Raw genomic sequence first — 83097 nt, forward strand, 5'->3', positions numbered from 1 at the left:
TGCAGGGACACCTCCAGGGCCCGCTCCCCCATGCTCGTGGCCTCCTCGCCCTCGGGGGTCTCACCCTCGCGGACGGCCTCGTCGAGCTCACCGAGCGCGACGTCGTCGATGGCCCTCAGCAGCCGGTCGGCCTGCTCGCCGCGCGGCTGGAGCAGCACGTGGAAGGAGACCGGCTCGTCGCCGTGCAAGGTGGTGACGAACTCCACGTCGGCGGACGTCAGGGCCTTCTCGATCATCAGTACGCTTGTGAACACCTGGCGCCCCTTTTCCTCGGAGGACCCGCGGGCCCTCTGCTCCGTGGGCCGAGCCGGGCCCTGCGGAAACCATCCTGCCCCGTGTTCGCACGGGTACTGCCGGATTCAGTCTTGCCCGTCGCCGCACCCAGCGGACGGATGGGTTCCGCCGATCACCGGACCGGCGGTCATCACGGATGCCTTCCCGGACATGGCCGAAAACCTCCGGACACCCCCCAACGAGTCCGCTCAGGTCCGCTGATACCGCGTGAACAGGAAACCGTCTTCCTCCAACATCGACTTCAGCGTGAAACGCCGCGGAAGTGTCACCGAGGGTCCACCGGCGATGCGCTGCGCGTCACCGGCGGTCAGCAGCGGAGCGACGGTGAGGCACAGCTCGTCCAGGACCCCGGCCGCCACCATCTGGCCCAGCAGCCGCGGGCCGCCCTCGGTCAGCAGCCGGGTGTGCCCGAGGCCCGCGAGGGCACGCACCGCCCGCGCGGGGTCCACCCCGGCCCCCTCCCCGGCGGTCACCACCCGGGCGCCCGCCCGCTCGGCGGCGGCGACGCGCTCCGGGGCGGCCCCGGCACCGGTCAGGAGCAGCGTGGGCGCCAGGGGCGAGGTGAACAACGGCAGGGTGAAGTCCAGGTCCAGACTCGCCGTCACCACCGCGATCACGGGCGCCGGCCCCTGCCCGGCGGCCTCCCTCGCCGCCGCGAACTCGGCACGCGCGCGTGCCGGACGGTAGCCCTCCTGCCGTACCGTCTCCGCGCCGACGACCACCACGTCCGCGAGGGCCCGCAGCACACCGAAGATCCGCATGTCGGCCGCGCAGGAGATGGGCTGCGAACGGCCCTCGTGCTGTGCGGCCCCGTCGAGGGTGGACACCATGTTGGCCCGCAGCCACGGCTGCCGTCCCTCGCGCGCCCGCTCGGGGTAGGCGTACGCGGCGGCCAGCTCGGCCGGACTCCACTCGCGGAGCTCTCCACCGGGCGTCCCGGCCTCCCCGGCGGGAGCTGCTGTTTCGTCGGTCACGTCGGTCACGGGGAACAGGCGTCGCATGTCGTGCAGTGTTCCACGCCCCGTAGCATGGGGAACCGTGTCGTCCTCCTCCGCCGCCTCCCGTCCCGGTCCCCCAGTGGACGTGGCCCCGCTGTCCCTGTGTGCCCGCGAGCCGCATGTCCCCGCGGACCGGCTCGTCGCCGAGATGGTGCCGCCTCCGCGGTTCGACGCGGTCCGCTTCGCCACGTACATGCCGGACCCGGACCAGCCGAGCCAGACCGAGGCGGTGCGCGTCCTCGAGGGCTTCGCGACGGGCCTCGACGGGGCGGCGTCCGGCGGCTCGGGCAGGCGCGGGCTGTTCGGCTTCGGCAAGGCGCCGAAGAAGACACCGGCCGGCCCGCGCGGCGTCTACCTGGACGGCGGCTACGGCGTCGGCAAGACCCACCTGCTGGCCTCCCTGTGGCACGCCACCCCGGCCGAGCCCTCGCTCAAGGCGTTCGGCACCTTCGTGGAGCTGACCAACCTGGTCGGCGCCCTCGGCTTCCAGCAGACGGTGAAGACCCTCTCCGGGCACCGTCTGCTGTGCATCGACGAGTTCGAGCTGGACGACCCGGGCGACACCGTGCTCGTCTCCACCCTGCTCGGCAAGCTGGTCGAGGCGGGCGTCGCGCTCGCCGCCACCTCGAACACGCTGCCGGGCAAGCTCGGCGAGGGCCGGTTCGCGGCGGCGGACTTCCTGCGCGAGATCCAGGGTCTGTCGGCCCACTTCCGCGCCCTGCGCATCGACGGCGAGGACTACCGCCACCGCGGTCTGCCCGAGGCACCGCCGCCCTACTCCGACGAGTTGGTGACCAGGACCGCGCACAGCACCAAGGGCGCCTCGCTGGACGCCTTCCCCGACCTGCTGGAGCACCTCGCGAAGGTGCACCCCAGCCGCTACGGCGCCCTCACCGACGGGCTCAGCGCGGTGTGCCTCACGGGTGTGCGGCCGGTGCCGGACCAGTCGACCGCGCTCCGGCTGGTCGTCCTCGCCGACCGGCTCTACGACCGCGAGGTGCCCGTACTCGCCTCGGGGCTGCCGTTCGACCGGCTGTTCAGCGAGGAGATGCTGAAGGGCGGCTACCGCAAGAAGTACTTCCGGGCGATCTCGCGGCTCACCGCGCTGGCCCGGGACGCGGGACGGCTCGCCGAAGCCCCCTGATCCGGGCGCCTCTTACCCGATACAACCCCCGCCGGTCAAGGGCGGGTTCACGCCAGCACACCCTTTCTTTTCAGGCTCTCTTCCTCGCGAAACACCAAGTTAACCCTGCAAAGGACTTTGCAGGGTTAACTTGTTTCTTGACCATCCATTGACCAATGATTGGTCTGCGGAAGAGGCGTGAACCGCCTTGAGGGAGACGTATGTTCCAGGTCCGGCGACTGTGGCCACACCCTCGGCCCTCGCTGTCGCTTTACCTTCGCTTCACTCTTCGCATCCCTCGCAGTCTTCGCATCCGCGCATACGGCCCGTAAAGCAAGGGCCATGGGTCAGTAGTACCCGTCCCTGTCATGCCCGTCCGACGCGCCCCCACGCGCGCCAGGAGGAAACACCAGATGCAACCCCTCATCGACAACGCCCGTACGTTCGGACAGCGCCCTGAGGAGTTCGCCCGCCTCGCCGAGGGGCAATCCCCCGACGTCCTGTTCATCACCTGCTCCGATTCCCGGGTCGTACCGGCCCTGATCACGGGCGCCCGGCCCGGCGAGCTCTTCGAGCTGCGCACCGCGGGCAACATCGTCCCGCCGTACACCTCCGAGCGCCCCACCGCCGAAGCGGCCACCGTCGAGTACGCCGTGGAGGTGCTGGGCGTGACCGACATCGTGGTCTGCGGCCACTCCCACTGCGGTGCCATCGGCGCGCTGGTGCGCGGCGACGACCTGGAGGCCGTACCGGCCGTGCGCGACTGGCTGGCGCACGCCGCCGACCAGCCCGCGTCGGCCGACGTGGCGGACCCGGCCTGCGCGGAGGCGGTACAGCACCACGTGCTGGCCCAGCTGCTCCGACTGCGCTCGTACCCGTGCGTCGAGCAACGGCTGGCCGCGGGCCGGCTCCGGCTGCACGGCTGGTACTACGAGGTGCACACCGGAGCCGTGCGCGAACACCGCGCCGACAGCGACGCGTTCGAAGCGCTGTGAGCACCGCCGTGACCAAGTTCCCCCATCTGCGGCAGGACTTCGCCGCCTCGCTCGTGGTGTTTCTCGTCGCCCTCCCGCTCTGCGTGGGCGTCGCCGTCGCCTCCGGTGTCCCGGCCGAACTCGGCCTGGTCACGGGCATCGTGGGCGGGCTGATCACCGGCATGATGCCGGGCAGCAGCCTCCAGGTGTCCGGGCCGGCCGCCGGACTGACCGTCCTGGTCTTCGAGGCGGTCGACACCTACGGACTGCCCGCGCTCGGCGTGATCGTGCTGGCCGCCGGAGTGCTCCAGCTGGCCATGGGCGCCCTGCGGCTCGGGCGCTGGTTCCGCGCCATATCGCTGTCGGTGGTCGAGGGCATGCTGGCCGGTATCGGTCTGGTGCTCATCGCGGGCCAGCTGTATGCGGCGGCCGGGCTGGAGGCACCCGCTTCCGGTCTCGACAAGATCCTGGGGCTGCCCGGTGCCGCCGCGGACGCACTCGGCAGCACCGAGGCGCTCGCCTCACTCGCGATCGGCGCGGGCACCGTCATGGTGATGGTGCTGTGGCGTCGGATGCCGGGACCGGCCAAGGCCGTCCCCGGCGCGCTCGCGGCGGTCCTGCTGGCGACGGCGGTGACCCTCGCGTTCGGCATACCCGTCGCGACGGTCGAGGTGCAGGGACTGTTCGACGCCATTCAGCCGCCCGGCGGGGACGCCTTCGGCGAACTGGCGAACATCGGCATCCTCGGCACGATCGTCGCCTTCACCCTGATCGCCTCCGCCGAGAGCCTGTTCAGCGCGGCCGCGGTGGACCGACTGCACGACGGTCCGCGCACCCAGTACAACAAGGAGCTCATCGCGCAGGGCGCGGGCAACACGGTCTGCGGGGTTCTCGGCGCGCTGCCGATGACCGCGGTCATCGTGCGCAGCTCGGCCAACGTCCAGGCGGGCGCCAGGACCAAGGCGTCCCGGGTGATGCACGGCGTATGGCTGCTGCTGTTCGCCGCGCTGCTGCCGTCCGCGCTGGCGCTGATCCCGCTGCCCGCGCTGGCCGGCATCCTGGTCCACGCGGGCTGGAAGCTGATCCCGTTCCGCCAGATCGTCTCGCTGTGGCGCGGGCACCGGGGCGAGGCCCTGATCCTGGTGGTCACCGCCGTGTCGATCGTCGTGGTGAACATGTTCGAGGGCGTGCTGATCGGTCTGGCCCTGTCGGTCGTCAAGACCGCCTGGGAGGCCTCGCAGGCGAAGCTGGAGGTCATAGACAAGGGCGCGGGTCCGATCCAGGTGTACCTGTCGGGCAACGCGACGTTCCTGCGGCTGCCGAAGATCCTCGACACCCTGGAGGCGCTCCCCCAGGACCGCCCCCTCGAACTGGACCTCAGCGGCCTCCACCACCTGGACCACGCCTGCCACACGGCCCTGACGAACTGGGCCGAACGGCACAGCACGCCGGGCACGGAGCCGGTGAGACTCACCGCATGCACGGTGGCAGCGACACGTAAGAAGGAGGACTCCCCGGTCACAGCGGGCTAGCGCCCCGGGGCCGCCCCGACCGCACGGGCGCCGTGCGGTCGGGGCGGCCCTGCGCACCTGCGCCTGAGGCATGGCCGTGCGCGAACCGCGGGCCTATCGTGGCAAGAGCGGACGAAAGCGTTCGCAGCGGACCTCTGGACGGGAGGTCGTCATGCTCCAGGAGCTGCTCACCGCGGCCGTCTCCGTCGGCGCCGCGGGCACCGTGTATCTCGTCGCGGCGGCGCGGGTCGTCAAGCAGTACGAGCGCGGGGTGGTCTTCCGGCTCGGCCGGCTGTACGGCGATGCGCGTCCGCCCGGTTTCACCCTCGTCGTGCCCGGTGTGGACCGGCTGCGGAAGGTCAACCTGCAGATCGTCACGATGCCGGTGCCGGCCCAGGAGGGCATCACCCGGGACAACGTGACCGTGCGCGTCGACGCGGTGGTGTACTTCAAGGTCGTCGACGCGGCGGCGGCCATCATCAATGTCGAGAGCTACCGGTTCGCGGTCTCGCAGATGGCGCAGACCTCGCTGCGGTCGATCATCGGCAAGAGCGACCTCGACGATCTGCTGTCCAACCGCGAGAAGCTGAACCAGGGTCTGGAGCTGATGATCGACAGCCCGGCGATGGGCTGGGGCGTGCAGATCGACCGGGTCGAGATCAAGGACGTCTCCCTGCCCGACACGATGAAGCGGTCCATGGCCCGCCAGGCCGAGGCCGACCGTGAACGCCGGGCCCGGGTCATCAACGCCGACGCCGAGCTCCAGGCGTCGAAGAAGCTGGCCGAAGCCGCCCAGCAGATGGCCGAGACACCCTCCGCGCTCCAGCTGCGCCTGCTGCAGACCATCGTCGCGGTCGCCGCCGAGAAGAACTCCACCCTCGTCCTGCCCTTCCCGGTGGAGCTGCTGCGCTTCCTGGAACGGGCCGCCCAGCAGTCACCCCAGGACCGCGAGGTGGAAGCCCGCGGGGAGTCCCACGGCCACCCCACCGGCCCGTGACACGAGCTACGCGCGTGGTTCCCGGGACCCGCCCCAGGTGATAGACACGGCTGGTCACAGTTCCTGTCCGCCAGCAGGAAGGTTTCCCCATGCCAGAATCCGGATCCACCACCGGCTCCCCCACGACGCGCCGTCAGCTGCTCGCCCGTTCCGGTGCCGTGGGCATCGGCATCGCCTTCTCCGGCGCCCTCTCCGAACTCTTCACCGGCACCGCCACCGCCCAGGACCTCGGCCACAGCGGCTACGGCCCGCTGCTCCCCGACCCCGACGGACTGCTCGACCTGCCGGAAGGCTTCCGCTACCGGGTGCTCTCCCGCGAGGGCGACCCGCTGCGCTCCGGCGAGGGCCCGGTCCCCTCCAACCACGACGGCATGGCCGCCTTCGCGGGCAGACACGGCCGCGTCCATCTGGTCCGCAACCACGAGAACCGCGCCACCGGCCGGGTCCCCGTCCCGGTGATCGACGGTCTGACCTACGATCCGGCGGGCAAGGGCGGCTGCACGGTGCTGACCCTGGACTCCCGCGGCCGGGTCGAGTCGGAACGGGTCGCGATCGCCGGTACGGCCGTGAACTGCGCGGGCGGTCCGACCCCCTGGGGCACCTGGCTGACCTGCGAGGAGACCGAGGACAAGGCGGGCACCAGCGGCTACACCAAGGACCACGGCTACATCTTCGAGGTGGACGGCGCCGACCCGCGCCGCACGGGTGCCGTACCGCTGACCGCGATGGGCCGCTTCCAGCACGAGGCGATCGCCGTCGACCCGAAGCGGGGTGTCGTCTACGAGACCGAGGACGCCTTCGAACGGCCCTTCGGCCTGTTCTACCGGTTCCTGCCCGAGAAGCCCCTGGGCGGCACCGGCTCCCTGCGCGCGGGCGGCCGGCTCCAGGCGATGCGGGTGCCCGGGGTGCCCGACCTGTCCTCGATCCAGGAGACGGGCGCCCGGTTCGACGGCATCGAGTGGGTGGACGTACCGGACCCGCAGGCCGTCACCACCCCGATCCGGCACCAGGACTTCGGCCCGAAGGGCATCACCCACGCCCAGAAGCTGGAGGGCTGCTACTGGGGCGGCAGCTCGGTGTACTTCGTGTCGTCCTTCGCCCGCAGCGCGGACGGCTCGGCGGGCGACCACTACGGGCAGATCTGGCGCTACGACCCGGACCGGCGCCGCCTCACCCTGGTGATCGTCTTCGGCCCGGACACCGACGTCCAACTGCCCGGCGAGTCACCGGACAACATCTGCCTCGCGCCCGGCGGCGGTCTGATGGTCTGCGAGGACGGCAACGGCGCCCAGCACGTCTACGGCGTCACCCGGCGCGGCGAGGTCTACGCGATGGCCCGCAACCGCCAGAACACCGGGACCGCCGAGGAACCGGAGTACGGCGAGTTCGCCGGCGTCACCTTCTCGCCGGACGGCCGCACGATGTACGTCAACTGCTACACGCCCGGCACCACGTTCGCCGTGACGGGACCCTGGCGCAGGTAGCCGTTCGGCGGCCGGGACGGAGGGCGCGCCGGCCCGCGTCCCGGCCGCACCGGCGCGGGTCTCAGCCCGCCAGCAGGCCGTCCATCTGGCCGATGGCCTGGCTCATCCCCTCCACCATGCCCATCTCCGCCAGCTGTTCCATCTGCTCCCGGGTGTCGAAGGCGGACCGCAGTTCCATGCGCGTACCGCCGTCGTGCCCGGTGAGCGTCATCCGTACCGCGGTGGTCGGCATCTCGGGGTTCGGCCTGCCCTCCTGGTCGGAGAAGCCGTCGGTGAACTCCAGGGTGGTCGGCGGCGTGACCGAGGCGACCCGCCACCAGCCGCCGTACCTCTCGCCCTCCGGGCCGGTCATGTAGTACCTCACGCCGCCCCCGGGCGTCAGGTCGTGCTCCTCGACGGTCGCCGGGTAGCTCGGCGGGCCCCACCAGCGCTCCAGCAGCCGCGGGTCGGCCCACAGCTGCCACACCCGCTCCACCGGGGCGGTGAAGTCGGCGATGACGGTGAGGGTGAGGGCGTCGACGTTCTTGTCCACGCTGGTGACAGTCATCTGTCCGGTCCTTTCCTCGTCCTGTCGTCGGGGGCCGGGGCGGCGGGACCGGCGTCCCGGCCGGCGTCGTCCGCGAGCAGACCGGACATCCGGTCCACCCGGGCCCGCCAGGCGGACTCCAGTTCGTCGAGTGCCCGCCGCGCGCGGCCCACCGCGTCGGGATCGGTGCGCACGAGCTGCTCCCGTCCGCGTCGCTCCTTGGTGACGAGACCGGCCCGCTCCAGCACCGTGACGTGTTTCTGTACCGCGGCGAAGGTCATCGGGTACGCCGCGGCCAGACGTGACACGGACAGCTCACCCCGTACACAGCGGCGGAGTATGTCGCGACGCGTCGCGTCGGCCAGCGCGTGGAACAGCCGGTCCACCGTGTCGTCGGTCAACCCATCTACAACCATTTGGTTGTACGTTAGTCCCGCACCGCCCCGCACGCAAGGGGGCGGCCGGACCGCGCCGGTCCGCCACTGAACTCGACGCACCGGGGTACTCGGCCCCGCATGACGGAGAAGCAGCAGGTCAGCGGCTCTTACTGGCTCCAGACGGCACCGGACGGCCGGCACCCCGCACTGACCGAGGACCTCGATGTCGACGTGGCCGTGATCGGCGGGGGTATCGCCGGTCTGTGCACGGCACGGGAGCTGGCCCGGGCCGGGAAGAGCGTCGCGGTGCTGGAGGCCGGGCGGATCGCGGCCGGCGTCACCGGGCACACCACGGCCAAGGTCACCGCCCTGCACACGCTGGTCTACGACAAGCTGCGCCGCACCCGGGGCAGCGAGGGCGCACGGCTGTACGCCCGTTCGCAGTCCGAGGCGATCGAGCACACCGCCGGGGTCGTGGCGGAGCTCGGCATCGAGTGCGAGTGGGAGCGCCGCAGCGCGTACACCTACGTCCGCGACGCGGACCGGGCCGAGGAGCTGCGCGCGGAGGCGCGGGCCGCGCGGGAGGCGGGCCTGCCGGCCTCCTTCGTCACGGAGACGGGTCTGCCGTTCCCCGTGGCGGGCGCGGTGGAGGTGACGGACCAGGCCCAGTTCCATCCGCGCAAGTACCTGCTGGCCCTCGCCGGCGACCTGGTCGCGCGCGGGGGACGCGTGCACGAGGACACCACCGTCCTCGGGCTGGAGGAGGGCTCGCCCTGCCGCCTGTCGACGGCGACCGGGGCCACGGTGACGGCCCGCGACGTCGTGGTCGCCACCCACTACCCGATCTTCGACCGGGCGCTGCTCTTCACCCGTCTCTCCCCGCGCCGCGAGCTGGTCGTCGCCGGGCCCGTCCCCGCCGACCGGGACCCGGGCGGCATGTACATCACGCCCGAGGAGAACACCCGCTCGGTCCGCACGGCCCCTTACGGCGAGGACGGCACGCGGCGCCTGCTCGTGATCACCGGCGAGCACTTCACGCCGGGGACGGGCGACACCCGCGCCCGCTTCGACCGCCTCTCCGCCTGGGCGCGCGAGCACTTCCCCGACGTGGAGCTCACCCACCGCTGGGCCACCCAGGACAACGATCCCACCGACACCGTGCCGCTGGTCGGCCCGCTGCACCCCGGCGCCCGGCACGCGTACGTCGCCACCGGATTCGGCGGCTGGGGCATGAGCGGCGGGATGATGGCGGGCCGGCTGCTCACCGCGCAGATCACCGGCGAGGAGTGCGCCTGGAGCGGGCTGTACGACCCGCGCCGGCTGGCCCCCGCCGTACGGGAGGCGCCGTCCTTCCTCAAGCACCAGGCGCAGGTCGCCAAGCACTTCGTCGGCGACCGGCTGCGTCCCTCACCGCCGGTGGAGGCCCTGCCTCCGGGCGAGGGGGCCGTAGTCCGCGCCGGGGGCGGCCGGCTCGCGGTCTACCGCGACGACGACGGCACCCTGCACGCGGTCTCCGCCCGCTGCACCCACATGGGCTGTCTGGTCGACTTCAACTCCGCCGAACGCGCCTGGGAGTGCCCCTGCCACGGCTCCCGCTTCGACACGGACGGCAAGGTGATCCAGGGCCCGGCGACCCAGCCGTTGGAGCGCCGCGACATCTGAGGCGGCCACGGCGCGCCGACGCCCACCCGAGTGACGCCCAGGCCGAGGCGGGCCCACCACAGCAGGAACCGGCCAAAAGCACACATATTGTCATACGGTGATCACATGTGTACACCGAGTAGCCGCCGTATGTGCCCTGGGCGCCGCGCTCACCGCCTGCGCCTCCACCCCGCCCGCCCGGCAGGCGCCCCGCCCCGCGCCCTCCGCCTCCCCCGCGACGCCGTCGTCGCCGCCCACCCTCGCCCCGGGCCCCGCGGGCCTGACCCCGGTGTTCCACAACGGTCCGCGCACCCGGGGCAGGACCGTCGCCCTCACCTTCGACGCCGACATGACCGCCGACCAGGGCCCGAGGGCCGCGGCGGGCGAACACTTCGACCACCCTCGGCTCATCGCCACCCTGCGCGCGCTGAACGTCCCGGCCACGGTGTTCATGACGGGCCGATGGGCCGAGGAGTACCCGGCCCAGGCCCGCTCCCTCGGACGGGACCCGCTCTTCGAGGTCGCCAACCACTCCTACAGCCACTACGCGTTCACCGGTGACTGCTACGGCCTGCCGACCGTCCCGGCGGACCGGATGCGGGCGGACGTGGAACGGGCGTACGCCACCTTCCGCCAGGTCGGGGTGCGGGACCCGATGCCGTACTTCCGCTTCCCCGGCGGCTGTTACGACCGTGAGGCGCTCAAGGCCCTGGCCCCGGCCGGCGTCACGGCCGTGCAGTGGGACGTGGTCGGGGGCGACGCGTTCGCCACGGACGCGGCAGCGGTGGCACGGGGCGTGCTGGACGGCGTACGGCCGGGCTCGGTGGTCGTCCTGCACTGCACCCGCAGCGCGGCCCCGACGACGGAACGGGCCGTACGCGCGATCGTCCCGGAGCTGCGCCGCCGGGGCTACCGCTTCGTGAAGGTGTCCGAGCTGATCGCGGCGGCGGGCGGCCGGGCCTGAGCGCCCTACGCTGGAGACATGACCGACACCGACCCTCGTACCGACACCGATGCCGACTACTGCCTGATCGACGCGTCCCGCCCGCCCAGGGCCGACGGCCCGCCGTACGCGCGGTGCGTGCAGTGCCAGGAACCGACGGAGTACCCGGAGTCGTACAAGGGCATCACCCTCTGCCCGGTCTGCGAATGGCGGGAGGCCGAACGCACCTCGTGCTCGGGCTGACGGCGGTGCCGCGCGGGTTGGCACACTGAACCCGTGAGCAACGACCAGACACCTGCCGCCGACAGCCCCTTCCGCCCCGACCCCGGCGCCCGCGACGAGGCCCCGCAATTCGTCCTGCCCCTGGTGGCCCGCATCGAGCGGGCGGCTCCCCCGGCCCGCACGGACGCCCTGGAGACGGCGGCCCGCGCGGTCCTGGTGATGCTGACCGACGAGCGCTCGGTGGGCGACGGCGAGTGGGCGCGGGCGATGCGCGACTGGCAGGACGCCCGCATCCGCAAGGTGGTGCGCCGGGCCCGCGGCGCGGAGTGGCGCCGCGCGGAGGCGCTCCCCGGCATCACCGTCACCGGCAAGTCCGCGGAGGTCCGCGTCTTTCCGCCCGTCCCCCTGGACGGCTGGCCCAAGGACCTGGCCCGCCTCCAGGTCTCCGGCACCGATCTGGACGACCCGGACCCCGTGCCCCCGGCGGACCCGGTCACCCCCGTCCTCTGGCTGAATCCCGGCCTCGACATGTCCGCCGGCAAGGCGATGGCCCAGGCGGGCCACGGCGCACAACTGGCCTGGTGGGAGCTCTCGGACGAGGCCCGCACGGCCTGGCGGACCGCCGGCTTCCCCCTCGCCGTCCGCACCGCCGACCCGTCCCACTGGCCCGACCTGGTGAACAGCGGCCTCCCCACGGTCCGCGACGCGGGTTACACGGAGATCGCCCCGGGTTCGTGCACGGTGGTGGCGGACCTTCCGGCGTTGCGGTGACGCCTGACGGCCCAGGCGGGCTCGATGGACCGCTCCAGTCCTTCGGGATAGCCCTCGGACGGAGGACTGCGCATGGCTGAATGCCATGTGGTGCGCTGATGGTCCCCCGTAGGGTGCGGCGCTGTGGCTGTCGCTTCGGATCATCCTGTCCTCTGGCGGGACCAGCGGTTTCTGCTGCTCGCTTCGGCGCGGACCATCTCGGTTCTCGGCAACGGGTTCGCCCGGGTGGCGCTCGGTTTCGCCGTGCTGGCCCTGCCCGGTGCGACGCCGGGGCGGCTGTCGCTGGTGCTGGCCTGCCAGGCGTTGCCGCAGTTGGTGTTCATCCTGGTCGGCGGGGTGATCGCGGACCGGATGTCACGGGCTCGCCTGATGGTGGCCGCCGACATGGTGGGCGCGCTGGCCTATGCCGGACTCGCCGCCCTGGTGCTGTCGGGGCACGCCCCGTTGGTCGTCATGTGCGCGCTCGCGGTGGTGGCCGGGACCGCGACCGCCCTGTTCTCGCCCGCCATGGACGGCCTGGTGCCGCTCGTGGTGCCGGCGGACCGGTTGCAGCAGGCCAACGGGCTCCTGCGCGTGGGCACCAACACGTCCCTTCTCCTCGGGCTCGCACTGTCGGGAGTCACCGTCGCGTGGATCGGTGCCGGCTGGGCGCTCGCGCTCAACGCCGTCTCGTTCGTCGTCAGCGCGGCCCTCACGGCGCGGCTACGGGTCCCCGGCCGGCCGCGGAAGACGTCCTCCGGCTGGGAGGACCTGAGGGTGGGCTGGCGGGAGTTCGCCTCCCGGCAGTGGCTGTGGGCGGTCGTCGCCCAGTACACCATCGTGGTGGCCGCGCTGAACGCCACCGCCGGTGTCCTCGGGCCACTGGTCGCGGAACAGGACCTGGGCGGCGCCCGTGCATGGTCCGTCATCGTCGCAGCCCAGGCCCTCGGCACCATCGCGGGCGCCGGTCTGGCCGCCCGCGTCCGGGTCGGCAGGCCCGTCCTCGTGGCGGTTCTGGCCACCTTCCCGGCCGCCGCGCCGATCGCCCTGCTGGCCGCCTCGGCACCGGTCTGGGTCACCGCCGCGGCCATGTTCTGCTCGGGCATCGCCGCGGACGTCTTCGCCGTGCTGTGGTCCACCACCATCCAGCGCGAGATCCCCGAGGAGGCGCTGTCCCGCGTCGCCTCCTACGAGTGGTTCGGCTCGCTGGCGTTCGCTCCGCTGGGGCTGCTCGCGGCCGGGCCGGTGGCCGATGCCGTCGGCACCCGGGAGGCCCTGGCCGGCTGCGCCGCGCTGATCGTCATCGCCACCGCCACCGCCCTGCTGGCCCCTCGGGTCCGCGGTCTCACCCACGCGCCACCCACCACGGACCGCCATCGACGGTGACGTCCGTCGCTGCGCAGGCACGTCGGTGCACCAGCGCCGCGTTCCTACGACGACGGCAAGGCCGTATGGGCGACGCCGGCGCCTGCCCTGGCGACCGGCCCTATGGCGGCGCAGAATCCCTTCGCAGTTGCCTCACCGGAGGCGATCCTCGTCGGCGGCGGCACGCGGCTCGGTGACGGCGAGGACGATGGCGTCGAACTGGCCACCGAGGGGGGCTCGTTCGGTGTTCCGCGCGTGTGGTGGTGCGGATGTAGCCTTGGGTGAGACGACCCAGTCCACCTAGTGAGTCCCCTACCGGCGGAGAACCCGCAGGCAGGGGGCTTACTCGTGGGCGCTTACTTCTTCATGCCCTGGTTCGGTCAGGAGGCGGCGTTGAACAGATCGACCACGCTGTGCTGGCGGGCCGCGTCCAGCTTGTCGAGTGGCCCGTACCAGCGCAGCCCGTACTGATCGAGGGCGTTGCGGTCGCTGGCGTGGGCGCGGTCGGCCTGACGCCGGAGGTAGGCGGTGTACGGGTGATCCGGGAGAGCCGCGTCGAGTGCGCCCAGCCCCCGCACGTGCGCTCCCTTGAACGACGGTCCGTCCGCTCCGCAGTCGCCGCTCTCGCACGGGTCGCGCAGGATGCCGTCCGCCGTGTTGAGGGCGGACGAGGTGGTGGCCGCGTCGGCGATCCGCCGGGCGCCGGTGAGCAGGGCGCCGTCACCCGTCGCCCGGTACAGCTCGGTCAGGGCGCCGAGGAGTACGCCCTGGTTGTACGACCACACCGTGTCGCCGTTGTTGCGGCAGGTGCTCAGGTCGATGCCGTCGTTGACCAACTGCGAGCCGTTCACCATGCCGGTGCCCCGGAACCAGGACCAGCCCGCCCGCGCCCGGTCCAGATACGTCCTCTCGCCCGGCATACGGTTGTGCAACGCGGCGTTGAGCTGGATGTACAGGGAGTTCGCGATCGCGTTCTTGTACGTGCGCGCGGTGCTCCACCACACCCCGCCGCCGCAGGTGGAATCCCAGTAGGAGGCCATGTGGTCGGCGTCCGCACGCGCGGTGGCGAGATAGCGGCTGTCGCCGGTCAGGTCGTAGGCGGCCACCCAGGCCAGCCCCCACCAGCCGGTGTCGTCGATGTAGTCGTTGCGGAACTGCCCGCCCTGCGCGTTCACGTTCAGGTCGTAGGTGCGGGCGATGGCGTACCGGTAACTGCCCATGCCCGTGGTGCGGATGTTGTCGATGACGGCCGTGAGCGCGTTCGCCGAGTTCCACCAGCCGGTGGTGTCGAACAGGCCCGTCGAGTAGTTGTAGGACGTCATCAGCGCGGTGGCCGCGGCGGTGCTCCGGTCGCCGGCGTTCCACGTGGTGCGCGCCCAGGGAGTGCAGGCGATCTCCGGGCGGTCACCGGCCTTGCCGCAGGCCCGCAGCGCGCCGACGCCGTGACCGCCCCAGTCGTCCACGTTGTACATGAGGGTGCGCCAGGCGCGTTGTCCCGGGGGCACGGTGGCGTGGCCGAGCCTGCTGCCCGAACTCCAGGTCCGGCCGCCGTCGAAGGAGCGGTCGAGCCAGACCTCGTCGCCCGGGTTGCCGTTGCCGAGGGAGGCCCAGCCCATCGCGTCGGCGTCGTCGAAGTGCAGGACGATCGGCCGTGAGTGGACGGTGGCCGTGACGGGCTTACGGTCCCCGGGGGAGAGGGCGGGGTCACGGCCGTCGCAGTACTTGTTGCAGATGCTCGCCGCGGCGGCCGTGGTGGCCCCGGTCGCGGTGGTCGCCGTGCTGCCGGCGGACGCGGAGTGCGGCAGCAGCGCGCACAGGGCGAGGGCTAGGGCTAGGGCGGCGGCAGGCTGCCATCGGCTGAATCCTCGTACGGAACGCATGGGCGGACTGCTCCCTGTCTGGGGCGCCTGACTGCCCTGGTGTCACCAGGTGTGGTCGTGTGCCGGCCCTTCGACGGGCGAGGCGGCCCGGCACACGGGGCAGGGTGTTCGGCGGAGGTGGGGGGTGTGAGAGCGCTCTCGCAAAGTAGTACTGAGCGCGAGGGGCGTCAATGATCCTGTTGCGGACAAGAGTTGCCCCATGAGCGCGGTGACCGTTCGGCACACCTCTTGCGGCGGCTGTGGCGTGCGGTGTACCAATGGCGACGCAGAACCTGAACGTTGTTCAAGTTCGCGCGGGTGTCATGGCGCGCGAGGTCCCTTCACGAACCGTCAGGCCCAGGCGGGTGGCGATCCCACCGGCACGCGTGCGCTCACGCTCCGTCCGTGCGCCGCCGAAGGCCGATCGAGCCGGAGGAGCAGCAGATGTCCGCGGAACGCCCCGTTCACCCCCGGCGTACGGTCCTGCGCGCGGGTGCCCTCACCGGCCTCGGGCTGGCGGGCGCCCAGGTGGCCGCCCCCAGCAGGGCCACCGCCGCCCCCGCGTCCGCCCCCACCCCCGCCCAGGACGCCGGCGGCTATCTCGTCGGCCGGGGTCTGGCCGATGCCACCGGTGAGGTGGCCGAGGTCGGCATGATGGGGTACGGCCGGTTCGACCAGCAGGCCGCCGGGCTGCACACCCGGTTGCGGGCGCGCGCGTTCGTCGTGGTCGACGAGGCGAGCGGCCGGCGGGTCATGCTGATCGTCGCCGACTCGCCGATGATCTTCGAGAGCCTGCACCGCGCGGTGCTGCGGCGGCTCGCCGAGGCGTACGGCGAGCTCTACACGGAGCGGAACGTGCTGATCACCGCCACCCACACGCACGCCGGACCCGGCGGCTACTCGCACCATCTGCTGTACAACACGACCACGTTCGGCTTTCACCGCAAGACCTTCGAGGCGGTGGCGGACGGCCTGTTCGAGGCCGCGCGGCGCGCCCACGACGACCTGGCCCCGTCCGAACTGGTGCTCAGTCACGGCACCTTGACCGGGGCCAGCGTCAACCGCTCCCGTTCGGCCTTCGAGCGCAACCCGAGGACCGACCGCGACCACTTCCCGGACGCCATCGACCCGCACACCACCCTGCTCCGGGTGGAGCGGGCCGGCCGGACGGTCGGCGCCGTGAACTGGTTCCCGGTGCACAGCACCAGCATGTCCGGGGACAACCGCCTCATCAGCGCGGACAACAAGGGGTACGCGGCCTACCACTGGGAGCGCGAGGTCCACGACGTCGACTATCTGGCCGACGGCTCCCCGGCCTTCGTCTCGGCGTTCGCCCAGACCAACAGCGGCGACATGTCGCCCAACCTCGACCTCGTGCCGCCCACCACGCCCGCCGACTTCGCGCACACCCGCGCCAACGGACTGCGGCAGTACGAGGCCGCCGCGGACCAGTTGGACCGCCCGGGCGCCCGGCTGTCCGGCCCGGTGGACTCCCGGCTGGTGTACGTCGACCTCTCCGACGTGACGGTGCGCCCCGAGTTCACCGGCGACGGACGGACCCACCGGACCTCCAGGCCCTGCGTCGGTGCGTCCATGGCGGCGGGCAGCATGGAGGACGGGCCGGCCTTCCCCGGATTCGAGGAGGGCGAGAACCCCTTCTGGGACGCCATCTCCGACTCCGTGATCTACACGGTCTCGCCGGAGCTCGCACAGGCACAGGCGCCGAAGGACATCTTCGTGCCCATCGGGGAGATGAACCGCGTCTACCCCTGGGTGCAGGAGCGGGTGCCCGTGATGCTGGTGCGCATCGGCCGACTCCACCTCATCGGCATCCCGGGCGAGGTCACCATCTGCGCGGGGCTGCGGCTGCGGCGCACGGTCGCGGAGATCGTCGGCGCGGACCTCGACGACGTACTGGTCGCCGGGTACGCCAACGCGTACTTCCACTACCTGACCACCCCCGAGGAGTACGACGCGCAGCAGTACGAGGGCGGGAGCACCCTCTTCGGGCGCTGGCAGCTTCCGGCGCTCCAGCAGACCGCGGCCGAACTGGCCACCGCGCTGCGCGACGGCACGGATCTGCCGCTGGGCCCCGAGCCGCCGGACCTGTCCGGCAAGGCCCTCTCCCTCCAGCCGGGCGTGGTGCTGGACGCGCCGCCCGCCTTCCGGGAGTTCGGGGACGTGCTGCTGGCGCCCCGGGAGACCTACCGGGCCGGTGAACGGGCCGAGGTCGTCTTCGCGGGCGCCCACCCGGGCAACGACCTGCACCGGGGGGAGACGTATCTGGAGGTCCAGCGCCAGGAGCCGGACGGCGCCTGGCGCACCGTCGCCGACGACGGCGACTGGTCGACCCGCTTCCACTGGACACGCGACGGCATCGCCGCCTCCCGGATCACCGTCACCTGGGACATCCCCCAGGGGACGACGCCGGGTCCGCACCGGATCGTGTACCACGGCGACGCACGCGGCATCGTCGGCACCATCACCCCGTTCACCGGTACGTCACCGGCTTTCCTGGTGCGCTGACCGGGCGTACCCGGCGGCCCGGCGTCCCGGGGCCGGGCCGCCGTGCCGTGTCGGTCCGCGCGTCGGCCTGCGTGCGGGCGACTTCCGCGTACGCGCCGTTTCCCCCGCTCCCCGGTACGGACGGTCCCCGGCCGGCGCGCCCCCAAGCTCAAATGTTGCTCTGAAGGTGGCCGGGGCGTGGTTCGGGGGCGGGTTTCGGGGCCATACCCCCCTCACGTCCGGAGCGGACGTACGGGAGCCGGGGCTGCCGGGTGGAGGAGGGGACGGGGACGATGGTGCGACTGGGGACCGGGATCGGATGGCGGCCGGAGATCGCGGACGCGGTGGAGCGCATGCCGGGGATCGACTGGGTCGAGGTCGTGGCCGAGAACGTCTGTCCCGGTCATCTGCCCGAGTCGCTGCTGCGGTTGCGCGAGCGCGGCGTGACCGTCGTGCCGCACGGGGTGTCGCTGGGGCTGGGCGGTGCCGAGCGGCCCGACGAGGGACGGCTGGCCGACCTCGCCGAGCGAGCCGCCTCCCTCCGGTCACCGCTCGTCACCGAGCACATCGCGTTCGTGCGGGCGGGCGGCGCGATGACCGGCTCCCCGCGGCTCGAGGCGGGGCACCTGCTGCCCGTGCCGCGCACCCGTGACGCCCTCGACGTGCTGTGCGAGAACGTCCGTATCGCGCAGGACGCGCTGCCCGTGCCGCTCGCCGTGGAGAACATCGCCGCGCTGATCTCGTGGCCGGGCGAGGAGATGACCGAGGGTCAGTTCCTGTACGAGCTGGCCGACCGTACCGGCGTACGGCTCCTCATCGATGTCGCCAATCTGCACACCAACCACGTCAACCGGGGTGAGGACCCGGCCCGGGCGCTCGCCGAACTGCCGCTGGAGGCCATCGCGTACGTCCATGTCGCGGGCGGCTTCGAGCGGGACGGGGTGTGGCACGACAGCCATGCCCACCCCGTCCCGCGGCCCGTGCTCGACATCCTCGCCGATCTCGCGTCCCGAATCTCGCCTCCCGGCGTGCTGCTGGAGCGGGACGAGAACTTTCCCGAACCGGCGGAGCTCGAACGGGAGCTGGGGGCCGTTCGGGGTGCGCTGGAGCAGGGCGGGCGGGCGCGCCGCGCGGTGCGGGTGGCCGCGGCGGGGGCCCCGTCGCCGGGCGAGGGGTGCGGTGCGGACTCCCGGCAGCGGCTCGCGCTCGCGCAGACCGCCGTGTTGTCCGCGCTGGTCGCCGGGACGCCCGTACCCGATGGGTTCGACCGGGTGCGGATGGGGGTGCAGGCGCGGGCGCTCGCCGCCAAGCGGGCCGATGTCGTCGCCAAGGTGGCGCCCGAGTTGCCGGTGATCCTCGGCCGGGAGTACCGGGCCGCCTTCCTCGCGTACGCCCAGGTGTGGCCGATGACCGGCGGCTACCGGCTGGACGCGCTGGACTTCGTCGAGCAGTTGCTGCTGGACGGGCGGCCGAAGGACGCGCGGGCGCGGCGTGAGCTGCGGGAGTGGTGGCTGGACCGGTCGGGGCCGAAGCCCCGGTCGCGCCGGCCGGCGGTGCGGCTGGCCCGGGCCGCGCGGCGGGTGCTGTTGCGGCGGTGACCGTCATCGACCGGAGAGCACCAAACGGAACGTCACATACCGACAACACTCCGTCCGAATGGTGAACAGGTCATGGTGTTCTCATGACCGTGTCCCTTACAAACAAGTCATGTTCTGGGTCCCTCTTCTGCTCCTGGCCTGGGCCGTCGCCGGTGTGGCGTGCCTGCGGCTGTGTCTGGCCGCCGTGCGCGGCGCCGCCGCGGCCGACTCCGGCCCGGACCCCGGACGCGATCTGACGCTGTACGAGGCCGCGTTCCTGTCCGGCGGCCCCGTGCGGGTCGCCGACGTCACACTCGTCGCGATGGCGCGTCAGCGGCGGCTGCTGCTGGCGCACACCGGCTGGGCGACGGTGGTCGACCCGCGCGGGCGGGACGAGATGGAGCGGTCGGTGATAGGGGCGATAGGACCGGAGGGACAGTCCCCCATCGCGCCGGTGCGGGCCGCCGCGGCGACCGCGGACGCCGTGCGCGGGATCTCCGAGCGGCTGGTCGGCGCCGGACTGGCGGTGCCCGACGGTGCCGGCACGTCGGTCGCCGACGCGGTGCGGCAGGTGCGGCTCGCCGTGCCGGCCGTGGCCGGGCTGGGGACGGCCGCCCTGCTCATGCCGGTCCCGTCGGACCTGGCGCGCCATCTGGTCGCCCTGTGGTTCACGCTGCCGCTGATCCTCACGCTGGGCTGCCTGGCCATCGCGCGGTTCGAGGTCCACCCGTACTCGCGCTGGGCCTCCCCGGCCGGCCAGCGGTTGCTGGGCACCCTGCACCGCGATGCCGGGGACGCCGCCGACGACCGTAGGTATCTCACCTCCGTCGCGGTACGCGGCATCCGCGCGGTGGACGAACCGGAACTGCGCGCCGCCTTCGCGCACCGGGAGCGCCATCAGGAGCATTGACGCCGACACCCCGGTGAACGGTGCTTGCCTCGGACCACCCCTGAACGAAACATCCCTTGTGTCGCCACCGTGCACCGAAGGGACAGTCGATGAGAACTGCCGCCGTCCATGCGGCCGCCGGGTCCTTGCTGCTCACCGCCCTGGCCGCCGCCCCGGCCGGCGGCGCCGCTCCCGCCCCTCCCAGCGCCCCCGGCGCGGCCGAGCTGCGCGGAACCGCCGTGGCCGCCGCCCGCGCCGCGGACGAGCGCATCGACTTCGCCGAATGCCCCGAGACACAGGACCTTCCGAGCACCGTTCGGTGCGGCACCGTACGCGTACCGCTCGACTACGCCCGCCCGGACGGCCGGCAGATCGAACTGACCGTCAGCCGTGTCCGGGCCACCGGCAGGGACCCGGACAACAGCAAGCGCGCGGTGCCCCGGCAGGGCTCCCTGGTCCACAACCCGGGCGGGCCCGGCGCCACTGGCATGTACTTCCCGATGATGGGCGTGCTCCCCGAGTGGAAGCGCGTCGCGGCCGCCTACGACCTCGTCGGCTACGCCCCGCGCGGGGTGGGCCGTTCCGCACCGCTGTCCTGCACGGACCCGGGGACGTTCGCCCAGGGCCCCACGAAGGCGCCGGTCCACCCGTCGACGACGGACAAGGAGGAACGCGTCGCGCGGGCCAAGGCGTACGCGCGTGGCTGTGCCGAACGGGCCGGGGACTCGCTGAAGTACTACAACTCGCTCAACAACGCCCGTGACCTGGACGTGCTGCGCGCCGCGCTCGGCGAGAACCGGCTGACCTTCCTGGGGTCCTCCTACGGCACGTACTTCGGGGCGCTGTACGCCACGCTGTTCCCCTCCCACGTACGGCGGATGGTGTTCGACTCGGCGGTGGACCCGGACCCGCAGCAGATCTGGTACCGCAACAACCTCGACCAGTCGGCGGCGTTCGAGGACCGCTGGGCGGACTTCCGGGCATGGGTCGCCCGGCACGACGACGTGTACGGGCTGGGCGGCACCGCGCGGAAGGTGCAGGAGAGTTACGAGAGGGCGAGCGCGCGGCTGGCGAAGGAGCCGGCGGGCGGGAAGGTCGGGCCGGGACAGCTGCAGGCGGCGTTCCTGCGGGCCGGGTACTACGACGACCACTGGCCGCATCGCGCGCACGCGCTGTCGGCGTATCTGAAGGGCGATGCCGGGCCGCTGGTCGAGCAGGCGCAGGCCTATCCGGAGGCGGCGGCGGAGGCGGAGAACGCGCGGGCGGTGTATCTCGCCGTGGAGTGCAACGACGCGCCCTGGCCGACGGACTGGGCGGTGTGGGACCGGGACAACACCCGGCTCGCGCGCCGGGCGCCCTTCGAGACCTGGGCCAATGTGTGGACCAATCTGCCCTGTGCCTACTGGCGGGCGCCGCGGCGGCGGCCACTGGATGTGCGGGCCGGGCACGGTGAGCTGCCGCCGACGCTGATCCTCGCGGCCGAGCGGGACGCCGCCGCTCCGTACGACGGTGCCCTGGAGCTGCACCGGCGGCTGGCGGGTTCGGCGCTGGTGACGGAGCGGGACGCCGGCAGCCACGGCATCGCCTGGGGACCCAACGCCTGCGTGAACGGACACCTGGAGGCATACCTGCTCACCGGGCGCGTCCCGGGGCGGCGCGCTTCCTGCGCACCGCACCCGGAACCGGAGCCGCGGCCCCGGCCGGCGGACCGGCCGGCCGAAAAGACCCGGCCGGTCGCCTGATCAGGCCAGACCCGCGACCAGTTCCGCGACGTCCTTGCGACGGCCCGTGAAGAACGGGACCTCCTCGCGGACGTGCATCCGGGCCTCCGAGCCCCGCAGATGGCGCATGAGGTCGACGATGCGGTGCAGCTCGTCGGCCTCGAAGGCGAGGATCCACTCGTAGTCGCCGAGGGAGAAGGAGGCGACCGTGTTGGCGCGCACGTCCGGGTAGCCGCGGGCCATCTTGCCGTGGTCGGCGAGCATGCGGCGGCGGTCCTCGTCGGGCAGCAGGTACCAGTCGTAGGAGCGCACGAAGGGGTAGACGCTCACATAGGCGCGGGGCGTCTCGTCGGCGAGGAACGCCGGGATGTGCGAGCGGTTGAACTCGGCGGGGCGGTGCAGCGCCATGTTCGACCAGACCGGCTCCAGCGCACGGCCCAGCTTGGTGCGGCGGAAGAGGTTGTACGCCTCCTGGAGCTGGTCGGCGGTCTCGGCGTGCCACCAGATCATGAGGTCGGCGTCCGCGCGCAGGCCCGACAGGTCGTAGGTGCCGCGGATCGTGACGTCCTTGGCGGCGAGCCCGTCGAACAGCTCCTGGACCTCGTCGGCGTATCCGGCGCGGTCCTCGGGCAGGGCGTCCTTCAGCTTGAAGACGGACCAGAGGGTGTAGCGGATGACCTCGTTGAGGTCCTTGGCCAGCTTGCCCTTGTGGGGGATCCGATCGGGTGCGGGGGTGGTGGCATCGTCACTCATGTCCCTCATTCTCCCGCTCCTCCGTGGAGGCTCCGCACCGGGTTGGCGGTGAGCTGCCGCACGGCGCGCAGATCACCGTGGACCTGGTCGGCGGCGGCGTACGCGCTCGCGATGCAGGCGGGGACGCCGACACCGTCGTAGGCCGCGCCGCACACCGCCAGCCCGGCGAGGCCCGCCAGGTGCTCGCGGACGCGGGCCACGCGCGCCTGGTGGCCGACGGGGTACTGGGGCAGGCCGTCCTGCCAGCGGGTGACACGGGCGTCGACCGGGGTGGCGGCCAGGCCGGTGGCCGCCCTCAGGTCGTGCCGCGAGACCTCCACGAGGTCGGCGTCGTCGTGGCGGAGGATCTCCGTCTCGCCGTGGCGGCCCACGGAGGTGCGCAGGACGACCAGGTCCGGGTTCTCGTCGGCGATCCAGCCCCATTTACGGGAGGCGAAGGTGGACGCCTTGATGGTGTGGCCGTCGACGGGCGGCACCAGGAATCCGCTGCCCTCGGGCAGGTCGGTCTCCGCGCGGCGGTAGGCGAGGGTGACCAGCGCCATGGAGGCGTACTCGACGCCGGCGAGCTCGACGGCGGCGCCGGGGGCCTCGGCGCGCAGCAGCCGGGCGGCGGCCGGGGCGGGCACGGCGACGACGACCGCGTCGGCGTGCAGGACCCGGCCCCCGGCGGTGACCCGCCAGCCGTCCTCCGGTGCGCGGCGCAGCCCGGTGACCGGCGTGCCGGTGAGGATCTCCGCCCCGTGCGCCCGCAGCGACGCGGCGACCGCGAGCGGGAGGGTGCCCACTCCGCCCGCGATGCCCGTGAAGACGGGGCCCGTCCGGGCCGAGGCGGTGGACTGGGCCTGGATCTCGCGGACCGCCTCGGTCAGCGAGGTGTGGGTGCGGGCGGCCGCGAAGAGCTGCGGGACCGCCGAGCGCATCGAGATGCGGTACGCGTCGCCCGCGTACACGCCGCCCAGCAGGGGCTCCACCAGACGGTCGACGACTTCGCGGCCGAGGCGCGCCGCCACGTACGCGCCGACCGCCACGTCGTCGCCGACCTCGGTGCGGGGCAGGTCGGCGTCGCGCTCGATCCGGGCGAGCCCTTCGTCGGACAGCAGCCCGGCGAGTGCGGCGGCGGTGCCGGGGACGCCCATGACGTGGCCCCTGGGCATGGGGCGCAGGGCGCCGCGGGTCCACAGCGAGGCGGTCGCGGTGGCCGGCGGCTGGAGCCGGTCGGCGAGGCCCACTTCCCGGGCGAGGCCGACCGCCTCGGGGCGGCGGGCCAGCAGCGACTCCGCGCCGAGGTCCACGCGGGCGCCCGCGATCTCCCCGGGCAGCAGCTTGCCGCCGACCCGCTCCGAGGCCTCCAGCACGGTCACCCGCGCCCCGCGCCGCACCAGCCGGTGCGCGGCGGCCAGTCCGGCGATTCCGGCTCCGATGACGACGACCCGCCGGCCGTCGCCCGCATGTGATCCGCTCATGGCTCCACCCTCTCAAACGCCACCGGCGGTCCCGACGGCGCCATGTGGCCCTGCCGAGTCCCTACCGTGACCGCTTCGGGACCGTTCTGCGCCAACGAACCGCGCCCCCGCGGCGTCGAAGGAACGTCAGTCATCACCAGGCCCGGGGGGAATACCCACATGCGCACACGACGATCCGTACGACCCGCCCACGCCTTGGCCGGGGTTCTGCTGGCGGCGGCCCTCGCGGCCACCGGGTGCAGCGATGCGGGCGACGCCTCCGCCGGCTCCTCGGCCGCCGACGACAAGGCCGCCGTCGCCCCGGCGGAAGGGCAGGCGGCGGCACCGGAGGAGGGCGCGAAGCAGGGCGCCCCCGGGGGCGCGGCGGACGGTGCCCGGGCGACCGCGCCGCCGAAGGCCGGCGCGAACCACATCATCCGCACCGCCTCCCTGACCGTGCGGGTCAAGAACGTCCCGAAGGCGCTGGAGGAGGCCCGCGCGGCGACCGAGAACGCGGGCGGCTACGTCGGCGACGAGACCACCGACCGGGACGAGGAGGGCCACGAGCACACGCGCGTGGTGCTGCGCGTGCCGGTCACCGAGTACGAGGAGGTCCTCACCGAACTGGAGGGCACCGGGCGGCTCGTCGAACGCAACGCGAAGGCGCGGGACGTCACCGACCAGGTGGTCGACGTGGAGAGCCGGATCACGTCGCAGCGCGCCAGCGTGGCCCGTATCCGCGAGCTGATGGACCGGGCGACGAAGCTCGGCGACGTGGTCACCCTGGAGGGGGAACTGAGCACCCGTCAGGCCGATCTGGAGGCCCTGCTCGCCCGGCAGGCGTCGCTGAAGGACCGTACGAGCCTGGCCACCATCACCCTGTCGCTGTCCGGGACGCCGGTGAGGGAGGCGGTGCGGGAGGACGGCGATCCCGGCTTCGTGGACGCGCTCACGGGAGGCTGGGACGCGTTCGTGACGATGCTGCGCTGGCTGGCGGTGGCGGTCGGCGCGGTGCTGCCGTTCGCCGGGGCGGCCGTGCTGCTGGTGCTGCTGTGGCTGAAGGCCGTACGTCCGCGGCTGCCGCGGCGCCCGCGGACCGTGCCGGCGATGCCCACCGCCGGCCCCGTGCCCGGCGCCCGGCCGGCACCGGAGCCGGAGCGCGGCGGCGCACGGGGGAACGAGGAGAGCTGAGCGGCTCCACCGTCTCCCGTCCCCGTAGCGTGTTCGTATGAGCGTGAGCATGGGCACGAGCGGTACGCGCAGTGCGAGGGAACGCCTGGTGGTGATCGGCGGCGACGCCGCGGGGATGTCCGCGGCGTCGCAGGCCCGCCGGCTGAAGGGTCCGGACGAGCTGGAGATCGTGGCGTTCGAACGCGGCCACTTCACCTCCTACTCGGCGTGCGGCATCCCCTACTGGGTGGGCGGTGACGTCGGCGACCGGGACCTGCTGATCGCCCGCACCCCGAAGGAGCACCGCGCGCGGGACATCGATCTGCGGCTGCGTACCGAGGTCACGGAACTCGACCTCGACCGGGGGCGGGTACGCGCGCGGGACGTCGATTCCGGCGCCGAGTCCTGGACGTCGTACGACAAGCTCGTGATCGCGACCGGCGCGCGGCCGATCCGTCCGGAGCTGCCGGGTATGGACGCCCCCGGGGTGCACGGCGTGCAGACCCTGGACGACGGGCAGGCCCTGCTCGACACCCTGGCGCGCACCCGTGGTCGCCGCGCGGTGGTGGTCGGCGCCGGATACATCGGCGTGGAGATGGCCGAGGCGATGATCAACCGCGGCTACGAGGTGACGGTCGTCAACCGCGGCGAGGAGCCCATGTCCACCCTCGACCCCGACATGGGCCGCCTGGTGCACGAGGCCATGGAGGGCATGGGCATCACCATGGTGAACGGGGCCGAGGTCACGAAGCTGTCGACGGGGGACGACGGCAGGGTGCGGGCGGTGGCCACCGCGGACGCGGAGTTCCCCGCGGACGTCGTGGTCCTCGGCATCGGGGTGCGGCCCGAGACGGCCCTCGCGCGGGCGGCGGGGCTGCCCCTGGGGGAGCACGGCGGGCTGCTCACCGACCGTTCGATGCGGGTGCGCGGGCACGAGAACGTCTGGGCGGGCGGTGACTGCGTGGAGGTGCTGGACCTGGTCTCCGGGCAGCAGCGGCACATCCCGCTCGGCACGCACGCCAACAAGCACGGCCAGATCATCGGCGCCAACGTCGGCGGCGGCTATGCCACCTTCCCGGGCGTGGTCGGTACGGCGGTCAGCAAGGTGTGCGACCTGGAGATCGCGCGCACCGGTCTGCGGGAGAAGGACGCCCGCCGCGTGGGCCTGCGGTTCGAGGCGGTCACCATCGAGTCGACCAGCCGCGCGGGCTACTACCCGAGCGCCTCCCCCATGACGGTCAAGATGCTCGCCGAACTGCGCACCGGCCGGCTCCTGGGCCTCCAGATCGTCGGCCGGGAGGGGGCGGGCAAGCGCGTGGACATCGCGGCGGTCGCCCTCACCGCCGGGATGACGGTGGACCAGATGACGGTTCTGGACCTCGGCTACGCCCCGCCGTTCTCCCCGGTGTGGGACCCGGTGCTGGTGGCCGCGCGCAAGGCGGCGACGAGGATCCGGGGCGCCGGGTGAGCCACGGGCGGGGCGGGCGGGTCACGCCGTCCCGTTGATCCGGTCGATCGCCTGACGCGCCTGCTCGGCCGGGGGCCGGGCCGGCAGGGACGACACCGACGCCGCGGAAGCCACCGCCGGCGGCTGCTCCCCCGCCGGCTTCGCGTGCGCGGCGGCCCGCGCGGAGCGCAGGCGGTGGCTGACCGCCTCGTCCAGCGTCACCGGCCGCTGCGTCTGGGAGGCGAGCCGCCCCGCCTCCTGGCCGAGCCGGGCGATGTCCTCCCAGGGGAGGCGCACCACGAGCGTGAGCTCGGCCTCGCCGTCGGGCAGCGCGTGCAGCGCGGAGGTCACTCGGTCGTTCATCGGCTGTTCCTCACGTCGGCCCCGCGGCGCCTTCCCCGTGCCGCGGGCGGTTGACGAGTGGTACGCACCGCCGGACGGCGGTGTTCAGCCCCGTCGCGGATTCACCGACCGCGCCCGGGCACGAGTGGGACGCCCGGGTACAGGTGGGACGTGGTCATCCCGTTGTGCCGGTGCTCGACTCCGGAGAGCGTGCGGTCGGGCCCTGCGTGAGAACGGTCGGGCGGGGCGAGCGCGCAGACAAGCGCGTTCGCCCCGCTTCCCGAAGATGACCGGCGGCTCCACCGGCTCGTCGCGTCAGGTCCCGTCGCCTGCGGTCAGCGCGCGGTCTGCGTGTGGACGTACTCCACGAGGCGGGTCAGGGCGTCCGGGTCGGTGGACGGCATGACGCCGTGGCCGAGGTTGAAGACGTGGCCCTCCAGGCCGGCCGCCGCGTCCAGCACCTCCCGCGCCTTCGTCTCGACGGCCTCGCGGCCGGCGAACAGCACGGTCGGGTCGAGGTTGCCCTGGAGCGCCTTGCCGGGGCCGACGCGGCGGGCGGCCTCGTCCAGCGGGACGCGCCAGTCGACGCCCACGACGTCCGCGCCGGCCTCGCCCATCAGGCCGAGCAGCTCACCGGTGCCGACGCCGAAGTGGATGCGCGGGACGCCGTGGCCGGCCACCGCGCGGAACACCTTCGCCGAAGCGGGCAGCACCGAGCGCCGGTAGTCGGCCGGGGCGAGGGCGCCGGCCCAGGAGTCGAACAGCTGGACGGCGGAGGCGCCTGCCTCGATCTGCACCTTCAGGAAGGCGGCCGTGATGTCGGCGAGGCGGTCGAGCAGGTCGGCCCAGAGTTCGGGGTCGCCGTACATCATCGCCTTGGCGTTCTCGTACGTACGGGACGGGCCGCCCTCGACGAGGTAGCTCGCGAGGGTGAACGGGGCGCCCGCGAAGCCGATCAGCGGGGTGGATCCGAGCTCGCGGGTGAGCATCCCCATCGCCTCGGTGACGTAGGAGACGTCCTCGGGGGTCAGGTCGCGCAGCCGGGCCAGGTCGGCGCGGGTGCGCACCGGCTGCGCGACGACCGGGCCGACGCCGGGCTTGATGTCGAGGTCGACACCGATCGCCTTGAGCGGGACGACGATGTCGCTGAAGAAGATCGCCGCGTCCACGCGGTGGCGGCGGACCGGCTGGAGCGTGATCTCGGTGACCAGGTCGGGGCGCATGCAGGAGTCGAGCATCCCGATGCCCTCGCGCACCTTGCGGTACTCCGGCAGTGAGCGCCCGGCCTGTCGCATGAACCACACCGGGGTGTGCGGCACGGGCTCGCGCCTGCACGCCTTGAGGAAGGCCGAATCCTTGACCGTGTCGTCCTTGACGGGGCCGGAGGTCGCTGTCGGGGTGTGGCCCGTCGGGCTTGCGTTGGCACTCACGTCGGCAAGTCTCGCACGACCCGCCCGCGCCCTCGGACCTCAGGGCCCCGTGCGCGCTGCCCTCGGGGCAGGATCCGGACACCGCTGGGCGGCTCGGGTGTCCCTCCCTGCGCCCGGGGCCCGTTCCGCTTAATCTTCCCCGCATGGCTGCGGCTCAGGGACGACTGTCGGACGGCGCTGGCGATATGGACGAACCGAAGGGGACCGAGGGGGAGCTCGGGCACGGGGGTGCGCCTCCGCTGCCCTTCCGGGCCGCTGTCGACGCGCTGCGCAGCGCGCGACTGCGGCCGCAGATCGAGATGGAGCCCGCGCCCGCGCCGAAGCGGCTCGCTCCGCACGCGTACGCGCTGGAGGCGGCGGTCGTCGACGGCGACCAGGATCTGGCCGACGGCCGGCTGGTGCTGCTGCACGATCCGGCCGGGCACGAGGGCTGGCAGGGCACCTTCCGGCTGGTGACGCTGGTGCGCGCGGAGCTTGAGCAGGAGATGGCGGCGGATCCGCTGCTGCCGGACGTGTGCTGGTCCTGGCTGACCGGTGCGCTCGCGGCGCGCGGGCTGTCGTACGGGGAGCCGAGCGGCACGGTGACGCGGGCGAGCTCCCACTACTTCGGAGGGCTGTCCACGCGGCCGGCCGCCTCGCAGATCGAGATCCGCGCCTCCTGGACGCCCCGGGAGGGCCTGGGCGGGATTCCGGACACGGCCGCGCATCTGGTCGCGTGGTGCGATCTGCTGGCGCAGGTCGCGGGGCTGCCGCCGGCCGCTCCCGGTGACGCGTCGGTGGTGACGCTGCCGCAGCGGAGGGGGCCGCAGTCGCGCTGAGCCTGCCGCTCGCGACGCCCGGCCAACGTCATCACCCATCTCTTTGTCGATACGACCACTTTCGGAAGCGTTGCGACGCAGACCGAAACCGTTCGATCTTCGAATGATCGATCGTGCGTCCGAATTGTACGGATTGTTACTCACTAAATCGTGATCATTTCCTAAAGGACATCAGGTTTGATGCCGAAGACGACTGTGACCTTGAAAGCACGGTTCGTCCCGGCTTCACCCCCCACGAGCCGGCCCGCCCGCACCCCAGGAGGCCTGGTGTCCGTTCTCCTCGAGCAGCCCGCAAGCCTGGTCGCCTACCGCCCGAACAAGCCGACCGCCATGGTGGTCGTGGCCGACCCCCGCGTCCGTTCCACCGTCACCCGCCATCTGTGGGCGCTCGGTGTGCGCGACGTGATCGAGGCCTCGTCCGTCGCGGAGGCTCGTCCCCGCATCGGCAACCCCCGCGACATCTGCGTCGCCGAAGTCCATCTGCCGGACGGTTCCGGCCTCACCCTCCTGTCCGAGACCCGCGCCGCCGGCTGGCCCAACGGCCTCGCCCTGTCCGCCGCCGACGACATCGGCGCCGTGCGCAACGCCCTCGCCGGCGGAGTGAAGGGCTACGTCGTCACCGGCACCCGCACCAACCTCGGGCTCCCCACCCGACCCGGTGCCGCTCCCATCGGCGCCGCCGCCGCGCGCCTGCACCGCCGTCCCCCGGGTGCTCCGAGCCACCCGGGTGGCTACCGGGAACTGTCCGGCCGCGAGGTCGAGGTGCTGCGGCTGGTGGCGGAGGGCCAGTCGAACAAGGCGATCGGCGTCTCGATGGGCCTGTCCGCACTGACCGTCAAGAGCCACCTCGCCCGCATCGCCCGCAAGCTCGGCACGGGCGACCGGGCCGGAATGGTGGCGGTGGCCCTGCGCACCGGCATCATCCACTGACCCCTGCGCCCGCTGCCCCCTGCCCCCTAGCCACTACCCACCGGTCCGTGAACCGGATCTTTCACTGTCCTGACTGATTCACGCCCCCCGGCGCCCATCGGCGGAACGTTTCGTCGGCGGGCGCCTTCGCGGCGCGGACACCCTGGATCCATCCTGGATTCCCCCTGATGCGGGCCCGCCCAGCACGAAGAGCCGTCCGAGACCCCCGCACGCTCCCGGCAATCGGCGCGGAGGCGTGCGTCCCACGCCGGGCCCCCTGCCACGGCATCGCTCGACCCCCAGGAGCCGGCCGACCACCCGGGAGCACCGCGCGCGGCTCTCAGCCAGTGGATCCGCTGCGGCATCGGCCCGGAGGCGATCAAGGTGGGCCGTCACCGGTGCCGGACTCGAGGGGCCCATCGGGCGCTCACAGAAGAGGAGAGGCAGGACGCCGAGGAAAACGATCGCCCCGCTCGGACCGACCGAAGTCCGGGAGGGCTCGGCGGCGTGCCGAGGAACGGAGCACTTCCGCATGCCGCGCCAGGCCGAGGCTCGTTCGTCCTCGACCTGGCCGGCCAGACCGCCCGCGCCATGAGGGGCCGGAAGCGATGCGCCGCGGTCTGAAGGTGGGGCACTGATGGTCGCCGGCCCGCCGGGAGTCGGGAGGACGACCGTCGCCGTACAACTCGTCCGCGCTCGCCCGGGACTGGACGATGCGGTGCTCGGGCTCCCGGTGAAGACCGATCAGGGCCGGACGCTCCACGGCCCTGGCTGCGTCCATGGCGGTCATCGGGCTTCCACCCCGGTTCGGAGGTCCGTGGCGCCCCCGTACGCTGGAGCCCCCGTGCTCAGGTGGACTTGCCGGTGCGGGTCTCCACCCGGCCGTCGGCCCCGTCCTGGCCTTGCCCTTGGACCGTGTGCTGGGTGTTCGGGTCGGTGCTGTAGTTCCCGTAGTTCCACCCGTCCCCCCCGGTCCCAGAACCTCCCTGTCCGCCCTGAGCGTTCCCGCTGCCGCTGTCGTCGACCCGGCGGTAGCTGCCCTGGGCATCGGCACCGTCCTGGCCACGCTGGCTACCGGACTGGTTGTAGGTGACATGTGGTCCGCTCTGACCGCCTCGGCATCCGTCGCAGTTCACGACTGACGCCAACGCGTTTCCCGAGCCATACGCGGACAGCGCGGCTGCGGCCGCGGCGATACCAGCAACGGCCAGCGTACGGATGGCAGAGGTCATCGTGACACCATCTCATTCTCTTCTCTTCGGCGGATATTTCAGACTTTCTCAGCCTAAGCGGGCCTGACGGCGAGCGGGAACCACGACTACTCCCATCGCGCTCCAAGCCCAGCCGAATGCACTAGGCGACGGGACCACCGGCCGCGCTCACCGCCCGGGAAAGGGCGTCACCGGCAGCGCGGACGGACTGCGGCCGGCCATCGGTCGCACCCGACGCGGCGGATCCGCCGGCCCACCGCGCCGTCGGCACCGGTCACACACCACAACGACCCTCGAGTCCGTTCGTGACAGCGGGCCCACACATCCCAAGATCTATAAAGTCGGACATAATAGTCTAGACGGGCGAAAGTAATGTCACATGCCTGCTTTTCATAGAAATTCTCCTATGATTCCAACCATGTGAGGATCGCACCGATCCTCTTCGCACCAGTAGGAGAGTAAATGCGCAAGTACCAGAAGGCGTTCGTCGTGGTCGCCATGCTCGGATCGGTCGGCACCCTCGGTGCGGGCACCGCTCAGGCCGGCGGCATGTCCCACGACGGCTCGGGTGTCCCGTCCGTGTGCACGGCCGTTGGTGGCGCGGGCGGCTCGGGTTCCGGCGGCCTCGGGGTCAACCTCCTGAACATCAACGTCCTTGGCGACCAGACGAACAGCGCGGGCAACGGCGCCGGTGGCGCGGGCGGCAGCGCCACCTGCTGACCGAATCGCCACATCCGAGTGCCGCAATCGGGCAACCAGCCACCCGGCGGGCGGCCCCGGCAGTTGACCGGTGCCACCGTCAGAACCTCGTCGTCCCGGCGATGACGGGGCCGGTGACCGAGCGGTTGCGGCTCTGATGGGCTTCTTCGTCGGTTGACGCATCAAGGCAGGGCCTCTTGGTAGCTCGACACTGCGCAAGGCAGAGCGACCAGGAGGCCCTGCTTGCTGTGAACGGCCAGTTCCACACGGCAGGTACAGGGTGGACCCGTCGCGGCATGACCTGCTTCGGTTGTGGGCGTCCGCACGCGGTCGGTCGACCACCCGGTCAGGACCCTCGGCGCGGACACCGAGGCGCCACCGTCCATCGGCCGCTGACCACGATCCTCGACCCGGACACGCCCCCGGCAGCCGACCTCGCCGCGCTCTACGTCCGGCGCTGGACGCGACCACGCCTTCCAGGACTTCGGCGACCGTGAGGCCGTCCTGATGGCCGATCACCCGCCGCACCAACCGACGCCCCACTCCGGTCGGCCGCGTCCTGCACCGGTCACGCCGGCGACGACGGCGCCGACGCCAGGCCCGCATCAGCCACCGCGAACGGCGCGAACACGCCCCTGAACTGATCAGCAGTCAGCCAGAACACCGGTCCAGCACCAAGCAACCCCAGACGCCACAAGGGCGGGGCCCGAAGGGGCCCCGCCCTTTCATCACCATCACGGGAAACGGAAGGAAAACCGCATGGCGGATCAGACAATACTATCTTTCCTGCACAAATAGGTCAGGAAACCGACTTTTCTGACCCTTCATCACCTACCGACAGAACCGGTACACCGTCCACCACCGGCACGTCACCCGACTCGACCACGCCCCTCGGGGTCGCGGAACGCGCCGATGCCGGGCGGCTCCACACCACCACAACAGGCGCGTTGACCTAAATGGGTACAAACGGCGTGATGTGCTTGTTTTCGACATCAACTCTCATATGATCTTTTTTCCAACCACATGAGGATCACACCCGATCCTCATCGCACAAGTAGGAGACTTGATGCGCAAGTATCAGAAGGCGTTCGTCGTGGTCGCCATGCTCGGATCGGTCGGCACCCTCGGTGCGGGCACCGCTCAGGCCGGCGGCATGTCCACCAACCACGGCGTGGACGTGTGTCAGGCCGTCGGCGGCTCGGGCGGCTCGGCCAGCGGCGGTATCGGCATCAACGCCCTGAACATCAACCTCATCGGCGACCAGATGAACAGCGCCGGCGACGGCATGGGTGGCGCGGGCGGCAACGCGTCCTGCAGCTGACCAAGCCGCCACTTCGAGTCGCCGCATCCGTGATCACTCCGACGGGCGGCCCCGGCTAGTTGACCGGTGCCACCGTCAGCACGCCTCGCCCAGCGATGGCGGCAGAAGGTGATGCGAACGGATCGGAGCTCGGGTGAGCGCCTTGGTCGCTTATGCGTGAAGGCAGGGCCTCCTGGTGGTTCGGGGCTTATCGGATCCGATCGAGCACCGCCCGGAGGCCCTGCCGCGTACCCACGACCAGCGAGGCGACCCTCAGCATCGAGTCGTCGAAGCGACTCGGTCACCACCATCGGCTCGTGGGGAGGACGGTGTCCTGGTCGGCAGCCTGCCGACGCCTGCACCGCCGTCCGCGGGCAAGGCCGCCACTTTCCGCATCGGGGATGGCGGCCTTCGCCGTGTGTCGACTGCCGCGTCACTCCTCAGCGAGCCGGTGCGGCATCGCGCCCGGCGCGTCGCACGCCTGGTCGCCCGACCGTTCTTCGGCGGGAAACACGACCGGGGCAGCCGAAGGCCCTGGACCAGGTGATCGGTGGCGCCGCCGCTCGCCAAGGATCCCCCCTGTCCCCGGCGAACGAGGCCCCCGCAAGGGTGATCGCGCAGGCCACGCCGTCGGCGCACTCGATGTCGGTCGTGACGACCGCTTCCTCACCGGTGCGCGGTGAGGCACACGGCGGCGGGCAGCGCTGCGCGACGACAAGAATCACGGAGGCCTGTTTTCGCTGGTCAGCCCAGCTCCTGTGCGGAGGGGCAGGTCAGGCGCCCGCCCGTACGGATACCCTTGACAGGTGACCGACGCCCACGACACCGCAGCAGACAGTTCCCTGCGAACCACCGGAGGCGCCCCTCCGGACGACGGCGGATCTTCTGCTACCGAGGCGCCGATCCCCTTGCTCGAACCCCGCGAGGGCATTCCGCCCGTGATCGCGGACGAGGCCGCCCTCGCCGAGGTGATCGCGGCCTTCGCCGCGGGCACCGGACCCGTCGCCGTGGACGCCGAGCGCGCCTCCGGCTACCGCTACGGCCAGCGCGCCTACCTCGTCCAGCTGCGCCGCGAAGGAGCGGGCAGCGCGCTGATCGACCCCGTCGCCTGCCCCGACCTGTCCGGTCTGGGCGAGGCGCTGTCCGGCGTCGAGTGGGTGCTGCACGCTGCCACCCAGGACCTGCCCTGTCTGCGCGAGATAGGCATGGTGCCCACCCGTCTCTTCGACACCGAGCTCGCCGGACGCCTGGCCGGGTTCCCCCGGGTGGGCCTCGGCGCGATGGTCGAGAACGTGCTCGGTTTCGTACTGGAGAAGGGCCACTCCGCCGTCGACTGGTCCACCCGCCCGCTGCCCGAGCCCTGGCTGCGCTACGCCGCCCTCGACGTCGAACTGCTCGTCGACCTCAGGGACGCGCTGGAGAAGGAACTGGACCGGCAGGGCAAGCTGGAGTGGGCCCGGCAGGAGTTCGACGCGATCGCCTCGGCACCGCCGCCGGAGCCCCGCAAGGACCCCTGGCGGCGCACCTCCGGCATGCACAAGGTCCGCCGGCGCCGGCAGATGGCCGTCGTCCGGGAGCTGTGGCAGACCCGCGACCGGATCGCCCAGCGCCGGGACGTCTCCCCCGGCAAGGTGCTCTCGGACGCGGCCATCGTGGAGGCCGCGCTCGCCGTGCCCGCCAACGTCCACGCCCTGGCCGCGCTGAACGGGTTCGGGCAGCGCGTGGGGCGGCGCCAGCTGGAGCAGTGGCAGGCGGCCGTCGACCGGGCCAAGGCGCTGAGCGAGTCCCAGCTGCCCCAGCCCGGTCAGCCGGTGACCGGTCCCCCGCCGCCGCGCGCGTGGGCCGACAAGGACCCGGAAGCCGCGGCGCGGCTGTCCGCGGCCCGGGCGGGCGTGAGTGCGCTGGCCGAACGGCTGAACATGCCGCAGGAGAACCTGATCACGCCGGACACCGTGCGGCGCGTTTGCTGGGAGCCGCCGAAGCCGGCCGACGCGGAGTCGGTCGCCGCCGCGCTGGCCGCCTACGGGGCCCGGGCATGGCAGGTGGAGCAGGTCACGCCCGTGCTGGTCGCGGCGTTGGCATCGGCCTAGGCAGTCGCCGTACGGCGGGTGCGGGTCGTGGGTGGCCCGTCGCACCCGCGGGGCGGAGCCGCACGACTCGGCCCCGCGTCCCTGAGAGGGCTGCCCCTGGCGTTCCTTTCCGGGGGCGCTACTTCGTCGCCCCCCTCATGAAGCCGTTGTAGATGAAGCGCTGGAGGAAGAGGAAGACGATCAAGGTGGGGAGGATGACCAGGATCGCGCCCGCCGAGATCGTCTCCCAGTGCGCTCCGAAGGGGCCCTTGAAGCGGAACAGGGACGTCGAGATCACGCCAAGATCCTCGGAGGGCATGTAGAGGAAGGGGATGTAGAAGTCGTTGTAGACGTTGATCCCCTTCACGATCACCACCGTCGCGATCGCCGGCTTGAGCAGCGGGAAGATCACCTTGCGGTAGACGGCGAAGGCGTTGGCACCGTCCAGTCGCGCCGCCTCGTCCAGCGAGATGGGGATGGATCGGATGAACTGCAGGAAGATGTAGATCGACACGATGTCGGTGCCCATGTAGAGCGCGATCGGCGCCCACAGGCTGTCGAACATGCCGAAACTGTTGACGATCTGGAAGGTCGCCACCTGGGTGGTCACCCCGGGGACCAGCGCGGCGAGCAGGAACAGCGTCACGACCAGCTTCTTGAAGCGGAAGTGGAAGCGGTCGATGGCGTACGCCGTCATCGAGCCGATGAGGATCGTGCCGCCGACGGCGACGACGAGGATGATCGCCGTGTTGCCGAAGGCGGACAGCATCTGGCCGTCCCGGAACGCGGTCACGTAGTTGTCGAGGTTCAGCGGGTCGTCGGGAAGCGCCAGCGCCCCGCTGCCGTTCGCCATCTCCTTCGAGGACTTCAGCGAGGTCAGGAAGACCACGGCGAGCGGCAGCAGCACGACCAGCGTCGCGAGGATCAGCGACAGGTACACGAGGGTGCGGGCCACGGTACGGCGGGTCATACGAGGTCCACCTTCTCGTCGGGGACGATGCGCCGCTGCACCCAGGTGACCGCCAGGACGATCAGCAGCAGTACGACGGCGGCGGCCGAGGCGAGCCCCGTCTTGTTGAACTGGAAGGCCAGCTTCACCGTCTGGATCACGAAGGTCTCGGTGCCGGTGGCGCCGCCGGTCATGATGTACGGGATCTCGAAGACCGACAGCGAGCCGGAGACGGAAAGGATCACGCTCAGGCTCAGCACGGGTTTGATGCCGGGCGCGATGATGTGCCGGAACTGGTGCCAGCGGCCGGCGCCGTCGATCTCGGCCGCCTCGTACAGCTCGCCCGGGATGGACTGGATGGCGCCGAGGAACAGCACGAAGTTCAGGCCCGTGTAGCGCCAGACGGAGACGCCGGCGAGTGAGGTGTTCGCGGAGAACGGCGTGCCCAGCCAGGCGTGGTCGGTCTCGACGCCGAGGAGGCCCAGTACGGAGTCGAGGGTGCCGCCGTCCTGGAAGAAGTAGAGGAAGACGAAGCCGATCGCCACCCCGTTGATCAGGTACGGGAAGAACAGCACGCCCTTGAAGAAGTTCCGGAAGCGGACGTCGAAGCTGAGGAGCGTGGCGAAGTAGAGGGCGGCGACGATCTGCACCACGGAGGCGACGAGGTAGTAGCCGCTGACGAAGAACACCTCGAACAGCTCGGAGCGTGTGAGGAGTTCGGTGTAGTTCTCGGTGCCCGTGTAGGTCAGCTCCGGGCTGACGCCGTCCCAGTCGGTGAAGCTGTACGCCACCATGTTGGCGATCGGCGCGTAGGTGAAGGTCAGGAGCAGGGCCAGCGGGGCGATCAGGAAGAGCCAGGGAGTGAGGCGGCGCGAGAACCGGGTGCGGCGCGAGGCGCGTGCCGCGCGCTTCGGCCCGGCGGACGCGGCCGGGGGTACCGGCCGCGCCGCCTTGCGGGTGGTGTCCGCCATCAGGACCCCAGGGAAGCGCGCGCCTCGGCCCACCGCTTGCCGAGGTCGCTCAGGAAGTCGTCGAGGCTGCCCTTGCGTGCGCCGCGGGCCAGGTCGACGAGTTCCTGGCGGTAGTCGGGCTTGTAGATGCCGACCTCGGACTGGTTGTCGATGGACTTCACCTCGGCGCCCTTGGTGTCGTCGAGGTCGATCAGCTTCACGCCCTGCTCCTCGTACGGCTTCAGCACGTCGGGCAGCGGGGCGTCCTTCAGCGGGGACAGGGCGAGGTTGGCCTCCGCGTAGCCGGACCTGTCGGTGAACCAGTCGATCCAGGCGCGGGCGGCTTCCTTGTTGTCGGAGTTGACGTTGACGGCCTGCTGGTAGTCCGGGGAGGTCACCGCGCAGAAGGCGCCGTCCTGCTGCGCGGGGAAGGGCATGAAGCCGATGTCGGCGGGGTCGGTGCCGGCCTGCTTCGCCGCGTCCCGCATCTGGACGACGGCCCAGGAGCCGAGCCACATGGTGGCGATCTCGCCCTTGGCCAGCCTCGGCTTGGAGGCCTCCCAGTTGGTGGTGGTCGGGTCCTTCTCCACGAGGCCGGCGCGCACGATGTCGTGGAGGAGGGTGTCGGCCACGCGCAGGTCGGCGCCCCGCGCCCAGGGATCTCCCTCGGCGAGCTTCGTGGTGGCGTTCGTGTCGCAGCCGACGGAGCCGTTGACGTTGGTCCACTGGGTCAGGGGCCACATGTCCTTGAAGTTGGTGTAGTACGGCACCGCGTCGGTCTTCGACCTGATCGCCTTCAGGTCGGCGAGGAAGTCTGCGGGGGTGGTGGGCCAGTCGGTGACGCCGGCCTCGCTCCAGACCTTCTTGTTGTAGATGAAGCCGGGGACGACGCCGATGGGGCTCTGGCCGTAGACCTTGCCGTCGACGGTGGAGTAGTCGGTGAAGCGGTACTTGGCGCTGCGTTCCGCCTTGCTGCCCAGGGAGGCGAAGAACGTCGGGTAGTCCTTCTTCTCGATCACCGCGGGGATCATCAGGACGTCGCCGTAGTTCTCCGTGTTCATACGGATCTTGACCTCGCCCTCGTAGTCGGTGAGGGCGTCGAACTCGACCTTCACGCCGGGGTGGGTCTTGTTGAACTCGGCGGCGTACTTCTTCATCGTCCCGTCCTGCACCAGGTCGGTCCGGTGGGTGAGGACCGTGATGGACCCCTTGGCCTCGGACGGGTCGTCGGGCGCCTCGGCGTCCGCGCCCTTCGAGGAGCCTCCCGTGCCCGTGCAGGCCGAGGCCAGGAGGGCGAGGACGGCGATCGATCCGGCGAGTACCTTGCGTCGGTTCATGTGCACCAGCTCCGTTCACGGGGCGGACGAGCACGAGTGGCTTGGCTGGTTCGGCACTCTGGCAGCACCTCACTGAACCGGTAAAGTCTCTATTGCGCCAACGGTGCCAAAACGTTGCCCAGGCACGGATGAACCGGTTTAGGGAGTGTGCATGCGTCAGGTCACACCACTCACCGACGGATGGATCCTGCGACACCCGGACGGCACGGGGGACGCGCTCCCCGCTTCGGTGCCGGGGTGTGTGCACACCGATCTGCTGGCGGCCGGGCTGATCCCCGATCCGTTCCTCGGCCGGAACGAGGCGGAGGTGGAGTGGGTGGGCCGGCGGGACTGGACGTACGAGACGGATCTGACGGCCGCGTCCACCGCGCACGAGCAGACGGATCTCGTCTTCGACGGACTCGACACCGTCGCCGAGATCCTGCTCGACGGCCGGTCGCTGGGCCGGGTACGGAACATGCACCGCTCGTACCGTTTCGACGTGACCGGGCTGAGTGGCCGGCTCGCGGTGCGGTTCGCCTCCGCCTACGCCGAGGCGGAGGCGGTGCGCGGCACGCTGGGCGAGCGGCCCGGCGCCTACGCCGAGCCCTACCAGTACGTACGCAAGATGGCCTGCTCGTTCGGCTGGGACTGGGGGCCGACGCTGGTCACGGCCGGGATCTGGCGGCCGGTGCGGCTGGAGCGCTGGTCGACGGCCCGGATGTCCCGGGTGCGCCCGCTGGTCACCGTCGAGGACGGCGTGGGGCGGGTCGAGCTGGCCGTCGACGTGGAGCGCTCCCGGGTCGAGGCGCCGCTCACCGTCGAGGCGAGCGTCGGCGGCGTGCGCGCCCGCGCGAAGATCGACGGGACGCACGGGACCGTACGGCTCGAGGTGCCGGACGCACGGCTGTGGTGGCCCCGCGGGTACGGCGAACAGCCCATGTACGAGGTGGAGTTGACGCTTCTGCACGGTGAGGACCCGCTGGACGTGTGGCGGCGCCGGATCGGGTTCCGGACGCTGGAGCTGGACACCTCGGCCGACGCGCACGGAACCGGGTTCACGCTGGTGGTCAACGGCGAACGGCTGTTCGCGCGGGGCGTCAACTGGATCCCGGACGACGTCTTCCCGTCCCGGATCACCCGGGAGCGGTACCGGCGGCGGCTTGAGCAGGCGGCCGGAGCGGGTGTGGACCTCGTCCGTGTCTGGGGCGGCGGGATCTACGAGAGCGAGGACTTCTACGACGCCTGCGACGAGTTGGGGCTGCTGGTCTGGCAGGACTTCCCCTTCGCCTGCGCGGCCTACCCCGAGGAGCAGCCGCTGCGCGGGGAGGTGGAGGCGGAGGCCCGGGAGAACGTCGTACGGCTGATGCCTCATCCGTCGCTGGTGCTGTGGAACGGCAACAACGAGAACCTGTGGGGCTTCCGGGACTGGGACTGGGAGCCGGGGCTGGCCGGGGACTCCTGGGGCGAGGGCTACTACCTGGGCGTGCTGCCGCGCGTGGTGGCCGAGTTGGATCCGACCCGGCCGTACACGGCGGGCAGTCCCTGGTCCGGGTCCTGGCAGCACCACCCGAACGATCCGGCGCACGGTACGCATCACTCCTGGGAGGTGTGGAACCGCACCGACTACGCCGACTACCGGCTGAACGTCCCCCGTTTCGTGGCCGAGTTCGGCTGGCAGGCGCCGCCCGCGTACGCCACGGTGCGGCGGGCGCTGCCCGGGGAGGAGCTCGCGCCGGACTCGCCCGGCATGCTGCACCACCAGAAGGCCGACGACGGCAACGGCAAGCTGGAGCGCGGGCTGGCCCGCCACTTCGCCGTGCCGGAGGGGGACTTCGACCGCTGGCACTATCTGACGCAGGTCAACCAGGCGCGGGCGATCGCCGCCGGGATCGAGCACTGGCGCTCGCACTGGCCGGTGTGCGCGGGCACGGTGGTGTGGCAGCTCAACGACTGCTGGCCGGTGACGTCCTGGGCCGCGATCGACGGGGACGGACGGGAGAAGCCGCTCTACCACGAGCTGCGGCGGCTGTACGCGGACCGGCTGCTGACCGTGCGCGGGCGGGGTGACGGTGACGGCCTGCTGGTGGCGGCGGTCAACCAGGCCGCCGGGCGCTGGCACGGCACGCTGCGGCTGCGCCGGATGTCCGTCGAGGGCACGGTGATCGGTGAGGCGAGCCCGGCACTGGCCGCCGAGGGGCGGACGGTGGCCGAGGTGGCGGTCCCCGAGGACCTGGTCCCCGTCGGCCCCAAGGAGTTCCTCGTCGCCGACGCGGACGGTCTGCGGGCGCTGCACTTCCCCGCACCGGACCGGGACATCCCCTACCCGCAACCGGAGTTCGAGGTCGCGCTCGCGCCGGACGGGATCACGGTGACGGCCCGCACGCTGGTCCGGGATCTGCTGCTCCAGGCGGACCGGCTGGACCCGGACGCGCGGGCCGACCGGGGGCTGGTGACGCTGCTGCCCGGGGAAGAGGTGACCATCGGGGTGCGGGGCTGGAAGACTGCGGACCCGGACACCGCCCGTTCCGCCCTGTACTGCGTGGAGCCCACTCGATGACGGCGACGCCGCCCGCTCGCGTCACCATCAAGGACGTCGCCGCGCGCGCCGGTGTGTCCAAGGGGGCCGTGTCCCTCGCCTTCAACCAGAAGCCGGGCCTGTCGCAGGCCACCCGGGACCGGATCTTCCGGGCGGCGCGGGAGCTGGGGTGGGCGCCGAGCCCGACCGCGCGGACCCTGGCCGGTTCGCGGGTGGACGTGGTGGGGCTCGCCGTGTGCCGGCCCGCCCGGCTGCTCGGCCTGGAGCCCTTCTACATGGAGTTCATCTCCGGGGTGGAGAGCGTCCTGGTCGAGCGGTCCTGCTCACTGCTGCTGCGGCTGGTGCGCAGCCCGGACGAGGAGACCGGGCTGATGGAGTCCTGGTGGCGGGGGCGGCAGATCGGCGGGTCGATCCTGGTGGACTTCCGCGCCGACGACCCCCGCCCGGCCGTGGCCCAGCGGCTCGGGCTGCCGGTGGTCGCCGTCGGGCACCCGACGCTGACGGGCGGGCTGACGTCCGTATGGACGGACGACGCCACCGCGGTGACCGAGGCCGTGCGGTATCTGGCGGCGCTGGGGCACCGGCGGATCGCCCGGGTCGGCGGCGCGGCGGCACTCGGGCACACCTCGATCCGTACGACCGCGTTCGACGAGGCGGTCCGGACACTGGAGCCGGCCGGCCGGGCCTGGCAGGTGGCCACCGACTTCTCGGGGGACGCGGGCGCGCGGGCGACCCGCTCGCTGCTGACGGCCGCGCCGGCGGACCGGCCGACGGCGATCGTGTACGACAACGACATCATGGCGGTGGCCGGTCTGTCGGTGGCGGCGGAGATGGGGCTGCGGGTTCCCGACGACGTGTCGCTGCTGGCGTGGGACGACTCGCAGCTGTGCCGGCTGACCCATCCCACGCTCTCCGCGATGAGCCATGATGTGCACGGGTTCGGTGCGGAGGTGGCGCGGACGCTGTTCGGGGCGATCACCGGGGAGGGGCCGGGGTCCCACCCGGTCGCCACCCCGGTCCTGACCCCGCGGGGCTCCACCGCCCCACCGTGATGCGGGGACGGTACCCCCACCGGGCACGGCCGGACGTGTGATGTTCACCGCTCCAGCCGACGGGACTGTGCAGTCACGTTACCCACAAGTAGCATGGCCTGTAAGCAAGCGCTCAGCATCCCGCACCCTGGAGGAGAGCCATCGTGCCTCGTACCGTCAGGGACGTCGTCTTCGTCGACGGCGTCCGCACCCCGTTCGGCAAGGCGGGCCCGAAGGGCATCTACCACGAGACCCGGGCCGACGACCTCGTCGTGAAGGCGATCCGGGAGCTGCTGCGCCGCAACCCCGGCCTCGACCCGAAGAAGATCGACGAGGTCGCCATCGCCGCGACCACGCAGATCGGCGACCAGGGCCTGACCATCGGCCGCACGGCCGGCATCCTCGCGGGCCTGCCCACCTCGGTCCCGGGCTACTCCATCGACCGCATGTGCGCGGGCGCCCTGACCGCCGTCACCACGGTGGCCGGCTCCGTCGCCTTCGGCGCGTACGACGTCGCCATCGCGGGCGGTGTCGAGCACATGGGCCGCCACCCCATGGGCGAGGGCGTGGACCCCAACCCGCGGTTCGTGAGCGAGAAGCTGGTCGACGAGTCCGCCCTGTTCATGGGCATGACCGCGGAGAACCTGCACGACCGCTACCCGCAGATCACCAAGCAGCGCGCCGACGAGTACGCCGTGCGCTCGCAGGAGAAGGCCGCCAAGGCGTACGCCAACGGCAAGATCCAGGCCGACCTGGTGCCGGTCTCGGTGCGCCGCACCAACGAAGAGGCCGGCGAGACCGGCTGGGGCCTGGTCACCGCCGACGAGCCGATGCGTCCGGGCACCACGCTGGAGAACCTGGCGAACCTCAAGACGCCGTTCCGCGTGCACGGCCGGGTCACCGCCGGCAACGCGGCCGGTCTGAACGACGGCGCCACCGCCTCGGTCATCGCCTCCGAGGACTTCGCCCGCGAGAACGGGCTGCCGGTCAAGATGCGCCTGGTCTCCTACTCCTTCGCGGGTGTGGAGCCCGAGGTCATGGGCTACGGCCCGATCCCGGCCACGGAGAAGGCCCTCGCCCAGGCGGGCCTGTCCATCTCCGACATCGGCCTGTTCGAGATCAACGAGGCCTTCGCCGTCCAGGTCCTGGCCTTCCTGGAGCACTACGGCATCGCCGACGACGACGAGCGCGTCAACCAGTACGGCGGCGCCATCGCCTTCGGCCACCCGCTGGCCTCCTCCGGCGTCCGCCTGATGACGCAGCTGGCCCGCCAGTTCGAGGAGCAGCCGCACGTCCGCTACGGCCTGACCACCATGTGCGTCGGCTTCGGCATGGGCGCGACGGTCATCTGGGAGAACCCGCACTTCGAGAACGCCGGAGGCAGCAAGTGAGCACCACCGCAGAGCTGTTGAAGGGTGCGGCCGAGCTGTTCCCGGGTGAGGTCGTCACGCAGGCGCACGTACGCCACTTCGACCTGCCGCTGGGCGCGGGCCGTTTCGCCCTGATCACCCTGGACAACGGTCACGACCACACCAAGCCGACCACGCTCGGCCCGCAGTCGCTGGCGAACATCGACGCCGCGATCGACCAGGTCGAGAAGGAGGCCGCGGACGGCGAGATCATCGGCGTCGGCGTCACCGGCAAGCCGTTCATCTTCGCGGTCGGCGCCGACCTCAAGGGCGTCGAGCTGCTGAAGCGGCACGAGGACGCGCTCGCCATCGGCAAGGGCGGCCACGACGTCTTCAAGCGGCTGTCGCAGCTCGCCGTGCCGACGTTCGCGTACTACAACGGCGCCGCCATGGGCGGTGGCGTCGAGGTCGGTCTGCACTGCACCTACCGCACGGTGTCCGCGGCCCTCCCGGCGTTCTCCCTGCCCGAGGTCTTCCTCGGCCTGGTCCCCGGCTGGGGCGGCTGCACCCTGCTGCCGAACCTGATCGGCGCCGACAAGGCCGTCTCCGTGATCATCGAGAACAGCCTCAACCAGAACAAGCAGCTCAAGGGCGCGCAGGTCTACGAACTCGGCATCGCGGACGCGATCTTCGAGGGCGCGGACTTCCTGGAGCAGTCGCTGATCTGGACGGCGGCCGTCCTCAAGGGCGAGATCATCGTCGAGCGTGAGGTGATCGACCGCGGCGAGGCCTGGGACGAGGCCGTCGCCAAGGGCCGCTTCATCGCCGACTCCAAGGTGCACGGCGCCGCCCCGGCCGCCTACCGCGCCCTGGACATCATCGCCGCCGCCAAGAACGGCGACCTCCAGCAGGGCTACGACGCCGAGGACCAGGCGCTCGCCGACCTGATCATGGGCGGCGAACTGCGCTCCGGCATCTACGCCTTCAACCTGGTGCAGAAGCGCGGCAAGCGTCCCGCGGGCGCCCCGGACAAGAACCTGGCCCGTCCGGTCACCAAGGTCGGCGTCGTCGGCGCCGGTCTGATGGCCTCGCAGCTCGCGCTGCTGTTCCTGCGCCGCCTCGAGGTGCCGGTCGTGCTGACCGACATCGACCAGGAGCGCGTCGACAAGGGTGTGGGCTACGTCCACGCCGAGATCGACAAGCTGCTCGGCAAGGGCCGTATCAACCAGGACAAGGCCAACCGCCTCAAGGCGCTGGTCACCGGTGTGCTGGACAAGGCCGAGGGCTTCGCGGACGCCGACTTCGTCATCGAGGCGGTCTTCGAGGAGATGGGCGTCAAGCAGCAGGTGTTCGCCGAGGTCGAGGCGGTCGCCCCGGCGCACGCGATCCTCGCCACGAACACCTCCTCGCTCTCCGTGACGGAGATGGCGTCGAAGCTGAAGCACCCCGAGCGGGTCGTCGGCTTCCACTTCTTCAACCCCGTCGCCATCCTCCCGCTGCTCGAGATCGTCCGCGGCGAGCAGACCGACGACGCCTCCCTCGCCACGGCGTTCGGTGTCGCCAAGAAGCTGAAGAAGACCGCGGTACTGGTCAAGGACGCCCCGGCGTTCGTCGTGAACCGCATCCTGACCCGCTTCATGGGCGAGATCCAGAACGTCATCGACGAGGGCACCCCGGTCGAGGTCGCCGAGAAGGCGGTGGAGCCGCTCGGTCTGCCGATGTCCCCGCTGGTGCTGCTGGAGCTGGTCGGCCCGGCGATCGGGCTCCACGTGTCCGAGACGCTCAACAAGGCGTTCCCGGACCGGTTCACGGTCTCCCCGAACCTCAAGGCGGTCGTCGAGGCGGGCAAGCGCGGCTTCTACGTCTACGACAGCGGCAAGCCGGAGCTGGACCCGGAGGTCGCCGCGCTGCTCAAGCAGGGCGACACCGTCCTCACCGAGGAGCAGGTGCGGGCGCGGGTGCTGGACGCCGTGGCGCAGGAGATCGGGCTCATGCTCGACGAGGGCGTCGTCGCCGAGGCCCAGGACATCGACCTGTGCCTGATCACGGGCGCGGGCTGGCCGTTCCACCTGGGCGGCATCACGCCGTACCTGGACCGCGAGGGTGTCTCCGAGCGCGTCAACGGCAAGACGTTCCTGGAGCCCGGGGTGGCTTCCGTTCCGGCGTGACGGTCGTACGCGAGACGAGGAGGGCCTCCGCCTGTGGCGGGGGCTCTCCTCGTCATGCGTCCCGCACGTGGGCGGGAACGCGGGCCGCCGGTCACCGCCGTGCCGACCACGTGGCTGCCGGGACCGATGCGCACGCTCGCAGGCCGGTGCCGTCCGGGAGCGGGGCTGTCAGGTCTGCGACGGTCCCGGTGGGTCCGCGGGGAGCAGAACCACTCCGTCCTCGTCGGCGTGCAGGATGTCGCCGACAGCGAACGTGACCCCGCCGAAGGACACGGGGACGTCCACCGCGCCACGACCGGTCTTGCCGGCCCGGCGCGGATTGGTGCCCAGTGCCTGCACGCCGAGCTGTATGCCGCCGAGGGCGACGCTGTCGCGGACAGCCCCGTGCACGACCACCCCCGCCCACCCGTTGTCGCGAGCCCTGGTCGCCATGCGGTCGCCGAAGAGTGTGGTGGCGAGCGAGCCGCCTCCGTCGACGACCACGACGGCCCCACCGCCGGGCGTACGCAGCAACTCGTGCAGCAGTGCGTTGTCCTCGCGGCAGGACACCGTCCGCACGGGGCCGGCGAAGGAGCACGCGGCCCCATAGGTGGTGAACTGGAGGGCACAGACACGGAGTCTGTCGCCGTACCGGTCGGCGAGGTCGGCGGTGGGGACGGGCGTCGTCTGCATCGCTTGGATCACTACCTTTCACTGGCTTCGTGCTTCGCCGCAGGGGCCCATCGGCAACCCACTCGACACTTTGCACCAATCCACCGAGAGATACAATCTCTCGGTGAGGGAGTCCTTGCCGACTGGGTCCGCCGCGCTCCGGCTCCTAAGATGGGGCGTCCCCCGCCCCCGACCGAAGAGCGCAGCCTGATGTCGCGGCCGAACCTGACCACCTCCATCGCCACGCGCCTCGTGGACCTCCTGCGGCGCAGCGGCCTCGAAGAGGGGGCGCACGTCACCGAGCAGTGGGCGGCGGACGAGCTGGACGTCTCGCGCACACCGGCCCGTAAGGCGATGACCTTCCTCGCCGAGGTCGGCATCCTCAGGCGCGAGCCGAATCGGGGATTCTTCCTGGCCCGCGCCGCCGCCACTTTGACCAGGACGGACCTCTCGGCGGGCGCCGACGTCGAGGAGGACGCGTACTTCCGGATCGCGGACGACTACATCGGGGGCCGGTTCACCGGCCCGTTCACCGCGGCTGACGTCAGCCGCGGCTACGGCCTGACGTCCCGCCAGGCCGACCGGGTCCTGGCCCGCATGGAGTCCGAAGACCTGGTGCGCCGCAAGGCCGGTGGACGCGGCTGGGAGTTCCAGCAGGTGCTGTCGACGACGAAGGCGCACGATCAGAGCTATCGCTTCCGCATGATCATCGAGCCGAACGCCCTGCTGGAGCCCGGCTTCGCGGTCGACCCGGGGGTCGCGGCCGTGCACCGCCGGCAACAGGAGGCCCTGCTGCGCGGCGACATCCTGCTCCTGCCCCGGGCCGAGCTGTTCCACGTCAACGCCTCGTTCCACGAGATGCTCGTGAGCTTCTCGGGCAACCAGTTCCTCCTCGACGCCGCCCGCCGCCAGCACCGGCTGCGCCGCCTCATCGAATACCGCCACCAGGTCGACCGCTCCCGCCTGGCGGGCCAGGCCCGCGAGCACCTGCACCTGCTCGACCTGATCGAGGACGGCAAGCTCGAGGAAGCCGCCGCGTTCCTGCGCCGCCACCTGGACACGGTCCGCATCATCAAGACTCAGGGCTGATCACCTCCCAGGGCGCTCCTCCGTCGCCACCGGCCGCTCAAGATTTCCCCGTTCCCACAGTTGTATCAATCGACAGCTTGAGACAATATGGCTCCCGCCCGGCGCCGTGCGCCCGTGAGCTCCGCCCTCCCGTAACGACAGCAGGGACCATGAGCACGAACTCCATCGCCACCGCCGTCCTGTCCGCCGACGGTCACTCGTACCGCTATCAGCCGCTGGACGGGCTGCTGCCTGCCGAGCGGCTCGCCGAGTTGCCGTACGCGGTGCGGGTGTTGCTGGAAAACGTCGCCCGCCGCTCCCCCACCGCACTCGACGACGTACTCGCCCGCGCCCGGACGGGAGACGGTGACTGCGAGCTCCCGGTGCACCCGAACCGGATCATGCTGCACGACACAACGTGTCTGCCCGCCCTCGCCGACTTCGCCGCCCTGCGCGACAGCGTCGCCGAACTGGGTGGCGATCCGGGGCGGCTGCAGCCGGCCGTACCCGTGGACCTGACCGTCGACCACTCGGTCATCGTCGAGGAGTACGGGCACCCCGACGCCGTCGAACGCAACCTGCTCATCGACTTCCGGCGCAACAGCGAACGGTACGCGTTCGTGAAGTGGGCCGAACGAAACCTCAACGGCTTCCGGGTCGTGCCGCCGGGGACCGGCATCATCCACCAGGTCAACATGGAGGTCCTGGCCCGTGTGGTATGGCGCGAGGACGCCGCGGACGGCGGGCCGCCGTGGCTGCACCCGGACGTGCTCGTCGCCACCGACAGTCACACCCCGATGATCAACGCGCTCGGTGTGGTGGGCTGGGGCGTAGGCGGGCTGGAGGGGCAGGCCGCCATGCTGGGAGAGCCGGTCACCATCCCCTACCCGCGCGTGGTGGGCGTGCGCCTGGCCGGTCGGCTGCGGCCCGGCGTCGGGGCCACCGATCTGGCCCTCACCCTGACCGAACTGCTGCGCGCCAAGGGGGTAGTGGACCGGTTCGTGGAATTCTGTGGCCCCGGTGTCGCCACCCTCGGGTGGGCGGAGCGGGCCGCGGTCTCCAACATGGCACCCGAGTACGGGGCGACCTGCGTCTACTTCCCGTACGACGACGAAACCGCCGCCTACCTGCGGCTGACCGGCCGCGACGAGGCACACGTACGACTCGTCGACGCCTACCTGAGCGCACAGGGCCTCAAGTGCACCACCAGCAGTCCCGAGCCCGTCTACGACGACGTCATCGATCTCGACCTGGCGACAGTGGAGCCGAGCCTCGCCGGGCCCGACCTGCCCCACCAGAGGCTTCCGCTGTCCCGGGTGCCCGGCTCCTTCAGGCCCACCACCCACCGGCCCGCGACGACGACGGCCTTCGGCGAGCCGCTCCCCGAGGGGCCGGTCGCCATCGCCGCGATCACCAGCTGCACCAACACCGCCAATCCGACACTGATCGTGCAGGCCGCCCTCCTCGCCGAACGGGCACGGCAGGCCGGGATCACGGCGAAACCGTGGGTCAAGACGTCTCTGTCCCCCGGCTCACGGGTCGTCCAGGACTACCTGCGCGAGGCCGGGCTCCTGGTCCCCCTGGCGGAGACCGGCTTCCATGTCGTCGGTTTCGGCTGCATGACCTGCATCGGCAACTCGGGCCCGCTCCATCCCGAGCTGGAGCGGCTCGCCACCGACGCCCGCATCGACCCGGTGGCCGTCCTGTCCGGCAACCGCAACTTCGCCGGCCGCGTCAACCCGCGCATCAGCCAGTCCTACCTCGCGTCGCCGCCGCTGGTCGTGGCGTACGCGCTGGCCGGTTCGGTCCTGCACGACTTCGAACGCGATCCACTCGGCACCGACGCCGCCGGCACCCCCGTCTTCCTGAAGGACCTGTGGCCCACCGACGAGGAGGTCGCCGCGCGCGTCGCCACCTGCGTACGGCCCGAGTTGTTCCGGGCCAACGCGACCCGGTTGCACGAGGGAACCCAGGCGTGGCGCGACATCAAGGCTCCCGACGGCATCCGTTACCCGTGGAGTGAGGACTCGACGTACATTCGTCGCCCCCCGCACCTCACGCGTCTGCCCGGGACCCCGCCCGACAGGCTGTGCATCAAGCGCGCCAGGGTGCTGTTGGTGCTGGGAGATGACGTCACCACCGACCACATTTCTCCGGCCGGCGCCATTCCGGCGCGCAGTGCTGCCGGGCGCTGGCTGGCCGAGCGCGGTGTGGCCCGTCGTGATCTCAACCAGTACTCCACCCGCCGCAGCAACCACGAGGTCATGCTTCGTGGCGCGTTCACCAACGCCGCCGTCCGCAACCGGCTCCTCGACCCGCCGGGCGACTACAAGGGCGGTCACGCGTACACCGCCGACCGCAGCGCCGTTCTGCCCGTCCACGAAGCCGCCCCGACCTACCGCGCGGCAGGCCACGACCTGGTCGTCGTCGCGGGCCGCAACTACGGCGCCGGATCAAGCCGCGACTGGGCCGCGAAGGCGCAGGCTCTGCTGGGGGTGCGGGCGGTGATCGCCGAGTCGTACGAGCGCATCCACCGCAACAACCTGATCGGCATGGGTGTGCTGCCGCTGGAGTTCGCGGACGGAGACGGAGCCTCGGCTCACGTCTTCACCGGCGAGGAGGAACTGTCCTTCGACGGCCTCGACGCTCCGCACGTGGGCGAGAATCCCGTCGCGTTGCACATCAGCCGGCCCGACGGCTCCCGCACCACCGCCCGCCTCCGACTGCGCCTGCAGACCCGTCAGGAACTCGCCTACCTGCGTCACGGCGGAGTCCTGCCGTACGTGGTGCGTCGTGCGGTCGCGGCGTCCTAGGCCGAGAGCGCAACCACGCCGAAGCGCCGCGCGGCGCCGCATGGCCGACCGGACACGCCCGGCCGCCGCCATCGACCGCCCTCCACCACGTCTTTCGTACTCACGCTCCACCGGCGTCACCCGACCCCGCCGGTCTCTCGAAGCAGCTGACAGCGCCGTCGCGCCCCCTACGAGAAGAGCCGCCATGTCCTCCATCCCCCTCGGGCCCGCACCGGACCCGGCAACCCGCCCCTCCCGCCGTCGCCTCCTGCGGGGCGCCGCCGCCGTCGGAGGTCTCGCCGTCCTGAGCGGCCCGCTCTCCGCCTGCACCGCCGACGAGGCGAACGCCGCCGCCCCGCAAGCCCCCGCGTACTACCCCGCCTCCTACGACACGATCGTCGACGCCTCGCGGCGGGAACGGAAACTGCTGATCTACTCGAACACCTCGCAGACCAATTGGCAGCCGGTCTTCGACGCGTTCGCGCGGCGCTACCCCTGGCTGTCGGACATCCGCGCCACCAACCTCGGCGGCTCCGCCGTCTATGAGCGCTACTACAGCGAATCCGCCGCCGGCACCTGCCCCGCCGACGTGCTGGCCAACAACGCGGGTCCGCTGTGGGGCGACTACGCGACCCGGGACGCCGCCGCCGACTACCGCTCGCCGGAGAAGGACCACCTGCCCGACTGGGCCGAGCTGCTGCCCGGCGTATGGGCCATGTCGACGGACCCGGTCGCTCTCATCTACAACCGCAAGACCCTCGCCGCGGACCAGTTTCCCGACGGCCTGCGGTCGCTGGCGGCGATCGTGGAGGCACAGCCGACCCGCTTCCGTGGAAAGGTCGGCGTGTACGACCCGACCAACGCTTACGGCTACGCCAGCAACCAGGGCTACACGTCGAACGTCGCGGGCGGCTGGGACACGTTCCGGCGGCTGCTGCCGTTCGCCCACGCGGACCACTCCTCCGGCACGCTCGTGGAGAAGGTCGTCTCCGGCGAGTACGACTTCTCCATCAACCTCAGCGGCGGCGTCGCCATCCCGGCCGCCGAGCACAGCGGCGGCCTGCTGGGCTGGAGCTACTACGCGGAGGGCACCGTCGTCATGCCGCGCGGGGTGTCCATCGTGAAGACCGCCCCGCACCCGAACGCGGCCCGCCTCTTCCTGGACTTCCTGCTCTCCGCCGACGGCCAAGCGAAGGTCGCGGAAGGGGGATTGGTGCCGTACCGGCCGGACGTTCGCCAGGACGCCATGGACAGCCTGCAGGACATGCGGCGCGAGCTCGGCGCGGACCGCGTCCATCTCTACCGGCCCGTGCAGGTGCCGGAGCGCGTGCAGGAGGCGTACGTCGCGCGCTGGGAGAAGACGGCCGGCTGAGCCGCCACCGCCCCCACCGCCCCCCTGCCTTCAACCCGTTCGTACGGAGTCGCCATGGCCATCCAGACACCCCCGGCGCCACCCGCCCCGTCCCGCACCCCGCGCGCGGGCGAGCTCGGCACACCCCAGTACCGGCGCCTGTTCGGCGCCGGACGTGAAGTCACCATTCACTGGCTGACGTTCCTGGTCACCGCCGTGCTCGTCCTCTCCCCAGTCGTTCCGATCCTCTACCAGTCGGTCCGGAATCAACCGCTGTACGCGGCGGGCGGCGCCTTCACCCTCTCGAACTACACCCACCTGTTCAGCGAGGCGGGCTTCGGTTCGATCATCCTCGACACCCTGCTCTTCGCCGTCCTGACGACGGTGTTCGCGCTTGCCATCGCGGTGCCGATGGCGATCCTGCTGGAGCGCACCCGCTTCCCCGCCGCCCGCCTGTTCGGCCAGGTGCTGCGCTGGCCCATCTACATCTCTCCGCTCGTCCTGGCCTTCGGCTGGATCGTCGTCTACGGCCCGGCCGGCTTTCTGACCAGCGCGGTGCGCGAGGGCTTCGGCTGGGTTCCGTGGAACCTGTACTCCCTGCCCGGCATGGCGTTCGTCGAGGCCGTCGCGCAGGTCCCCATCGCCTATCTGTTCTGCGCCAACGCGCTGGCCGCGTCCGACACCTCACTGGAGAACGCGGCCCGCAGCGTCGGCGCGGGGCCCCTGCGCATCCTGCGCTCGGTCGTGGTGCCGATGCTGCGTCCACCGATGCTCTACGCGGGTCTGCTGATCTTCGGAACGGCGATCGAGACCCTTTCCATCCCGCTCATCCTGGGCGAGCCCGCCGGCATCACCCTCTTCTCCAACTTCCTCTACGAGCAGGGCATCGACTCGATCAACCCGGACTACGGCCTGCTGGGCGCGGCGTCCACCTTCATGCTGCTCACCACGATCGCCCTGGTCGTGTTCCAGACGCGGCTGCTGGGGCACGCCCAGCGGTTCGTGTCGGTGCGCGGCAAGGCGACCCGCTCCGACCTGCTCGACATCGGCGCCTGGAAGTGGCTGGGCTTCGCCTTCGTCGGTCTGTACGTCGTGTTCGGCGCGCTGCTGCCGATGCTCGCGCTGGTCCTGCGCGCGTTCACCTCGCTGCTCACCCCGCTGGTGAACCCGTTCGACCTGCTCACCCTGGACAACTTCCGCCTGATCTTCGACTACGCGCCCTACACCGAGTCGATCGTCAACAGCATCACCGTCGCCTTCGTGGGCGCGGTCGCCGTGACCCTGTTCGGCACGGTGGTGGTCCTCGTGGCCCGCCGCTCCGACTTCCGCTTCGCCCGGCTCCTGGAGACGACCGCACAGTCACCGCACGCGGTCCCGGGCCTGATCGTCGGCATCGGCCTGTTCTGGGCCTTCACCTGGATGCCCGGCGGCGACCTGGTACGCGGCACGCTCTTCGCGCTGATCATCGCCTTCGCCATACGGGCGCTTCCGTCCGCGTACGGCGCGATCTCCCCGGCGACCATGCAGCTCGGAGCCGAACTCGACAACGCCGCACGGGTCGCCGGCGCCGACTGGTGGCGCACGGTGTCCCGCGTCCTGATCCGCCTGCTCGTGCCCGCGATGCTCGCCTCGTTCCTGCTCATCTGGACCCAGATGATCCGCGAGTACGCCCCCGCCATGTTCCTCGCCGGAGCCGAGTCGCAGGTCATCGGCACCACCGCCATCGACCTGTGGACCCAGGGCGAGACCGGCTCCGTCGCCGCCCTCGCCACCCTCCAGATCGCCGTCACCGCCCTCGTCGCCGGCCTCGCCGGTCTCCTCATGAAGGGGAAGAAGCATGCCTGAGCTGGTCGTCGAGAACATCAAGAAGTCCTTCCACGGAACCTCCGTCCTGGAGGACATCAACTTCACCGTCGCCGACGGGGAGTTCTTCACGCTGCTCGGCCCGTCGGGCTGCGGCAAGTCCACTACGCTGTCGTGCGTCGCGGGCCTGGAGACCCCCGACTCGGGCACCATCCGCGTCGGCGACCAGGTCTTCTTCGACGGCACCCCTCACCACACGGTGCCACCGGAGGGCCGCAACCTCGGCCTGGTCTTCCAGTCGTACGCGCTCTGGCCGCACATGACCATCGCCGACAACCTCGCCCTGCCGCTCAAGCTCCGCAAGGTGACCAAGGAGGAGCGGCGGCGCCTCATCGACGACGCCCTCGCCAAGGTCGACATGGCGCACCTGCGCGACCGCTACCCCCACCAGCTCTCCGGCGGCCAGCAGCAGCGCGTCGCCCTGGCCCGGGGCATCGTCTACTCCCCCGGTGTCCTGCTCCTGGACGAGCCCCTGTCCAACCTCGACGCCAAGATGCGCGACCAGGCCCGCGTCTGGCTCAAGGACCTCCAGCGCGAGGTCGGCATCACCACCGTCTACGTCACCCACGACCAGGTCGAGGCGATGTCCCTGTCCGACCGCATCGCCGTGTTCATGCACGGCCGCCTCCAGCAGGTCGGTACCCCCACCGAGATCTACGAGACCCCCGCCACCCCCGAGGTCGCCGGTTTCATCGGCCGGTGCAACCTCCTCGAAGGCCGCGTCGGCTCCACCGAGGGTGGGACCGTACAGGTGGAACTCGGCACGACGGGCCAGCGTTTGAAGGTGGCCGGCACCGGCTCGGCGGGGGCGTCCGCCACCGTGGGCCTGCGCTCCGAACGCATCACGCTCACCGACCGTGCGGACGCCCCGCACGACGGTGCCGTCAATGTGCTGCGGGCGAGGATCGAGCAGTGCTCGTACACCGGTGCGCGATTCGAGTACGAACTGAGCGTCGGTGACCTGCGCGTCCACGCCGAGAGCCCCGTCCGCCACACCGCCGGCGAGATCAACCTGCTCATCCGCCCCGAGGACTGCCTGCTGTACCCGGCGGCGGACTGAGAAGCCGTACCCTGACGGGCGAGGCCCGCGGACTTCCCCGCCTGGGGCCGGGTCCACGCCTTCTACGAACGTCTTCCACGCACGCGATGCGGCCGACCGCTGGGCGGGCACCGTGCGGTCGTGGCCCTCGGTGTCGCAGCGCACGGCCGGGGCCGGGCCGGGGACGGCCGCGGCGACGAGGGTCACCGGTCTGCCGCCGGGGCGCCAGGCGCACAGCCCGACTCTCCCCTCACGGCGGCGTGTCCACCCTGGACGTCCGCTCCCCCGAGGTCCCGCCACGGGTCCCGGCCGCCCTTCTCGGATCGCGGGGCGAGGGCGGGGCGGCGTCGCGTGGGACCCTGGCCGTATGAACGACACCGCCCTGCTCGTGATCGTCGACGCCGCGAATGTCGTCGGGTCGGTGCCCGACGGATGGTGGCGGGACCGGCGGGGCGCCGCCGAGCGGCTGCGCGACCACCTGGCCACGCGGGGCCTGCCGGGCCGCTCCGGCCCGGTGGAGATCGTCCTGGTGGTGGAGGGGGCGGCCCGCGGGGTGGACTCGGTCCCGGGCGTCCGGGTGGCCGCGGCCCCGGGCAGCGGCGACGACGAGATGGTCGCCCTGGTGACCGGGGCCGGCGACCGCCCCGTCCTGGTCGTCACGGCCGACCGCGAACTGCGCCGCAGGGTGACCTCACTGGGCGCGGAGGTCACCGGCCCACGCACGGTGCGGCACGCCGGGCCTGCGGGCGGGAGTTCCCCGTCCCGGGCGTCCGACGAGCCGGGCATCCGGCGGCGAGTCAACGAGTAGGGCCGTCGCAGGCCCGGCGTGCCGCTCACGGAGGCGGTCGAACGGACGTGGGCGGGGTGTGGGCGGGGGTGCGGGCGGGGCTGGGCCGGGTTCCGTCGGCCGGGACGTGTCCGACGGCTGCCGGGCGATCCGCGCACGGCGCGCGGGCCGTGGGCCGTGGGCCCGAGGTCGGGCGTCGAGTGCCGGGTGCCGAATGTCGAATGTCGGGTGTCGGGCGTGGCCGGAAGGGATTCCCGTGGATCCGGGGCTGGGCGGCGCGGGGCGGGGCCCCGGGGCCGGGAGGATGTCGGCGCGTCAGCGGGAGCGTGGGACGGAGGCCTTGTCCCCCTTCGGGGACATGCGGCTGTGGGAGCGGCTGTAGAGGAAGTACACGACGATGCCGATCACCATCCAGATGCCGAAGCGGACCCAGGTCTCGGCCGGCAGGTTCAGCATCAGCCACAGGGAGGCGGCCACCGACAGGATCGGCAGGAAGGGAACCCAGGGGGTGCGGAAGGACCGGTGCAGATCGGGGCGGCTCCTGCGGAGGATGATCACACTGATCGCGACGATCACGAAGGCGAACAGCGTGCCGATGTTCACCAGCTCGGCGAGTTCCGTCAGGGGCGTGAAGCCGGCGACGATCGCGATGATGACGCCGAGCAGGATGGTCGGCCGGTGCGGGGTCCGGAAGCGGGGGTGGACCCGGGAGAAGAAGCGGGGCAGCAACCCGTCCCGGCTCATGGCGAAGAACACCCGGGTCTGGCCGAGCAGCAGGATCATGCACACGGTGGTCAGGCCGACGGCGGCACCGAAACTGATGAAGCCCGCGTACCAGGGATGCCCGGTGGCCTTGAACGCGTCCGCGAGCGGCGCGTCCACGCTCAGCTCGCTGTAGTGCTGCATTCCGGTGACGACGATCGACACGGCGACGTACAGCGCGGTGCAGATGAACAGCGAACCGAGGATGCCGCGGGGCATGTCCCGCTGCGGGTTCCTGGTCTCCTCGGCGGCCGTGGCGACGATGTCGAAGCCGATGAAGGCGAAGAAGACGACCGAGGCGGCGGTGAAGACGCCCATGACGCCGAAGTTGGCCGGCGCCCAGCCGAACATCAGCTGGATCAGCGGCGAGTGGAGGCTCTCGCCCGCCTCCACCGGCTGCGCCTTGGGCACGAACGGTTCGTAGTTGGCGCCCTTGACGAAGAACGCGCCGGCGATGATCACGACGAGCACGACGGTCACCTTGATGGCGACGACGACCGAGGTGACCCGGGCGGAGAGTTTCATGCCGAGGACGAGGATGCCGGTGAGGACCAGCACCAGGGCGGCGGAGAGGATGTCGAAGCCGAAGCCCTCGGCGCCGTCCCGGGTGCCGAGCGCGGCGGGCAGTTCCCAGCCCACGTTGTTCAGCAGCGAATGGATGTATCCGGACCAGCCGACGGCCACCACCGCCGTCCCGAGCGCGAACTCCAGGATCAGGTCCCAGCCGATGATCCAGGCGGGCAGTTCGCCCAGGGAGGCGTACGAGAACGTGTACGCGGAGCCCGCCACCGGGACGGTGGAGGCGAACTCGGCGTAGCAGAGCGCGGCGAGCGCGCACACGACACCGGCCACCGCGAAGGCCAGGGCCACGGCGGGCCCGGCGTTGTTCTTGGCGACCGTGCCGGTGAGGACGAAGATGCCGGTGCCGATGATGACACCGACGCCGAAGACGGTCAGGTCCAGCGCGGACAGGGATTTCTTGAGCGCGTGCTCGGGTTCCTCCGTGTCACGGATGGACTGCTCGACCTTCTTCGTCCGGAAGAGGGGGCTTGTCACGGGTACCTCCCACGCTTGTCGTCCTCGACATGATCGAGAGGGGGCGTAGGTCGTATGCCCCGGCGCGGGCGATTTCACGCGAAAGGGCCGCGCGCGCCACTCTTCACAGTGGCACGGGCGGCCCATCCGGGCGACGCGTGGACGGCAGGTCAGTCCCGGGCCGGCTCCACCGAGTCGACCGCCTCGGCGGCGGACCGCTCGTACCGGCCGTCGAGCTTGGCCACCAGGCCGGTGACCTGGCGGGCGATGTCGGGGGCGGTCAGCCCGATCTCGGCCATGACCTCGGCGCGGGAGGCGTGGTCGAGGAAGCGCGGCGGGATGCCGAAGTCGCGCAGCGGCACGTCGACGCCGGCATCGCGCAGGGTCTGGGCGATCGTGGAGCCGACACCGCCGACCCGGGAGTTGTCCTCGACGGTGACGACGACGCGGTGCCGCTCGGCGAGCGGGGCCATGGCCTCGTCGACGGGCTTGACCCAGCGGGGGTCGACGACGGTGGTGGAGATGCCCTGCCGGTCGAGCAGGCCGGCGATCTCCAGGCACATCGGCGCGAGCGCGCCCACGGAGACCAGCAGCACGTCCGGTGTGTCGGTGCCGGGTTGACGCAGCACGTCCATGCCCCCGACGCGGCCCACGGCGGGCACGGCGGGGCCGACGGCGCCCTTGGAGAAGCGCACCACGGTCGGGGCGTCGTCCACGGCGACGGCCTCGCGCAGCTGGGCGCGCACCTGGTCGGCGTCGCGCGGGGCGGCCAGCCGCAGCCCGGGGACGACCTGGAGGATCGACATGTCCCACATGCCGTTGTGGGAGGCGCCGTCGGTGCCGGTGATGCCGGCCCGGTCGAGCACGAACGTCACCCCGCACCGGTGCAGGGCCACGTCCATGAGGACCTGGTCGAAGGCGCGGTTGAGGAAGGTGGCGTACACGGCGAAGACCGGGTGCACGCCGGCGTGGGCGAGGCCGGCCGCGGAGACGGCGCCGTGCTGCTCGGCGATGCCGACGTCGTAGACCCGCTCGGGGAAGCGCTTGGCGAACCGGTCGAGGCCGACCGGCTGGAGCATCGCGGCGGTGATGGCGACGACGTCCTCGCGCTCCTCGCCGAGCTTGACCATCTCCTCGCCGAAGACGGAGGTCCAGTCGGCGCCGGAGCTGGCGATCGGCAGACCCGTGTCGGGGTGGATCTTGCCGACGGCGTGGAAACGGTCGGCCTCGTCCGCCAGGGCGGGCTGGTAGCCGCGGCCCTTCTCGGTGAGGCAGTGCACGATCACCGGACCGCCGAAGCGCTTGGCGCGGGCCAGGGCGGACTCCAGGGCCTCGATGTCGTGGCCGTCGATGGGGCCGACGTACTTCAGGCCGAGGTCCTCGAACATGCCCTGCGGGGCGATGAAGTCCTTCAGGCCCTTCTTCGCGCCGTGCAGGGTGTCGTAGAGGGGGCGGCCGACGACCGGGGTGCGTTCCAGGAGGTCCCTGGTGCGGGCCAGGAAACGCTCGTAGCCGTCGGTGGTGCGCAGGGTCGCCAGGTGGTTGGCGAGGCCGCCGATGGTGGGCGCGTAGGAGCGCTCGTTGTCGTTGACGACGATGACGAGCGGGCGGTCCTTGGCGTCGGCGATGTTGTTCAGCGCCTCCCAGGCCATGCCGCCGGTCAGCGCGCCGTCGCCGATGACCGCGACGACGTGGCTGTCGCGGTTCTTGATCTGGTTGGCCTTGGCGATGCCGTCGGCCCAGCCGAGGACGGTGGAGGCGTGACTGTTCTCGATGACGTCGTGCTCGGACTCTCCTTGCGAGGGGTAGCCGGACAGGCCGCCCTTCATCTTCAGTCTGGAGAAGTCCTGTCGGCCGGTCAGCAGCTTGTGCACGTAGGACTGGTGGCCGGTGTCCCACAGGACCTTGTCCTTGGGGGACTCGAAGACCCGGTGCAGGGCGATGGTGAGCTCCACCACACCGAGGTTGGGGCCGAGGTGGCCGCCGGTCTTGGAGACCGCGTCGACGAGGAAGGTCCGGATCTCTCCGGCCAGCTGGTCGAGCTCCTCCAGGCTGAGCCGGTCCAGATCGCGCGGTCCCCTGATGCGGGTCAGCAGCGGCACCCGTGCCTCCTTGCAGTAGAGCTGATCGAGCTGTTGCCGGGCGGGTCGAGTCTAATGTTCCGCTCCGGCGCACGGACTCCGGGCGGTGCGTCGTGCGTCACCCGTTCGGCAGTACCCCCGATCGGCCCGTCCTACGACACGACTGTTGCCCGGCACCTTCGAGGCACCGGGCAACAGCGACGGACTCAGCGGCGCGGGGCGCTGCGCGACAAGCCACAGCGCACCCGCACGGGACGTACTACGCCCGCCCCGCCGTCTTCTGCGTCTTACGAGTGACCGCGTCGATGACGACGGTCGCCAGCAGCACACCACCGGTGATCATGTACTGCACCGGCGACGCGATGCCCTCCAGCGCGAGCCCGTAGGTGATCGAGATGATCACCATCACACCGAGCAGCGCGTCCCACGTGCGGCCACGCCCACCGAAGAGGGACGTACCACCGATGACGGCCGCGGCGATGACGTTCATCAGGAACTCGCCGGTGCCCGCGCCCTGGTTGGCGGAGGCGATCTTCGAGGCGACGAAGAGACCGCCGATCGCGGCGAAGGTGCCGGCGATCGCGAAGACCGAGATCCGGACCAGCTCCACGTTGATACCGGCACGGCGGGACGCCTCGACGCTGCCGCCGAGCGCGAAGACCTTGCGGCCGTAGGCGGTGCGGCGCAGCACGAAGTCCGTCAGCACCAGGAACGCCAGGAAGATCACCACGGCCAGCGGCAGGCCCTTGTACTGGTTGAACACGATCGCGACGGCGAACGCCAGGATCGCGAGCAGCACGGTCCGCACGATGATCTCGTTCAGTGGCCTGGACGGCACACCCGCGGCCTCGCGGCGGCGGTTGTCGAAGAACGCGGCGAGGAAGTAGCCCACGGTCGCGACGAGGGCCAGACCGTAGGCGGCGGCCACGTCACTGAAGTAGTAGCTGGTCAGCTTGACGACCAGGCCCTCGGAGTCCAGGTTGATGGTGCCGTTGCTGCCCAGGATCTGCAGCATGAAGCCCTGCCAGAACAGCAGGCCGGCCAGCGTCACGGCGAAGGCCGGGACACCGATGCGGGCGAAGATGAAGCCGTGGACGGCGCCGGCCGCCGTGCCGGTGAGGATCGCCAGCACCAGGGCCAGCACCTCGTTCATCCCGTTCGTGACGTTCATGACCGCGAAGGCGGCGCCCGCGACACCGCTGACCGAGCCGACCGACAGGTCGATCTCGCCGAGCAGCAGGACGAAGACGATACCGACGGCGATCATGCCCGTGCCGACCATGGCGACGGACATGTCGGAGAAGTTGCCGGCGGTGAGGAAGTTCGGGTTCAGGCTGGTGAAGATGGCCCAGATGATGAGCAGGCCGACCACGACGGGGATGGAGCCGAGGTCACCGGCCTTCATCTTCCGCTTGAACTCGTTGAGGTAGCCCGCGAAACCCTGTTCGCGCACCAGCAGCCGGGGGTCGACCACGGTGACCGCCGCGGCGGCCGCCTCGGGGTTCGCCACGGCGTGGTCCCCGGTGGGGGTGGAGGTCTTTTCGGTGCTCACTTCTTGATCTCCCCATTGGTGCGCGCCGCACGACGGGTCACGGCGTTGTCCGTGGCGCCCGTGATGGCGGAGATGATCTCTTCCTGCGAGGTCGACTTGACCTCGAAGACGCCGTTGTTGCGCCCGAGGCGCAGGACGGCGACCTTGTCCGCCACTGCCTTCACATCGGCCATGTTGTGGCTGATGAGGATGACGGCGTGGCCGCGCTCGCGCAGCCGCTCGACCAGGTCGAGGACCTGCGCGGTCTGCTCGACACCGAGGGCGGCGGTGGGCTCGTCGAGGATCACCAGCTTCGGCTCGCCGAGCATCGACCGGGCGATGGCCACGACCTGGCGCTGGCCTCCGGAGAGGGAGGCGATCGGGATCCGGACGCTGGGGATGCGGATCGAGAGGGTGTCGAGGAGCTCGCGGGAGCGTCGCTCCATCTCGACCTCGTCCAGGACACCGCGCCTGCGGAGCTCCCGGCCCAGGTAGAGGTTGCCGACGACATCGATGTTGTCGCACAGCGCGAGGTCCTGGTAGACCGTCGCGATGCCCAGGTTCTGGGCGTCGTGCGGCCTGTTGATCTGGACGGTCTTGCCGTCCCATTCGATGACGCCCTCATCGATGGGATGCACGCCGGCGATCGTCTTGACCAGCGTGGACTTTCCGGCGCCGTTGTCGCCCACCAGGGCGACCACCTCACCGGCGTGGACCTCAAGCTCTACGTCGGTGAGCGCCTGGACGGCACCGAACCGCTTGGAGACCCCGCGCAACGCCAGCACGGGCGTAGCGGACACGTGAACCATCTCCTTCGCCGCCTGACCCGGCGGGAGGTTGTGCAGAAAGGTATGGGGGGTGTTCCGTCCGGCGCCCCGCGTAGCTTGCGGGGCTGATGTGTGCGGGACGCCGGCGGAGCGTGGGGCAGTCGGTCCCGTCGGGGAGTCCGGGTCACGGACTCCCCGGTGTCACGGGACGCGGGGACTGCTTACTTGAGGCCGATCTTGTCGCAGGCGGCCTTGTACTTGCCCGTGCAGATCTCCTGGACGGTGTAGATGCCGTCCTTGATCACGGTGTCGTTGATGTTCTCCTGGGTCAGCGAGACGACCGGGACGAGCACGGCGGCGACACCCTTGGTGGTCGGGCTGTCGACCTTGTCCTTGGCGATGGAGTCCAGCGACTTGCCCTGGGCCAGCAGAACGGCCATCTCGGCGGCGATGTTCGCCTCCTGCGGGTACGGCTTGTAGACGCTCATGTACTGCTCACCGGTGACGATGCGCTGCACACCCGCGAGCTCGGCGTCCTGGCCGGTGACCGGGATGTCGTCGATGCCGGCGGCCTTCAGGGCGGTGATGATGCCGCCCGCCATGCCGTCGTTGGCGGAGTAGACGCCGACGATCTTGTCCTTGCCGAGGGCGGAGATGGCGCCCTCCATGTTGGCGTTGGCGTTCTCCGGCTTCCACTCCTTGGTGTCGTACTCGCGGCCGACCTTCACCTTGCCGTCGAGGACGGAGTGCGCGCCTTCCTTGAACATGGCGGCGTTCGGGTCGGTGGAGGACCCGTTCATCATGACGATCTGGCCGTCCTTGGCCTTGTCGCCCAGCGCCTCGAGCAGGGCCTCGCCCTGGGTCTTGCCCACGGTCACGTTGTCGAACGAGGTGTAGGCGTCGATCGGTCCCTCGGCGAGACGGTCGTAGGCCACGACCGGGATGCCGGCGTCCTTGGCCTTCTTCACCGAGCCGGCGATGGCCTTGGAGTCCACCGCGTCCACGATCAGCACGTCGACCTTGTTGGTCACCATCGTGTCGACCTGCTGGTTCTGCAGGCTGGCGTCCTGCTTGGCGTTGGCGTAGACGACCTCGCCCTTGTTGTTCGTGAGCTCCTTGACCTTCTTCTCGATCAAGGGCTTGTCGAACTTCTCGTACCGCGCGGTCTGGTTCTCCGGGAGGAGCAGACCGACCTTGATGTCATCGCCCTTGGCGGCGGATTCGCCGGAGTCCTTCTTGTCACCGGACTCGGCGGCGCTGCCGCAAGCGGCGAGCGAGACGGCCATGGCGCTCGCGGCAATGGCGACGGCGGCACGACGCATACGCGTGTTCACTTCTAGAAACCTCCCTGACGAGGCCGCGTCGTTGCGGCCGAGGTGGCTGGAAGTCAACTCGGCCGCACGTGCGACGTCAAGAAGTAAATCCTTAACGAGATGGCAACGGTGCCATCCGTTCTCTAAGTGAAGGCAGGGTCGGCCACGGCCAGTGACCCCGTCGCGGTGCCGTCCAAAAGCGTCGAATCGCCCATCTCGCTGAGCGCGAGAGCGAGCGCTCCGAGCACCTCCGCACGACCCCCAAGTGCCCCGGGGAGAACGGACAGTTGGCGCGCCGCACTGGGGATCGCATAGCGGCCGACGGACTCCCGGATCGGTCCGAGCACCAGTTCACCGGCCTCGGCGAGATCACCGCCGAGCACCACCCGGCTCGGGTTCAGCAGGTTGCAGAGATTGGCGACTCCACTGCCGATGTGGCGGCCGACGTCGGCGATCACCCGACGGCAGCCCGGGTCGCCGTCCCGCGCCAGCCGCACGATGCCTTCCATCGTCAGATCGGTGCCGTGGCTGGGCTGGAGCAGCGGGAGCACATAGCGCGCCGCCGTGAAGGTCTCCAGGCAGCCACGGTTGCCGCAGCGGCAGACGGGGCCGGACTCATCGAGTGTAATATGTCCTATTTCACCTGCGGTGCCGCCGGGACCGCGGTAGATCTTCCCGCTGATCACCAGACCGGCGCCGACACCGCTGGCCACCTTGATGTACGCCAGGTCGCGCACGCCCCGGCCACTGCCCCAGACCATCTCGCCGAGGGCACCGAGGTTGGCGTCGTTGTCCACGTGCACCGGCACGCCGAGCCGCCCGCGCAGCTCCTCGGCGGGCTTGGTGCCGGTCCAGCCGGGCAGGATCGCGGTCGAGCCCAGGGTCCCGGACTCCACGTCGATCGGCCCGGGGACGCCGAGGCCCACACCGGCGATCTTGGCGCGGTCCACGCCGGTCGCTTCGATCAGGCGGCTGACCAGCTGTTCCGCCCGGTCGAAGCCCTGTGCCGCGGAGGCGTCCACGTCCAGCGGCTCGGATTCCTCGGCGAGCACCTGATGGGCGAGGTTCCCGACCGCGACCCGCAGATGGGTGTGCCCGAAGTCGACGCCGATGACGATGCCGGCGTCCCCGCTCAGCGAGACCGCGCGGGCCCGGCGTCCGCCGGCCGAGGTGGGGGTGACCTCGACGGTTCCGCCGTTCTTCAGTTCCCGGACGATGTTGGAGACCGTGGCCGCGGACAGGCCGGTCGTCCTCGCGATCTCGGCCTGGGTGAGGGAACCGGCAAGACGTACTGCCCGGACCACCCGTTCCAGGTTGGCTCGGTGCAGTGACGACTGCGACCCCGGAGTCTCCACGACGACCTCCTGCGCGCGGGGCCGCTTCGGTGAGACCCCGTTCATGTCCAACTAGTGAACTCTAAGCTGAGCCGTTCGGGTCGCCTCCCGTCAAGAGGTTGAACCGTTTCGGGGGGCTCCGTGGTGTACGGACACATACACGGACGCCGCTCCCAGCAACGGGAGCGGCGCGTGTTCGAGGGGTTCCGAAGCGTTACTTCAAAGTCGCGGAGGTGAGACCGGCCTGCACCTGGCGCTGGAAGGACAGGTAGACCACCAGCATGGGCACCATGGCGATCGTCACGCCCGCGAAGAGCACCGGAAGATCCGAGGCGTACCCCTGCTGCTGCTGGAGCTGGATGAGCCCCTGGGTCAGCACATAGCGCTCCGGATCGTCACCGCTCTGCGGCTGCATCAGCACCGTCGGCAGGATGTACTGGTTCCACTGGCCCAGCGTGTTGAAGATGCCGACGCTGAGCAGGCCGGGCTTGGCCATCGGCAGCATCACCTGGAAGAAGGTCCGGGTGTGCGAGGCGCCGTCCAGGATGGCCGCCTCGAAGACGGCCGTGGGCAGGGTCCGGAAGAACGCGTGCATGAAGAACACCGTGAACGGCATCGAGTAGGCGACGTAGACCAGCACCAGGCCCTGATAGGTGTTCAGCATGTCGAGCCGCTTGACCATGAAGAACAGCGGCACCAGGGCGAGGAACACGGGGAACATCGCGCCCGCGACGAAGAAGTAGTACACGAACCGGTTGCCCCAGAACTCGTACCGGGCCAGCACGTACGCCGCCATGGAGCCGAGCAGCATCGTCAGCGGCACGGAGAAGACCAGCACGACGACGGTGTTGAGGAAGTAGTCGCCGATGCCCTTCTCCCAGGCGCGGGAGAAGACACCGAGGTCCCAGTTCTGCGGCCACCCGAAGGCCGAGCCGCCGATCTGCGCGTCGGTCTTGAAGGAGCTGAGCACCAGCCACAGCAGCGGCAGCACGATCAGCACCGCCCACAGGACGAGGAAGCCGTGCGAGAAGACGTTCAGCACGACGCCTTCGCCGCGCTGGTCGCCGGGGCGTACGGAGCCCTTGCTCACCGGCGGCGGGGGCGGGGTGGGGTCCCCGGTGGGGGCGGTTGCCTCGAGGGGTGCGCTCATCGTCGTCTCTCCGCCTCAGAACTCGATGCGCTCGCGACGGGTGGCGCGCAGCATGACCACGGACACGATCAGGGTGAGGAGCAGCATGGTCACGCCCATGGCGCAGGCGTAGCCGCTCCTGCCGTACAGCAGGAAGTTCCGCATCATCACGGTGGACATCACCTCGCTGTGGTGGTCGGGGCCGCCGCCGTAGTCGCCGGCGGTCATGGTGGAGACCAGGATGAACATGTCCATCGCCGCGATGCCGAGATAGACCCACGCGGTCTGCACGGAGTCCCACAGCAGCGGCAGGGTGATGCGGAAGAAGGACTGGGCGCGGCCGGCGCCGTCGATGAGCGCGGCCTCGTATATGTCCCGCGGAATGGACTGCATGGCGGCGGAGAACAGCACCAGATAGAAACCGACGCCGTGCCAGACGACCACCGCCATCAACGCCCAGAGCACGACGTCGGGCTCGTTGAGCCATTCCACGGGGTTGCTCTCGTCGACCAGGCCGAGTTTGATCAGGACGCCGTTGAGCATGCCGCCGCCGTCACTGCGGTACACCGCCCCGAACAGCACCGCCATGATGGCCAGGGACAGCACCTGGGGGAAGAAGTAGATGACCCGGTAGTACTTGGATCCGGCGACTCCCGAGACGCCTCCGGAGCGTCCCCGCCCGCCCGCGTTCACCATGAAGGCGAAGAACAGGGCGAGCAGAATGGTGATCACCGGGATGAACACCAGGAACAGGATGTTGTGCCAGATGGCCCCCCTGAAGATGTCGTCCTCGAACAACGCGGTGTAGTTGTCCAGGCCGACGAACTCGAAGGTCTGCGACTGCCCCTTCCAGTCGGTCAGTGAATAACCGAACGTCTGGATGTAAGGCCAGATCACGAAGATCAGATAGAGCGCCACGGGAAAGAGGAGAAATCCCGCGACGAACCGGTGCTGCCCTTTGCGCATGGCGTTCCTGCCCCTGGGTGTGGCGGCTGCGGGCCGGGATTGCTCCCGGCCCGGATTCCGTCGGTCGAGCGAGCCGGATCAGTCGCGGCGGTTCTGCTTCGAGGCCGGGTCCTTGGCCTGCTTGTCCACCGCGGCCTGGGCGCGCTTGAGCCACTCCTTGGGCTGAATACGCTTGGCCATCAGCTCGTTGGAGGCGTTCTCGATGGCGGTGTTCATCTCGCTGTACCACTCGGTGTACAGGTAGCGGAAGGTGTTGTCGCCGGCCGCCCGGGAGGCCTCGACGGTGGACTGGGTGCCGGGGCGCAGCTGCACGTTCGGGTCGACACCGTCCTTGAGGATGGTCAGCGAGTTCGCCTCCTTGGCGAACAGGGTCGACCATTCCTTGGAGAGCATCATCCGCATGAACTCCTTGGCCGCGGGCAGGTTGTTGGCCTTGGACGGGATGATGAAGGGCTCACCGGAACCGGCCCGGATCGCCTCGAAGGGCAGCGCGCTGCCGGGCAGCAGCGGCATCGGCAGGAACTTCATGTCGAAGTCCGGCGGTGTCGTCTTGAGCTGCTCGTTCTCCAGCCAGGAGCCGCTGGTGATGAACGCGGCCTTGTACTGGTTCCAGCGGGTCTGCGACTCGTTGTGGGTCAGGCCGTTCGTACCGGGCATCAGATAGCCCTTCTCGACGACCTCGTAGACGGCCTCGATGGCCTCCGTGGCGGCGTCGGAGCCGGCGAACGCCTTGGGGTCGAGGTTGTCGATCGCCTTCATGGCGTCCAGGCCGCCCTTCTTGGCGATCAGGTCCATGATGGCGACGTTGATGTAGTAGGGGTACTTGCCCTGGTGGGCGAGGCCGCCGATGTTCTGGGACTTGGCGTCCTTGCAGATGGCGAGGAAGTCGTCCCAGGTCTGGGGCGCCTGCCAGCCCTTCTCCTCGAAGAGCTTGCCGGAGTACCACAGACCCCACACCGTGTAGATGTAGTTGAGGGCGACGACCTTGCCCTCCTGCATGCCCGTGTCGAGCGTGCCGGGGATGAGGGTGTCGCGGACCTTCTTGTCCGGGTCGTCGATCGACGGCGCGTCGAGCACCTCGGCGAGGTCGAGCAGCTGGCCGTTCTTGGCCAGGACGTCGATCGGGATCTGCTGGGCGCCGGAGTCGTCGACGATGTCCGGCGGGTTGCCGGCGTTGAAGCGGGGCTGGAGCTTGCCCGTGATCTCCTGGGTGCCGGTGTGGACGGAGGTGACGCCCCACTTCTTCTTGAAGGCGGCTTCCCACGCCTTGGCGTAGTCGTCGCCGTAGCCGCCCTTGAAGATGACGACGTCGAGTTTGCTGCCTTCCTTGACGCCGAACGGGTTGGAAGCGGACGTCTCGCCCTCGTTCTCGCCGGAGTCGTCGCTCCCGCCCCCGCTGGCACACGCGGACAGGAAGCTCATCGCCGGTACGGAAACCAGGCCGAGCGCGGCGGACCGCCTGATCAGATCGCGGCGTCCCACACCGGTCGGGGTGGGGGCACCGGTGCCGTTGTTCTCGCCGGAAGTGGATCCCATGCTCAAGTCCTCGCCTTCTCCAGGACTCAGGCGGTGAACCGGACCCTTCCCGGCACCGCGTTCGGGTCAAGCTGGGTCGTGCAGGAAGTTCGGCTGGTACATGGTCGGGTGCTGTGAAGATTCCCCGGAGTGCCGACAGGTATAGTCCACTTCACGCCGACGGAGCAAGATCGAATGCAAGGTTCGCCTCCGGTCTTTTCCGAGTTGAGACCTCGCGGAAATATCGGCCTCCGGCGCGCCCCCTGCGGCGATATCCTCGCCGCCGGACCTGAATGTCACATTCAACCCTCTTGACACCATGGGCCACTTGACCCACTACTGGTTCTTGCGCTTATCGATTGACAACGTTGTCCAGCGCAGGGAGGGTACTCACGCATGCAACACAGAGTTCGGCAGAGATGGGGGACGGCGGTCGTCGCGACGACCGCCTTCGCTTTGGCCGCGGGCTCCCAGGGCGTCGCGGTCGCCCTGCCCACGGCACCGGCCAAGGCGGACCGGGAGTTCGCTTCGTCGTTCGAGTCCGGGGAACCCGCCCCGGACTGGCTGAACACCGTTGACACGACGCCGGGCGGCGACAAGCGCGCCTCGGGTGTGGACGGCGGTTACAGCTCCGGCATTCCGGGCAATGTCACCGACCACGTCACGGACGTCCGCGCGAGCGCGGAGAACACCGGCGGCGGGGAGGTGAAGGAGAACCTCGTCGACGGCGAGCCCAGCTCCAAGTGGCTGGCCTTCGAGTCCGCCGGCTGGGTGGAGTTCGACCTGGACGCACCCGCGAAGGTGCTCCGTTACGCGCTCACCTCCGCCAACGACCACGCCGAACGCGACCCGAGGGACTGGACGCTCAAGGGATCCACCGACGGCACGGACTGGAAGACGCTCGACACCCGGTCCGGCGAGACGTTCCCGGAGCGGTACCAGACCAAGCTCTACGACATCGACGCGGCGGCCGTCGCCGAGTACCGGCACTTCCGGCTGGAGATCACCAAGAACGGCAGCGGCGGACTCATCCAGCTCGCCGACGTCCACTTCTCCACCGGCGACAGCGAGACACCGATACCGCAGGACATGCTCTCGCTGGTCGACCGCGGCCCCAGCGGCTCGCCCACGGCGAAGGCGGGCGCCGGCTTCACCGGAAAGCGTGCCCTGCGTTACGCCGGCCGGCACACCGCCGACGGGCGGGCCTACTCGTACAACAAGGTGTTCGACGTCGATGTGGCGGTCGGCCGGAACACCCAGTTGTCGTACCGCGTCTTCCCCTCGATGGCGGACGGCGACCTCGACTACGACGCCACCAACGTCTCCGTCGACCTCGCCTTCACCGACGGCACCTATCTGAGCGACCTGCGGGCCAGTGACCAGCACGGGTTCCCGCTCACCCCGCAGGGGCAGGGCGCGTCGAAGGTCCTTTACGTCAACCAGTGGAACAACGTGGTCTCCCGGATCGGCTCGGTGGCCGCCGGCAAGACCGTCGACCGGATCCTGGTGGCGTACGACTCCCCCAAGGGCGAGACCAAGTTCCGGGGCTGGCTGGACGACGTGGCGCTGAAGCAGGTGGCGCCCGAGCGGCCGAAGGCCCATCTCTCCGACTACGCGGTGACCACCCGGGGCACCAACTCCAGCGGCGGTTTCTCGCGCGGCAACAACTTCCCCGCGACGGCCGTGCCGCACGGGTTCAACTTCTGGACCCCGGTCACCAACGCCGGGTCGCTGAGCTGGCTGTACGACTACGCGCGCGGCAACAACGCGGACAACCTGCCGACGATCCAGGCGTTCAGCGCGAGCCACGAGCCGAGCCCCTGGATGGGCGACCGGCAGACCTTCCAGGTGATGCCGTCCGTCGCCGCGGGCACCCCCGACCTCGGGCGTGAGGCGCGCGAGCTGGCCTTCCGGCACGAGAACGAGACCGCGCGGCCGTACTACTACGGAGTGCGGTTCGAGAACGGCCTCAAGGCCGAGGTGACGCCGACGGACCACGCGGCGATGATGCGCTTCACCTACCCCGGTGACGACGCGAGCGTGCTGTTCGACAACGTCACCGACCAGGCGGGCCTGACCCTCGACAAGGAGAACGGCACCTTCACCGGCTACTCGGACGTGAAGTCCGGGCTGTCCACGGGCGCCACCCGGCTGTTCGTGTACGGCGAGTTCGACAAGAAGGTCACCGAGGGCGACGCGAGCGGCGTCAAGGGCCATCTGCGCTTCGACGCCGGCGACGACCGCCGGGTCACGCTGCGCCTCGCCACCTCCCTGATCAGCGTCGACCAGGCCGAGGACAACCTGCGCCAGGAGATCCCCGAGGGCCGTTCCTTCGAGGCGGTCAAGCACAGCGCCCAGCGCCAGTGGGACAAGATCCTCGGCAAGGTCGAGGTCGAGGGTGCCACCCCGGACCAGCTGACCACGCTCTACTCCAGCCTGTACCGGCTGTACCTGTACCCGAACGCGGGTCACGAGAAGGTCGACGGCGAGTACAAGTACGCCTCTCCGTTCTCGAAGATGCCGCAGCCGGACACCCCGACGCACACCGGCGCGAAGATCGTCGACGGCAAGGTGTACGTCAACAACGGCTTCTGGGACACCTACCGGACCACCTGGCCGGCGTACTCCTTCCTGACCCCGTCCAAGGCCGGTGAGCTGGTCGACGGGTTCGTGCAGCACTACAAGGACGGCGGCTGGACCTCGCGCTGGTCCTCCCCCGGCTACGCCGACCTGATGACCGGCACCTCGTCCGACGTCGCGTTCGCCGACGCCTACGTCAAGGGCGTCGACTTCGACGCGGAGGCCGCGTACGACGCGGCGGTGAAGAACGCCACCGTCGTGCCCCCGTCCTCCGGTGTGGGCCGCAAGGGCATGGCGACCTCGCCGTTCCTCGGCTACACCAGCACCGACACGCACGAGGGCCTGTCGTGGGCGCTGGAGGGCTACCTCAACGACTACGGCATCGCGAAGATGGGTGAGGCGCTCTACAAGAAGACGGGCGAGAAGCGCTACAAGGACGAGTCCGCGTACTTCCTCAACCGCGCCCAGGACTACGTCAACATGTTCGACTCCGAGGCCGGCTTCTTCCAGGGCAAGAGCGCCAAGGGCGACTGGCGGGTCGAGTCCTCGAAGTACGACCCGCGGGTGTGGGGCCACGACTACACCGAGACCAACGGCTGGGGCTACGCCTTCACCGCCCCGCAGGACAGCCGCGGTCTGGCCAACCTCTACGGCGGCCGGGACGGCCTCGGCGACAAGCTCGACGAGTACCTGTCCACCCCCGAGACGGCCTCCCCGGAATTCGTCGGCTCCTACGGCGGTGTCATCCACGAGATGACCGAGGCGCGGGACGTCCGGATGGGCATGTACGGCCACTCCAACCAGGTGGCCCACCACGCCCTGTACATGTACGACGCGGCCGGGCAGCCCTGGAAGACGCAGAAGAACGTGCGTGAGGTGCTGTCGCGGCTCTACACCGGCAGCGAGATCGGGCAGGGCTACCACGGCGACGAGGACAACGGCGAGCAGTCGGCCTGGTACCTGTTCTCCTCGCTGGGCTTCTACCCGCTGGTGATGGGCAGCGGCGAGTACGCCATCGGCTCCCCGCTGTTCAAGAAGGTCACCGTGCACCTGGAGAACGGCCGCGAGCTGGTCGTCAAGGCGCCGAAGAACAGCGCGAAGAACATCTACGTGCAGGGCCTGAAGGTCAACGGCAAGCGCTGGAACTCCACCTCGCTGCCGCACTCGCTGATCGCCAAGGGCGGGGTCCTGGAGTTCGACATGGGCTCGCGTCCGTCGTCGTGGGGTACGGGCAAGGACTCCGCGCCCGTGTCGATCACCAAGGACGACGAGGTGCCCACGCCCCGCAAGGACGTGCTGAAGGGCGAGGGCTCCCTGTTCGACGACACGTCGGCGACCGGCGCCACGGTGTCCACCGTGGAGCTGCCCGTCACCGGGGACACCAAGGCGGTGCAGTACACGCTGACGTCCTCGGACCACACCAAGGCGCCCACGGGCTGGGTGCTGCAGGGCTCGGCGGACGGCCGGACGTGGACGGACCTGGACAAGCGGGCGGACGAGTCGTTCCGCTGGGACCGGCAGACGCGGGCCTTCTCGGTGGACGAGCCGGGGGCCTACGGCCACTACCGGCTGGTGCTGACCGGTGAGGCGACGCTGACGGAGGTCGAACTGCTCGGCTGACGCACCGTCGAGGCGGGTCCGGACTTCGGTCCGGGCCCGCCTTTCGCATGGGTGCAGGGCCGCCGGCTTCCTCCGCGCCGCAGCGAGAGATCATCCATCGAAGGGGTAGGCATGGGCTCCAGCGATGACAGCGAGAGGGAACCTGTGAACGGTGAGGGCCCCATGCCGCAGTGGCACTTCCCGGAGGGCGAGGGCCTTCCGGCGCGTCAGCTTGTGGAGGGGACCTTGGCCCCCATCGTCCTTCTCGACGCGCGACCGCGTCATCTGTACGTCAATGCGGCCTGGGTTGAGGCCAGTGGCCTGCCCGCCTCCGCGTTCCTGGGACGAACGCTCGGGGAAGTGCTGCCGGACCTCCAGAGACCGGACGACGTCCTGTTCGAGGTACTGGCGGACGGACGACGTCGCGATGCTCGCCGCCCGCCGGCGCGCCGAAACCGAGTGACCCGCACTGTTCGAGCTCCATTGAGCACGACTCGACCTTCGCCGCGACCGATCACTCACCCCCCGGGATCGACTGGACGACGTCGGGCGCGACGCCCGGTCGCCGAGTCCTGGCGGAGCCGCCGGCGACGAGGGACGGTACACAGCGCGGCCACCGCGCCTTTCCTCCCGGAAAAGCGCGTGCACTGCCCTGTCATCACATCTAGCCTCAGGTGACTCAACTGTCGATCAACGATGGGGACATCAGCATGAGAGCACCTCGCACTGCGATATCCGCGGCCGTGGCTGTGGCCGCCGCCATCACGGCCCTCACGTTCGCCGCCCCCGCACTGGCCGCCGGTACGGTGCCCGCTTCCGCTTCCACGGTCAAGGACGACGAGGACGACATCAACGACCTGAGAGTCGCGATCGTTCAGCTCATGTCCCTGCCGCAAGCCGGTTCGGAGGTCAAGGACAAGGGCCGGGCGGCCCTGAACGGCACGGTCGAGGACATGCGCGCCTTCCTGGAGACCGGTTACCGCCTCGCGCAGGCCCAGGACGACCGCGTCGCCCTCGTCCAGCTCTACTCCAAGCCCGACACGAGTCCGGAGCTGAAGGCAGCCATCCGCGCAGTCCTCAGCACCGGCGACCCGGAGGAGATGCGCTGGTTCCTGGAAGTCGGCCAGTACGAGGTCGCCGGCTGAAGCCTCCTGGTCCTGGCCGCGCTCGCGCAGCCGGGCCCCGGATTGGGGGCGGTGTGAGCCCGGCCGCGCTCACGGTGCGGGCTTCGACACCGATCCGTGGCCTGTCTCGTGGCTCTTTCCGACCATCTCGCCGTACGGCCCTGGCCCTCATCGCCCACACGCGTGCACCACTTTCGTGCCAGCGCCGGGTCACCGTTTCCTCGCGAAGACGACACACCCGTCCCTGGCCGCGGGTGGGAGAGGTGCGCGCAGGGATGTGTGGACCGGGCGAGGTGGCAGTGCGCCGACGGCGGGTTCCGGTCCACCGGAGCATGGGAGCGCTCCCACCTCGCCCGTGAGGGGAAGATAGCGCCGGGCGGCCGGGATGTAAACGGTTGCCGCACAAGCGACTTGAGCCGCCGGTCAGCCGAGGGTGTCGATCAGCCTCTCGATGTCGTCGCCCGCCGGCCCTCCTTCGAGGATCCGGACCACCTCCACCAGCACCCGCTCCCCGCCCGGGACAGTGAGCGCGGCCCGCACGACGGCCACCGCGTCCTCCCTCTGCCGGACGCCCCGCACATCGACCGGGCGGCCCAGCTGCTCTCCCAGCACCACCCCGAACTGCGCGCGTCCCTGCGGCATCTCCATGCACGTCAGCTCGCACAGCGCGTCGGTGAGCAGCGACAGCAACTGCGCGGCCCGCGGCCGTCTGCCACCCCGCGGGGCCCCGTGGGAACCCGCTGGTGGCCCGTCCGGCCGGGTCCGCGAGCCGGTTCCGGCCCCCGCCGGGCGGCTGGGCGTCGGGGGGCCGTCGTACGGCTCGAGCCTGCGCCGCACCTCGGCGGCGGCCGGCTGCCCCTCGAAGATGGCGATCACCGACAGCAGCGTGCTCTCCCCGCCGTCCTGGTTCAGCGCGGTCCGTACGATCGCGACCGCGTCCTCCCTCAGCCGGACGCCCCGCAGATCGACCGGACGGGCGAGCAACTGCGCCAGCAGGCTCGCGAACCCCAGCCGGCTTCCCGCGTCCTCCATGCACGCCAGCTCGGTCATCGCCTCGGTCAGCAGGGCCAGCCGGGCCAGGGGGTCGAGGGGGCGCGCGGCCTCCCGGGGCTCGGCACGCGCCGGGACGGCGGCGGGTGCGGACGCCGGTGCGGATGCGGGTCGGGGGGCGGGCGGCGGAACCGGGAGAGCGTGCGCTTCGTCCTCACGGCTCCGTGGCAGCCTCGGCAGGACCGACCGCGCGACCACCACCCGGTGCTCCAGCTCGGCCCACATCTGCGGGCGCTGCTTGACGCGGGAGGTCTGCAGGTCCTCGTACACGTAGTCGTACAGCTCGAAGAGGCCGATCAGGCCGTCGCGGTCGCGGTCCGCCTCGCCGGTGCTCAGGCCCTTGATGAGTGCTCCGGTGAACTGCGAGGGCTCGGGGTCGAGTTCGGTGACACGGTCGCCCTCCCACGCGTACTCGGTGCGGTTGGTCGCGGTGAGCACCGCACGGCCGTGTCCCGCCAGGTCGTCCTTGACGTGGACGGTGGTGTCGCCCTTGCTGCCGGAGAGGAAGGCGCCGCTGTAGCAGCAGTCCAGGAGCAGGACGACCGACCGCGCCCGGCACAGGCGCATCTGGCGTCGCACGAACTGGGCGGGGACGGAGGTGGAGGCGAGCAGCCGCCGGTCGGTGTCGGTGGCGGCGAAGTGCAGTTCGCCGTTGTCGTTCTTCACGCCGTGGCAGGAGATGTGCAGCAGGAGCAGATCGTCCCTGCGGCGGTCCAGGAAGAAGTGCTCGATGGCTCGCGCCACTTCGTGGTGGGCGCCGTCGACGACCATGTCCACCTCGAAGTCGCCGATCCGCGGGTCCTCGAGCACCTCCGCCAGTCGCTGGGCGTCCCTCGCGGGCGAACGCAGCCGCCTCAGGGCCTCGTTGTCGTAGTGGCCCGTCGCGACGAGCAGCGCGTAGCGGCCTGCGGACACGGTCGTACGTCCCTCAGTGCCCCGGCCCGCCGCCCGGTTCCTGGGCCGGCGGCTCCTGCGCATCCGGGCCGTGCGCGGCGAGGAAGGCCTCGATGAGCCGCTGCTGGTCGGCGGCGGAGACGGCCTCCAGCTCCAGGCTGTCCTCGCCGAGGGTGAGGGCGACCGTGCGCACCGGGCGGTTCTCGATCCAGGTCCGCACCAGGTCCAGCACCGACCGCAGCGCGATGGGGGCCATGGTGACGGCGAGGGCGCCGACGGCGATGGCGTCCACCGGCTTGGCTCCGTCGGGGATGTCCCCGGAGCGGTCCGGTTCGACTTCGTCGACGTCGAGTTCGAGCAGCCGCTCGCGCAACTGGAGCGTCAGCTCGTCGAGCTCTTCCCGGTCACCGTCCTGCCGTCCGGTCAGGACGAGACGCATGCGCTGTGTACCGCGGCTCACCGCCACCCCCGTCGCTTCGTGGTGCCCCAGCGTACAACGGTGAAGACGGCAAGGGCCGCATCCCCGGCGCCGGGGATGCGGCCCTCAACTACCCTGCCGTACCGCTTACTTGCGGATCAGGCTGCGCAGCACGTACTGCATGATGCCGCCGTTGCGGTAGTAGTCCGCCTCGCCGGGGGTGTCGATGCGGACGACCGCGTCGAACTCGACGCCGGTGTCGGTGGTGACCTTCACCGTGCGCGGGGTGGTGCCGTTGTTGAGCTCGGTGACGCCGGAGATGGAGAAGGTCTCCTCGCCGGTCAGGCCGAGGGAGGCCGCGGTCCGGCCCTCCGGGAACTGCAGCGGCAGGACGCCCATGCCGATGAGGTTGGAGCGGTGGATGCGCTCGTAGGACTCGGCGATGACGGCCTTGACGCCGAGGAGCGCGGTGCCCTTGGCCGCCCAGTCGCGGGACGAGCCGGAACCGTACTCCTTGCCGGCCAGGACGACCAGCGGGATGCCGGCGGCCTGGTAGTTCTGCGAGGCGTCGTAGATGAAGGAGACCGGGCCGCCGTCCTGCGTGAAGTCGCGGGTGTAGCCGCCCTCGGTGCCCGGCGCGATCTGGTTGCGCAGGCGGATGTTGGCGAACGTGCCGCGGATCATGACCTCGTGGTTGCCGCGGCGGGAGCCGTAGCTGTTGAAGTCACGACGCTCCACACCGTGCTCGGTGAGGTACTTGCCGGCCGGGGTGTCGGCCTTGATGGCACCGGCCGGGGAGATGTGGTCGGTGGTGACCGAGTCGCCCAGCTTGGCGAGCACGCGGGCGCCGGCGATGTCCTCGACCGGCGTCGTCTCCATGGTCATGCCCTCGAAGTACGGGGGCTTGCGGACGTAGGTCGACTCCGGGTCCCACTCGAAGGTGTCGCCCGTGGGGATCGGCAGCGCCTGCCACTGGGCGTCACCGGCGAAGACGTCGCTGTAGGACTTGGCGAACATGTCCTCGCCGATGGCGTTGGCGACGACGTCGTTGACCTCGGCCTCGGACGGCCAGATGTCCTTCAGGTAGACCGGGTTGCCGTCGGTGTCGGTACCGAGGGCCTCCTTGGTGATGTCCACCTTCATCGAACCGGCGAGGGCGTACGCGACGACCAGCGGCGGGGACGCCAGGTAGTTCATCTTGACGTCGGGGTTGATCCGGCCCTCGAAGTTGCGGTTGCCGGAGAGGACCGAGGTGACGGCGAGGTCGTGGTCGTTGACGGCCTTGGAGACCTCCTCCGGCAGCGGGCCGGAGTTGCCGATGCAGGTGGTGCAGCCGTAGCCGACGAGGTTGAAGCCGACCTTGTCGAGGTAGGGGGTCAGGCCCGCCTTCTCGAAGTAGTCGGTGACGACCTTGGAGCCCGGGGCGAGGGTGGTCTTGACCCACGGCTTGCGGGTCAGGCCCTTCTCGACCGCCTTCTTGGCCACCAGGGCGGCGGCGACCATGACGTACGGGTTGGAGGTGTTGGTGCAGGAGGTGATGGCGGCGACCGTCACCGCACCGTGGTCCAGCTCGTAGGTCGTGCCGTCGGGGGCGGTGACCTGGACCGGGTTGCTGGGGGCGCCGTTGGGGGCGACGGCCGGGGCGTCGGAGGCCGGGAAGGACTCCTGGCCCGCCTCGTCCACGCTGTCCACGTAGTTGCGGACGTCCTGCTTGAACTGCTCGGCGGCGTTCGCCAGGACGATGCGGTCCTGCGGGCGCTTCGGGCCGGCGATGGACGGGACGACGGTGGACAGGTCCAGCTCGAGCTTCTCGGAGAAGTCCGGCTCGGCCTTCGGGTCCAGCCAGAGGCCCTGCGCCTTGGCGTACGCCTCGACCAGCGCGACCTGCTGGTCGCTGCGGCCGGTCAGGCGCATGTAGTTCAGGGTCTCGTCGTCCACGGGGAAGATCGCGGCGGTGGAACCGAACTCCGGCGACATGTTGCCGATGGTGGCGCGGTTGGCCAGGGAGGTGGCGGCGACGCCCTCGCCGTAGAACTCGACGAACTTGCCGACGACGCCGTGCTTGCGCAGCATCTCGGTGATGGTGAGCACCAGGTCGGTGGCGGTGGTGCCGGGCTGGAGCTCACCGGTGAGCTTGAAGCCGACGACGCGCGGGATCAGCATGGAGACCGGCTGGCCGAGCATGGCGGCCTCGGCCTCGATGCCGCCGACGCCCCAGCCGAGGACGCCGAGGCCGTTGACCATGGTGGTGTGCGAGTCGGTGCCGACGAGCGTGTCCGGGTAGGCCTTGCCGTCGCGCACCATCACCACACGGGCGAGGTGCTCGATGTTCACCTGGTGGACGATGCCGGTGCCCGGCGGGACGACCTTGAACTCGTCGAACGCGGTCTGGCCCCAGCGCAGGAACTGGTAGCGCTCCTTGTTGCGGCCGTACTCCAGGTCGACGTTCTGCTTGAAGGCGTCGTTGGTGCCGAACTTGTCGGCGATGACGGAGTGGTCGATGACCAGCTCGGCCGGGGCCAGCGGGTTGATCTTCGCCGCGTCGCCGCCGAGCTCCTTGACGGCCTCGCGCATGGTGGCGAGGTCGACGACGCAGGGCACGCCGGTGAAGTCCTGCATGATCACGCGGGCCGGCGTGAACTGGATCTCCTGCGACGGCTGGGCCTGGGAGTCCCAGCCGCCCAGGGCGCGAATGTGGTCGGCGGTGATGTTCGCACCGTCCTCGGTGCGGAGCAGGTTCTCCAGCAGCACCTTCAGGCTGTAGGGAAGGCGCGCGGAGCCCTCGACCTTGTCCAGCCGGAAGATCTCGTACGACTCGTCGCCCACCTGCAGCGTGCTGCGGGCGTCGAAGCTGTTCGCCGACACGACAGTCTCCTTCATTGATGTGCGCGTACCACCGCATCCTGCCGCCATGCCACCCTGACCGATCCGCTAAGGTAAGGCTAAGTTAGGTAGCCCTTACCGGGGTGGCGGCTGCGGTGCGCCTCGGCAGATATCTCGATGTCGAGATAACTCTAGTACACGGGGGCCGAATGGTCATGCCTGGGGCCCGGTGACCGCTCTCATTCCGTCACGGCGCTTACTCGGCGAACGCGGCCATGCGGCCTTCCGTCCCAGTGAACCCGGTCGTGCGGGTGATCGCACCGGGGGTGCCGGGTGGCCGTACCTGCCGGGGTGGATCCCGCCGGGCCGCAGGCCGGGGTGCCGGGGTGCCGGGGCGAAACGAGGACAGGTGCGCGGCCCCCTCAGTCGAGACAGAACTCGTTGCCCTCGATGTCCTGCATCGCGATGCAGGACTCGTTGGAGCCGTCGGCGGCCAGCAGTCGCACGCGCACCGCGCCGAGCGCGACCAGTCGTGCACACTCGGCCTCGAGTACGGCGAGGCGCTCTTCACCCACGAGCCCGGTGCCGACCCGCACGTCGAGATGGAGCCGATTCTTGACCACCTTGCCTTCGGGGACGCGCTGGAAGAACAGTCGCGGACCCACACCCGAGGGATCGACGCAGGCGAACGCCGAACCCTGCCGCTCAGCCGGCAGCGAGCGATCGAAATCGTCCCAGGTGGCGAACCCCTCCGGCGGCGGCGGTACGACGTACCCCAACACCTCGCACCAGAAACGCGCGACGCGCTCGGGTTCCGCGCAGTCGAAGGTGACTTGGACCTGCCTGATCGACGCCATCGGTCCACCATAGTGACGATGGCGTCGACCGAGACCCCGGATGCCATCGCCGCGTGGGCCGAGGTCTCGCGTGACATGGTTGGCGCCAACGGAACGCACACCGGCGTGCCCTGCCTCACCCGTCTCCGGCTCACATCATCACGCCCGCGCGGGGTAACCGACTGAGACGAAGTCAGTTCGAGCGCAACATTCGGGGCAGAACAGGAGGACGGCATGCCGCTCACGTTCCGCAAGAGCTTTCGGATCCTTCCGGGGGTGCGGCTGAACATCAACAAGCGCTCATGGTCCATCACCACCGGCAGCGGGAACGGCCCCCGGTACACACGCAGCAGCACGGGACGTCGTACGACATCGATGGATTTGCCCGGACCTTTCGGATGGCGCCGGACCAGTCGCACCCGTCGCGACGGGGAACACTGACGTCACGTCACCCGAATGGACCCCCCAAGAGGCGCCATCTCATATCTGAGATAGCCTCATCCCCATGGCAGACGACTACCTCGTACGCATCGGCAAGCTCATCCGTGACGCCCGGCAGCACCGCGGCTGGACGCAAACCCAGCTCGCCGAGGCGCTCGGTACCAGCCAGAGCGCAGTCAACCGCATCGAGCGCGGCAACCAGAACATCAGCCTTGAGATGATCGCCCGGATCGGCGAGGCCCTTGACAGTGAGATCGTCTCCCTGGGTTACGCGGGCCCGATGCATCTGCGCGTGGTGGGCGGCCGCCGGCTCTCCGGCGCCATCGATGTGAAGACGAGCAAGAACGCGTGCGTGGCACTGCTGTGCGGCTCGCTGCTCAACAAGGGGCGCACCGTGCTGCGCCGCGTCGCCCGCATCGAGGAGGTCTACCGCCTCCTGGAGGTACTCAACTCCATCGGCGTGCGCACCCGCTGGATCAACGAGGGTGTCGACCTGGAGATCGTGCCCCCCGCCGAGCTGAACCTCTCGGCCATCGACGCGGACGCCGCCCGCCGCACCCGCTCCATCATCATGTTCCTCGGCCCGCTGCTGCACCGCCTGGACCGCTTCATGCTGCCCTACGCCGGCGGCTGCGACCTGGGCACCCGCACCGTCGAGCCGCACATGATCGCGCTGCGCCGGTTCGGGCTGGACATCGCCGCGACCGAGGGCCAGTACCACGCGGTGGTCGACCGTTCCGTCGCTCCCGACCGCCCGATCGTGCTGACCGAACGCGGGGACACGGTCACCGAGAACGCGCTGCTCGCCGCCGCCCGGCACGACGGCATCACCGTCATCCGCAACGCCTCCTCCAACTACATGGTCCAGGACCTGTGCTTCTTCCTGGAGGCCCTCGGCGTCAAGGTCGACGGCATCGGCACCACCACGCTCACCGTGCACGGCGTACCCACCATCGACGTCGACGTGGACTACTCCCCCTCGGAGGACCCGGTCGAGGCGATGAGCCTGGTGGCCGCCGCCGTCGTCACCGAGTCGGAGCTGACGGTGCGTCGCGTCCCCATCGAGTTCCTGGAGATCGAGCTGGCGGTCCTGGAGGAGATGGGCCTCGACCACGACCGCTCCCCGGAGTACTTCGCCGACAACGGCCGTACGCGCCTGGTGGACCTCACCGTCCGGCCCTCCAAGCTGGAGGCGCCGATCGACAAGATCCACCCGATGCCGTTCCCGGGCCTGAACATCGACAACGTGCCGTTCTTCGCGGCGATCGCGGCGGTGGCCCAGGGCAAGACCCTCATCCACGACTGGGTCTACGACAACCGCGCCATCTACCTGACCGACCTCAACCGCCTCGGCGGCCGGCTCCAGTTGCTGGACCCCCACCGCGTCCTGGTCGAGGGCCCGACCCGCTGGCGCGCCGCCGAGATGATGTGCCCGCCCGCCCTGCGCCCCGCGGTGGTCGTCCTGCTGGCGATGATGGCGGCGGAGGGCACGTCGGTCCTGCGCAACGTGTACGTCATCAACCGCGGCTACGAGGACCTGGCGGAGCGGCTGAACTCGATCGGGGCGCAGATCGAGATCTTCCGGGACATCTGACCGGCACGGTGTCGTGCCCCTCGGAGGCAAGGGGCACGACACCTCAACATGCCAGCTGACCTGCGGATACTCACCTTCACCACCCTCCACTGATCACTGTTGTTTTTCAGCACCTTGTGCAACGCACGTGCAAGATGATCTTGAATGGCTGACGATACGCCAGAAGTTTCTGAGTATCCGTCAGTCATCACGGAGGGTTGTCGCCGAAGTGGCCGTGCCGGCACCTTCCGGTACGCGGGCAGCAGGGGCGTTCAGTCGGCCGCGTTACAGGAAGTGTTCACCGAATGCGCGGAACAGCTTCCCGAGGCCCGTAGGCAGATCAAGGACGGCAAGTACCGCCTGGACCTGCCGCTGGGAATGCGAACGGAGTACGACCGATGACGTCCGCCACGGCCGCGCAGGCCGTCCTGGTCTCGCAGACCATCCCCGATGACACGCCGGTCTTCGGCGGGCACCGGAACCTGATCGCGGGCGTTGAGATACCGTTGTTCGGACAGAGCCGCTTGTGGCCCGGCGACTGCCTGCGACGGCCGACCAACCGGGTGAAGAGTGCCTGGCAGGCGTCGTTCCCCACCGATCCGCTCTGGAATCTGCGGACCCGGGAAGTCGTCTTCGGGATGCTCAACTGCACCCACAAGATCCTTCGGGACGCGGGGCTGTTCTTCCAGGCCGAGACCTGGGGCATGAGCTCGGCGAAGGAGACGTGCGACAAGATGCGGCTCATCGTCAAATGGGCGGTCGAGCAGCAGATACCGCAAGACTTGGCCGACTGGGTGGCGGACGACTGGCAGGACTACCTGGACCATCAGGCCCTCACCTCCGGGACATCGACGCTGGCCAACGATGTCCGTACGATCCGCTTCCTCAGGACGTTCGCTCCGATCCTGTCCGGCGGGGGCCTGCTGGACGATCCCTGGCCGGGCAGGACCGCCGCGGACGTCGCCCAGCGCACGAGCAGGGGAGAGCTGTCCACCCCGGAAATTCCCCCTGCGATCTGGTGGCCGCTGATGAGGGCGGCCTGGTTCTACATCGACCAGTGGGCACCGCAGATCCTCGAACGCCGGGACCAACGGGCCGCGGCCACCGAGGCCGCGACGGGGCCACGACGCCAGGCCTACCGCACGCAGGACCTGGACGCCAAAATCGCCACCTGGGTGCAGGACCCCACCAGTCTGGTGCCCGTCCACGCCAGGGACTTCCGTGGCTATCGCGCAGGCAGCGTCATGTGGTCGACGCTGGGCCTGTGGATCACCGACGGCATCAGCAGCCACGTCTTCGTGGGCGGCCGAAACTCCGAACGCCATCAAACGCGCCAGGGCATGGTGGATGCCGGCCGAGTGCGTCCCATCACGGCCAAGGAGGGCCGGGCGGCCCTCGGTGATATCCCTCGGCATGTCCGGGCCCGCAACCGACGGCCCAAGGAACTGGACGCACAAGTCCGTGCCTGGCTGGCCTCTCCCAGTGTCCGCTCTCCTCACCGATCCCTCGGCCAAAGCTGCGACTGATGTCCGTGCCCCATGACAGGCTGTCGGCGTGATCATGCAGCCCCCTCACGACGCGGCCGACTTCGCCTTCAGTCCGACCGACGCCCTGGACATACCCGTCGTCATACGCGACTTCAGCTCGCTGCGGCGGCCCTCCGAGGCTCTGTGGAGGGGTGCCACCCAGCCGTGGCCGGGGGTGGCAGACATGCCTTCGTACGGGACCTACCTGGCGACCACGACCTGGCGGCAGGTCCTCCTCGCGGCCAAGGGCGTCGGGCGCGACCTGACCCCGTGGCTGAGCCGCACCCCCTGGCTCGCCGTAAACGAGCTCATCTCCCGTACCGCCCCCCTTCAGGCCTACCTCCAGCTCAAGGACGTGCCCGCACCCGCGCCCGCAGCCGGCCGCAGGCTCTTCGTGAACGCCCTCTACCAGTACGGCAGTGAGCGCAGCGCCCACTCCGCCTTCGGCTACCACTTGGGCATGACGATGGCGCACTGGCTCTGCGCCGGGATGGCTGGCCTGGGTGAGGTTCCCCCGCTGCGTGGGAGTGGCTGACTAGCAGGTCAGGGCGGTTTGACGTGGTTTCAGGTTCACTGGTTCGGTCGCTGCCTGGCTGGCGTA

At 70.7% G+C, this 83097-nt stretch carries 64 protein-coding genes (1 of these 64 only partly in view); 37 read left to right on the top strand and 27 right to left on the bottom strand.

From position 1 onward, the window contains the following. Together IE178_RS16410 and IE178_RS16415 are read right to left on the bottom strand one after the other, a co-directional pair. Positions 1-254: the 5' portion of an indole-3-glycerol phosphate synthase gene (locus IE178_RS16410; RefSeq protein WP_184761506.1), read on the bottom strand. 220 nt of this gene lie to the left of the window's left edge; 254 of the gene's 474 nt are visible here — the first part of the coding sequence; the start codon lies at positions 252-254; the stop codon falls past the left edge of the window. 228 nt (positions 255-482) lie between these two features. Next, positions 483-1295: a pyrimidine reductase family protein gene (locus tag IE178_RS16415; RefSeq protein ID WP_193512808.1), complete on the bottom strand. Its 813-nt coding sequence runs from the start codon at positions 1293-1295 to the stop codon at positions 483-485. A 37-nt stretch (positions 1296-1332) separates the two neighbouring features. On the opposite strand from IE178_RS16415, the gene zapE reads away from it, so the two are divergent. The 5 genes from zapE to IE178_RS16440 all read left to right on the top strand — a co-directional run bounded on the left by zapE (position 1333) and on the right by IE178_RS16440 (position 7381). Beyond that, positions 1333-2436 carry a cell division protein ZapE gene (gene zapE, locus IE178_RS16420; protein ID WP_193512809.1) on the top strand — a complete coding sequence of 368 codons (1104 nt, stop codon included), beginning with the start codon at positions 1333-1335 and terminating at the stop codon, positions 2434-2436. Positions 2437-2828: 392 nt separating this feature from the next. Continuing rightward, positions 2829-3410: a carbonic anhydrase gene (locus IE178_RS16425; RefSeq protein WP_184761509.1), complete on the top strand. Its 582-nt coding sequence runs from the start codon at positions 2829-2831 to the stop codon at positions 3408-3410. 8 nt (positions 3411-3418) lie between these two features. Then, positions 3419-4921: a SulP family inorganic anion transporter gene (locus IE178_RS16430; RefSeq protein ID WP_438874382.1), complete on the top strand. Its 1503-nt coding sequence runs from the start codon at positions 3419-3421 to the stop codon at positions 4919-4921. Positions 4922-5072: 151 nt separating this feature from the next. After that, positions 5073-5897 carry a slipin family protein gene (locus IE178_RS16435; RefSeq protein ID WP_193512811.1) on the top strand — a complete coding sequence of 275 codons (825 nt, stop codon included), beginning with the start codon at positions 5073-5075 and terminating at the stop codon, positions 5895-5897. An 89-nt stretch (positions 5898-5986) separates the two neighbouring features. Further along, positions 5987-7381, top strand: coding sequence for a PhoX family protein (locus IE178_RS16440; RefSeq protein ID WP_193512812.1), 1395 nt, complete (start codon positions 5987-5989; stop codon positions 7379-7381). A gap of 61 nt (positions 7382-7442) precedes the next feature. Here IE178_RS16440 and IE178_RS16445 read toward each other — a convergent pair whose 3' ends face one another. Further along, positions 7443-7928 carry an SRPBCC family protein gene (locus IE178_RS16445; protein WP_184761513.1) on the bottom strand — a complete coding sequence of 162 codons (486 nt, stop codon included), beginning with the start codon at positions 7926-7928 and terminating at the stop codon, positions 7443-7445. Next, positions 7925-8323 carry an ArsR/SmtB family transcription factor gene (locus IE178_RS16450; protein ID WP_193512813.1) on the bottom strand — a complete coding sequence of 133 codons (399 nt, stop codon included), beginning with the start codon at positions 8321-8323 and terminating at the stop codon, positions 7925-7927. Before IE178_RS16450 ends, IE178_RS16445 begins: the two co-directional genes overlap by 4 nt. Positions 8324-8422: 99 nt before the next feature. Between IE178_RS16450 and IE178_RS16455 the strand changes: the two genes are divergently transcribed. From IE178_RS16455 to IE178_RS16475, 5 genes are all read left to right on the top strand, one after another. Continuing rightward, positions 8423-9946 (top strand): FAD-dependent oxidoreductase, encoded by a 1524-nt coding sequence (locus tag IE178_RS16455; protein ID WP_184761515.1) that lies wholly within the window; start codon positions 8423-8425, stop codon positions 9944-9946. Positions 9947-10043: 97 nt separating this feature from the next. Then, entirely contained in the window at positions 10044-10889 is an 846-nt protein-coding gene (locus IE178_RS16460; protein WP_193512814.1) for a polysaccharide deacetylase family protein, read from the top strand. Positions 10890-10907: 18 nt separating this feature from the next. Beyond that, positions 10908-11111: a hypothetical protein gene (locus IE178_RS16465; protein WP_193512815.1), complete on the top strand. Its 204-nt coding sequence runs from the start codon at positions 10908-10910 to the stop codon at positions 11109-11111. Between the two features lie 33 nt (positions 11112-11144). Further along, entirely contained in the window at positions 11145-11861 is a 717-nt protein-coding gene (locus IE178_RS16470; RefSeq protein WP_193512816.1) for a peptidyl-tRNA hydrolase, read from the top strand. A gap of 123 nt (positions 11862-11984) precedes the next feature. Beyond that, positions 11985-13226, top strand: coding sequence for an MFS transporter (locus IE178_RS16475; protein ID WP_193512817.1), 1242 nt, complete (start codon positions 11985-11987; stop codon positions 13224-13226). A gap of 359 nt (positions 13227-13585) precedes the next feature. Here the strand turns inward: IE178_RS16475 and IE178_RS16480 are convergent, their stop codons facing one another. Continuing rightward, the gene (locus IE178_RS16480; RefSeq protein WP_193512818.1) at positions 13586-15085 is read right to left on the bottom strand and encodes a glycoside hydrolase family 76 protein; all 1500 of its coding nucleotides are present in this window, start codon (positions 15083-15085) and stop codon (positions 13586-13588) included. Positions 15086-15508: 423 nt separating this feature from the next. Here IE178_RS16480 and IE178_RS16485 point away from each other — a divergent pair, with 423 nt between their 5' ends. The 4 genes from IE178_RS16485 (at position 15509) to IE178_RS16500 (ending at position 21777) form a co-directional block, all read left to right on the top strand. Further along, positions 15509-17590, top strand: a complete 2082-nt coding sequence (locus IE178_RS16485; protein WP_193512860.1) for a neutral/alkaline ceramidase — start codon at positions 15509-15511, stop codon at positions 17588-17590. A 272-nt stretch (positions 17591-17862) separates the two neighbouring features. Then, entirely contained in the window at positions 17863-19167 is a 1305-nt protein-coding gene (locus tag IE178_RS16490) for an MbnB/TglH/ChrH family RiPP precursor modification enzyme (RefSeq protein WP_193512819.1), read from the top strand. A 109-nt stretch (positions 19168-19276) separates the two neighbouring features. Continuing rightward, positions 19277-20056, top strand: coding sequence for a TIGR04222 domain-containing membrane protein (locus IE178_RS16495; RefSeq protein WP_193512820.1), 780 nt, complete (start codon positions 19277-19279; stop codon positions 20054-20056). Between the two features lie 89 nt (positions 20057-20145). Continuing rightward, on the top strand, positions 20146-21777 hold the full coding sequence (locus IE178_RS16500; protein ID WP_193512821.1) for an alpha/beta hydrolase: 1632 nt from the start codon (positions 20146-20148) through the stop codon (positions 21775-21777). On the opposite strand, the gene hemQ is transcribed toward IE178_RS16500, so the two are convergent. After that, complete coding sequence (gene hemQ, locus IE178_RS16505; protein WP_184761529.1) at positions 21778-22509, bottom strand: hydrogen peroxide-dependent heme synthase; 732 nt, start codon at positions 22507-22509, stop codon at positions 21778-21780. A 5-nt stretch (positions 22510-22514) separates the two neighbouring features. Further along, positions 22515-23972 carry a protoporphyrinogen oxidase gene (gene hemG, locus IE178_RS16510; protein ID WP_193512822.1) on the bottom strand — a complete coding sequence of 486 codons (1458 nt, stop codon included), beginning with the start codon at positions 23970-23972 and terminating at the stop codon, positions 22515-22517. 159 nt (positions 23973-24131) lie between these two features. Here hemG and IE178_RS16515 point away from each other — a divergent pair, with 159 nt between their 5' ends. Next, positions 24132-25142, top strand: coding sequence for a DUF4349 domain-containing protein (locus tag IE178_RS16515; RefSeq protein WP_193512823.1), 1011 nt, complete (start codon positions 24132-24134; stop codon positions 25140-25142). Between the two features lie 49 nt (positions 25143-25191). After that, complete coding sequence (locus IE178_RS16520) at positions 25192-26589, top strand: FAD-dependent oxidoreductase (RefSeq protein ID WP_193512861.1); 1398 nt, start codon at positions 25192-25194, stop codon at positions 26587-26589. Between the two features lie 21 nt (positions 26590-26610). Here IE178_RS16520 and IE178_RS16525 read toward each other — a convergent pair whose 3' ends face one another. Both IE178_RS16525 and hemE read right to left on the bottom strand, forming a co-directional pair. Next, complete coding sequence (locus IE178_RS16525) at positions 26611-26931, bottom strand: hypothetical protein (protein ID WP_184761532.1); 321 nt, start codon at positions 26929-26931, stop codon at positions 26611-26613. A gap of 314 nt (positions 26932-27245) precedes the next feature. Then, on the bottom strand, positions 27246-28340 hold the full coding sequence (gene hemE, locus IE178_RS16530) for a uroporphyrinogen decarboxylase (protein ID WP_193512824.1): 1095 nt from the start codon (positions 28338-28340) through the stop codon (positions 27246-27248). A gap of 143 nt (positions 28341-28483) precedes the next feature. On the opposite strand from hemE, the gene IE178_RS16535 reads away from it, so the two are divergent. Continuing rightward, positions 28484-29158, top strand: a complete 675-nt coding sequence (locus IE178_RS16535; RefSeq protein ID WP_193512825.1) for a DUF3000 domain-containing protein — start codon at positions 28484-28486, stop codon at positions 29156-29158. 267 nt (positions 29159-29425) lie between these two features. Next, positions 29426-30088: a helix-turn-helix transcriptional regulator gene (locus IE178_RS16540; RefSeq protein WP_004923664.1), complete on the top strand. Its 663-nt coding sequence runs from the start codon at positions 29426-29428 to the stop codon at positions 30086-30088. Between the two features lie 827 nt (positions 30089-30915). Here the strand turns inward: IE178_RS16540 and IE178_RS16545 are convergent. Beyond that, positions 30916-31299 (bottom strand): hypothetical protein, encoded by a 384-nt coding sequence (locus IE178_RS16545; RefSeq protein ID WP_193512826.1) that lies wholly within the window; start codon positions 31297-31299, stop codon positions 30916-30918. 441 nt (positions 31300-31740) lie between these two features. Between IE178_RS16545 and IE178_RS16550 the strand changes: the two genes are divergently transcribed. The 3 genes from IE178_RS16550 (at position 31741) to IE178_RS16560 (ending at position 35367) form a co-directional block, all read left to right on the top strand. Next, complete coding sequence (locus tag IE178_RS16550) at positions 31741-31998, top strand: hypothetical protein (RefSeq protein WP_193512864.1); 258 nt, start codon at positions 31741-31743, stop codon at positions 31996-31998. A gap of 1045 nt (positions 31999-33043) precedes the next feature. Continuing rightward, the gene (locus IE178_RS16555) at positions 33044-33298 is read left to right on the top strand and encodes a hypothetical protein (protein WP_184761809.1); all 255 of its coding nucleotides are present in this window, start codon (positions 33044-33046) and stop codon (positions 33296-33298) included. A 785-nt stretch (positions 33299-34083) separates the two neighbouring features. Beyond that, on the top strand, positions 34084-35367 hold the full coding sequence (locus IE178_RS16560; protein ID WP_193512827.1) for a ribonuclease D: 1284 nt from the start codon (positions 34084-34086) through the stop codon (positions 35365-35367). A 118-nt stretch (positions 35368-35485) separates the two neighbouring features. Here the strand turns inward: IE178_RS16560 and IE178_RS16565 are convergent, their stop codons facing one another. Genes IE178_RS16565 through IE178_RS16575 form a run of 3 tightly spaced genes read right to left on the bottom strand, consistent with a single transcriptional unit; the run spans position 35486 to position 38582 of the window. Further along, positions 35486-36316 (bottom strand): carbohydrate ABC transporter permease, encoded by an 831-nt coding sequence (locus IE178_RS16565; RefSeq protein WP_193512828.1) that lies wholly within the window; start codon positions 36314-36316, stop codon positions 35486-35488. Next, positions 36313-37266, bottom strand: coding sequence for a carbohydrate ABC transporter permease (locus tag IE178_RS16570; RefSeq protein WP_193512829.1), 954 nt, complete (start codon positions 37264-37266; stop codon positions 36313-36315). The genes IE178_RS16565 and IE178_RS16570 overlap by 4 nt, the downstream gene beginning before the upstream one ends. Next, positions 37266-38582, bottom strand: coding sequence for an ABC transporter substrate-binding protein (locus tag IE178_RS16575; protein WP_193512830.1), 1317 nt, complete (start codon positions 38580-38582; stop codon positions 37266-37268). The genes IE178_RS16570 and IE178_RS16575 overlap by 1 nt, the downstream gene beginning before the upstream one ends. Positions 38583-38733: 151 nt before the next feature. Here IE178_RS16575 and IE178_RS16580 point away from each other — a divergent pair, with 151 nt between their 5' ends. From IE178_RS16580 to IE178_RS16595, 4 genes are all read left to right on the top strand, one after another. Further along, positions 38734-41121, top strand: coding sequence for a glycoside hydrolase family 2 protein (locus tag IE178_RS16580; protein WP_193512831.1), 2388 nt, complete (start codon positions 38734-38736; stop codon positions 41119-41121). Continuing rightward, positions 41118-42152, top strand: coding sequence for a LacI family DNA-binding transcriptional regulator (locus IE178_RS16585; RefSeq protein ID WP_193512832.1), 1035 nt, complete (start codon positions 41118-41120; stop codon positions 42150-42152). The genes IE178_RS16580 and IE178_RS16585 overlap by 4 nt, the downstream gene beginning before the upstream one ends. 143 nt (positions 42153-42295) lie before the next feature. Then, complete coding sequence (locus IE178_RS16590; RefSeq protein WP_193512833.1) at positions 42296-43522, top strand: thiolase family protein; 1227 nt, start codon at positions 42296-42298, stop codon at positions 43520-43522. Next, the gene (locus tag IE178_RS16595; protein WP_193512834.1) at positions 43519-45648 is read left to right on the top strand and encodes a 3-hydroxyacyl-CoA dehydrogenase NAD-binding domain-containing protein; all 2130 of its coding nucleotides are present in this window, start codon (positions 43519-43521) and stop codon (positions 45646-45648) included. The genes IE178_RS16590 and IE178_RS16595 overlap by 4 nt, the downstream gene beginning before the upstream one ends. Positions 45649-45816: 168 nt before the next feature. On the opposite strand, the gene rraA is transcribed toward IE178_RS16595, so the two are convergent. Then, complete coding sequence (rraA, locus tag IE178_RS16600) at positions 45817-46320, bottom strand: ribonuclease E activity regulator RraA (protein WP_184761544.1); 504 nt, start codon at positions 46318-46320, stop codon at positions 45817-45819. A 189-nt stretch (positions 46321-46509) separates the two neighbouring features. Between rraA and IE178_RS16605 the strand changes: the two genes are divergently transcribed. The 6 genes from IE178_RS16605 to IE178_RS16630 all read left to right on the top strand — a co-directional run bounded on the left by IE178_RS16605 (position 46510) and on the right by IE178_RS16630 (position 55220). Continuing rightward, positions 46510-47388 (top strand): GntR family transcriptional regulator, encoded by an 879-nt coding sequence (locus IE178_RS16605; protein WP_193512835.1) that lies wholly within the window; start codon positions 46510-46512, stop codon positions 47386-47388. 149 nt (positions 47389-47537) lie between these two features. Continuing rightward, a complete protein-coding gene (acnA, locus tag IE178_RS16610; RefSeq protein ID WP_193512836.1) occupies positions 47538-50180 on the top strand; it encodes an aconitate hydratase AcnA in 2643 nt (880 codons plus the stop codon). A 184-nt stretch (positions 50181-50364) separates the two neighbouring features. Further along, entirely contained in the window at positions 50365-51531 is a 1167-nt protein-coding gene (locus IE178_RS16615) for an ABC transporter substrate-binding protein (protein ID WP_193512837.1), read from the top strand. Between the two features lie 54 nt (positions 51532-51585). After that, entirely contained in the window at positions 51586-53355 is a 1770-nt protein-coding gene (locus tag IE178_RS16620) for an ABC transporter permease (protein WP_193512838.1), read from the top strand. Further along, positions 53348-54433 (top strand): ABC transporter ATP-binding protein, encoded by a 1086-nt coding sequence (locus tag IE178_RS16625; RefSeq protein WP_193512839.1) that lies wholly within the window; start codon positions 53348-53350, stop codon positions 54431-54433. The genes IE178_RS16620 and IE178_RS16625 overlap by 8 nt, the downstream gene beginning before the upstream one ends. Before the next feature lie 346 nt (positions 54434-54779). Further along, positions 54780-55220, top strand: coding sequence for a PIN domain-containing protein (locus IE178_RS16630; protein ID WP_318280084.1), 441 nt, complete (start codon positions 54780-54782; stop codon positions 55218-55220). Positions 55221-55514: 294 nt separating this feature from the next. On the opposite strand, the gene IE178_RS16635 is transcribed toward IE178_RS16630, so the two are convergent. From IE178_RS16635 to ngcE, 9 genes are all read right to left on the bottom strand, one after another. Next, positions 55515-57017, bottom strand: coding sequence for an amino acid permease (locus IE178_RS16635; protein ID WP_318280085.1), 1503 nt, complete (start codon positions 57015-57017; stop codon positions 55515-55517). A 149-nt stretch (positions 57018-57166) separates the two neighbouring features. Further along, the gene (dxs, locus tag IE178_RS16640; RefSeq protein WP_193512840.1) at positions 57167-59098 is read right to left on the bottom strand and encodes a 1-deoxy-D-xylulose-5-phosphate synthase; all 1932 of its coding nucleotides are present in this window, start codon (positions 59096-59098) and stop codon (positions 57167-57169) included. Positions 59099-59336: 238 nt separating this feature from the next. Then, positions 59337-60629 carry a sugar ABC transporter permease gene (locus IE178_RS16645; RefSeq protein WP_184761551.1) on the bottom strand — a complete coding sequence of 431 codons (1293 nt, stop codon included), beginning with the start codon at positions 60627-60629 and terminating at the stop codon, positions 59337-59339. After that, positions 60626-61417, bottom strand: a complete 792-nt coding sequence (locus tag IE178_RS16650; protein ID WP_184761552.1) for an ATP-binding cassette domain-containing protein — start codon at positions 61415-61417, stop codon at positions 60626-60628. Before IE178_RS16650 ends, IE178_RS16645 begins: the two co-directional genes overlap by 4 nt. 179 nt (positions 61418-61596) lie before the next feature. Beyond that, a complete protein-coding gene (locus IE178_RS16655; protein ID WP_184761780.1) occupies positions 61597-62697 on the bottom strand; it encodes an ABC transporter substrate-binding protein in 1101 nt (366 codons plus the stop codon). A 134-nt stretch (positions 62698-62831) separates the two neighbouring features. Next, positions 62832-64043 carry an ROK family transcriptional regulator gene (locus tag IE178_RS16660; protein ID WP_184761781.1) on the bottom strand — a complete coding sequence of 404 codons (1212 nt, stop codon included), beginning with the start codon at positions 64041-64043 and terminating at the stop codon, positions 62832-62834. A 193-nt stretch (positions 64044-64236) separates the two neighbouring features. Beyond that, positions 64237-65172 (bottom strand): carbohydrate ABC transporter permease, encoded by a 936-nt coding sequence (locus tag IE178_RS16665; protein ID WP_184761553.1) that lies wholly within the window; start codon positions 65170-65172, stop codon positions 64237-64239. A 15-nt stretch (positions 65173-65187) separates the two neighbouring features. Continuing rightward, positions 65188-66117, bottom strand: a complete 930-nt coding sequence (locus IE178_RS16670; protein WP_184761554.1) for a carbohydrate ABC transporter permease — start codon at positions 66115-66117, stop codon at positions 65188-65190. Positions 66118-66195: 78 nt separating this feature from the next. After that, complete coding sequence (gene ngcE / locus IE178_RS16675; protein WP_184761555.1) at positions 66196-67653, bottom strand: N-acetylglucosamine/diacetylchitobiose ABC transporter substrate-binding protein; 1458 nt, start codon at positions 67651-67653, stop codon at positions 66196-66198. Between the two features lie 375 nt (positions 67654-68028). On the opposite strand from ngcE, the gene IE178_RS16680 reads away from it, so the two are divergent. Together IE178_RS16680 and IE178_RS16690 are read left to right on the top strand one after the other, a co-directional pair. Further along, positions 68029-71832 carry a GH92 family glycosyl hydrolase gene (locus IE178_RS16680; RefSeq protein ID WP_193512841.1) on the top strand — a complete coding sequence of 1268 codons (3804 nt, stop codon included), beginning with the start codon at positions 68029-68031 and terminating at the stop codon, positions 71830-71832. A gap of 722 nt (positions 71833-72554) precedes the next feature. Beyond that, positions 72555-72956, top strand: a complete 402-nt coding sequence (locus IE178_RS16690) for an ALF repeat-containing protein (RefSeq protein WP_318280086.1) — start codon at positions 72555-72557, stop codon at positions 72954-72956. A 402-nt stretch (positions 72957-73358) separates the two neighbouring features. On the opposite strand, the gene IE178_RS36010 is transcribed toward IE178_RS16690, so the two are convergent. The 4 genes from IE178_RS36010 to IE178_RS16710 all read right to left on the bottom strand — a co-directional run bounded on the left by IE178_RS36010 (position 73359) and on the right by IE178_RS16710 (position 78977). Continuing rightward, the gene (locus IE178_RS36010) at positions 73359-74900 is read right to left on the bottom strand and encodes a caspase, EACC1-associated type (protein ID WP_318280087.1); all 1542 of its coding nucleotides are present in this window, start codon (positions 74898-74900) and stop codon (positions 73359-73361) included. Positions 74901-74913: 13 nt separating this feature from the next. Beyond that, the gene (locus IE178_RS16700) at positions 74914-75339 is read right to left on the bottom strand and encodes a hypothetical protein (protein WP_318280088.1); all 426 of its coding nucleotides are present in this window, start codon (positions 75337-75339) and stop codon (positions 74914-74916) included. A gap of 105 nt (positions 75340-75444) precedes the next feature. Beyond that, positions 75445-78162: an aconitate hydratase AcnA gene (gene acnA, locus IE178_RS16705; RefSeq protein WP_318280089.1), complete on the bottom strand. Its 2718-nt coding sequence runs from the start codon at positions 78160-78162 to the stop codon at positions 75445-75447. Between the two features lie 380 nt (positions 78163-78542). Next, positions 78543-78977, bottom strand: coding sequence for a VOC family protein (locus tag IE178_RS16710; RefSeq protein WP_193512845.1), 435 nt, complete (start codon positions 78975-78977; stop codon positions 78543-78545). A 213-nt stretch (positions 78978-79190) separates the two neighbouring features. On the opposite strand from IE178_RS16710, the gene IE178_RS16715 reads away from it, so the two are divergent. The 4 genes from IE178_RS16715 to IE178_RS16730 all read left to right on the top strand — a co-directional run bounded on the left by IE178_RS16715 (position 79191) and on the right by IE178_RS16730 (position 83031). Further along, positions 79191-79397 carry a DUF4236 domain-containing protein gene (locus IE178_RS16715; RefSeq protein WP_184761561.1) on the top strand — a complete coding sequence of 69 codons (207 nt, stop codon included), beginning with the start codon at positions 79191-79193 and terminating at the stop codon, positions 79395-79397. A 64-nt stretch (positions 79398-79461) separates the two neighbouring features. Further along, positions 79462-80991 carry a helix-turn-helix domain-containing protein gene (locus IE178_RS16720; protein ID WP_184761562.1) on the top strand — a complete coding sequence of 510 codons (1530 nt, stop codon included), beginning with the start codon at positions 79462-79464 and terminating at the stop codon, positions 80989-80991. 377 nt (positions 80992-81368) lie between these two features. Then, positions 81369-82496, top strand: coding sequence for a hypothetical protein (locus IE178_RS16725; RefSeq protein ID WP_193512846.1), 1128 nt, complete (start codon positions 81369-81371; stop codon positions 82494-82496). A 28-nt stretch (positions 82497-82524) separates the two neighbouring features. After that, positions 82525-83031: a hypothetical protein gene (locus IE178_RS16730; protein WP_193512847.1), complete on the top strand. Its 507-nt coding sequence runs from the start codon at positions 82525-82527 to the stop codon at positions 83029-83031. Positions 83032-83097: the final 66 nt, after the last annotated feature.

Origin of the sequence: Streptomyces griseoloalbus, assembly GCA_014650015.1 — a bacterium.
GTDB lineage: Bacteria > Actinomycetota > Actinomycetes > Streptomycetales > Streptomycetaceae > Streptomyces > Streptomyces griseoloalbus.

What these genes read in the sequence shown, in the direction of transcription:
- hemQ (WP_184761529.1), bottom strand. Translation starts at nt 22,509, where the DNA reads ATGAGTGACGATGCCACCACCCCCGCACCCGATCGGATCCCCCACAAG.
- IE178_RS16425 (WP_184761509.1), top strand. Translation starts at nt 2,829, where the DNA reads ATGCAACCCCTCATCGACAACGCCCGTACGTTCGGACAGCGCCCTGAG.
- hemG (WP_193512822.1), bottom strand. Translation starts at nt 23,972, where the DNA reads ATGAGCGGATCACATGCGGGCGACGGCCGGCGGGTCGTCGTCATCGGA.
- IE178_RS16515 (WP_193512823.1), top strand. Translation starts at nt 24,132, where the DNA reads ATGCGCACACGACGATCCGTACGACCCGCCCACGCCTTGGCCGGGGTT.
- IE178_RS16625 (WP_193512839.1), top strand. Translation starts at nt 53,348, where the DNA reads ATGCCTGAGCTGGTCGTCGAGAACATCAAGAAGTCCTTCCACGGAACC.
- IE178_RS16575 (WP_193512830.1), bottom strand. Translation starts at nt 38,582, where the DNA reads ATGAACCGACGCAAGGTACTCGCCGGATCGATCGCCGTCCTCGCCCTC.
- IE178_RS16555 (WP_184761809.1), top strand. Translation starts at nt 33,044, where the DNA reads ATGCGCAAGTATCAGAAGGCGTTCGTCGTGGTCGCCATGCTCGGATCG.
- IE178_RS16480 (WP_193512818.1), bottom strand. Translation starts at nt 15,085, where the DNA reads ATGCGTTCCGTACGAGGATTCAGCCGATGGCAGCCTGCCGCCGCCCTA.
- IE178_RS16545 (WP_193512826.1), bottom strand. Translation starts at nt 31,299, where the DNA reads ATGACCTCTGCCATCCGTACGCTGGCCGTTGCTGGTATCGCCGCGGCC.
- IE178_RS16525 (WP_184761532.1), bottom strand. Translation starts at nt 26,931, where the DNA reads ATGAACGACCGAGTGACCTCCGCGCTGCACGCGCTGCCCGACGGCGAG.
- IE178_RS16450 (WP_193512813.1), bottom strand. Translation starts at nt 8,323, where the DNA reads ATGGTTGTAGATGGGTTGACCGACGACACGGTGGACCGGCTGTTCCAC.
- IE178_RS16715 (WP_184761561.1), top strand. Translation starts at nt 79,191, where the DNA reads ATGCCGCTCACGTTCCGCAAGAGCTTTCGGATCCTTCCGGGGGTGCGG.
- IE178_RS16520 (WP_193512861.1), top strand. Translation starts at nt 25,192, where the DNA reads ATGGGCACGAGCGGTACGCGCAGTGCGAGGGAACGCCTGGTGGTGATC.
- IE178_RS16535 (WP_193512825.1), top strand. Translation starts at nt 28,484, where the DNA reads ATGGCTGCGGCTCAGGGACGACTGTCGGACGGCGCTGGCGATATGGAC.
- IE178_RS16415 (WP_193512808.1), bottom strand. Translation starts at nt 1,295, where the DNA reads ATGCGACGCCTGTTCCCCGTGACCGACGTGACCGACGAAACAGCAGCT.
- IE178_RS16465 (WP_193512815.1), top strand. Translation starts at nt 10,908, where the DNA reads ATGACCGACACCGACCCTCGTACCGACACCGATGCCGACTACTGCCTG.
- acnA (WP_193512836.1), top strand. Translation starts at nt 47,538, where the DNA reads ATGAGCACGAACTCCATCGCCACCGCCGTCCTGTCCGCCGACGGTCAC.
- IE178_RS16710 (WP_193512845.1), bottom strand. Translation starts at nt 78,977, where the DNA reads ATGGCGTCGATCAGGCAGGTCCAAGTCACCTTCGACTGCGCGGAACCC.
- rraA (WP_184761544.1), bottom strand. Translation starts at nt 46,320, where the DNA reads ATGCAGACGACGCCCGTCCCCACCGCCGACCTCGCCGACCGGTACGGC.
- IE178_RS16585 (WP_193512832.1), top strand. Translation starts at nt 41,118, where the DNA reads ATGACGGCGACGCCGCCCGCTCGCGTCACCATCAAGGACGTCGCCGCG.
- IE178_RS16580 (WP_193512831.1), top strand. Translation starts at nt 38,734, where the DNA reads ATGCGTCAGGTCACACCACTCACCGACGGATGGATCCTGCGACACCCG.
- IE178_RS16490 (WP_193512819.1), top strand. Translation starts at nt 17,863, where the DNA reads ATGGTGCGACTGGGGACCGGGATCGGATGGCGGCCGGAGATCGCGGAC.
- IE178_RS16655 (WP_184761780.1), bottom strand. Translation starts at nt 62,697, where the DNA reads ATGCGTCGTGCCGCCGTCGCCATTGCCGCGAGCGCCATGGCCGTCTCG.
- IE178_RS16630 (WP_318280084.1), top strand. Translation starts at nt 54,780, where the DNA reads ATGAACGACACCGCCCTGCTCGTGATCGTCGACGCCGCGAATGTCGTC.
- IE178_RS16620 (WP_193512838.1), top strand. Translation starts at nt 51,586, where the DNA reads ATGGCCATCCAGACACCCCCGGCGCCACCCGCCCCGTCCCGCACCCCG.
- IE178_RS16550 (WP_193512864.1), top strand. Translation starts at nt 31,741, where the DNA reads ATGCGCAAGTACCAGAAGGCGTTCGTCGTGGTCGCCATGCTCGGATCG.
- IE178_RS16670 (WP_184761554.1), bottom strand. Translation starts at nt 66,117, where the DNA reads ATGCGCAAAGGGCAGCACCGGTTCGTCGCGGGATTTCTCCTCTTTCCC.
- IE178_RS16650 (WP_184761552.1), bottom strand. Translation starts at nt 61,417, where the DNA reads ATGGTTCACGTGTCCGCTACGCCCGTGCTGGCGTTGCGCGGGGTCTCC.
- IE178_RS16665 (WP_184761553.1), bottom strand. Translation starts at nt 65,172, where the DNA reads ATGAGCGCACCCCTCGAGGCAACCGCCCCCACCGGGGACCCCACCCCG.
- IE178_RS16570 (WP_193512829.1), bottom strand. Translation starts at nt 37,266, where the DNA reads ATGGCGGACACCACCCGCAAGGCGGCGCGGCCGGTACCCCCGGCCGCG.
- IE178_RS16495 (WP_193512820.1), top strand. Translation starts at nt 19,277, where the DNA reads ATGTTCTGGGTCCCTCTTCTGCTCCTGGCCTGGGCCGTCGCCGGTGTG.
- ngcE (WP_184761555.1), bottom strand. Translation starts at nt 67,653, where the DNA reads ATGGGATCCACTTCCGGCGAGAACAACGGCACCGGTGCCCCCACCCCG.
- IE178_RS16605 (WP_193512835.1), top strand. Translation starts at nt 46,510, where the DNA reads ATGTCGCGGCCGAACCTGACCACCTCCATCGCCACGCGCCTCGTGGAC.
- IE178_RS16500 (WP_193512821.1), top strand. Translation starts at nt 20,146, where the DNA reads ATGAGAACTGCCGCCGTCCATGCGGCCGCCGGGTCCTTGCTGCTCACC.
- IE178_RS16440 (WP_193512812.1), top strand. Translation starts at nt 5,987, where the DNA reads ATGCCAGAATCCGGATCCACCACCGGCTCCCCCACGACGCGCCGTCAG.
- IE178_RS16725 (WP_193512846.1), top strand. Translation starts at nt 81,369, where the DNA reads ATGACGTCCGCCACGGCCGCGCAGGCCGTCCTGGTCTCGCAGACCATC.
- IE178_RS16720 (WP_184761562.1), top strand. Translation starts at nt 79,462, where the DNA reads ATGGCAGACGACTACCTCGTACGCATCGGCAAGCTCATCCGTGACGCC.
- IE178_RS16615 (WP_193512837.1), top strand. Translation starts at nt 50,365, where the DNA reads ATGTCCTCCATCCCCCTCGGGCCCGCACCGGACCCGGCAACCCGCCCC.
- IE178_RS16455 (WP_184761515.1), top strand. Translation starts at nt 8,423, where the DNA reads ATGACGGAGAAGCAGCAGGTCAGCGGCTCTTACTGGCTCCAGACGGCA.
- IE178_RS16565 (WP_193512828.1), bottom strand. Translation starts at nt 36,316, where the DNA reads ATGACCCGCCGTACCGTGGCCCGCACCCTCGTGTACCTGTCGCTGATC.
- IE178_RS16435 (WP_193512811.1), top strand. Translation starts at nt 5,073, where the DNA reads ATGCTCCAGGAGCTGCTCACCGCGGCCGTCTCCGTCGGCGCCGCGGGC.
- IE178_RS16445 (WP_184761513.1), bottom strand. Translation starts at nt 7,928, where the DNA reads ATGACTGTCACCAGCGTGGACAAGAACGTCGACGCCCTCACCCTCACC.
- IE178_RS16680 (WP_193512841.1), top strand. Translation starts at nt 68,029, where the DNA reads ATGCAACACAGAGTTCGGCAGAGATGGGGGACGGCGGTCGTCGCGACG.
- IE178_RS16485 (WP_193512860.1), top strand. Translation starts at nt 15,509, where the DNA reads ATGTCCGCGGAACGCCCCGTTCACCCCCGGCGTACGGTCCTGCGCGCG.